This is a genomic window from Photobacterium piscicola (genome assembly GCF_046058925.1).
GTDB classification, from domain to species: Bacteria; Pseudomonadota; Gammaproteobacteria; order Enterobacterales; family Vibrionaceae; genus Photobacterium; species Photobacterium piscicola.
This window is the reverse complement of sequence record NZ_CP175535.1, coordinates 1153430-1268772: the sequence shown is the minus strand read 5'-3', so window position 1 is coordinate 1268772 and position 115343 is coordinate 1153430. Positions and strand designations below refer to the sequence as shown.

The 115343-nt window shown below is 37.3% G+C and carries 88 protein-coding genes and 8 pseudogenes (1 of these 96 cut by a window edge); 60 read left to right on the top strand and 36 right to left on the bottom strand.

Features of this window, described 5'->3' with window-relative positions; genetic code table 11:
- Positions 1-149 precede the first annotated feature (149 nt).
- Together ACJZU6_RS20315 and ACJZU6_RS20310 are read left to right on the top strand one after the other, a co-directional pair.
- Entirely contained in the window at positions 150-857 is a 708-nt protein-coding gene (locus ACJZU6_RS20315; protein ID WP_408901240.1) for a GntR family transcriptional regulator, read from the top strand.
- A 373-nt stretch (positions 858-1230) separates the two neighbouring features.
- Entirely contained in the window at positions 1231-2412 is a 1182-nt protein-coding gene (locus tag ACJZU6_RS20310) for an amino acid aminotransferase (RefSeq protein WP_080155773.1), read from the top strand.
- Between the two features lie 92 nt (positions 2413-2504).
- On the opposite strand, the gene ACJZU6_RS20305 is transcribed toward ACJZU6_RS20310, so the two are convergent.
- A complete protein-coding gene (locus tag ACJZU6_RS20305; RefSeq protein WP_080155774.1) occupies positions 2505-2885 on the bottom strand; it encodes a PH domain-containing protein in 381 nt (126 codons plus the stop codon).
- A 176-nt stretch (positions 2886-3061) separates the two neighbouring features.
- Between ACJZU6_RS20305 and ACJZU6_RS20300 the strand changes: the two genes are divergently transcribed.
- The 3 genes from ACJZU6_RS20300 (at position 3062) to ACJZU6_RS20290 (ending at position 6773) form a co-directional block, all read left to right on the top strand.
- Positions 3062-3982, top strand: coding sequence for a LysR substrate-binding domain-containing protein (locus tag ACJZU6_RS20300; protein WP_327767339.1), 921 nt, complete (start codon positions 3062-3064; stop codon positions 3980-3982).
- 204 nt (positions 3983-4186) lie between these two features.
- Positions 4187-5296, top strand: a complete 1110-nt coding sequence (locus ACJZU6_RS20295; protein ID WP_408901239.1) for an NAD/NADP octopine/nopaline dehydrogenase family protein — start codon at positions 4187-4189, stop codon at positions 5294-5296.
- 70 nt (positions 5297-5366) lie between these two features.
- Positions 5367-6773, top strand: a complete 1407-nt coding sequence (locus ACJZU6_RS20290) for a YfcC family protein (RefSeq protein ID WP_080155777.1) — start codon at positions 5367-5369, stop codon at positions 6771-6773.
- Positions 6774-6856: 83 nt separating this feature from the next.
- On the opposite strand, the gene ACJZU6_RS20285 is transcribed toward ACJZU6_RS20290, so the two are convergent.
- The 3 genes from ACJZU6_RS20285 to ACJZU6_RS20275 form a co-directional block, all read right to left on the bottom strand.
- Entirely contained in the window at positions 6857-7681 is an 825-nt protein-coding gene (locus ACJZU6_RS20285; protein ID WP_080155778.1) for a 5'-methylthioadenosine/S-adenosylhomocysteine nucleosidase, read from the bottom strand.
- Positions 7682-7902: 221 nt separating this feature from the next.
- Entirely contained in the window at positions 7903-8820 is a 918-nt protein-coding gene (locus tag ACJZU6_RS20280) for a permease (protein WP_408901238.1), read from the bottom strand.
- A 140-nt stretch (positions 8821-8960) separates the two neighbouring features.
- Positions 8961-9272 carry an ArsR/SmtB family transcription factor gene (locus tag ACJZU6_RS20275; RefSeq protein ID WP_408901237.1) on the bottom strand — a complete coding sequence of 104 codons (312 nt, stop codon included), beginning with the start codon at positions 9270-9272 and terminating at the stop codon, positions 8961-8963.
- Positions 9273-9481: 209 nt separating this feature from the next.
- On the opposite strand from ACJZU6_RS20275, the gene ACJZU6_RS20270 reads away from it, so the two are divergent.
- Complete coding sequence (locus tag ACJZU6_RS20270) at positions 9482-10453, top strand: nucleoside hydrolase (protein WP_408901236.1); 972 nt, start codon at positions 9482-9484, stop codon at positions 10451-10453.
- A 73-nt stretch (positions 10454-10526) separates the two neighbouring features.
- Here the strand turns inward: ACJZU6_RS20270 and ACJZU6_RS20265 are convergent, their stop codons facing one another.
- Entirely contained in the window at positions 10527-11060 is a 534-nt protein-coding gene (locus ACJZU6_RS20265; RefSeq protein ID WP_107276303.1) for a class I SAM-dependent methyltransferase, read from the bottom strand.
- A gap of 225 nt (positions 11061-11285) precedes the next feature.
- A complete protein-coding gene (locus tag ACJZU6_RS20260) occupies positions 11286-11849 on the bottom strand; it encodes a dihydrofolate reductase family protein (RefSeq protein ID WP_408901235.1) in 564 nt (187 codons plus the stop codon).
- 168 nt (positions 11850-12017) lie between these two features.
- On the opposite strand from ACJZU6_RS20260, the gene ACJZU6_RS20255 reads away from it, so the two are divergent.
- Complete coding sequence (locus ACJZU6_RS20255) at positions 12018-12458, top strand: DUF6789 family protein (RefSeq protein WP_080155783.1); 441 nt, start codon at positions 12018-12020, stop codon at positions 12456-12458.
- 93 nt (positions 12459-12551) lie between these two features.
- Here the strand turns inward: ACJZU6_RS20255 and ACJZU6_RS20250 are convergent, their stop codons facing one another.
- The gene (locus tag ACJZU6_RS20250) at positions 12552-13121 is read right to left on the bottom strand and encodes a cytochrome b/b6 domain-containing protein (RefSeq protein ID WP_408901234.1); all 570 of its coding nucleotides are present in this window, start codon (positions 13119-13121) and stop codon (positions 12552-12554) included.
- Positions 13122-13591: 470 nt separating this feature from the next.
- Between ACJZU6_RS20250 and ACJZU6_RS20245 the strand changes: the two genes are divergently transcribed.
- Both ACJZU6_RS20245 and ACJZU6_RS20240 read left to right on the top strand, forming a co-directional pair.
- The gene (locus ACJZU6_RS20245) at positions 13592-14296 is read left to right on the top strand and encodes an EAL domain-containing protein (RefSeq protein ID WP_408901233.1); all 705 of its coding nucleotides are present in this window, start codon (positions 13592-13594) and stop codon (positions 14294-14296) included.
- A 174-nt stretch (positions 14297-14470) separates the two neighbouring features.
- The gene (locus ACJZU6_RS20240) at positions 14471-15379 is read left to right on the top strand and encodes a VirK/YbjX family protein (protein ID WP_408901232.1); all 909 of its coding nucleotides are present in this window, start codon (positions 14471-14473) and stop codon (positions 15377-15379) included.
- A gap of 204 nt (positions 15380-15583) precedes the next feature.
- On the opposite strand, the pseudogene ACJZU6_RS20235 reads toward ACJZU6_RS20240, so the two are convergent.
- The 3 genes and pseudogenes from ACJZU6_RS20235 to ACJZU6_RS20225 all read right to left on the bottom strand — a co-directional run bounded on the left by ACJZU6_RS20235 (position 15584) and on the right by ACJZU6_RS20225 (position 18122).
- A pseudogene (locus ACJZU6_RS20235) lies at positions 15584-16779 on the bottom strand (IS3 family transposase).
- A 52-nt stretch (positions 16780-16831) separates the two neighbouring features.
- Positions 16832-18007 carry a patatin-like phospholipase family protein gene (locus ACJZU6_RS20230; protein WP_408901231.1) on the bottom strand — a complete coding sequence of 392 codons (1176 nt, stop codon included), beginning with the start codon at positions 18005-18007 and terminating at the stop codon, positions 16832-16834.
- The gene (locus ACJZU6_RS20225) at positions 18000-18122 is read right to left on the bottom strand and encodes a hypothetical protein (RefSeq protein ID WP_297481782.1); all 123 of its coding nucleotides are present in this window, start codon (positions 18120-18122) and stop codon (positions 18000-18002) included. Before ACJZU6_RS20225 ends, ACJZU6_RS20230 begins: the two co-directional genes overlap by 8 nt.
- A 268-nt stretch (positions 18123-18390) precedes the next feature.
- On the opposite strand from ACJZU6_RS20225, the gene ACJZU6_RS20220 reads away from it, so the two are divergent.
- Together ACJZU6_RS20220 and ACJZU6_RS20215 are read left to right on the top strand one after the other, a co-directional pair.
- Positions 18391-19497 carry a poly(3-hydroxybutyrate) depolymerase gene (locus ACJZU6_RS20220; RefSeq protein WP_408901230.1) on the top strand — a complete coding sequence of 369 codons (1107 nt, stop codon included), beginning with the start codon at positions 18391-18393 and terminating at the stop codon, positions 19495-19497.
- Between the two features lie 265 nt (positions 19498-19762).
- Positions 19763-20551 carry a phytanoyl-CoA dioxygenase family protein gene (locus tag ACJZU6_RS20215; protein ID WP_080155801.1) on the top strand — a complete coding sequence of 263 codons (789 nt, stop codon included), beginning with the start codon at positions 19763-19765 and terminating at the stop codon, positions 20549-20551.
- Between the two features lie 100 nt (positions 20552-20651).
- Here ACJZU6_RS20215 and ACJZU6_RS20210 read toward each other — a convergent pair whose 3' ends face one another.
- Complete coding sequence (locus ACJZU6_RS20210; protein WP_327772854.1) at positions 20652-21797, bottom strand: M14-type cytosolic carboxypeptidase; 1146 nt, start codon at positions 21795-21797, stop codon at positions 20652-20654.
- A 350-nt stretch (positions 21798-22147) separates the two neighbouring features.
- Here ACJZU6_RS20210 and ACJZU6_RS20205 point away from each other — a divergent pair, with 350 nt between their 5' ends.
- A complete protein-coding gene (locus tag ACJZU6_RS20205; RefSeq protein ID WP_327772855.1) occupies positions 22148-23194 on the top strand; it encodes an FUSC family protein in 1047 nt (348 codons plus the stop codon).
- A gap of 15 nt (positions 23195-23209) precedes the next feature.
- On the opposite strand, the gene ACJZU6_RS20200 is transcribed toward ACJZU6_RS20205, so the two are convergent.
- Positions 23210-23518, bottom strand: coding sequence for a c-type cytochrome (locus ACJZU6_RS20200; RefSeq protein ID WP_394166169.1), 309 nt, complete (start codon positions 23516-23518; stop codon positions 23210-23212).
- 175 nt (positions 23519-23693) lie between these two features.
- A complete protein-coding gene (locus tag ACJZU6_RS20195) occupies positions 23694-24524 on the bottom strand; it encodes a DNA ligase (protein ID WP_408901525.1) in 831 nt (276 codons plus the stop codon).
- A gap of 427 nt (positions 24525-24951) precedes the next feature.
- Between ACJZU6_RS20195 and ACJZU6_RS20190 the strand changes: the two genes are divergently transcribed.
- Positions 24952-26010, top strand: coding sequence for a PTS transporter subunit IIC (locus ACJZU6_RS20190; RefSeq protein ID WP_408901229.1), 1059 nt, complete (start codon positions 24952-24954; stop codon positions 26008-26010).
- A gap of 51 nt (positions 26011-26061) precedes the next feature.
- On the opposite strand, the gene ACJZU6_RS20185 is transcribed toward ACJZU6_RS20190, so the two are convergent.
- Positions 26062-26571, bottom strand: coding sequence for a hypothetical protein (locus ACJZU6_RS20185; RefSeq protein ID WP_327779536.1), 510 nt, complete (start codon positions 26569-26571; stop codon positions 26062-26064).
- Positions 26572-26860: 289 nt separating this feature from the next.
- Here ACJZU6_RS20185 and ACJZU6_RS20180 point away from each other — a divergent pair, with 289 nt between their 5' ends.
- Positions 26861-27556: a hypothetical protein gene (locus ACJZU6_RS20180; RefSeq protein WP_408901228.1), complete on the top strand. Its 696-nt coding sequence runs from the start codon at positions 26861-26863 to the stop codon at positions 27554-27556.
- Positions 27557-27626: 70 nt separating this feature from the next.
- Here ACJZU6_RS20180 and ACJZU6_RS20175 read toward each other — a convergent pair whose 3' ends face one another.
- The gene (locus ACJZU6_RS20175) at positions 27627-29114 is read right to left on the bottom strand and encodes an NAD(P)-binding protein (RefSeq protein WP_408901524.1); all 1488 of its coding nucleotides are present in this window, start codon (positions 29112-29114) and stop codon (positions 27627-27629) included.
- Between the two features lie 558 nt (positions 29115-29672).
- Between ACJZU6_RS20175 and ACJZU6_RS20170 the strand changes: the two genes are divergently transcribed.
- From ACJZU6_RS20170 to ACJZU6_RS20155, 4 genes are all read left to right on the top strand, one after another.
- The gene (locus ACJZU6_RS20170) at positions 29673-30713 is read left to right on the top strand and encodes an OmpA family protein (protein ID WP_408901227.1); all 1041 of its coding nucleotides are present in this window, start codon (positions 29673-29675) and stop codon (positions 30711-30713) included.
- Between the two features lie 268 nt (positions 30714-30981).
- Positions 30982-31413, top strand: coding sequence for a hotdog fold thioesterase (locus tag ACJZU6_RS20165; RefSeq protein ID WP_080155808.1), 432 nt, complete (start codon positions 30982-30984; stop codon positions 31411-31413).
- A 1-nt stretch (position 31414) separates the two neighbouring features.
- Entirely contained in the window at positions 31415-31651 is a 237-nt protein-coding gene (locus ACJZU6_RS20160) for a DUF3389 domain-containing protein (protein ID WP_080155809.1), read from the top strand.
- Between the two features lie 170 nt (positions 31652-31821).
- Positions 31822-32817: an outer membrane beta-barrel protein gene (locus tag ACJZU6_RS20155; protein WP_408901226.1), complete on the top strand. Its 996-nt coding sequence runs from the start codon at positions 31822-31824 to the stop codon at positions 32815-32817.
- 142 nt (positions 32818-32959) lie between these two features.
- Here the strand turns inward: ACJZU6_RS20155 and rodA are convergent, their stop codons facing one another.
- Positions 32960-34051, bottom strand: coding sequence for a rod shape-determining protein RodA (rodA, locus tag ACJZU6_RS20150; RefSeq protein WP_080155811.1), 1092 nt, complete (start codon positions 34049-34051; stop codon positions 32960-32962).
- 255 nt (positions 34052-34306) lie between these two features.
- Here rodA and ACJZU6_RS20145 point away from each other — a divergent pair, with 255 nt between their 5' ends.
- Positions 34307-35209 carry an ROK family protein gene (locus tag ACJZU6_RS20145; protein WP_408901225.1) on the top strand — a complete coding sequence of 301 codons (903 nt, stop codon included), beginning with the start codon at positions 34307-34309 and terminating at the stop codon, positions 35207-35209.
- Between the two features lie 76 nt (positions 35210-35285).
- On the opposite strand, the gene ACJZU6_RS20140 is transcribed toward ACJZU6_RS20145, so the two are convergent.
- Complete coding sequence (locus ACJZU6_RS20140; RefSeq protein WP_235865759.1) at positions 35286-36446, bottom strand: MFS transporter; 1161 nt, start codon at positions 36444-36446, stop codon at positions 35286-35288.
- A 557-nt stretch (positions 36447-37003) separates the two neighbouring features.
- Positions 37004-37960 (bottom strand): ribosome biogenesis GTPase YlqF, encoded by a 957-nt coding sequence (gene ylqF, locus ACJZU6_RS20135; RefSeq protein ID WP_107277125.1) that lies wholly within the window; start codon positions 37958-37960, stop codon positions 37004-37006.
- Positions 37961-38431: 471 nt separating this feature from the next.
- Between ylqF and ACJZU6_RS20130 the strand changes: the two are divergent.
- Both ACJZU6_RS20130 and ACJZU6_RS20125 read left to right on the top strand, forming a co-directional pair.
- Positions 38432-38551 (top strand): annotated as a pseudogene (locus ACJZU6_RS20130) (AlpA family phage regulatory protein); the annotation flags it as partial.
- A gap of 325 nt (positions 38552-38876) precedes the next feature.
- Positions 38877-39074 (top strand): annotated as a pseudogene (locus tag ACJZU6_RS20125) (DNA phosphorothioation-dependent restriction protein DptF); the annotation flags it as partial.
- Positions 39075-39081: 7 nt separating this feature from the next.
- Here the strand turns inward: ACJZU6_RS20125 and ACJZU6_RS20120 are convergent.
- Positions 39082-40259, bottom strand: a protein-coding gene (locus ACJZU6_RS20120) for an IS3 family transposase (RefSeq protein ID WP_408901224.1) whose coding sequence is annotated in 2 segments (ribosomal slippage) — positions 39082-40001 and positions 40001-40259 — 1179 coding nt in all. Because the reading frame shifts where the segments join, the coding sequence is not laid out codon by codon here.
- Between the two features lie 61 nt (positions 40260-40320).
- Between ACJZU6_RS20120 and dptF the strand changes: the two genes are divergently transcribed.
- From dptF to dptH, 3 genes and pseudogenes are all read left to right on the top strand, one after another.
- On the top strand, positions 40321-41730 hold the full coding sequence (gene dptF, locus ACJZU6_RS20115) for a DNA phosphorothioation-dependent restriction protein DptF (protein WP_408901223.1): 1410 nt from the start codon (positions 40321-40323) through the stop codon (positions 41728-41730).
- Between the two features lies 1 nt (position 41731).
- Positions 41732-43072 (top strand): DNA phosphorothioation-dependent restriction protein DptG, encoded by a 1341-nt coding sequence (gene dptG / locus ACJZU6_RS20110; protein ID WP_408901222.1) that lies wholly within the window; start codon positions 41732-41734, stop codon positions 43070-43072.
- Positions 43053-46709: pseudogene (gene dptH / locus ACJZU6_RS20105) on the top strand (DNA phosphorothioation-dependent restriction protein DptH); the annotation flags it as partial. The gene dptG and the pseudogene dptH, both read left to right, overlap by 20 nt.
- Before the next feature lie 9 nt (positions 46710-46718).
- Here dptH and ACJZU6_RS20100 read toward each other — a convergent pair.
- A protein-coding gene (locus ACJZU6_RS20100; RefSeq protein ID WP_408900069.1) for an IS3 family transposase occupies positions 46719-47896 on the bottom strand; the annotation gives its coding sequence in 2 pieces (ribosomal slippage) (positions 46719-47638 and positions 47638-47896; 1179 coding nt in all).
- 98 nt (positions 47897-47994) lie between these two features.
- On the opposite strand from ACJZU6_RS20100, the pseudogene ACJZU6_RS20095 reads away from it, so the two are divergent.
- The 8 genes and pseudogenes from ACJZU6_RS20095 to ACJZU6_RS20060 form a co-directional block, all read left to right on the top strand.
- Positions 47995-49395, top strand: a pseudogene (locus ACJZU6_RS20095) (ATP-binding protein); the annotation flags it as partial.
- 725 nt (positions 49396-50120) lie between these two features.
- On the top strand, positions 50121-52241 hold the full coding sequence (locus ACJZU6_RS20090) for a DEAD/DEAH box helicase family protein (RefSeq protein WP_408901221.1): 2121 nt from the start codon (positions 50121-50123) through the stop codon (positions 52239-52241).
- The gene (locus tag ACJZU6_RS20085) at positions 52234-52431 is read left to right on the top strand and encodes a DNA modification system-associated small protein (protein WP_408901220.1); all 198 of its coding nucleotides are present in this window, start codon (positions 52234-52236) and stop codon (positions 52429-52431) included. Before ACJZU6_RS20090 ends, ACJZU6_RS20085 begins: the two co-directional genes overlap by 8 nt.
- Complete coding sequence (locus ACJZU6_RS20080; protein WP_408901219.1) at positions 52428-54410, top strand: hypothetical protein; 1983 nt, start codon at positions 52428-52430, stop codon at positions 54408-54410. The genes ACJZU6_RS20085 and ACJZU6_RS20080 overlap by 4 nt, the downstream gene beginning before the upstream one ends.
- A 2-nt stretch (positions 54411-54412) precedes the next feature.
- Complete coding sequence (locus ACJZU6_RS20075; RefSeq protein ID WP_408901218.1) at positions 54413-54799, top strand: hypothetical protein; 387 nt, start codon at positions 54413-54415, stop codon at positions 54797-54799.
- Positions 54800-54810: 11 nt separating this feature from the next.
- The gene (locus tag ACJZU6_RS20070) at positions 54811-55506 is read left to right on the top strand and encodes a hypothetical protein (protein WP_408901217.1); all 696 of its coding nucleotides are present in this window, start codon (positions 54811-54813) and stop codon (positions 55504-55506) included.
- A gap of 59 nt (positions 55507-55565) precedes the next feature.
- A protein-coding gene (locus ACJZU6_RS20065) for an IS3 family transposase (protein WP_408900069.1) occupies positions 55566-56743 on the top strand; the annotation gives its coding sequence in 2 pieces (ribosomal slippage) (positions 55566-55824 and positions 55824-56743; 1179 coding nt in all).
- Between the two features lie 138 nt (positions 56744-56881).
- Positions 56882-58906 (top strand): sigma factor-like helix-turn-helix DNA-binding protein, encoded by a 2025-nt coding sequence (locus tag ACJZU6_RS20060; RefSeq protein ID WP_408901216.1) that lies wholly within the window; start codon positions 56882-56884, stop codon positions 58904-58906.
- 98 nt (positions 58907-59004) lie between these two features.
- On the opposite strand, the gene dndE is transcribed toward ACJZU6_RS20060, so the two are convergent.
- The 6 genes from dndE to ACJZU6_RS20030 form a co-directional block, all read right to left on the bottom strand.
- A complete protein-coding gene (gene dndE, locus ACJZU6_RS20055) occupies positions 59005-59355 on the bottom strand; it encodes a DNA sulfur modification protein DndE (RefSeq protein ID WP_408901215.1) in 351 nt (116 codons plus the stop codon).
- Between the two features lies 1 nt (position 59356).
- Positions 59357-61363 (bottom strand): DNA sulfur modification protein DndD, encoded by a 2007-nt coding sequence (gene dndD, locus ACJZU6_RS20050; protein WP_408901214.1) that lies wholly within the window; start codon positions 61361-61363, stop codon positions 59357-59359.
- 1 nt (position 61364) lies between these two features.
- Positions 61365-63131 carry a DNA phosphorothioation system sulfurtransferase DndC gene (locus ACJZU6_RS20045; protein WP_408901213.1) on the bottom strand — a complete coding sequence of 589 codons (1767 nt, stop codon included), beginning with the start codon at positions 63129-63131 and terminating at the stop codon, positions 61365-61367.
- Positions 63124-64233 carry a DNA sulfur modification protein DndB gene (dndB, locus tag ACJZU6_RS20040; RefSeq protein ID WP_297481805.1) on the bottom strand — a complete coding sequence of 370 codons (1110 nt, stop codon included), beginning with the start codon at positions 64231-64233 and terminating at the stop codon, positions 63124-63126. The genes ACJZU6_RS20045 and dndB overlap by 8 nt, the downstream gene beginning before the upstream one ends.
- Positions 64234-64454: 221 nt before the next feature.
- Entirely contained in the window at positions 64455-66473 is a 2019-nt protein-coding gene (locus tag ACJZU6_RS20035) for a DNA phosphorothioation-associated putative methyltransferase (protein ID WP_408901212.1), read from the bottom strand.
- Positions 66470-67027, bottom strand: a complete 558-nt coding sequence (locus tag ACJZU6_RS20030; protein WP_408901211.1) for a hypothetical protein — start codon at positions 67025-67027, stop codon at positions 66470-66472. The genes ACJZU6_RS20035 and ACJZU6_RS20030 overlap by 4 nt, the downstream gene beginning before the upstream one ends.
- Before the next feature lie 980 nt (positions 67028-68007).
- Between ACJZU6_RS20030 and ACJZU6_RS20025 the strand changes: the two genes are divergently transcribed.
- The 3 genes from ACJZU6_RS20025 to ACJZU6_RS20015 all read left to right on the top strand — a co-directional run bounded on the left by ACJZU6_RS20025 (position 68008) and on the right by ACJZU6_RS20015 (position 77022).
- On the top strand, positions 68008-73248 hold the full coding sequence (locus tag ACJZU6_RS20025; protein ID WP_408901210.1) for a putative Ig domain-containing protein: 5241 nt from the start codon (positions 68008-68010) through the stop codon (positions 73246-73248).
- 13 nt (positions 73249-73261) lie between these two features.
- The gene (locus ACJZU6_RS20020; RefSeq protein WP_408901209.1) at positions 73262-76225 is read left to right on the top strand and encodes a transglutaminase-like domain-containing protein; all 2964 of its coding nucleotides are present in this window, start codon (positions 73262-73264) and stop codon (positions 76223-76225) included.
- A 473-nt stretch (positions 76226-76698) separates the two neighbouring features.
- The gene (locus ACJZU6_RS20015) at positions 76699-77022 is read left to right on the top strand and encodes a DDE-type integrase/transposase/recombinase (RefSeq protein ID WP_408901208.1); all 324 of its coding nucleotides are present in this window, start codon (positions 76699-76701) and stop codon (positions 77020-77022) included.
- A 1769-nt stretch (positions 77023-78791) separates the two neighbouring features.
- Here ACJZU6_RS20015 and ACJZU6_RS20010 read toward each other — a convergent pair.
- Positions 78792-79643: an SIS domain-containing protein gene (locus ACJZU6_RS20010; protein ID WP_408901207.1), complete on the bottom strand. Its 852-nt coding sequence runs from the start codon at positions 79641-79643 to the stop codon at positions 78792-78794.
- 251 nt (positions 79644-79894) lie between these two features.
- Here ACJZU6_RS20010 and murQ point away from each other — a divergent pair, with 251 nt between their 5' ends.
- The 4 genes and pseudogenes from murQ to murP all read left to right on the top strand — a co-directional run.
- The gene (gene murQ / locus ACJZU6_RS20005) at positions 79895-80800 is read left to right on the top strand and encodes an N-acetylmuramic acid 6-phosphate etherase (RefSeq protein ID WP_408901206.1); all 906 of its coding nucleotides are present in this window, start codon (positions 79895-79897) and stop codon (positions 80798-80800) included.
- A gap of 31 nt (positions 80801-80831) precedes the next feature.
- A pseudogene (locus ACJZU6_RS20000) lies at positions 80832-81452 on the top strand (PTS transporter subunit EIIB); the annotation flags it as partial.
- Positions 81453-81519: 67 nt separating this feature from the next.
- The gene (locus ACJZU6_RS19995) at positions 81520-82536 is read left to right on the top strand and encodes an IS110 family transposase (protein ID WP_408900906.1); all 1017 of its coding nucleotides are present in this window, start codon (positions 81520-81522) and stop codon (positions 82534-82536) included.
- A gap of 225 nt (positions 82537-82761) precedes the next feature.
- Positions 82762-83598, top strand: a pseudogene (gene murP / locus ACJZU6_RS19990) (PTS N-acetylmuramic acid transporter subunit IIBC); the annotation flags it as partial.
- 478 nt (positions 83599-84076) lie between these two features.
- Here the strand turns inward: murP and ACJZU6_RS19985 are convergent.
- Together ACJZU6_RS19985 and ACJZU6_RS19980 are read right to left on the bottom strand one after the other, a co-directional pair.
- Positions 84077-84904: pseudogene (locus ACJZU6_RS19985) on the bottom strand (IS110 family transposase); the annotation flags it as partial.
- A 15-nt stretch (positions 84905-84919) separates the two neighbouring features.
- Entirely contained in the window at positions 84920-85102 is a 183-nt protein-coding gene (locus ACJZU6_RS19980) for a hypothetical protein (protein ID WP_408901040.1), read from the bottom strand.
- A gap of 120 nt (positions 85103-85222) precedes the next feature.
- On the opposite strand from ACJZU6_RS19980, the gene ACJZU6_RS19975 reads away from it, so the two are divergent.
- The 8 genes from ACJZU6_RS19975 to ACJZU6_RS19940 all read left to right on the top strand — a co-directional run bounded on the left by ACJZU6_RS19975 (position 85223) and on the right by ACJZU6_RS19940 (position 92818).
- Positions 85223-85702 carry a hypothetical protein gene (locus ACJZU6_RS19975; RefSeq protein ID WP_408901205.1) on the top strand — a complete coding sequence of 160 codons (480 nt, stop codon included), beginning with the start codon at positions 85223-85225 and terminating at the stop codon, positions 85700-85702.
- Between the two features lie 444 nt (positions 85703-86146).
- On the top strand, positions 86147-87253 hold the full coding sequence (locus ACJZU6_RS19970; protein WP_408901204.1) for a polysaccharide deacetylase family protein: 1107 nt from the start codon (positions 86147-86149) through the stop codon (positions 87251-87253).
- A gap of 194 nt (positions 87254-87447) precedes the next feature.
- Positions 87448-88113, top strand: a complete 666-nt coding sequence (locus ACJZU6_RS19965) for a YoaK family protein (RefSeq protein ID WP_408901203.1) — start codon at positions 87448-87450, stop codon at positions 88111-88113.
- Positions 88114-88760: 647 nt separating this feature from the next.
- Positions 88761-89063: an urease subunit gamma gene (gene ureA / locus ACJZU6_RS19960; protein ID WP_080156093.1), complete on the top strand. Its 303-nt coding sequence runs from the start codon at positions 88761-88763 to the stop codon at positions 89061-89063.
- A gap of 9 nt (positions 89064-89072) precedes the next feature.
- A complete protein-coding gene (ureB, locus tag ACJZU6_RS19955) occupies positions 89073-89399 on the top strand; it encodes an urease subunit beta (RefSeq protein WP_080156092.1) in 327 nt (108 codons plus the stop codon).
- Positions 89392-91098: an urease subunit alpha gene (ureC, locus tag ACJZU6_RS19950; RefSeq protein ID WP_080156091.1), complete on the top strand. Its 1707-nt coding sequence runs from the start codon at positions 89392-89394 to the stop codon at positions 91096-91098. The genes ureB and ureC overlap by 8 nt, the downstream gene beginning before the upstream one ends.
- Before the next feature lie 112 nt (positions 91099-91210).
- The gene (locus ACJZU6_RS19945) at positions 91211-92446 is read left to right on the top strand and encodes a RidA family protein (RefSeq protein ID WP_408901202.1); all 1236 of its coding nucleotides are present in this window, start codon (positions 91211-91213) and stop codon (positions 92444-92446) included.
- Between the two features lie 129 nt (positions 92447-92575).
- The gene (locus tag ACJZU6_RS19940; protein WP_080156089.1) at positions 92576-92818 is read left to right on the top strand and encodes a hypothetical protein; all 243 of its coding nucleotides are present in this window, start codon (positions 92576-92578) and stop codon (positions 92816-92818) included.
- Positions 92819-93896: 1078 nt separating this feature from the next.
- Here ACJZU6_RS19940 and ACJZU6_RS19935 read toward each other — a convergent pair.
- Positions 93897-96494 carry a hypothetical protein gene (locus ACJZU6_RS19935; protein ID WP_408901201.1) on the bottom strand — a complete coding sequence of 866 codons (2598 nt, stop codon included), beginning with the start codon at positions 96492-96494 and terminating at the stop codon, positions 93897-93899.
- Positions 96495-96727: 233 nt separating this feature from the next.
- Here ACJZU6_RS19935 and ACJZU6_RS19930 point away from each other — a divergent pair, with 233 nt between their 5' ends.
- From ACJZU6_RS19930 to ACJZU6_RS19915, 4 genes are all read left to right on the top strand, one after another.
- Positions 96728-97756: an ion channel gene (locus ACJZU6_RS19930; protein ID WP_408901200.1), complete on the top strand. Its 1029-nt coding sequence runs from the start codon at positions 96728-96730 to the stop codon at positions 97754-97756.
- 279 nt (positions 97757-98035) lie between these two features.
- Positions 98036-98296 (top strand): hypothetical protein, encoded by a 261-nt coding sequence (locus ACJZU6_RS19925; RefSeq protein ID WP_080156084.1) that lies wholly within the window; start codon positions 98036-98038, stop codon positions 98294-98296.
- 20 nt (positions 98297-98316) lie between these two features.
- Entirely contained in the window at positions 98317-98607 is a 291-nt protein-coding gene (locus ACJZU6_RS19920) for a hypothetical protein (RefSeq protein WP_144396145.1), read from the top strand.
- Between the two features lie 297 nt (positions 98608-98904).
- Positions 98905-99294: a DUF2541 domain-containing protein gene (locus tag ACJZU6_RS19915; protein WP_408901199.1), complete on the top strand. Its 390-nt coding sequence runs from the start codon at positions 98905-98907 to the stop codon at positions 99292-99294.
- A gap of 96 nt (positions 99295-99390) precedes the next feature.
- On the opposite strand, the gene ACJZU6_RS19910 is transcribed toward ACJZU6_RS19915, so the two are convergent.
- From ACJZU6_RS19910 to ACJZU6_RS19900, 3 genes are read right to left on the bottom strand one after another with little or no spacing between them, the layout of a single operon-like run.
- The gene (locus tag ACJZU6_RS19910; RefSeq protein WP_408901198.1) at positions 99391-100245 is read right to left on the bottom strand and encodes a dimethyl sulfoxide reductase anchor subunit family protein; all 855 of its coding nucleotides are present in this window, start codon (positions 100243-100245) and stop codon (positions 99391-99393) included.
- A complete protein-coding gene (locus ACJZU6_RS19905) occupies positions 100245-100874 on the bottom strand; it encodes a DMSO/selenate family reductase complex B subunit (RefSeq protein ID WP_080156080.1) in 630 nt (209 codons plus the stop codon). Before ACJZU6_RS19905 ends, ACJZU6_RS19910 begins: the two co-directional genes overlap by 1 nt.
- A complete protein-coding gene (locus tag ACJZU6_RS19900; RefSeq protein ID WP_408901197.1) occupies positions 100874-103318 on the bottom strand; it encodes a DmsA/YnfE/YnfF family dimethyl sulfoxide reductase in 2445 nt (814 codons plus the stop codon). The genes ACJZU6_RS19905 and ACJZU6_RS19900 overlap by 1 nt, the downstream gene beginning before the upstream one ends.
- Positions 103319-103465: 147 nt before the next feature.
- On the opposite strand from ACJZU6_RS19900, the gene ACJZU6_RS19895 reads away from it, so the two are divergent.
- From ACJZU6_RS19895 to ACJZU6_RS19875, 5 genes are all read left to right on the top strand, one after another.
- The gene (locus ACJZU6_RS19895; RefSeq protein WP_408901196.1) at positions 103466-104071 is read left to right on the top strand and encodes a molecular chaperone TorD family protein; all 606 of its coding nucleotides are present in this window, start codon (positions 103466-103468) and stop codon (positions 104069-104071) included.
- Entirely contained in the window at positions 104064-104324 is a 261-nt protein-coding gene (locus ACJZU6_RS19890) for an ATP-binding protein (RefSeq protein WP_408901195.1), read from the top strand. Before ACJZU6_RS19895 ends, ACJZU6_RS19890 begins: the two co-directional genes overlap by 8 nt.
- A gap of 215 nt (positions 104325-104539) precedes the next feature.
- Positions 104540-105391, top strand: a complete 852-nt coding sequence (locus tag ACJZU6_RS19885) for a patatin family protein (protein ID WP_080156076.1) — start codon at positions 104540-104542, stop codon at positions 105389-105391.
- A 130-nt stretch (positions 105392-105521) separates the two neighbouring features.
- Positions 105522-106175, top strand: coding sequence for an oxygen-insensitive NAD(P)H nitroreductase (nfsB, locus tag ACJZU6_RS19880; RefSeq protein WP_080156075.1), 654 nt, complete (start codon positions 105522-105524; stop codon positions 106173-106175).
- A 3-nt stretch (positions 106176-106178) separates the two neighbouring features.
- Positions 106179-106469 (top strand): putative quinol monooxygenase, encoded by a 291-nt coding sequence (locus tag ACJZU6_RS19875; RefSeq protein ID WP_408901194.1) that lies wholly within the window; start codon positions 106179-106181, stop codon positions 106467-106469.
- 96 nt (positions 106470-106565) lie between these two features.
- On the opposite strand, the gene ACJZU6_RS19870 is transcribed toward ACJZU6_RS19875, so the two are convergent.
- Complete coding sequence (locus ACJZU6_RS19870; protein ID WP_408901193.1) at positions 106566-108452, bottom strand: FAD-dependent oxidoreductase; 1887 nt, start codon at positions 108450-108452, stop codon at positions 106566-106568.
- 442 nt (positions 108453-108894) lie between these two features.
- On the opposite strand from ACJZU6_RS19870, the gene ACJZU6_RS19865 reads away from it, so the two are divergent.
- Both ACJZU6_RS19865 and ACJZU6_RS19860 read left to right on the top strand, forming a co-directional pair.
- Positions 108895-109509, top strand: a complete 615-nt coding sequence (locus tag ACJZU6_RS19865; protein WP_080156072.1) for a histidine phosphatase family protein — start codon at positions 108895-108897, stop codon at positions 109507-109509.
- A 260-nt stretch (positions 109510-109769) separates the two neighbouring features.
- Positions 109770-110051: a hypothetical protein gene (locus ACJZU6_RS19860; protein WP_080156071.1), complete on the top strand. Its 282-nt coding sequence runs from the start codon at positions 109770-109772 to the stop codon at positions 110049-110051.
- A 79-nt stretch (positions 110052-110130) separates the two neighbouring features.
- Here the strand turns inward: ACJZU6_RS19860 and ACJZU6_RS19855 are convergent, their stop codons facing one another.
- Complete coding sequence (locus ACJZU6_RS19855; RefSeq protein WP_408901192.1) at positions 110131-111111, bottom strand: GlxA family transcriptional regulator; 981 nt, start codon at positions 111109-111111, stop codon at positions 110131-110133.
- A gap of 164 nt (positions 111112-111275) precedes the next feature.
- On the opposite strand from ACJZU6_RS19855, the gene ACJZU6_RS19850 reads away from it, so the two are divergent.
- Together ACJZU6_RS19850 and ACJZU6_RS19845 are read left to right on the top strand one after the other, a co-directional pair.
- Entirely contained in the window at positions 111276-113126 is a 1851-nt protein-coding gene (locus ACJZU6_RS19850) for a beta-ketoacyl synthase (protein ID WP_408901191.1), read from the top strand.
- 96 nt (positions 113127-113222) lie between these two features.
- Positions 113223-114242, top strand: coding sequence for an HAD family hydrolase (locus ACJZU6_RS19845; RefSeq protein ID WP_408901190.1), 1020 nt, complete (start codon positions 113223-113225; stop codon positions 114240-114242).
- Positions 114243-114365: 123 nt separating this feature from the next.
- Here the strand turns inward: ACJZU6_RS19845 and ACJZU6_RS19840 are convergent, their stop codons facing one another.
- Positions 114366-115343 carry the 3' portion of a DEAD/DEAH box helicase gene (locus ACJZU6_RS19840; RefSeq protein WP_080156067.1) on the bottom strand. It continues 321 nt past the right edge of the window, so the window shows 978 of its 1299 coding nt (coding positions 322-1299); its start codon lies off the right edge, out of view — the gene reads right to left on this strand; it ends in the stop codon at positions 114366-114368.

Genomic DNA, 115343 nt, shown 5'->3' with positions numbered 1-115343 from the left:
AGCGTATTAAATTAATAATGACATAGATAGAAACTGCATGTCTTTTCGTAGTATGTAGTGAGAATAATCATTCGATAATGATAAGTAATTGGCTTTTTTAAAGCTGTGTTTTGTATTTTATTGTATGTAATGAAGACTAGATAGTTGATATGAACAAAAACAACTTTGCAACCATAAGTGATAGAGTAATGTGTCAAATTCGGCATGACATTTTATGTGGTGAATTTGAAGCCGGACAGAAACTTATTCTGAGTGAGTTAAAAGAACGCTACCAAGTTGGTGGCACCCCTTTGCGAGAAGCAATGGTGCAATTGTCGTGGCAAAAATACGTTACCATGAAACCACAGAAAGGGTTTTGGGTAGCGAATGTTTCTCTCGATGAATTACGAGGTATTTTAAAAACGCGGTTAGCATTAGGTCATGTGGCGCTGCAAGATGCGATTAAAAAAGGTGATGAAGCTTGGGAGTTGCAGATTTTAACGGCTTTTCATAAGCTTAATCGCTTAAATCCAGAATCTGCTTTATTTGATTATGATGAATGGGAATTGCGTCATAAAGAATTTCATTTATCGTTAATTTCATGCGAAGGCTCTGAATTTATTCGTGGCATGATTTCACATATTTATGATCAGCAAGAACGCTATCGCCACTTCTTATTGAATGCCCGTTTATCACCAGAAAAACAGTATCATGATAACGGAGAGCACGAAGCACTAATGAAAGCCGTGTTAGCACGTAATGTTGAGCTCGCATGCCAGTTATTACAAGAACACAGTGAACGTTTATATTCTTTACTTGAAGCGGCACCATCGTTACAAGCATTATTACATTTGCCTAATGACAAAACCATGTGGTGATACAGTAATATTTCGATGAAGTAATAAGGGGAATATTAACGATGAAAGGTAAACATTGCTCTATTATGGTTGAGTTAATTGTTGCGTAAATTTCATCGTAATAAAGTTTACCTCTTATAATGACATTATATGATGTTGGGCGATGTTTAAGGACGTTCGTCGCCATTACATTAAAAATATTGATATTTAGATGATTTATGAATATCAAATGGTTGAGTCATTATACTCAAACTCTATAGTCAAACCTTTAATGATTTATCATTCCTATATGGATGGTTATTCTTAAACAAAGTGAGAATTATCATTTTTCTAATGACGGCTTGAAATTGAAATGCTAATTTAAATTCATGCCTTTATAAACGGAATTTGCTTAATGTTTTCACAACTTTCTCCCGCACAACCCGATCCCATATTGTCATTATCGCTAATTTATAATGCTGATCAGCGTGATCATAAAATGGATCTGGGTATTGGTGTTTATCGTAATAATCAAGGCCAAACGCCTATTATGGCCGCGATTTCTCAAGCAGAACAACGCTTACTTCAAACTCAAACGACAAAATCATATGTTGGTCTTGCGGGGAGTGAAGTTTTTAATCAATGCATGATTGATCTTTTATTAGCTGACACTTCGGCTCATAGTCGTACTGCGGGTGTTCAAACCCCTGGTGGTAGCGGAGCATTACGTATGCTTGCAGATCTGATGCACGTAGCTAATGAGAATACTACTGTGTGGTTAACTGATTTAAGTTACGTTAACCATCGACCAGTAATGGAAGCTGCTGGGTTAAAAGTGAAATATTATCCTTATTTTGATCGTGATACTAAACAAGTAAACACCGATGCAATGCTATCAGCGCTAGCACAAGCAGGGGCGAATGATGTGGTATTACTGCATGGTTGTTGCCATAATCCAACGGGTGCGGATATTAATTTCGAAGCTTGGCAAGCGATTACCGCATTAGCCAATAACAATGGTTTTATCCCTTTTGTTGATATGGCCTATCTTGGCTTTGGTGATGGTCTTGAAAAAGATGGTGCAGGCTTGAAATTTATGGCTGATAACATTGAAGAAATGATGATCGCCACTTCATGTTCTAAGAACTTTGGATTATATCGCGAGCGTACCGGTGCCGCCTTATTGGTGGGTGATACGTTGTCAAATGCGCAAAAAGCCAAAGGTCGAATTTTGACGTTAGCACGAGCCAGCTATACCATGCCGCCGGATCACGGTGCAGCATTAGTAGCTGATATATTAACATCCAGTATGTTAACCGCGGTGTGGAAGCAAGAGCTGATTATGATGCAACAACGTATTATTGGTTTACGCCAGAGCCTTGTAAATACATTGGCAGCTAAAGGGTGCGACCAATTTAGTTTTATTGCTGATCATAAAGGTATGTTTTCAATGACAGGTTTATCACCTGAGAAAATTATGCGATTACGTGATGAATTTGCTATTTATGCGGTGGGTGATGGCCGTATTAATGTTGCAGGATTACAAGAACAACAGATAGATGCTTTAGCGACAGCATTAATGACGGTTTCTCAGTAACGTTATTCTTGTGTTGTTAAAAAATAATAGGCTAAATATAACAAGAGGCACTCAATAGTGTGCCTCTTCGTCTTGCATTACAAAGTAAGGGGTTATTTCCCCGCGATCTTAGCGGCTAATTGTCCCTGCATTGTATAGATATTAGTTTTGCCATTAAATTCTAAGCTAATTGGATCATGTTGGCCTGAAATCCACAATTTTAATTCTGCATCTAGATCAAAATGGCCTGTGCTTTCAATTGTATACATAGTGATTGACTTATAAGGCACTGAGCGGTATTCCACTTTTCGGCCTGTCATTCCTTGCTTATCAATCAATATTAAACGGCGATCTGTTAAAATGATCATGTCGCGAATAAGTTTGTAAGCTAATTCGATGTGCTCACCTTGACCAAGAATCGTTGATAATTCTTCAGTTGCCTCTTCAAGATCCATCTCGCCAGCATTACCTAAGATAGCATTAAAAAATCCCATGAATGATTCCTTTTAAAATAACAAAATAAGCACTAATTTATATCTTTAGAGTGTAATCGAATTGCGTTTTTTATACTAGTCACGATTTGAGCCTCCAGTTTGCTTTGCACATCAAGGTTTTTATTAACAATTATGTTTATTATGGCGTTTTGTTATTAATATGTGTGCTAATGCTTATGAAGTTATCCTATCTACATGCATTTCGTGCTGTTGTTGAATGCCAAACAGTCACTGCAGCAGCAGAGTTATTGAATATTAGTCAGCCAGCCGTAAGCCGTTTATTATCCAGTTTAGAAGAACAATTAAAATTTAAACTGTTCATTCGTCAACGTAATCGATTGATATTAAGTGACGAAGGCCAAGCTTTTTATTTAGAAGTGGCCAAAGTTTTTGATGCAGTGAATGGATTAGACAGCGCAGCAGAAGCGATTCGAACCCATCATTTAGGATCATTAACTATTGCAGCTATGCCTGTGCTTTCTCATGCTTTTTTGCCGCGTATATTAGCCAATTTCTTACAACATAATTGCCAAACTAAAATTGGTCTCAAGACGTTCCGCTCTGAAGATGTCGTACGCCAAATTCAAGCACAAACCACAGATATTGGATTTGCGTTTACAACTGAAGATGTGGCAGGGGTTAATAGTCAAACAGTGACATGCGAGTGTGTTGCATTAATTCCTGCATCATCACCCTTAGTACATAAAACAACAATATCAATAGCAGACCTGAGTAATGAATGTGTCATTCGCCATGAAAAAGACATGATTCAGCGTTGTATTGATAATTTATTACGCCGTCACGATATTAAAATTAATAAGCAAATTGAAGTTTCATTGGCTAGTACTGCTGCCGCTTTAGTCGCAGAGGGGGTTGGGATCGCCATTACTGATCCGTTTACCGCGTATTTAGCTAATGAAACTCGTGATGTGGTGATGCGACCGTTAGCCTTTAATTTACCGTTTGAGTTTACTATTTTGTATCCAGGGTTAAGACCTATTCACCGTCACGCAGAACGGTTTATTGAACAGTTTATGTTAACCGCTGACAGTATGGATATTTACCTAAAAATAGGTCCTATGCATAGCTTGGCATAATGCTAACAAGGAACAGATCACATTGTATTGCAGATAATGGTTACAATATTTTTTGTTTTAATTTGTTGTATTTTATGTGTTTATTTTTGTTTTATTGATGAGCTATAACCTAAAGACATAACCTATTTAGATTACAGTATTATTTTTTAGTCATCATTTTTCTTAATGTGATTTTGTCTTATAACATCATCTTAAGGAATAATCATGACAACGCGTGTTGCTATTATTGGATCAGGTAACGCAGGGCTGACAGCAGCATATCATCTGACACGACAAGGCGCAGAGGTGTGTTTATATGGTGCAGCAGGATTTGATCAACCACTTACAGACATAGAAGCGCAAGGTGGAATCACGGCATTAGCCTCGTGTAATGACGTTGAATTATCTTTTGCAGGTTTTCAAGCTATTGATACGATCACGCGTGATTTAAAACAAGCGGTTGATTACGCAGATATATTGATTTTACCTGTCCCTTCTTTTGCTCAAGAACCTTTGTTTCGCTCAATGCTACCGCATTTAAAGAGTGGGCAGTTAATCATGTTAATGCCAGGGAACTATGGATCGTTGGTGTTAAATAAAATTAAGTGTGATGAAGGCTATCAAGATGTTGATATTACCTTTGTTGATGCGATTTCTATTCCATGGGCGACACGTATTGTTGGCCCTGCCGAGCTGGCTATTTTAGGCATGAAAACGCATCTTCCTGTCGCAGCTTTGCCTGGCAGTCGCACTCAAGCAGCCATTGCACGTTTACAACCATTGATGCCATTACCATTAACCGCTTTAGATAACGTGATTATGGCGGGATTAGAAAATATTAACTTCGGCGGTCATCCATTGCTCACTACCTTAAATATGGGGCTATTGGAAAACTTTGACGGTCAATTTAACTATTACAAAGACTGCTGTTCAGTGTCTACGGCGCGCGCTGCTGCGGTAATGGAAGCTGAGCGATTAGCCATTGGTCAAGCATTGGGCTTGAATTTAAAGACTGAATTAGAGGCGATGAATGCGCTATATGACATGGAGTGTAAAACAGTTTACGACGTTAATCGTACTTCTGAAACTCATGGTAAATTAAACAGCGCACCTAATTGCTCAAGTAATCGCTATATCACTGAAGATGCCGCTTACTTATTGGTTCCATGTTATGAATTTGCGCAATTAACAGGCATTGAAACACCGATTATTACTGCTTGTCTACATATTGATAATGCCTATAACAATGCTGATTATTTTAAAGATGGTCGTACATTAAAACAAATGGGGCTCGATGGAATGCCAACTGCTGACATGATGGCTTTCGTTGCATAACAAGAAGATGGCCTAACCATCTCTAAATGGGACGCTGGGAATAGCGTCCCAATAATTTAAGGATATCTGTATGAAAACGCTTAAATTTCCTTCAGCCTACACAATTTTAATGTTACTTACCGTCTTAATGGCTGCATTAACATGGTTGATCCCTGCGGGTCAGTATCAAATGGTTAATAATGAAACCTTGGGGAAAATGGTCCCCTTGGTGGGCTCTTATCAAACCGTTGAAGCAAATCCTCAAGGCTTTCTTGATATATTAATGGCACCGATTCAAGGGTTTTATGATCCCGCCAATTATATGGCACGAGCGGTTGATGTTGCTTTATTTGTACTGGTGATTGGCGGTTATCTTGCTGTGGTTACTCAAACAGGTGCAATTGATGCTGGTATTGCGAAAACTATGGCCCGCTTAGGGGGTAAAGAACGTTGGATGATCCCTATTTTAATGGGGTTATTTGCGCTAGGTGGCACTGTTTATGGTATGGCGGAAGAGACCATTCCATTTTATGCCTTATTGATTCCGGTGATGATTGCAGCAGGTTATGATTCCGTTGTCGGGGTTGCGATTATTATGGTGGGTGCCGGAATTGGGTGTTTAGGTTCTACCATTAACCCTTTTGCAACGGTTATTGCCTCTAATGCTGCTGAAATTAACTTTGTTGATGGTATCTGGCTACGACTGGCTATCCTTATTATTGGCTGGCTTGCGTGTGTAATTTATGTGATGCGCTACGCCGATAAAGTAAAACGCGATCCATCACAATCTTTAGTTGCAGAGCAAGGTGAAGCGAATAGAGAATACTTTTTACATGGTAGTGGTGAAAGTGCACCTGAATTAACCTTAACCCGTAAAATTGTGTTAGCTATTTTTGGATTAACTTTTGCGATTATGATGTGGGGTGTTGCATCTCAAGGCTGGTGGATGGCTGAGCTTTCTGCATTATTTATTGGTTCAAGTATCGTTGCTGGTTTAGTCGGCAAATTATCTGAAGTGGAAATCACCGATAGCTTTATTAATGGTGCGCGAGATTTATTAGGTGTCGCGTTAATAATTGCTATTGCTCGTGGGTTAGTGGTGGTGATGGACGACGGTAATATCACCCATACTATTTTAAATTTCGCGGAAGGATTATTAGTTGGTTTGCCACAAATTTTATTTATTAACGCTATTTATTGGATAGAAGCGGTATTGTGCTTAGTGGTGCCTTCTTCTTCAGGGTTAGCGGTATTATCAATGCCTATCTTGGCACCATTAGCTGACTTTGCAGGTGTTGGGCGTGAGTTGGTGGTGACGGCTTTTCAATCTGCTTCTGGTTTACCTAACTTAGTAACGCCGACATCGGGTGTTGTGATGGGGGGCTTGGCGATTGGGCGTATAGGTTACTCAACATGGCTACGCTTTATTGGGCCATTGTTAGGATTCCTAACGGCAATGGTCATGGTGTTATTAAGTGTGGGCGTGATGCTAGGCTAATTTTTATTACAGTTTATTAATTTATTATGATGAATAGACTAGCAAGGGTATTGAGATCACCCTTGCTAGTTTTTTTATGTTTTTTAATTACGCATCATGATAATTTTTTTAGTGTAATCAATCACAAATTGCTGACAATCAACAGCTGTTTGTGGATCAAAATCTTGGTTGTGTAGATCAGTATTAGACAAGATACGAATACCAATAAAAGGCACTTTATAAGCTTGAGCGACTAATGCTGCTGATGATGTTTCCATTTCTTCAACTGAGGTATTGTATGTTTTATGGAGCCAGTTAATGCGATCAACTTCGCGATTCCATTCATCTGCGGTACCAATGACACCCGTCACCACTTTGCCTTTCGTGTAACTGTTCGCCATGGTGGTCGCGATATGCAGTAAACCTTTGTCGGCAGCAAAATTATTATGCTCAACTAACTTACCTTGCTCACGTAAACGCATCGTAACGCTAAAATTTTGCCATTTTGTCGGTGCAATACCTTTTCCTTGTGCGGTAAATTCTGATTTATATGCGCCCATATTGAAGCTGGTTTTACCTATTACGATATCACCACGTTGTAATTGTGGATCATGACCGCCAGCTGTGCCTTGGTTAATGATTAAAGCAGGTTTAAAGCGTTCAATGGCAAGTGTTGTTGCTGCGGCAGCATTGGCAATTCCGACTTCTGTTCTTGAAATGATAACAGGGTAGTCGTTAATGGTTCCTTGCCAAAATGACCATGACCCCAGAGTGACTTCAGACTTTTCTTTTAAGGCGGCAATAAGTGTTGTGGTCTCTATATCCATGGCACCTTGAATTAAGATTGGGCCAGAAGTAGGCGTAGCAGCCATACTCATCGGTGAGAGCATGATGCAGCAAAGTAGAAGACCACGTTTGAGTAATAACATTAATGTTCCTTAAAGAAAGTAAAGAGAATAACTCTGTGCAATGTAAGTAAAGCAAACGTTTGCGTCAATGATTTTATGTAATTTAATTTAATATACATGGCTATGTTGTGATCTTTGTTGTTTATGCTTTTTGGGGGAGGTTGCTATTTTTGATTAAATTTGAATAAAAAAAATCCCTCAACCGTTTAAGGAGGAGGGATTTTTTAATATCGGGTTAAAAATTAAAAGATAAATTGGTAAATAAATCCAGCACTGATAGCCATGCCAAGAATTACCACTAAGAATGCGATAATCATTTGATTCTTAAAAATTGATTTAAGTAAGATAACCTCGGTTAAACTTGCCCCCGCACTACCAATGATCAAGGCCATTACAGCGCCTAATCCCATGCCTTTTGCAGCTAATGCAGCACTTAATGGAATAACAGCCTCAGCACGAATATAAAGTGGAATACCAATGATAGCTGCAATGGGGATCGCAAAAGGATTATTTTCACTGGCAACTTTAGCCACAAATTCTGTTGGCATAAAACCATAAATCATTGAACCTAAAGCAATACCACCAATCAAATAAGGCAATACTTTTTTGAAATCAGCCCACGTTGATTGCCAAATTTTAAGCCATTTGTTTACTGGTTTTGGTATTGAACTACAGCTTGATCCACAGCATGATGGTTTAGGTTCACTGTATGCTTCGTCTTTGATATATTTTTCAAAACCTAATTTTTCCAGTAAATAGCCTGCAATAATTGAGACACCCATTGCTATTACAAAATAAAATACTGTTACTTTTATGCCAAACGTCACTGCAAATAACCCAATAATGATGGGATTAAGCAGTGGGCTAGCAAATAAAAATACCATCATAGTGCCAAATCCAGCTTTAGCTCGTAATAATCCTTTTAAAAATGGAATCGTTGAACATGAGCAAAAAGGAGTAATTGCGCCTAATAAACCTGCGATAAAATAGCCTTTACCATTTTTTCCGCTAAGAATGGATTGAATCTTAGCGGGTGGAATATACACCTGTAATATGCCAACTAAATAACTAATAGCAAGAAACAGTACTGTAAGTTCAATGGCAAGAAACCCAAACATATGTAAGGTATTGGATATCATCTCTGATGTGATTGTAAACATATTAACTTCTCTGTATTTCTAGTATTATAGAAATATAAGATCAAAAGGCGCTCCTGTCAAAAAATATTTCGACATTTGTAGAAATATTTTTTGTTATATAAAGTATTACAGCGTTAACATTATGAAAATAAAGCTATTAATTATGATTGTTGCTCATCAATACAGCATTCATCTTGTAAAAAACTAATGACACTGGCTAAAGCATCATATTGGGCGACACAAAAGAGTGTACGTCCTTCACGACGTTGGGTGAGTAATCCAGCCGAAGCAAGGCTAGAAATGTGGTGAGAAAGGGTTGAGCCAGGAATAGTCAGTTGTTGCTGAATATCCCCGACAGCAATGCCTTGGTAGCCCGCTTTAATGACGCGCTTAAAGATGGCTAAACGGGTTGGGTGGCCTAATTCTTTAAGTGATTTAGCAATTTGGATAGTATCTATTTGATGACACGTCATAGTAAAGCTGGCCTTTTATATTGGTTTTTATTTCTATTGTTGTGGAAATATAGCGAATTCTGATAAAAAAAGAAAGCGAATAGAAGCCGCTATTTATCTACAATTATCACAGTAACAATATCAACAGTCATTTATTCTATCTTAAATCACTCATAATCGTTGCTATATACATTTAATAGCATCAATCCATAGCGCTAATAGAAGATATAATGACCAAAAAAATCATATTAGATACAGATCCTGGCATTGACGATGCAATGGCAATTTTATTTGCTGAAGCACATCCTGATATTGAATTGGTTGCACTTACAACTGTTTTTGGTAATGCAACTATTGAAAATGGCACTCGTAACGCGTTGTACCTTAAAGAAAGATTTAAAATGACTGCGGATATAGCTAAAGGGGCGAGCCAACCTTTGTTTCGTAGCCCTGTGGGTCCGACAGAAGTTGTGCATGGCACTACAGGCTTTGGTGATTTTCATGTACCAGATAACGTTAGTGGTCAGCTAGACCCACGTCCTGCTTACCAATATATTATCGACACAGTAAAAGCACATCCTCATGAAATTACGTTGGTGGCTGTAGGTCCATTAACCAATCTTGCTTTAGCTTTGGAAGCTGCACCAGAAATAGCTCAATTAGTTGCTCAAGTTGTGATTATGGGGGGCGCATTTGGTGAAAATGATCATCGAGGTAATGTTACTCCTTATGCTGAAGCTAATATTCATGATGATCCCCATGCCGCAGACCGCGTATTTTGTGCGCCTTGGCCTGTTACTATCATTGGTCTTGATGTTACTGAAGAAAGTTTCTTTAGTGCTTATTATCTTGACCAATTACGGCATGATGCTGCTGATGTGGGTCAATTTATTTTTGATATCAGTCGGTATTACTTACGTTTTTATTCGCAAAAAGTGGGGCTTGATGGCTGCCATGTACACGATCCGTCCGCCATTGCTTATGTGATTGATCCTGAATTATTTATAACTCGAAAAGGGGCTGTACGGGTTGTTTGTGAGGGGTCTGCGAGCGGTATGACAATTCAGAAATTAGATACAAGGAAATACCAAACTGATGAATGGTCATCAATGCCCGCTCAAGAGGTAGGTATTAGTGTTGACTCCGCACAATTGTTAGACTTGTATCAAAAGACCCTTATTGATTATTCTCATAACCAATAAGATAAGCTGGGATATTAGTATAATAATAAAGGTTATCTATGATTGATAGCCTTTAAATTTATAAGGTGAGATATTACAAATGATTGTTTTTTTCGTAAACAAAAACTGTAGCAGGAGGGAAGTTAAGCCATACTTTTTTCATGTTGGTTTGCATCAGTTTATTTTCGCGAAGATTATCTGTACCAAATGGACAACGATTTAGATAAGTATATTGAATTAGTTTTCCACCATGTTCTAAAACGGCACTGATATCATTTAACGCCTTCGCTTTAGTTTCAGTTGAAAAATTAACAAAGGGAATACTAGAGATAACGGTTTTAACTTTTTGGTTTTGATGGCGTTGTCTCATTGTAAACAGATCTGATACACAGATAGTCTTATTAATTTTTACTAATGATTTGTGAAAAATAACGTTATTTTCATAGGTATAAATAGTCTCAATGGCTTGAATTTCTGCGAGTTTACGTGTGATAACACCAGAGCCTGCACCCAACTCAATAATCGTATTTTCTGGTGATATGTGTGAAATCATTTCTTGAACTAAAAATTGACTGCTTGATATAACAGAACCGGTATTTTTAGGGTTTCTTAAAAATTCAATTATCACTATAGGTAAACACCATAAAAAAAAGATAGTGCATAGTTACACTATAAATAGAAGAAAGCGGTCAAAAATGTGATGTTTTGTGAAATAGGCAATGAAATATCAACTAGGGTTTACATTAAATGGGTGAAGTCAGCCTAATAAGTGATTTCATAATAAATATAGTTTCCCATTGTTGAGCTATATTTGGACTCAGCAACTATGATGGCTGCTGAGTATTTAGTCATATTATTTATAGTTCACACTGTATTTTACTTGAATAAAGTTATTCGGAAAAACAATTGCTTGTGTTTGTTCTAATTCGATATCCTTGTGGGTTTCACCGAACAGTGAAATACCACTGCCTAGTAATATAGGAGCACGAGTAATAGTGATATGATTGATTAATTGCTGATTAATAAACGCTTGAATAGTCATTCCACCATCGATGTAAGCATGTTGATAGCCTTCAGTACTTAGTTTCGTTATTAAAATCTTAATATTACCAGCATACATTTCGACTTTGTCACGTAAGTTATCGGGAGCTTGGGTGATGGTTGTGCTCAAAACAATGATTCGAATATTGCCATAAGGCCATTGTTCTGGCGGTAGATCCATACTTGAGATAGTTTCCATACATTTACGTCCCATGATTATACAGTCAACTGAAGCGAGATATTGATTGAACCCCATATCAGCTTGATCGCTCATATCTGCATTTTTGTTACCTGCAGTCTGTAACCAATTGACTGAGCCATTTTTTCTTGCAATAAATCCATCAACACTAGTAGCGATAAATACAGAACATTTCATGGTTTATTCTCTCAAATAGTAAGAATTTTGATTCTATCATGATTTATTATTGATGAATTGAACAATTAAATGCTGTTTTCTGTCTTTTAATCGCATAATTATGTTGACCTTCCCGTAGGAGGAATGTCTATCCTAAAACCATATTCCATAACGCATTTAGGTCATCGTATGTTTAAAGAAAACGTAAGCACAAGTAATGTAGTAAAAGCACTCATCGGTGGTTTTTTAGGTACATTAGCATTTACTTTAATGGGTAAATTTATTGCACCACATCTTATTGGGCATTCAATGAATGTTGCTGCGATTATTGCTCATATGTTAGGAACCTCTGATAGTGTCGGCTTAATGATGCACTTCGTGGTAGGTACAATTGTATTCCCAATCGCTTACTTATTAATTGGTTATAGTCGTTTACCTGGTTCTGGTTGGTTGCGTGGTTTAGTCTTCTTAATACCTATTTACCTTGGCGCGATGATTGTTGTGATGCCAATGGCTGGTAAAGGTATATTCTTCCATAGTGTGCCAATGTCAATGGTCGCTTTAATGGGGCATATGGTTTACGGTATTATTCTTGGACTTGTTGTTGGTACACCTAAAGATAATAAATAAGTTAGATGGTTATTTATTATTAAAAGTAAAAAGCTGAGAAATTAAATATCTCAGCTTTTTATTGTTATTATTTTGTTGTGTTTTTTGTATGTTTTAGCCATTAATTATTTTTGTAATTGTATCTTTATTATCACGACCATTCGCAAAAATAACTCCACTAATATGGATTAGCATAAATCCTACAACGCCCCACCATGAAAGCTTATGAAATGTTTTACAAGCTGAATATAGAATAAAATCATGTCCTAAGAAGTGAATGACTAAACCTGTGATTACAATACTTGTTAAAAATAAATAGAAAGCAATGTATAACAATCCTTGTAGACGATCATGCAAACTATTCTTTTTCAATGGGTTCGGCATAAATAGACCCACTTTTTTAGAGTAATATAATCGTATAAACACTAGGATACCAATGAAGTATCCCACAATATAGTGCCACTGAAACATTTCATTGCGGATTGATTTAGCAATTGTTATAGCTTGTTGTTGTGATATGGAAATATTATCATTTTGCAATCCAGATTGAAGGATCGTTGCGATATGTGTTTTGTCCATCCACGTTGAGCGTAATACAATAGTTAATAAAATAAATAGAATAGAAAATGCTAATAACCAATGTATTAAACGGTGCAGTTTTGGAAAGTGAAGTTGTGAAGTCATAAAACGGCCAAAAGATAAAATATTATTCCACAATAGTATCATGGATATTCTGAATGTTTAATGAATATTAATCATCATTAAATGCATAGGCATTAATTTGAATATTAAGTTGTTTTTTTATTTAGATTAAAATCAATATTTTATGTCTACATTAGTTTTTTTTGATAATATTTTTAGTGAGTATGTATGAAAAATATTATGCGGTAAAATACAGTGGCAATAAAATAAAGAATAAGTAAATAGAATAAATGTTATTTTTCAAAAAATGTCAATATGGAATATGAGTACAAGCAATAAATTGGCATCAATTACAAAGTATGACCTTCTATACATAATAGTGAATATAATTTATAACTTTTATTATGAATTATAATTTTTTTAGCATGTTATGTTATAGAGTTTTAAGTAGTTAATTGTTTTTTTTTAGTATATATTATAAAAAATATTTTTTAAATAATAGTGATTAATGTATGCGTAATGATATATTTTTTATGTATCAGCCTAAATATCATAATGCCATTATATTTGGATATGAAGCATTATTAAGAAGTAAAATTAATGGTGGTTTAAGTTGCCCTGATTTTTTAGTTGATAAAAATGTTAACAATATAAAGTTTGATTGTTTTGTTATTAACAGCGTCATTGATAGCTTATCTAAAATAGCAGATAAAGAGGTTATTAATAATATCATCTCTATTAATGTAAGCGGTGAGTTTATGTCAACGCCTATTTTATTAAGTGACATAAATATAGAGGCGATAAAAGCATTAAATTTACATCTCGAACTTGAAATATTAGAGAGTGATAAGATAATTAACTTCGAACAATGTAATGAAAATATTAACTTACTAAATTCTATTGGGATCAGTGTCAGTGTCGATGATTTTGGAAGTGATTATTCATCAGTCAGACGTTTAATAAATCTTCGCAATATTAATTTTATAAAATTAGACAAGATCCTCGTAAATGATATTGAAAACAACCCATCATTAATACAATCAATCAAAATTCTGTGTGAGTTTATTTGGAGTTTAAATTTTAAAATTATTGCTGAAGGTATAGAAAAAGAAACGACATTAGTATTATTAAAATCGATTGGTATTGAGTACTTTCAAGGCTTTTATTTTTCTAAGCCATTACGACTAGAAAGTGAGGTGTATCGATTAGATCTTTGATGAAAAATTGTCATAAAGCGATAATTAGTTAGAAATAACGCCTATTTGTTGCGTTTATTTTGCACTAGCAGTATAAATATGATGCATATCATGTCAGTATGTAATAAATCAATTGATAAAAAATACAACTAATTGATAATGGAAGATTAAATATACTATATAAGAATTAATTGTGTGATTCAGTCCAACATATCTCTTAGTAACCATGCAAAAATCATTTATCCTGATAGTTTAGCTGGTAAATACTCACCATTATGGCGCTATCGAGTAAAATTTATTCTTCGTGCGATGTACTACCATAAAGCTTTCCAGCATATCACCTCTGAAATAGATCCTTCTTTGCTAGATACTTTATGTCAACGTAACCTTCGTTTTTTAGAAAAGCCATTCCGTCCTTATGTAATTTATGGAACAAATTCTATTGAACGCGCAAAATTTGTTGTAGAGCATTTTAAGTTTGTCTCTCAATTACCTGAACATATTCGTAATGGTATCTACAGGGATAGTAATGGCTTAACATTATGTAACTTTACTGTAGATGATGTTGATTACTGTTTTAAGTTAGCATATTACTCTCGTTATCAAAAAGAGGGTGATATGAGCTTAACGCTCTTTAATGATGTTGATGAAAATTTTTATACCCTCACATTTGCGATTCGGAATGTAAAAGGGAAGCGTCAATTAGTGATTGGCGGCTTGCAAGGCCCTGCGAGTAGCCCTGAAAATAACCAAAAAATAAAATTACTGACTAAAGCATTATTCGGACAACGTCCAAAAGATTTAATGATAAAAATGGTCACACTGCTCGCTAATGCTTGGCAGGTAGACACACTGCTTGCTATAAAGAATAGTGCTCATACCTATTCAGCAAAGCGTTATGCTACTGGAAAAATCAAGATGGATTACGATAAGCATTGGTTAGCATTAGGTGCAACTGAGTTTGATGAGCATTTATATCAACTAACGCTTGAAGATATTCGTCGTAATCCCGAAGATATTTCACGCCCTAAACGTGCAATGTATCGTCGACGCTATGAATGGCTAGATAATACAAAAGTGTTGATTGAGCAGAATCTAAAATAATTATATGTGTTAATTTATCTGTTACTTATTAAAAATGACACTAACAAACGGCTACCTATTTAGGTGGTCGTTTGTTGTTGTGTTTATCGATTATAGTAACGAAAGCTAAACAGTGCATTAGATGAACCGCTATATAGCGGCTAGTTTTGTCTGTGAGAATGCTATTTTTATGAGATATCAATATTATCAGTGGGTTTGTAGTGGTCAACAAATACTGGCCACAGTTTTAGAGGTTAACCAATATAATCGTTCAGATTCATTAGGGGTTAATCCGCCATTATATTGGTGAGGCCTTAATTGGCTGTAATAGCCAATAATATATCGAGTGATTTCGTGTTTTGCTTCAGCAAAACTACGATAGCCAACATTTGGAACCCATTCTGTTTTTAAACTTCTAAAGAAACGTTCCATTGGTGCGTTATCCCAACAATTTCCCCGACGAGATAAACTTTGTTTAATCTGGCATCGCCATAATAATTGTCGATAGTAGCGACTTGTATAATGACTACCTTGATCGCTGTGGAACATAACCTCTTTAGGTTTATCTCGTGATTCATAAGCCATCAGAAGTGCTTTACCTGTTAATCGACTATCAGGCGATAGAGACATCGCCCAACCAACAGGTTTTCTCGAAAATAGATCGATAACTACAGCAAGATACATCCAACGATTTCCAGTCCAAACATAGGTCACATCACCGACCCAAACTTGATTTGGTGATGTAACCGCAAATTGACGATCAAGGTGATTAGGAATCGCAATATGTTCCTGTTTTACTTTACGGTATCGATGTTTCGGCGATTGGCAACTAACAAGATTAAGGCCTTTCATTAGCTTAGATGCACGATATCGGCTCAAGGCGATGCCTTGAGCAGTAACCATACCGGCAATACTTCTAGCCCCAGCAGAACCATTGCTAGCTGCATGTACCTCTTTGATTAAACAACGAAGTTTAATCAATTCAATAGAAATAAACTTTGGCCGTCTCTCTGCCAATATTTATAGCTACTGCGATGAACACCTAATACTTTGCATAACGTTGTTATGCTGTGGCTCTTCTTGAGTTTCTCGATTAACGAGAATTGTTCAATGAGTCTGACATCAAGAGAGCGGTGGCTTTTTTTAATATTTCATTATGCTCTTCAAGTGTCGCTAACTTCTTTTTTAATTCTCGTATTTCAATTTGTTCAGGCGTCATTGGTGATGCTTTGGGAGCTTTTCCTTGGCGCTCCTCTTTAAGCTGTCGAACCCACTTATCCATCGTAGATTTACCCACGTTCATTGCTTGGGCTGCTTCTGTTACTGAGTAATTTTGTTCTAGAACTAATTGTGCTGCTTCAAGCTTAAATTCAGCACTAAATAATCGTCTTGTACGCTTTGTCATAATGTCACCTATCCATGTTATGAGGTGATGATATCACCTCTGAGTAGGTGGCCAAATTTAATGTACCACTACACAATGATATTATCGTTATTAATATGAAAAGGTAATAATGGACGAATCAGTGTTTTGTCGTAACTTAGTCTCATACTCATATCTGCATGACAAAATCCTAAATTAATTAACATTCTATTATCAGTATCAGAAAAACGATCTAATTGAGTCCCCAAGTTGCTAAGATGACGGTATTGCTTAGCTTCACTCTCAGACAATAATGGGTTTATAGTTTTGAAGTTTTTAACCTTACTAGATATAGACCAATAGCCGCCATTATATTCACCTTCAATATAATTTCGCATCAACATCCGTTTACGTAATGCTCTTTGTTGGTTAATCATAATGTCAGTCATCCTAAGAGATAAACCAAACTTACTTTTTATCGTTTTTAGCCAGCCATGCCATGGCAAAGAAAGCAATGCTCCTGCATCACAACAGAATACTGAATTATATTCCTTTTCTGCTCCGTGTTTCCATATCATTTCTAACCCCATATTGTCATAGAGCCCACCATCACATAGGTTTAAGTGTTCACGAAGTTTCAATATTTGTTCAGCAGAGATATGACTATAAAGTGTGTCATTCCATGTCCAATCTTTACCACATAATCGTATTGGTGCTAAAAATGGTGGGAATCCACTGGATATAGCAATAGCCTGTGCTAAGGTAATCCCGTGATCTGAAGCTGAGCCAATTTTATAGTCTCGAATTTCACATTTTGAAATTCTGACACTAGCACCAGTATCAAGGTTGGTGCCATAAAAAATAAACTCTGGAGCTAAAGGGTTATTGGGTATATCACAAAGACGAGTTTTGCCAAACAACAAAGCTTCATATTTTTTTCTTACCTCTATTACTGCTGTTGTTGTTGGGTTTAGAGTGTGTAGAAGAATCAGAAATTTATTTGTAATTGTTTGAGAGCAAAATATAATGAGGGGGTCTGCAATGACTTCTTTAAAGTTAGTTGCACGATAACGGCCTTTACTAGCATCTATTTCCTCAAAAGTTAACTTTTCCCACTTTAGCATTAATAAACCTGCGGCAATAGAACCGCCAGAAACTGATGTGATTGTATCTAGCTCAGTTAATAAACCATCTTCATTCATGCGCCATAGAGTACCTAATGCATAGAGTGTTGCTCTAAAACCACCGCCAGATAAAGCTAAGCCTTTTTTAAATTTGTTATTCATTATCTAACACCTCATTATTAACTTTTGTCTCATTATTCACTAATAACGGTCCTACTTTATTAGTGAAAATACCACCACCTCTTTTAAGTAAAATACCAGTACTCAATATATCCATATAATTAAGTCTCTTATTATTTTATATACTGCATAATATGTTACATTTTTTCTAAATTGAAAAAGTGATCATTCACAAAAAATGATATTGAGGCTTGCATTTGATATGGGCGTTTTGGATTAAGAAAATCGAACTATAATAACCATTGTGTTAATAATATACAGGATTAGTTTTATTGATATAGGTCAATCTTTTTTACTCTTACTCGGGTGATTCTTGTTCTCTATGGTTGATTAGCAATCAAATGCATTTTGCATGGAGGCAAGCAATGGAAAGTATTAATTTAAATGTTAGATTTGTTTTTTTATCTATATCTTTAATCGTTTGTTTGAATTCTAATTCTTACGCGAATGAAGTTTTTAGCAATCAAAGTTTATCTCCAGAAACTAAAACGAGTACATATTCTCTTCCTGCTTTAAATGCTATTTCTAATGCAACGTCAATATCTGGAATATCATCAGGTGCCTTTATGGCTTCTCAATTTCATGTTGCATACTCAAATGACCTTGTTGGCGTAGGGATTGTTGCTGGTGGACCATGGAATTGCGCTGCTAGTAATCCGCTTTTCCCTGCAATTGTGAATGCGACAACAACTTGTATGAATCCGTGTAAGGCTGGTATTTGCGGCCCATTTCCTGATTCAAAATTTTTATCAGCTATTGCAGAAATGGATGCTAAAAAAGGTAATATTGATCCTATTGATAATTTAAAAAATGATAATGTATATATTTTTTCTGGGTCTCAAGATAAAACTGTTATTACTAAAGTCGTTGATACTACCTTTGATTTCTATAAAAAATTAAAAGTGAAAAATATAGAATACATTAATAATTTGGATGCAGGGCATGCTTTTATTACTAATAATCCTGAGGATACCGAATGTAATAAAACTGCTGATCCATATATTAATTATTGTAATATGTCACAAGCGAGAGATATTTTAAAACATATTTATAAAGGGTTAAAATCACCTGCAATAAAAATAAGTGGCGAATTAATTAAATTTAACCAACATGAGTTTCTTACAAAAGATCAAATAAACCGATCAAGTATGGACGACAATGCATTTGTTTATATTCCTAAGAGTTGTACAACAAATCAATGTAGAGTTCATGTCGCTTTGCATGGCTGTGCTCAAGGAGTATCAGTAATAGGGACAGAATTTATAACGGATACTGGCTATTTAGAAATAGCTGATACAAATAAGATTATAGTATTATTTCCACAAGTTAAATCATCTAATCTAAATCCAATGAATCCCAATGGTTGTTGGGATTTCTGGGGCTACAGTACTTATAATTTAAGTATTTATCATAAAAAATCAGCACCTCAAATGGAGGCTATTAAAAAAATGATTGACCGATTAATAAGTTAGAATAATCAAAAAAAATAGGACAATAGGACAGCCATAAAATTATGCTAAATATGACGGGTAATAAGTTCGTTATTATTTGCTGTGTATGCCTGCAAGGGCGATAGGAAATCTACTCACTGTGTGTGGAAATCTTAAAGAATAAAGATATGGGTGTCCTGTATTCTTTAATGATGATTTTATTACTTGGTTGAATACCACCAGTCTGGCATTATGCGCCCAAGAATACCGTCGTTAGTAAACGGTACCGAGAGTGTGAAGGTAGTCAGTGATAGAAAACAACCAACAATTAAGTAATCTTTATGATGAACATGGTTACTTTGTGATTAGAAATTATTTCGACGAAGCTCAGATTTCATTGCTTAGAAAAGTGGTGTTGAAATTCCATGAATTGTGGAAAGCAGACAACACAGAGTTTTATCATGAAGAAGCGTTTAACTCGTCTTTAATTACGGGCAGTGAATATTTACCCATCGATGATAGAACGGTACTTTTTGACTTCATCAGCTCCAAAAAGATCATGGACGTTGTTGATGCAGTGATACCTGAAAATCCTGCATTTATGAATACACAACTGTTCTTCAACCCCGTAAATCCTCAACAAAAAGACTTTTGGCATCGTGACTGTCAATATGACTATGATCTTGAAGACCAAATGAAAGTCATATTAGAAACGCAAGTGTTACATCTTCGAGTGCCTTTATTTGATGAACTTGGCATGGAAATCATCCCCGGTACACACAAGCGATGGGACAATGAAGAAGAGCACAATGTTCGCCAAGAAGAAAATGGTAAAGTCAGCAATGACAGCATCTCTGGAGGTAAACAAATTGGGTTAGCTGCGGGTGATTTGTTAGTGTTTTCAGCTGATATGATTCACCGCGGATTGTATGGCTTAGATCGTTTAGCATTGGATATTTTGATCTTTGACTCAGCGGCTGATTATGTCGATTACGTGGATGATGATTGTTTACCGCCCCAATCAATATTAAATAAGATTGCTGACCCAAGGCTATTTCTCAACACCTTGCACTTAAAATCAATGGTGTGTGCTTAAAGATAAAAAGATGGGACAGCCAAAAATTTCCAACTACTAATCTAAAAAAACGGCCACCTAAAAAGGCAGCCGTTAATATTATAAGTAGCAATAATCAGTCTTAACGAAGATCATCAGTAACAGCAAGCACTGCTGCTAGGGTGTCGTGACCAAAGCCAATACTACGCTCTGGAGACCAACCGTATAGACTATCTGGCTGATTATTATGATCTTTAAATGGCATTTCAACAGTGTAAGACAAGCAGTTAAATTGCTCGCCAACCCAGTTTGAAGCTACTGTTAGGTTCGCTTCGCCGGGCTTATCTTTGCCGTAGCCGTGTTCGTCTTGGAATTCTGGCGTTACGGTTAATAGCGCTTGTTTGAATTTATTTTCAAGATTTTCAAGGCGCGCATCGTATGATGGAATGCCTTCAGAACCCGCAACGAAGTTAAATGGGATTGCCTCATCGCCGTGAATATCAAGGAACATATCTACGCCTGTTGCTAGCATTTTCTCACGTACGTAGAATACTTCAGGGCTGTTTTCTAGTGACGGTGTTTGCCACTCGCGGTTAAGGTTTACACCGATTGCATTTAAGCGTAGGTGACCACGTGCGCTACCATCTGGGTTCATGTTAGGCACAACATAGAATACGGCTTTGCTTAGTAGGGCACGGCCAACAGTGTCAGTTTCATCTAACAAACGTTGTACTAAACCTTCAACAAACCATTCAGCCATGGTCTCACCTGGGTGTTGACGTGCAATAACCCAGATTTTTTTCTTTGGTGCTTCTTCGCTATCAGCGGCGTGTTCATCACCGATCACTAATAGGCTTACATCGCGATTATCAAGCGTATGACCTAATGTTTCTAGGCGGCAGTTGTAATGGCTTTGTGCAAGGTGCAATAGATCTTGATGACGATCGTAACTGTACGGTGCAAAGTAAGCGAAGTACATTGATTCATTTTCAGGAATAACAGTGAACGTTAAGTTGTCACCATCAAATTCTGAAGGAATACGGAACCACTCTTCACGATCATAAGAAGCTACAACATCATAACCATTCCAACCTTCAGGGTAGGCTGAGTTAGCTAGATCTAATAACTTAATAGTATGCGGCTGTTGAGCTTCTGATTCTAAACGGAAGTGAAACCATTGATGCAGTTCAGATTGGTTATCGTTAGGAATACTAAGTTGAATGTCGTCTTTGCTCTCAGCTTTAACAACATTGATGCTACCGCTTTCGAAGTTACTGAAAATTTTCATGAGGGTTACTCGTTATCTTTATAAGTATTGAATTAGGCTATCATAAACCACCACAATCGATAATGATTTTTGTTCATCAAAATAAGGTTTCATTGTTAGGTTGAGTGAATAATCATCAATGGTGCTATGTAGTGTGATATATCGATAAAGATCGTGGTGATAAGTTGATTTTAAAAAATGCATAGATTGTATTAAAACAGCTATTAAACAACATTGATGTGATTAAGTTGGCTTTTGCAGTGATAACTTATGCACTGGTAGTTGCTAGAATCCATTTTGTGTTGCTGGTGATTTTGAAAATCATGTGTTATTGATATTTGTTTTAAACATGTGTGTGGTAGCTACACCAAATGAAAACCTTACACCAACAGATCATTAAGTACATGCGCTTGTTTCATGTACTGCGTATTATTATCGCTTGTGTCATTGCTTTTTCAGTCGACATTGTTTTTAAATTACCTTATGGCACATGGGCACCAATTACTATTATTGTCGTGATGTCTGCTAAGTATTCAGGTGAAGTGTCAGATAAAGCCAGTCAACGAATACTTGGTACCACTATTGGGGCAATTTTAGGTCTGTCGTTGTATTTTTTCCCAGTCGATAATGTTTATTGGCATTATGGCTCATTGATTGTAATGCTCAGTGTGTCGCTTTACTTTACTCTAGGAAAATACGCCTACAGTGCGATTTTAACGTCAGTGACATTGGTGTTAGTTGCGGGTAGTGGTCCTGGGGATTTACATATTGCATTATGGCGTACGACTAATGTGCTATGGGGTGGGTTAGTGGCGATCATTGCGAGTCAATATTTGTTTCCAGCTAAAGCAACCGATCATTTCAAATTGGCTTGTGGTGATTTCTTACGCTTATTTCATCAAAACTATTCTGAGCATAATGCGTTGGTTAATAGTGATGATGCTTATCGTGAAATACCGTTATCTCAGTTACGCCAAACATTAAATAAGATCACGTCATTAGAATCGAGTATTGGTCATGAATCGCCTGCAATGAAACAGCCTGTTAAAAAGGCGATAGCTTGTCAGGTAAGAATGTTCAATTTATTAGAAAATATTACTCAGACGCAATGGCGACATCAATACAGTAAAGAAAAAGTACAAGAAATACGGGCTTTATCACAAGCAAAAGAACAGTTATCACGAATGTGTGAACAATGTGGTGAAGATTTATTATCAGCCCAAAAGCCATTAATGGTGATCAATAAAAGTCAGCTTGAGATATTGGCGTTATATCCCAAATTAGCCCCAAGTGCAGATAGCCGAACCGATATTAGTTATTACGGCTATTTGTGGCTTAATCGAGAATTGGCACGTCAGGTTGCTGAGCTTTCTGAATGGTTGTGCCAATTTGAAACGATTAAAAATGATGCACAGTAGTGTAAGCGCTAATGATTATTTCATCGCTGAATAATAAGCGGCAATATCTGCCAGATCTTGTGTGTTTAGATTTTGTAGCTGACCTTTCATCATGGTTGCCATTGGACCAATACGCATATCATTAGTATAAGCCTGCATTGCATCATATAGGTATTGCGGTTGTTGGCCAGCAAGGTTGGGGTAACTCGGTTGTGGTGCAATACCATTACTACCATGGCAGAAACGGCAACTTGGGGTTTTAATTTCCCCTTTGCTAGCGTCGCCTTTTGGCATAGCGTAAGCATTAGTGCCAATTGTACTAATGAGCAGTATAGCGGTTGTGATAGTGCGAAAACCGTTAAATAAGTATGTCATTATAAGCCATTTGTTGTAAAAATTATGATTGTTAGTACAAAACGATACCATAACTAATCAATGACTTAATCTGTATTTTAAGGTAAATAGTGTAACAATAAATGTCATAGGAAATTACAATTGATACCTTTGAGGATTAATTTTATTAACTATCAGGATTGTCTCGTACTCGAATAAAGCGCGCAAAACGAGGGATTCCATTATCGGTATAGCCGTTGTAGCGATATTGAATCGTTGTGCCTATCGCTGGTGGTGATTGCCGCTGTTGGTCGTTAAAACCTGATCCAATTTTAAAGGTATTATTAGAGGCTGTTTTTACCCAAACAGAACCCATCATGCCTTGGTATTTACCATTGCCTTCTTCATAACCAATAATTATCGCTTCTGCATCGTGATGATTTTTGAGTTTTAATAAATGCTCAGTTCGGCCAGACGTATAATTATTAGATTTATGGTGCAGCATTAAGCCTTCACCATCATTACTGCTAATAATATCGAGCCATTGCACTAATATTGCCAGATTATCGAGTGACTTGTGTTCAACCCATTGTAAATGTTTTAGTGGTTGGTTGTTTTGATCGCGTTGTTGCTCTATTAATGCTTGTAATTGGCGATAACGATCGCTAAATGGTGCACTGTTATGCGGAAGATCAAACACCATATAATTGACTTTTTTCCATGCTAAATCATCAGGTTCATTATCAAGTACAATACGTGTTAATGCTTGAAATTGGCCGCGTTCAATCCACAGTTCGCCATCTAATGAAGTACTCGGAAAGTTGGCATAAAACCATGTTGGTGCATGAATAATATTGCCTGTTTTTGTCAGCAACTGTTGACCATTCCAATAGGCGCGAATGCCGTCTAATTTTTCGCTCACTAAATAATCAGTAACAGTGAAAATATCGTGGATTTGGTTGTCATCACTATAATGTGTGGCATTGAGTTGATCGCTAGGTAAACTTTTAGCCAGCATCAGTTGTGGTTGCTCTGCTGCAAGAGGAAAACTTAATGATAGGCCAATTAAAGCTGCTATTGGGGTTAAATGCTTATTAAAATATTGAAATTTAGAACTATCATGACAATGTGACAGCGGCTGATATTGTAATAAAGGCATGATATGTATTCCTAGTAAGCACAAGAGGTATAACAGTAAATAAATGCCATTAATGGGTAAATTATAATGATCTATTTTTGATGATGTTTGTGCTGATGTTGGAGTTACGTAATGTGAATTAAGTTACAGTTACATGATTTATGTGCCAAAGGTGCTAAATAGGAATGTATTATGTGAGCGTTAATTATGACTAAAATGATAAAAAAAGTAACTTATTAACTGTGTTTATCGACAAGCTAAGGTAAAATTCTGTCACTATCGAACTCTTTATGTGGTCTTTGTTGTAATGCAGTCTTCTTTATCACGCTTTTTTACTCGAGCTAATCAGTTCCTTATTTCTAAAAATATCACTATTTCTTTTCATTGCTATTTTATTCATGCAATGAGCTTTATGGCGCTAGGTTTATTTTCATCACTATTGATTGGCTCTATTTTAAATACGATTGGGATTAAATTTTCGATCCCACTATTGAGTGATGTATTGTGGCCAATAGCAAAGCAAATGACAGGGCCAGCTATTGGTGTGGCTATTGCTTATGCATTAAAAGCGCCGCCATTAGTTTTGTTTTCATCAACCATTGCTGGTGCTGCGGGGGCGGCAATGGGGGGGCCTGTTGGGGCTTATGTCGCCAGTATTTGCGCTGCCGAATGCGGTAAATTGGTCGCAGGCGAAACTAAAGTTGATATTTTAGTGACGCCAGCAGTAACTGTATTAGTAGGCGTTATGGTTGGCAGTTGGATTGGCCCACTAGTGGGGGCTGTGATGACTCAATTTGGGCAATTGATTATGTCTACCACTCAACTACAACCGTTGTTAATGGGAGCATTAGTTGCTGTATTGATGGGCATGGCATTAACTTTACCTATTAGTAGTGCTGCAATTGCAATTATGTTGAGTTTAAATGGTCTAGCTGCGGGGGCGGCGACAGTGGGTTGTGCTGCACAAATGGTAGGGTTTGCGGTCATGAGTTATCGCGTAAATGGTTGGGCAGGTATTTTTGCTCAAGGACTCGGTACTTCGATGCTACAAATGCCAAATATAGTTAAGAATTATAAAATTTGGATCCCTCCGATTGTGGCTTCTGCAATACTTGGCCCTATTGCGACTGTTGTGTTTCACATGGAAAATACGCCACTTGGCGCTGGAATGGGAACATCAGGATTAGTCGGGCAGATTCAAACAGTAATCGCAATGGAACAGCCAGGAGTGAGTAGTGGTTATATTTACGGATTAATTGTATTAATGCACTTTATTCTACCTGCGTTAATCACTGTTATTGTGGCATATATTATGCGCCGCCAAGGGTGGATAAAAGACAGTGATCTGGTGTTAAAATTAGGCTGATAACTGTTGTTAATTATGAGTCATACTCGTTATTGGCAATGATACTGATCATTAACGCTTTGCTAATGTCGTTATTTGTTGTTCAGCACAACGAAAGAAAGCATTGGCTTGGCGTTGACTTGCAATAAAAGTGAGTGGGTTTAATCCTTTAATATGTAACTTTGTACGGTAGCTGTGTGCTTTAAAGGCTTCGGCAAATTGTTGTGGGCTGATATTATTAACATCATTTGCAATCGTTGTTGTATAAATAACAGTTTTATCGTCTACGCGCTTAAATAAATTGTGATCCACGACATAATTAAACTTTTGATGTGATTCGATATTATCCATCGCATGTTGGGTTAATTCTCCTCGAGATGGCGCTTGCAGATTGTTGAGATGATAGACTTTAATGTCATAATGGTTATTTCTATTGGTCGACATGGTTAATACAATATTATCTTGCAGGCGTTGTTCTTTGACCGTGAGTGTACATTGTGTGTCGGTTTGACTATAGGTTGAGTTTTCAAGCAAAGGTAATGAAAATGCCGACACAGTTAAAAAAATTAGTGGTGTGATCATAAAAAGTACCTTTGGTTATTTTGTGGATTAAAACCGACTAAATTAATCCTAGTTTGGTTGGCTTGTTTTTATTGAATAATCTCACAAGATATTATGGCTGAAACACATTATTAATATTGAGAATCGACCGAGAATTTCTCTGAATTTATTAATTATTAAAGTTTTTTTCCAAAGACATAACATTATTTGATAGAGAGTTAACAATTTATAATCAGTAAAATGTTAATCTCATCAATAGTTAAATGTATTAGTTGTTCTTAATCCGAAAAATAAAATGGAGAAAGTGATTATGTCTACTACAACAAGCAAAAAACCTTTGTTATTCTCTTTTTTAGCACTTATTGCTGGTGGTGTTATTGGCTGTGGTGTTGGAATGAAAATAGAAAAAAGCGCAAGTGCTCCGAACTTATTGACTTGTCAGCAGCAAGTACAAGCTCAAACGGAACAAATTAAAAAGAGTGAACAGCAAAATCAATTATTGGTAGCAAGTAATGAGAAACAAAGTCAGCAGTTAGAGCAAACAACAAAAGACTTAACGGCAATGACGGAATTAGTGGATAAGCAAAAAAAGGAATTTTCAGCTCAATTGACTTTACTTGCCGAGAAAAAACAAAAATTGGCAGCAACCACACAAAAGTTGGAAGTGACCAAAAAGAAATTGAATACTGAAGTTGTTAAGTTAAAAACAGCCACGACTAAGCAACAAGTGGTTATTGATAAATCTCAGCAGTATTTTAAACGCCAAGCTGAAATGCAAGCCAATGTTAAAGCAACGCAAGCCAATATTGCAGAGTTAAAGCAAGCGGCAAAAGGCTTTAAAAAAGCATGTGATGAATTTAAATCAGGTAATAGCTGGAATTGGGTCTCACAAAAAGATTGTGATAACTATGATCAGCAATTGGAATTATTAAAAGATAAGCAAGCGTTATTAAATTCTCAACAGCAGGCATTAGCGGTTATAAATGCTGAAATTGGTAAAAAATAAAGTAGATTTTGTGTAGGTTATTGATACTAAAAGTAGCTGCCAACACAGCTACTTTTATTGTTATTGGAGGCTATTTTATATTGTGGCCAATAGGGCGAGCAAGTGACGTTGGAAAACCACGTTCAGCCGCTAATTTTTCTGCATAAGTCACTATATCGTGTAGGCTTAGCTGCTGAGATACGGGAAATTCATTTTCACGAGTTTGTAGTATAGGTTGTGAAATTAAATTCAATGCTGCTAACTGGTCAACAATAGCATCAGCAACAGATAATGCAGATGATGCTTTCACAATTTCAGAGCGCGCATAGCGCTGATGTGAATAAGAAACATCGGCAGCGCGTAATGTTGGATCATTGCCTGGTATTTGTTGCGCGCCAAATAATGGTTTCCCGCCGACAGTTGCTTGTTCAAATTTACCGACAAACTGCGCCATATGATTAATTGCGCGCTGAGTGCGTTGTTCAATCTCTGGTTGTGACCAATGCTGCTGCAATTTCTCTTTAAAAGACGCATCTAATTGTGGCTGAGCACTGGTTGCATCTGATGACACTAATCCATTTTTAAACAGTGTAATGTCTTGTGTCATACCATGCAGTTGAAAATAGCCATCAGGGTATGGGGTTAATTGTGCCATACCATTAGGGGTGCCACGCTCACCATGGAAAATGACTTCTGGCCATTGAGCATCACATTGCGACCAGTGAGTAATATAAGCCGCTTTAAATTCAACCATGCGTTGACGTGGAATGTGCACTAAGTCATCAATGGTTCCTGTACGATAACCGCCAGCATTCACTAAATAATCAACATTAACTTGATGTTGTTGATTAGTTGAATTTTGATAGTTAACTTGCCAACCTGTGCCTTGTTCTCGTTCAGCTAAAGAGATCACTTTGCTATTAGTATGTACATGGCATTGCGTCAGTTTGTCTAATGCTAAAGTCAAGGTTGCAGCAATTCTAAAAACACTTAAACCATATTCTTGCACCATGACTAATGGGAATTTGAATTGATCTAAATTAATCGATTTAGCGACAGGGATCATCCATTGATCTGGCGTTAGCGGATGTTCAGGATTAGCTTGTAATGCAAGAGACTCTAAGTCATGGCGTTGATACAATTTAAAGTAATCTTTTGGCTCACCAAGAACACGGTTTTTAGAATCCTGTTCGACAAGTGTTTGGTAAGTTTGTTGTAATAACGTTAGACGGGGTAATAAGTCATTGGGGTTACCTGCATCATTACAAGGAATCGCAATAACGGTCGGTCTGATATTGGTGGTGTGACGGTAAACGCGTAACGTATCAATAGATTGCTTGAGTAACGTTATGCATTGTTGATCTGATATTTCACGATAAAGATTACCGCCTGCATGCAAGTGGCAAATTGGAGGGCCATTAACTAGGCTTTTTCCTTCCTCAAAAAGTTGAACATGAATACCTTGTTCAGCTAATCGAAGTGCAATAGTTGATCCTGCTATACCACCACCAATAATACCCACAGTTGTTGGTAAATTTGAGTGGGGCAAGGATGTTATTTTACTTTTAATTAAATTCATCATACTTGAACACGTAAATCAGCTAAAAACAACAAAAGGATTTATTTAATATAGACATGCACAATAAATCCTTTGAATGGATAAGTTGAACTATTTTACGTTGTAATAAGGTAAAGAGAAATAGCAGTGAATTAAAATCCCATTAAAAGGCTATTTATAGCATTGTTATAGGATTTTTTTTGTTGGTGCTATGTTTAATTCTTTATTGGTATGGCAAAATTTTTAATTTTATTGTGTTGGTTTTGTTATTTTATTTAAGTATGTTTACTGTGTTTTATAATGACGACAGTAATATTAGTTATGTTCTTAAAAAATATTTTTTGTTTTTTTTGAATAAATATAGAAAAACAATATTCCAATAAACTCTTTATTATCAAGTGGTTGTATTTTTTATCTGCTTGGGGTATTTATTTATTCTGGATTTTTATTTTTTCTTTTGCTAGATTTAATTTTGTTTTTTGAACTTAAAGATAAAAATATGGTCGTGAATTATATTTTTATCTTGAGATATCGAAAAATAGCAGTAGTAGTGGTAACAAATATAATAAAGGATAAATAATGTCTAAAATTAATCTAGTGGTTTTACCTCTTGCACTTCTTGTTTCAGGTGCAGTAAACGCAGCAACAGAAAACCCATTCTATGCGGGTGCTCGTGCTGGTGGTGTTCATTATTCTGATTTCGATGCGAAAGCAGGTGATCTACACTCAAACCCAAATCAATCTCTTTCAATCGACAAAGATGATTTTGCTGGTGGTATCTTCATGGGTTACAACGTAACACCATGGTTTGCTGTTGAAACTGGTTACACTTGGTTAGGCGAAGTTACTCTTAAGAATGATGACCATCATGACGCTGGTAAAATTGAACAGCAAGTTATCGATCTTGTTGGTAAATTTACTTACCAAGCGACAGATTCTTTAGATGTTTACACTAAAATCGGTGGTGCATGGCAGTTCTCTCGTTACAAAGATAACAACATCTCAGATCGTGACGATAGCTTAATCGCTACAGCGGGCCTTGGTGCTGAATATCATTTCACAAAAGACCTTTCTGCTCGTGCTGAATACCAGTACTACCACGATATGGAAGTGAAGCCTGCCGATACTAAACTAAATTGGGATGCACACTACTACGGTGTGAGCCTTGTTTACGGTTGGGGTGCAGCAGCAGCTGTTGTTCCTGTCGTTGCTGAAGTTGTTGAAGCATCAACAGTTCAACTTGAGCCAATCTCTGCTGTAATGCCATTTGCATTTGATAGCAACGAGCTATCTGAGCAAGACATGCAGCGTCTTGAACCAATTGCACAGCGTCTTGTGAACTTCCCTGAGTCACAACTTGTTGTTATTGGTCACACTGATAATTCTGGTGCAGAAGCATACAACCAGAATCTATCTGAAGAGCGTGCACTTACAGTTGCAACGTACTTAACTGAGCACTTCAACATTGACCCAAGCCGTGTATCTGCCGAAGGTCGTGGTGAGCTAGATCCAGTAGCATCTAACGATACTTCTGAAGGTCGTGCTCAAAACCGTCGTGTTGATGTAACGACTCCTGGTTTTGAAATTGAACAAGCAGCTGAAGAAGCTATTGCTCAATAATATTGTTTATTCAATATTAATCGATAAATAACTGTCGATATTATTACAAAAAAGCGCCTGATGGGCGCTTTTTTTATGTCTTAATTTATTGAAATTTAAATGTTTAATAGTAGCTGTTATCGGTGCTATTCTGCTTAATATTTTTATTTGTTCGTGATATCTGCATAACAATAATAAAGTATCCTTTTTCTGACTTATGTTGAGAGTGGTATCATAGTTATTAAATAAAACAGTAACTGGTATACATAATAAATAAGCGGAGAATATTATGGCGATTTGGCAACGACCGTTTACGTTAGATCTTTTTAATCAGACCTCTAAAAATACATTAGTTGAGCACTTAGGGATTGAATACGTTGCTGTTGATGATTCATCACTGTCAGCGACGATGCCTGTTGACTCACGCACCCACCAACCATTAGGTATGTTGCATGGCGGCGCCTCTGTAGTATTAGCCGAAACGTTAGGATCATTGGCAGCAAACTTTGCCGTTAGCAGTGAATACTATTGTGTGGGTTTAGATATTAATGCGAACCATATTCGTGCGGTTCGTAGTGGTTTTGTTACTGGTAAGGCGACACCGTTGCATCTTGGCGCCACTACACAAGTATGGCAGATTGAAATTCGTGATGAACGTCAGCGTTTAGTGTGTACTAGCCGTTTAACGATGGCTGTTTTGAAACATAAAAGCAGTAAATAGAATGATAGTTACTTTTTCTCAAGGCAAAATTATCGCAACGCAACATGAAGTTGTTGTTCGAATTGATGGTAATTGTCGAATAATGATGCAAGCACAAGTTGATGAATTAACATTAATTGGTGGTGCTAATGTGATCACTGCTGTCGGCAGTGGTTTGAACTGGTCTGTGAAATTAGACACTGATGAACAACTGCAACAGATCGCGACTGAAATAGGTATCGCTATCACCCAATATTAATCCATTAGCTTATTTTTATATTGAATGAGCGAATGGTGATATTTAATGCAACAGAATGATTTTATTTCTATTTACGTATGACAATGAAATACTATTTTGGCATTATTAAATGAGTTTGCAGATCATTGCATTCAAACTTATTTAATATTAATCACGATAAAGTAAATAGTATGTCTAATAAATATTTTGCACTGTTACCATTGGCCGTTCTTATTTCTGGTGTAGCTCAGGCTGCACCTGCTAACCCTTATTATGTTGGTGTTCGCTTAGGTGATGCTAATTACTCTCATTTTGAACAAAATAATCATGCATCTAACCTTGGTCTAAAGCAAAACGATCTTGGTGCTGGTATCTTTGCAGGTTATAACATTACGCCATGGTTTGCAGTTGAGACGGGCTATACTTGGTTAGGCGATGCACAAGTTGATCATCAAAATATTAAGCAACACGCGTTTGATTTAACAGGTAAAGCGACATGGCATGTTAATGATAGCTGGGGCTTATTCGCGAAAGCGGGTGGTAGCTATATGCTAACGGCTTACCATGGTAATGGTGTGAGTGATACTGATGATCATCTTGTTGGTACAGTTGGTGCTGGTGTTGAATATCAATTAACCGATCATCTATCAACGCGCCTTGAGTACCAGTATTATCATGATTTATCATCAAAGCCTCGTGGTACTGATTTAGCGTATAACTTTGATACTAACTTCTATGGTCTAAGCCTTGTTTACAACTGGGGTGCAGCGCCGATAGTTGATACGATCGCGCCTGCAATAGCGCAAACAGTGACTATTGAACCTTCAACATTATCATTAGATTATGGTGTTAATCAGTATAAATTAACGGCAGATAATGAGAGAGCGCTACAGCCAATGGCTAAACGCTTAACTCGTTACCCAAGTGCAACGATTGTGGTAACTGGATATACCTCTAATACGGGCACAGCAGCTTATAACCAAGCATTGTCTGAAAAGCGTGCTCATGCTGTGGCATCGGAGTTAGCAAAATACGTGACAAACCCAACTCAAGTGACAGCACAAGGCATGGGTGAACAGCACCCAATTGCAACCAATGCAACAGCTGAAGGTCGTGCGCAAAACCGTCGTGTAGAAATTACATCACCAGCATTAAAAATCGCCACAGAAGCCGCTTCTGAGCGTTAATCTGTATTAATAAAACAGGCTGTTATTGAAGAGCCTGCTATTTAATAAAATTTACGTTAATAAAAAAGCAGCAACAAAAAGGCCAGCCTGTTGATATAAACAGAGCTGGCTTTTTTATTAAATAAATTAGGCGTTAATGACTTTATTTACATGGTGCACAAATAGACTTTTTACGCAGACAAAGTGACATGATCATGCCAAATATTGCCCCTTGCGTAATAATGGCAGAACCACCGTAGCTAAAGAAAGGCAGTGGGCTTCCCATTACTGGCAACACGCCACTCACCATGCCGATATTAATGAAGCTATAAAGAAAGAAGCTTAATGCAAAAGCAGCACTGACTAAACGTGCAAATGGTGACTCTGATTGATTTGCTAACCAAATCACTCTAAACGTCATAAAGGCGTAAATCCCCAATAGCAAAACGCTGCCCCAATATCCCCATTCTTCAGCAAAAGTTGAGAAAATAAAGTCAGTATGGCTTTCTGGAATAAACCCTAAATTACCTTGAGTTGCATCAGTCCAGCCTTTACCACGAATACCGCCAGAACCAATGGCAATTTTTGATTGAATGATCTGATAACCAGAACCAAGAGGATCAGATTCGGGATCAAGGAACTGTAATACACGCTTTTTCTGATAGGTTTCCATCACGAAATACCATGCTAGCGGTATAGTTACGCCTATAATACCTAAAACAGTTGAAATTAACTTCCAGCTCATACCCGCATAGTAAAGTACAAATAATGCATACAAAATAGTAAAAATAGCACCATCAAGATCGGGCTGAATGAATATAAGCCCCGCAGGAATGGCGGTTATCATCAGGCAAACCAGTACTTTTTTAAGCGTTGGGCGTCCTGCTTCTGCAATTAATACCCATGCAATCATTAATGGAACGGCAATTTTAACTAATTCTGAAGGTTGAAAGCGAATTGGACCAAGAGCTAACCAGCGTCGAGAGCCATTAGTACTGTCACCACTAACAAACACACCTAGTAAAAAAATCACAGTAATAACAAATAAATAAGGAGCATAGCGTTGGTAGGTGGCCGGAGGAATGGCGGACATTAGAATCAATACACCAACGGCGAGTATGCCTCGAACAAGGTGACGCTCAATAATAGGTACACTAAAGCTACTAGCACTCCATACAGTTAATGAACTAAATGTGATCAAAAGGAGAATTGATATACAGAGTGGTAGATCAAGATAAGGGCGGTATTTATTCATTAAGTACTACTGTAAACCACGCGTAATTGCGCATCGATGATAATTACCGCTACTTTAAAATATTATCGCTTAGCTACAAGAGATATTTTGCAAGAAAATGTATTTCTGTCGCAATGGGCGAATAAATAGACAAATTATTGTTTTAAATAGGGCTAATAATCACTGTTGTTGAGTGTTTTTTCGACAGCGTCGCAGTATTTAATACTATGCCTCACGTATAATTACTGAAAATAATACAATCGCAGTGGAGTAGAAATGGATCGTTATTACTGGGGTGTTGATTTAGGCGGTACTAAAATTGAATGCGCCATTATTGAGCGTAGCACGGATAAATGTGTAGTAAGAGAGCGCATAGCAACAGAAAGCGATCAAGGTTATGCCCATATTTTAAATCAGATTAAATTACTGATTGATAGGTGTGCTGAACAATTAGGCCAACGACCTATCGCGATTGGCTTTGGCACGCCAGGCACGTTAGATCCTCATTATGGTGTGATGAAAAACTGTAATTCAACGGCGCTTAATGGCAAACCGCTTGATAAAGATCTTTCCCAGTTATTAGATGCACAAGTGGTATTGGCGAATGACGCGAATTGTTTTGCGTTAGCTGAAGCGCATTTTGGTGCGGCTAAACGTGTAAAACCGAATGCTGAAGTGGTGTTTGGTATCATCATGGGTACAGGCGTTGGATCGGGTATCGTTGTTAATGGCAAAGGCTTATATGGTTGTCATGGTATTGCCGGAGAGTGGGGGCATAACGTGATTGAGCCTAATGGCGCCCTTTGTTATTGCGGTCAATCAGGGTGTTTAGAAACCGTTATTTCAGGTAAAGGTTTAGAACGGTTCTACTTTGAACAATCTGGCGTTGAATTATCATTACCAGAAATTGTGGCACGCACGGCTGATGATGAACATGCTCAAGCAACGATGGCTAGAATGTCACATTACTTTGGTATTGCTGCGGCACAGATCATCAATGTGCTTGATCCCGACGTAATTGTTATCGGTGGTGGTGTCGGCAACATTGATGCTTTATACCAACACGCTCAACAAGCAATATTACCGCATTTATTTAATGGTGAATTAAACACCCAGATTGTGAAACCAGATTTAGGTGATAGTGCTGGTGTCTTTGGTGCTGCGGCATTAGTGAAGTAAATTGTAAGTAATGAATAATAAAAAGGCGTAATAGCAATGTCGCTATTACGCCTTTTTTAATAGGGTATGATTATACTTAGCTTGCCAATACTTGAGGCTTGCGTTGTAAACTTGCAAATAGCATATAAATAGCTGTTGCCAGTAGTACGATAAAGAAGAAATCCATCAAGCCATTTTGTTCCGCCATGAAGCTATTCGCACCAATTGGACCTAATGCAGAACCAATACTGTAACTAAATAGCATTACTTGAGTGGCAGCTACAATGTAAGATGAATCTAAATTATCACACGCTAATGTAATCGCAATAGGGTATAACGCAAATGCTGACATACCTAATAATGCTAATGCACTGACTAGCATGATGTAATCTGACGATAAGTAGGTTAATCCCATAGCAAATACACCTAATAATGACATCAATGCCAATAATAAAGTTTTGCTCATGCGAATAGATAACTTACTAATAATAGGCTGAATAACCATGCCACCTAAAATAATTGCCGCCATTAACACACCAATTTGGTTGGTTGTTAGCTCACTCTTTTTAAGTGCAAGTGGCATTAAGCCATAAATGCTACCCATTACTACGCCAGAGGTAATACAGCCAATAATTGCCGGCTTGCTCAAGCGTGAAATTTGTTTTAGAGACAATATCTGATGGCCACTGCTATCAGGTTGACCTTGCTTGATCAGTAATGGCGGTAAAATAGCAATTAACAGTAATGCCATAATAACAGCAAACGGAATAAACCCTTTAACACCAAAATAACCCACAGCTAGCTGGCCTACTGTTGTGCCACCGTATAATGACGTCATATAGAAGCCAAGACGTTTAGCACGCTCTTTTGCGCTATCGCCAATCAATAACCATGATTCAACAACAACAAAAATACCCGCTACAGCAATACCCGCGACTAAACGCGCAGATAACCATAATTCTTTATATGGAAAGAAAGGTAACACAGCAACCGTTGACGCTAATAATGCAAGAAAGCTAATAAAAGCAATACGGTGACCTATTTTGGCTATAACAGGTTCAATCATTAATGATCCTATTAATAAACCAATATAATAGATACTTGCTAACCAACTGGCATAACTACTATCAATATTAAAGTTTGCTAATGATAGCGGGATCAAGCTCATTAAGTAGCCTGAAGCAATTGCAAATACAGTTAGTCCCGCAACTGGCACCAACATGCCATTGCTTTTGTGACAAGTAGTAGTTTGTTGCACTACCGTACTCTCCACATCCAAATTCGGTTTAGGTTATCTGTCCCTTTTAATAAAGGAATACTCTTTAAGAGTCGTCAAAACTCACCTATCAGAAAAGAGAGGAGAGTTAAATAAGAGACAGCGCTGTTTAAGTTACTTTCGACTGAAAGCTGAGCGATTATTCACGTAATATTGGCATGAGTAAAATGAGAAAAACTAATCCGAAATGATGTTTTTATTTATAATTTTGTCGATATGAAATAAATGATTAGAGGTAGGTTTAATTGTATATTATCAATAGTGTTGTTGGTGGTGGAAAATAGTTATTATTTAATGGGTTATAATCATTATTGTGCTGAATTAATGAATGAATAACAGTAAAATCATTAGTGCTGTAACTGAGTTCAAACGTAGGGTTTTATATTATTAACACGAAAATAATTAATGATGACCAATAAAATTTTTTTTGTAGTGAAAGATTTGTTAGAAACATAAAAAAAGTCACTTCATCAGATATAAATTAATAAACAGATAGAAATGACTATTAAAACTTATGTAAAAAAATATTGTTTTATTACTTAGCGCTTATTTTTAAGGTAACGCTTGCGACGTTCTTCTTTTTTCTTGATTTTTTCTTCTGTTTTACGTTCTTCAGCAATCGCAACATTGATCAATTCTTCAGTGATCATTTCAGGATGTTCAAGCGTGATATTACCTAAAGTACCATTACGTAATTCATTAATTAAAATCACAGAGGCTTTGTGTAAATCAACACGACCACCACCTTTTAGGCAGCCACGCTTACGGCCGATCTCTTCGATTAATTCAATTGCAGACTCAGGAAGATCATCGTCAAGGTTGTAACGCGCTTTGATTAAATCAGGGTAAGCTTTAATTAGGTATTCAATACTAAAGAAGCCAACATCAATATAATCCATGGCCGTATCTTTAATCGCACCAGTTGCCGCTAAACGAAAACCACTGTGCGGGTTCTCTACTTTAGGCCACAAAATGCCAGGGGTGTCAGACAGTAAAATACCATTATCTAAATTAATACGTTGTTGCTGGCGCGTTACGGCAGGTTGGTTACCTGTAATTGCAACAGTACGACCCGCAAGGGCATTGATAATAGTTGATTTACCTACGTTAGGAATACCCATGATCATGGTACGAATTTTCTTACCCGCTTCTTCACGCTGTGGCGCAAGCTTACGGCAGAGATCCATGATCTGGTTTACTTCGTTTAAGTTCTCGGTAGTGATCGCAATCGCTTTTACACCTTGTTCTTTTTCAAGGTGATTGATCCAAAGTTGGGTCATTTCAGGATCAGCTAAATCACGCTTGTTCAGTACTTTAACAACCGGTTTGCCATCATTAGTTTCACGGAATGATTTGATCAGCGGGTTTTCACTACTAAAAGGAATACGGGCATCTAGCACTTCGATGATCACATCAACTTTTGGCATTGCCTCTTCAATTTCTTTACGGGCTTTATGCATATGGCCCGGGAACCACTGAATTGTTTGACTACTCATTTGATTTATATACTCTTTATTTTTCTAGTTAACCTATGGAGTACAACCAGAGGTACTAAAATTTACTGTAAACGATAACGGTGGACGGTATTTCCTATCCACACTGGTAATGCTGCGATCGCTTACATACAAATACTTATCACTGAGTTTACCATAACTGCTAGGGGATGCTTGTCCGTTAATGTATTTAGACGTTACAGCGCCGTAAGCATGGTTAGTTATTGTTCGGATTTATCTAATACTTGATCTGCTGTCATAGGAGTATGAACAACATAGTCGTTTGGTTTGTGCATAGCATTGATTTCTTATGCTTAATGAGCTTCTACACAAGGATGATATGTGTTTGAAAATTCTTTAATTTCGGATTTATGAGGGTAGTGAGTTAAGGCAGAGTAACGAAGGCTGGTGGGCATAATTAAAAAATACGTACTTCGCCAATTTGATGAATGAAACAACGTAAAGGAATTCATCATGAGATTCATCCGCTTAAAAGAAGTCATGCACGTAACAGGTTTAGGTCGTTCTAGTATTTATAACTACATGGCAGAAGGGCGCTTTCCTAAAACAGTATTGTTAGGTGGAAGGGCGGTGGTTTGAGAGTGAAGTTGAATAATTGATTCAGGCTAAAATAGCCAAAGAATAAATTAAATATAATGAGTGTTCTATAGCTGGATAAACGTATGGGCTACAAAACACGACAGTATAACTAGCAAAAAATCAAACGTACATACTCACTCTTACAAGAGGGCTATCTATGGGGGGAATATATTGGTGATCTTATTTGAGTCAATTTAATGCCACTATTATCTTACTTTTTATAATTTAATAGTGAAAAAAACTCTATAAAAGAGTAAATTAAGCTCAAAGATATGCATTGAGTTTAGTCTTTGGCTTAGGCTATGAAGGTAACTATTGAATGAAGTTAATTGAAGTATTGTCGATTCTATCGAAGTCATCTCCTTTTGCGGTGAGTACTGATAGAACTGATGAAAGTATATTACAATCTTATAAAGATTACTTATATATTGAAACAGAAGTAGAAGCTGATTTTAAGAAAAACTTATTAGCATTAAAGAAGGATGAAATTATCTTTCTTTGTGGTAGCAGCGGTGATGAAGTGGTCAAGTAAAATTGGCCACTGATTTGTATTCATTATTAAATCGGCGTTCTGATTCATTAGGCGTCAAGCCACCGTTATATTGATGGGGCCTGACTTGGTTGTAATATCGGATAATGTATTTAGTGATCGCCACTTTAGCTTCATTCGATGAACGATAACCCGCCGTTGGCATCCATTCTGTTTTAAAACTTCTAAAAAATCGTTCCATCGGGGCGTTATCCCAACAATTTCCACGTCGACTCATACTTTGTGTAATTTGATACCGCCAAAGTAATCGGCGAAATTGTTTACTTGTATAATGACAGCCTTGATCGGAATGAAACATGACACCTTTAGGCGCCCCTCGAACTTCATAAGCCATCGAAAGGGCTTTACCTGTTAGATCTGTATTGGGTGAGCCTGACGTTGCCCAGCCAATGACCTTACGAGAAAATAAATCAATCACAATAGCAAGGTACAACCAACGTTGTCCTGACCAAATATATGTCACATCGCCACACCAAACTTGATTAGGCTCAGTAACTGCAAACTGGCGATCTAATGTATTAGGGATATTTAGATGTGCATTTTCTGCTTTTTTATAACGATGCTTCTTAACCTGGCAACTAACTAACCCTAATGTTTTCATGACGTTAGTGGCTTTATATCGACTTAACGGCACGCCTTTAGTTGTAACGATACCTGCAATCGTTCTGGCTCCTGCAGAGCCACCACTAGCACGATGTGCAGCCTTCACTTCACTAGATAATAGCACTTGCTCTTTTGACTGCGTTTTGGGCCGTTTAGCCCAATATTTATAGCTACTGCGATGAATGTCAAAGACATTGCAGAGGATAGATACAGGATAATAAGCTTTTAATTCATCAACTAAAATGAAGTTTTGAATGAGTCCGAGGCCAAAAGAGCGGTTGCTTTTTTTAGTATTTCTTTCTCCATTTCAATCCGTTTAATCTTCTTTTCTAATTCACGAATTTTAAGCTGGTCAGGTGTCATTGGTGTTGCTTTTGGTGTAATCCCATCACGTTCATCTTTAAGTTGTCGAACCCACTTATCCATTGTTGATTTACCGACATTCATTGCTTCAGCGGCTTCTTTTATGGAGTAGCCTTGATCTAAAACGAGTTGTGCTGATTCTAATCGAAATTCGGGTGTAAAATTAGGACGTATTCTTTTAGTCATAGTGTCACCTATTAAATTATGAGGTGATGATATCACCTCTAACTAGGTGGCCAAATTAACTATGCCACTTCATGACGGTAAATCTGAAATTCTTACGCGTTATAAAGATGATAATAAATCACGTGTTGATTTTCATTTAGATGCGACTCATAGTTTTACGCCTAACCAAACAGCAATAGAAGCACTAAACGAGTGTTTTTCTAAATTTAAGGATGTTGGTAAGCCGCTTGTTGTTGGTATTAATATTGGTATGTTGGGTAACTATGCTGAAGAAGGTGCTGAGCGACATAATAATGTAAAAGCATCGATAAAGGCCTTTTTAGAAAACCGAACGAATGATATTTCGTCTAACCACATATTTATTGATTTCGAACAATATCCAAAATTTACTCTTGGCCATGAGGTAAGTACATCCGATTTTGCCGCTCAATTTCTTGCTCGCTTAACTAAGCCGACTTTAGATAATCCTTTTTTTGCTCTTTATGATAGTGAAGTAAAAAAATTCGGCCATAGTATGCTGACTGCGAATTATGCTTTATTGAGTCTAGATGCTGTTCAAAATAACGTTATCGCTTTGTTATTAAAAGCTCGTTTGATCAAAGACCAATTTCTAACCGCTCGTGCTTTACTGGATTTTGTTTTCCAGATATTAGCAATGGAAGGTTATCTGTTTGATAATTTATTCTCGAGTGCGGACAACGAGCTACTAGAGCACATTCAAAGTTTTGACCCAAGTAATATTCATACTCGCAAGATTGATGAGTTTGTTTTGCAATTTGGCTTAGGCATTGAAGATGATGGTTTTATTCAGTTGAAAGAGCAAGTGAAGCCACTAGGTGTATTCTATTTATCAAGTGCAGCTTCTTACCTGCGCATGGTGTACTTGTTAAAAGATGAAGAACATTTTTCGAACGCATATATTAACGAACTGAAAGTTGATTTTGATAACTCTTTAGTGAATCAGTATGCAAATACTTGGTTGCTTCACCGTGAATTTGATGGTTCTGGAAAACAGAAAAAAGAGCTAAATAAGTTTTATAAAGATATTCTCATTGCGGCTATCCACCGCTACTGTAATCGTAACTCTCCAATGCTCGATAAAGACCAATTTTTTATCTCCGAATACAACGGCTTTAAAACGGCTACTGAGCTTGAGGTGAAACCTGATTTCACTGCGATTAAAACTCAAGGTGTGAGCAAAATTGGTTATTTCAATGCTTACATTCGAGCTGATGATAAAACACTTTTTCCTATGCCAATTAGTATCAACTTACTTGAGTTACTAGAGAAGATTAATCAGGGGTATAGACCTAATAAGCATGATAAAAACGCGGTGCTTCTGTTAGATGAAGTAATTGAACAGGTCATTACTGTTGCAAATGAGAAAAACACCCTGTTTATCCTGAAAAATTATAAGCGCTACAAGATCGTTAATGAAGATGATGAGTATTTCGAAGTGAGTGGTATTTAAGATGATAATGGATAAATATATTAAGCCGTTTAATCCGAAGTTGCCACAAACGGTGGAAGACATACCGAATAAAAATAGTTTGAATAGCTATCTGCCTATTCGTACCAAAGGTAATGATTTTGATAGCAATGCGGTGATAGGCCTTGTATTGCGAGGGTTATTACGAAAGAAGATCGAAGGCTATAAATACGAAGATTTTGTTTCTGATTGTCATTCTACATTTGAAGAGAAATTAGGTGAAGAAGAGTTCTGGGAAGTATTACGAGAGATGTACTTTGATAATAAAGACATCTTCTCTGTGAGTCCTGAGCTTTTGTTATTTCGTGCGCAAAAAGGTGAATTTTCAACAGGTGATTCTCGTGTTGCTTCGATGTTTACTAATTTACTTCAGAATATGCGTGTCGAAGAGTTTGATGCAAAACTCAACTTTATCGAACGAGAGATGCTTTCAACTCTGCGTGACAAGATGAAAACCGATTCATTAATGCAAGCAAGTGAGCATCCTTACTTGCCATACTTATCTAAAGCATTCCGTGATGATTTGAAGTTTTTGGCAAGCCGGCCTAAGTATCTATTGAGTGAAATTGAATCCTTCTTATCTTTTTATGGTTTTGCTTACACTGCTCAGTTGAGCTTAGCACTCACAGATTGGCGCGCTGGTGAAGAACCAGTTGCAAAGCCGTTATACTTCATCATGGATCATGAGCGAGCTAGTAATGAACGTACGCACATTAAAAATCACGGCTACAAGCTGTTCAATGAATCTGCGACTCGTTTGTTCCCAATGCTAACAATGCTAGAACTGCTTCAGCCTTGTATGGGTGAGAATAGTATAGCTAAAGTACCATTGTGGACTATTTCAAAGGGTATTCAAGAATCTCGCTATGAACATCTAAAGAGTGAATTAGAGAACTTTGCTCGAGCATTTAAAAGTCAACGTTCTTTGGATACATTACTTGATGAATCTGAATGTGCGCTAGATTGGTTAGGCAACATTATGAAGTTGGCTATGGCGCAATTTAGTGTTGGTGAGCGATTCAACATCAACAAAAAGTACGTTTCTGAAGTAGAGAAGCACCTCGCATCTAACTTTATTCAAAGTCGAGGACGAAGTGGTCAAGTATTGGTACTCAATCAAGACTATACCATTTTATTAACCAATCTTGTTGTTGGAGATAAGGATAAACTCCGATTCTATGAGCTGGTCGCTGCATTTAGATTGCGTGGCATTTTCATTGATAAACAAACCGAACAAGAATTAATTAAATTTTATGAGCGCATTGGTAATGTTGAGCGCATGAGTGATAGTGGAGATGCAGTTTATGTCCGTAAAACAATTTGAGACATTCCTAGTTGAACAGTTTCTAGCTGATGCTGAAACTCATATCAATGCAGGCTTCCGCTATCAGTTCAAGTCACCTGATAATGAGAATAGTGTTCGTTTGTATCAAGCGATGATTGCTCATTCATATAACAGCATTAATACAAGTAATGGTACTGAATTGCCATTTATTGAGCTATCGAACTGTAAGATTGTGCCTGTCATTCATAGTGATAGCCTTTGTGATTATCAGGGGTTTACCGAAAATTATATTTCACATCTACGTGATGAAGTCGCAAGTCAGTCTGGTTACTTGAAAGGCTGTGCACTCGTGGTTATTCACAATAGCTTGCTGGATACTCTTATTAACTCAGCAGAAGATCTTGCTCAGCTTGGACAGGTATGGAGTCCTGATAAAATCAAAGTAGCAATGAAAGGGCTAATAGATCAACAGGATAAAGGTCGGGATGTCTCTAATTGTCTTCTGGATGATCAATTTGATTCGATCCTTGAAGATGGTGCTACCATGTTTGGTTTTGAGTCGCTATACAAAGCTGTGGAAGATGGTGATCTGCGCTTCAACGAACTTGGTATGTTTGAAGATCCGCTCGTTGCAGAGATGAGCGGTAACCCGAAACAAATTAAAAAACGTTTGGAAGATAACCGTGCACTCTATGAAGAACTTTCTTTTGAAGTAGAACATTTTGGTGATCAGCTGCAGGATCGTTTGAAGTCGTTTGGTGAAAAATTCATTAACGAAAATTTCTCTGAAACTGATGCGTGGAAAGATGTTGAGTTTGAAGCGTTTTTGCAAGAGAAAAAACGTAATGCGCAGCAGCAACTTGTCCTTGAAGAGGAGCAAGCTAGCGAAGGCGTGACCGTTACTGCGCGTAACCGTGCCGAAACCAAAGCCGGCATGCGTGATCGTCATCTTATCATTGAGCTCGATGAAGGCGTTAATGACTTTGAATTGAAGTTGATTTTCCAAGGTGCAAGCAATCTAGAAAAGAGTCAGTTTAAAATTCAACCAGCTAAAGCACTCGGTAATCAAGAAGTGATTTCAACGTTGAATGGCTTAAAGACGACCCGAGCAACCTTGAAAGGTATTTACAACAACGAACCGTTGTTCTTTAACCTAGCTCTCAAGCGTGAGAACAAATCTGAGGTCTACAACTTCCGCTGTCTCGTTATTCGTAAGGGTGAGTTTTACATTGAGCCGTTCAAAAACATCTTCTTGATCGAGCCTGCGGCTGCGAAGCAGCGTTTAACCTTAAACATGGAAGAGAATAAGCTTCAGATTCGAGCTGATGAGGGGACTGCTTGTTCTTTGATGGATGCAAAACAAGTCGTAGACGTAGCAGAACACTCACTGGTGGACTTTGAGGTGCTTGCCAATGAAGCAGATGAAATTGACTTCGCTGTTAAATCAGGTGACAACCAACTTAAGTTCAATGTCGAAGGTGCAGTAGCAACAGACTCGCTAAGTTTGCCTTTGCTACTGAACCGAGGACGTTACCATAAGTTATTCAAAGATGAATACAACGGCGAGTTTTACTCCCAAAAAGGTAAAGTTGGCATCGATAACAGCGAATTTATTGTATCTGGTGTTCGTTTAAAACTGCTGCGCTGGGAAGAAGCCTTCATTAATGACAAAGTCGTGTCTATTTCTGACTCTGACACCATTAAGTTGGATGATGTACAAGCCATTGATGACGCAATACATTCATCCTATGTCGAATTGTATGATTACCTTGAACAGCGCCGTAGTACGCCATCTTTAGCTTCTTGGGGGGATGATTTCACGACGCTTGTACAAAATGTAGTAGATGCAAGTCTTGTTTATTTCGAAGCAATTCCAACGGGCAGTATGCTGACTAAAGAACAAAAAATAGCATTACAAATTGGCTTGGTTAAGTCTGACGGCGAAGAATATTACTCTCCATTCCATCCGTTAATCTTGGCTTATTACCTAAATCTACGAAAAATTATTCGTGAAGATGAAAGCTTTACTAGCTTGCCAGATGTTACGTTTGAGCGCCTATCGCCAAAAGGCTTGTTGCCATATGTTTATCATCCTAAGCATGAGTTTGCTTATAATCAACAAGTGAAAGAAAATGCGTTTTGGATTAAGAGTGTACCTCAGGAGAATAGTTCACTAACGTACATTCGTAAACTTGTAAAAGAAAAAATCGAAGAGTTCCAAACTGCATTTAGTCAATTATTCACAGGTTCTGAGAAAAGCATCATCATTAACGCGGTGAATCAAGATAGTGCTGAAGAAATGTTCATGGGGTTAGTGGATTACATTCGTATCAATCAAGAACAAGCTGCTTCGATTCATATTAACTTTTATGATGACAAACTCATATTTAATGCGTTTGATCATTTTGCAGAAACATCAAATTACGATGAATTAAAAGAGTGGTTAGAGCTAAACAAAGGCAAAGTACGTGAAGTGGCAGATACCATCATTGATATCCTTCGCACTCGTTTAACTTACAGCAAGTTTACCAATGAGCAGGTGAATAAAGGCGGACAGTCATACGCGCACCTTTCATTTTTCCGCAACAATGACAAAGTTGACTGCTCAGACATTGCAATTGAAGACATGGCTTCTGGCATCGCATGTGATGGCTTGTTAACGGGGGATGCGTCAGAGAGTAAATCTGGCTCTTACTTTACTGGCTTTGGCTTAAAGGGTACGGATTATCAAGACTTCCCACACCTGATGATGGCGAAGTATGTTGGTGCTTTACTCAAGCCAGCACTAAAACCCAATACACAGTATCATGGTGCAAATGCCGTTGCACTGGCAGTGAGTGAAGATTTTAAAGGTCAATTAGAAAGCTCATACAATAGCTCAATTTGGACAACTATTATTGATCCCAAAGTGACATTAGATTTCTTCCACAGTAATGAAGATGTCGTTTTGATTCACTATTCCGATCAGTACACTAGTTCATCCAGCTATGATGCGATTACCGTTACGGCTCAGCGTGGTTTGTTTGAAAAAGTTATCAAGCAAGGTGATGGTGGTCAAATCAACGAGTTCAACGCTTTTAATGGTGATTGGCTATTGAAGATGATGACGTGTGCAGCAACCATCAATAAAGAGCGTAAAGGTGTAATTGGTGCTTATAAGTTTGTTACTAGCTTAGTGTATCATTCAGACATTACCTGGGTTCCGCTTTCTGTGGCTGAAATGATCCGTGTATCAGGTAATATCGGCTTGAAAATGTCAGATAGCGAATTCTCTCGTAACGTTCAAGGTTATAAAAAAGGTGAGATTTCTGATGATGTATTGCTTGTTGGTTTTAAAGATCAAGATATGTACTTGCTGCCTGTGGAAGTGAAAACTGGCTCAATCCCAGACTACAAAAAAGCAGTCAAACAATCAAAAGAGCTATTGCGCTATCTAAGTGAAGATTTGCTTGGTAATGACAACTTGGCAAGCAAAATTTACCGCGGTTTATTCATGCGTCAAGTTCTAATGCAGGTAGATAAGTATCGCTTATACAATGTGTTCGCGGGAGATTATTTTGATACCTTATTAGCCAACAAAGAAGAATGGCTGAAAGGAGATTATTCATTAGCAAAAGTCTCTAATTACCCTGATGGCTTTGTGGTTAGTCATCTTGAAGGTGTTAGTTGTTTACAGCTGAAGTGGTCAAGTAAAATTGGCCACTGATTTGTATTCATTATTAAATCGGCGTTCTGATTCATTAGGCGTCAAGCCACCGTTATATTGATGGGGCCTGACTTGGTTGTAATATCGGATAATATATTCAGTGATCGCCACTTTAGCTTCATTCGATGAGCGATAACCCGCAGTTGGCATCCACTCTGTTTTAAAACTTCTAAAAAATCGTTCCATTGGGGCGTTATCCCAACAATTTCCACGTCGACTCATACTTTGTGTAATTTGATACCGCCAAAGTAATCGGCGATATTGTTTACTTGTGTAATGACAGCCTTGATCTGAATGAAACATAACACTTTTAGGCGCCCCTCGAACTTCATAAGCCATCGAAAGGGCTTTACCTGTTAGATCTGTATTGGGTGAGCCTGACGTTGCCCAACCAATCACTTTACGGGCAAATAAATCAATCACAACAGCAAGGTACAACCAACGTTGTCCTGACCAAATATATGTCACGTCGCCACACCAAACCTGATTAGGCTCAGTAACTGCAAACTGGCGATCTAATGTATTGGGAATATTTAAATGTTCATTTTCTACTTTTTTATAACGATGTTTTTTAACCTGACAACTGACTAATCCTAGTTGTTTCATGATGTTAGTTGCCTTATATCGACTTAACGGCACGCCTTTAGTCGTAACGATACCTGCAATTGTTCTGGCTCCAGCAGAGCCACTACTGGCACGATGTGCAGCCTTCACTTCACTAGATAATAGCACTTGCTCTTTTGACTGCGTTTTAGGCCGTTTAGTCCAATATTTATAGCTACTGCGATGAATATCAAAGACATGACAAAGGATAGATACAGGATAATAAGCTTTTAATTCATCAACTAATATGAAGTTTTGAATGAGTCCGAGGCCAAAAGAGCGGTTGCTTTTTTTAGTATTTCTTTCTCCATTTCAATCCGTTTAATCTTCTTCTCTAATTCACGAATTTTAAGCTGATCAGGCGTCATTGGTGTTGCTTTCGGTGTCATTCCACCACGTTCATCTTTCAGCTGTCGAACCCACTTATCCATTGTTGATTTACCAACATTCATTGCTTCCGCAGCTTCTTTTACAGAGTAGCCTTGGTCTAAAACGAGTTGTGCTGATTCTAATCGAAATTCAGGTGTAAAATTAGGGCGTATTCTTTTAGTCATAGTGTCACCTATTAAATTATGAGGTGATGATATCACCTCTAACTAGGTGGCCAAATTAACTATGCCACTTCAAGCCTAGCTATAAAATGGATGACGGTATTTTAAAAGTGGATCTTCCTATGGGGTTGCTACCTCGATTAGTAGAGACACCCTTACAAGAAATACTTAATGAGTTAGATATTGTTAAGTTATGCCATGTACCTACCGAATATGTTCTTGAGGGTAAAATACGACCAGAAGCGATAAACAGTGAAAGTGTAAGTGATGAAACGGTTGAGTCAGATGAACTCGTTAATACTGAGGGTGATTCTAAGGCTGAAACTGAGTCAAGTAGCTCCTCTGAAAGTGAGCAGTCAGAGAAACTACAATCATCAGGCACAAACCTCAACGTGCTGTTTGGTCATAATGCAATGACACAAGTAGAATTAAATTGGGAACCAACGAATACTGCCAAGTTCATGAATACCAATACAGGTATTATTGGTACGATGGGCACAGGTAAAACTCAGTTTACAAAATCTGTGATTACGCAACTTCATAGAAATCAAGCAGATAACGTGAACAGTGCGTCGATAGGTATATTGATTTTCGACTATAAGTCAGACTATGTAGACGATAAGTTTCAGCAAGCGACAGCTGGGAAAAAGTTTAATCTTCACAAGCTGCCCTATAATCCATTGAGCTTATTTGGTGATACGCCAATGCTACCTGTGCATACGGCACGTGGTTTTTCTGAAACGATGGGTAAAGCTTTTAACTTGGGTCAGAAGCAGCAACTTCGTTTACGTAAGTTAGTGGGTGAGGCGTATGAGTTATCTGGTATTCGCAAAGCAGATCCGAGTACTTGGACAAAAGCAGCACCGACAATTGCCGATGTTTGGGCATTGTATATCGAAACTGAGCCAGATGAAGATTCACTATATGCTGCATTAGAGAGCTTGTGTGAGCTAGAGATTTTCGAAGACGATAATACCAAATGTATGAGTCTTTACGAGTTGGTGGATGGTGTCATAGTCGTTGAATTAGCTAGCTACCCATCAGAGATTCAAAACCTCGTGGTTGCGCTTACGCTGGATCTGTTCTATTCACAGATGCAGAAGAAGGGTAAGCCTGAAGTTCAGGGGGATTTCCGTCAAATTACGAAGATGATTTTAGTGGATGAGGCTGATAACTTTATGTCTCAAAATTTCCCTAGTTTACGTAAGATCTTGAAGGAAGGTCGTGAATATGGTGTTGGTATGATTCTATCAACACAGGATATTACTCACTTCCAGACCGGTGATAATGACTATTCAAGTTATATTCTTACTTGGGTTATTCACCGAGTTGCGAAGCTCCGCCCACAGGAGCTAAAAGCAATGTTTGGTGTTAATGAAAAAGCTGAACAAGAGAGGCTGATGGAAACTATTAATAAACTAGAAAAGCATTATAGCTTATATATTGATGGTGCTAAAAAGATCGTCCCTATGCGCGATAAAGCTTTTTGGGAATTATTATAGTAACACATTGATACAAAACGCCAAAATGGGCGTTTTGTATCTTTATTAATAGCGATGCGTTAATTTGTATGTATAATTTAGGCACATAGCATTTTGGACATTGTTAATGGGATCGTCGATAAAATTTACACTATTTCTTAGTGCAATATGGGGCGCAGCGTGCGCCACATAATCCATTAATGTTGTTATATATGTCTTACTTGAATACAAAAAAGGTCATGAGTGTCTTTTTAAATTTGAAGATGAGGTTGATGAACCTGTTAAGGATTTATTAATTCAATATGGTCTAGCAAGAAATGTTTATCATCCAGAATATCTATTTTGGCGGTTAGCAAATGAAAGTGAGTCGTTTGGGAAAGTTATCAACCGAGAATACTGGAAACTGTCAAGGGAAGGCGAATTTTGCAAGTCTGATTTTATAAAATATAATATACAGGCTGGATTTAGTGAATCTTCATTTCGATATTTGTTTTCTAGCCCAAGTCTAATTGACGAAATGGCTTCATTGATAATATTAAATATTAGTTTTAAATTAACTTTATTACTACTAACGTTCAGTCAGCTTTAGTCTTCGATTGAAATTTCAAAGGATGATTAATAGTGGAGATTGCGGTCTATAAGTCAATACGTTGAATTTTAGATAGTACTATTTATGCTAGCTGTGGAAAGATGGTTATCAAGTAAATTAATAATTATTGATTATTTACTATATTTGGAGATGTTCATTGAAGCTAAGTGAAATCGAGTTAAAAGAAGAATACAGAACGGGCCATGATGATTTAGTTAATAGTTTTTATAAACCTTGCTTACAAGATGCCAACTTATATGATCGCTCTGTTGGTTATTTTAGTTCAACTGTATTTTTGTTGATTGGCCCAGAGATAGTTAAGTTTGCACAGCGGGGTGGCAAGGTTCGACTAGTGTGTTCGCAATACTTATCAAATGCTGACATTGAAGCTTTAGAGTCTGGCTACCAGTTAGCCCTAGACGAGCAGTCTATCGGAAAAAGCCTGCTGAGTTCAGTTAATTTATTAATTCAAAATACGAGCACAATAAAAAATACGGTGGCTTTAGCCACACTTATTAAGTGTGGTTGTCTAGAGGTTAAAATAGCATTTAGAAAAATCGGAAATGGTTTATTTCACGAAAAAGTGGGTATTATTCACGCAGGTAATGAAACGGTTACCTTTAAGGGCTCTGTGAATGAAACTTGGAGTGGTTGGCATGAGCGTGGTAATTATGAAACCATAGATGTATTTCGAAGTTGGGTTGAAGGGCGTGATGCGCGTCAAGTATATAGAAACTGTGAATATTTTGAAACACTTTGGGATAACGATATCGATGGTTTAGATGTGATCCCTTTTCCTCAAGTTGCTAAATCAAAACTAGAAAGTATTTCAAAACAATCGTTAGCAGATATAGATCCCGATACATTGGATGATTATTTTATGCCACTAAATATTGAGCAGGTTAATAAAGAAGTTCCTAAACGAGCCCCTTTACCCCATCAAGTTAACGCGATAGAAGCTTGGAAACAGCAAGGTTGCCGTGGTGTATTTGAGCATGCCACGGGGAGCGGAAAAACCTTTACTGCATTAGTTGCCTTGAATGAGCATTTAAAGGGCGGTGGTGCCGCTTTAGTGTTGGTGCCTGATCGCTTATTACATAAGCAGTGGTCCAAAGAGATAAAGTCGGATATTCCTAATGTCATACTGCTTAAAGCGGGTGATGGGCATGATCGTTGGCGAAAAAATAGGCGTTTAAATACTATCACTCAAGCAGATAAAGATTTAGGCGTAAGAGTGGTCCTTGCCACGATGGCAACGGCAAGGCTTCCTGAGTTTATTAATGCAATATGTACTGGGCCACATTTAATGATTGTGGCAGATGAAGTGCATGAAATCGGTAGTCTAGAAAATTCTAATATACTAACCATTGATGCTGGTAAACGATTAGGGCTTAGTGCTACTCCGAATCGTTACGGCGACCCCGTTGGTACAGAAAAGATATTTAACTATTTTGGCGATATTGTTCAGCCTCCTTTCACGCTAGTAGATGCAATTAATAGTGGCCGCTTAGTTAAGTATGAATATTTACCTGAAGCAATTCGCTTTACGGTGGAAGAGTCAGAGCAATGGGAGCTTGAAACTAAGGCCATTTCTAAGGAATATGTGCGATCTAAGCGTGATAGTAATGGAACACCCATTGCCTCTGTAAAACTACAGCTAATGTTAATTCAGCGTTCGCGGATTGCTAAAAAAGCGTCTGCTAAAATTCCCTATGCAGCGAAAGTGATTAACGAAAACTATAAAGAAGGTGAGAGCTGGTTAGTATATTGTGAAGACCAATATCAACTCGGGGAGGTTATTAGTGCTTTAAAAGACAACGGCCATTCTCCCTGTGAATATCATACCAATATGATAGGGGATGCTGCTGCATCACTGGAGTGGTTTAAGCAATTTGGAGGCATCATGGTCTCTATTCGCTGTTTAGACCAAGGAGTGGACATTCCTAAAATATCACATGCCATTATTCTTGCTTCATCGCAGAACCCAAGACAATTTATACAGCGCCGAGGCCGCGTATTACGAATGAGCCCTAATAAACATAAAGCAGTCATTTATGATGCTGTAATGGTACCTATCTGTTTAGACCGTGAGCCTGGTCAATTATCATTATTGAAGAGTGAGTTACAGAGAAGTATTCAGTTTTCAAACACTGCAATGAACAAATCAGGTTCGAATAAATTAATTACAATCGCAATTGAGTTAGGTATAGATCCGCAAGAGTGCGGCTTATATGGCACAGACGGAATTGAAGAGTTAGGAGATGTTGAAGATGAATAAAAGTAACCCATTATCTATATTGTTAAAAATTAATGCTCAACTCGAGGTGCCAATAGATGCACTGTTGATTGAGCAGTGCTATGCCATTCAGCAAAAGCATCAGTTTGATAAAGAAAGAAATAGCGTTAACGAAATTAAAAAAGTAGTTGAAGCGTCAATTTCAATACCACAAGGTGAGCTATTAATATGAAGTTACAAGAAATCGTTATTAATAATTTCATGCCTTATAAAGGTGAGCAAATTGTACAGTTTCCACAACATGAAACACAAAATGTCATGTTGCTTTACGGGGATAACATGCGCGGTAAAACCAGTTTTTTGAACGCGATACGTTGGGGGTTTTACGGACTGGCGGTTGGTCGCCATTTGCGTACTATTCCACGTGTAAACTTAGTTAACATTGAAGCTGCAAGTGTTGATGACTGGTCAATGTCCATTCTGCTTAAATTTACACACGAAGAAAAGAGCTATGAGTTACGACGAAAAATAACCAAGAAAAGCCATGTGTCAGTACCTTCAATCGATAATGACTTTGAAGAGGTGATTGGTTTAAAAGTTGATGGTGAAGTGATTGCTGGGGATAAGATCTTAAATCAGATTAACCAAGTCTCTCCAGAGGAGATCTCAAGGTTCTTTTTATTCGATGGTGAGTTATTGCAAGAGTATGAAAACTTATTATTAGATAAAAATGCCCAGGGTGAAAAAATAAAACTGCATATTGAGCAAGCTTTAGGCGTACCCTCGTTAATTAATGGGCGTGCAGACTTTTCTGTTTTATTGCAAGAATCACGTAGAAAACAAACGCGTGATGCAAATAATTCTTCTGAACTGAAAAGTTTAGCGACACGTCAAAGTGATTTAGACGTTAAAGAAGATACTGCCAAAGTTGACTTGAACTCATTAAAGGAACAGAAAAGTGACGTTGAGCTTTTAGTTGATGGAATTGACGATAAATTAAAAAACACTGAAGCCGCGCAAAGAAGTAAAGCGGAACTAGATGTTTTAACAGCAACTAAAAAAGCAACTGAAGACAATGTTTTTTACGATCAAAATGAACGTCGTCAATTACTTAAAAATGCGTGGAAGGATATTTTATACACTGGGGTACAACCAGTTTTAAAAAATATTAAAGAGCAACGTTCAGCTATGTTTGAGGCTTCAAATAATAAAGTGATTCTAGACTCTAAAATATTAGAATTAGAAAAAAGTTTGTTAGATCCTATTTGCCCAACATGTTCTCAGAGCATTTCAGAAACTGAAATTACAGATATTAAAGGGCAAATAGCAGTATTAAAAGCTGAAGCATCATTGTCGTTTATTGATATTAAAGACATTCGTCATTTAGATAATAAAATTGAACAGTTTTCACAAATTCAGTCTCAATCTGAAGGTACTCGTTTTTGTGAGTTAGTGAAAAAAGAGAGAAAATCTAAAGTTCAGTTAATGAAACTTGAAACGAATATAGATGAAATTGAAGATGAAATAAGCGGTTTTGATACTGACGAAATATCACGTCAAAGAAATATACGTGACAACTATATTAAGCAATTATCTAACATTGAAAATGATATTAGCACCGTAGAGAAAAGCCTAGAAAAGATAAAGAAAGATCAAACTCAAATATCCAATGTTATTTCAAAAAGTACACAAGGCACTAATTCACTGAGTTCGGTTAAAGTAGACTTGTACCAAAGTCTTGAAAGTGTGTTTAGTGAAGGCATTAATGAATTAAGAGATTCAGCGCGATTACAAGTTGAAAAATATGCGACTAATGCGTTTAGTCAGTTAACGACAGAGGCGACGTATTCAGGCCTAGAAATTAATCAAAATTATGGGTTAACAATTTTAGATCACCAAGGTCGAGCACTCAAAGAACGTAGTGCGGGAGCAGAGCAAATCGTTGCATTATCACTCATTGATGGCTTAAATCGTACCGCTAGAAAATCAGGCCCGATTATCATGGATACGCCACTCGGGCGTTTAGATCCTAAGCATCGAGCTAATGTACTGAAATACTTACCTAAGATGGCTGACCAAGTCGTGCTATTAGTGCATGAAGGTGAGATTGATCCTAATAAAGATCTTGAAAACTTTAAAGAGCGTATTGGTGCTCGATATGCCATCGAACGTATCTCTTCAACCCAGTCACGCATCATTCGGAGCCATTAATTATGATCACAGAACCTAAGAGAATCGGACTGACAGAAATCACCATAGAAAAGATTGATGAGTTATTAGATGAACTAAATCCTCAAGCCGGTGAAGAGGGCGATAAATTAGTACGCTACGACTTGTATCGATTGGCTGTTGCACTGGGTATTAAAAACGAAACTGTTCCTGCAAAGTTAACCTCTAGTGTTAACTCTTTTTTACGTGTTGCTGATTTAGACCCTGACAAAGTATTGTATTCCGTCGTCGAAAATTCAGGCTTAAATTCTGATTCTACGGCCATATATTCTTTTATTGAGTCTCTTGCCGAACACGGTATTAAAGATATGTATAACGCGTATGACCAAACGGGTGAAATCCCGTTTGAAGAATACTTTTTAGCGGAATAAGGTAGCGATTGATGGCGTCATTAAAATTATACTTTGCTCTTTATCATGAAATTGTAGCACCAAAAATAAGCGTATACCGCGATTTAATCAGCATTCATGAGGCCTGGAAGGTATTAGATGAAAGTGAATTATATACAGGGTTGATTCATGTTGGTTTTGTCAGGCCAAATATAGTCGACTCAGATAAATTATTAGCTTTTAAAGGCAAGGTTCTATCTACAGCTGCCGCTAAATGGGCACTACCAAGTAATTATCAAAGTTCTGCTGGTAGTATCGTAGAAGTGTCGTTATCAAACAATAAAATGCCTATTCATTTAATGTTAGATGGCTTTGGTTATCTTGACCGTGACTATTCGAGTAAGGCATCTGATCTATCTTCTATTGTAGAAGAGGGTGTGCAGAGCCTACACTCCGTAGCTTTAAATTATTTAAATGAGACGAAATCTGCAGAGTCAAAAGAGTCTATTTTTGCATATATAGTAGAAAATAATTTAGCATCATTTTCAGTTAATAAACCCGTTACTGTACTAGAAAATGAACTTGAAAAATATTGTCAAACTTCTACAAGTGAAAGTCGATTATTTGGAAAAACAACAGAAAATAAATACTATTCTATAGAAGCATTTATTGGTGTAGTTTCTGGTTGGGTTAAATTGATTCAGGGTAATGACATTAAACTATTCGATGACCTTTATGAAGTGGCATAGTTAATTTGGCCACCTAGTTAGAGGTGATATCATCACCTCATAATTTAATAGGTGACACTATGACTAAAAGAATACGCCCTAATTTTACACCTGAATTTCGATTAGAATCAGCACAACTCGTTTTAGACCAAGGCTACTCTGTAAAAGAAGCTGCGGAAGCAATGAATGTTGGTAAATCAACAATGGATAAGTGGGTTCGACAGCTGAAAGATGAACGTGGTGGAATGACACCGAAAGCAACACCAATGACGCCTGATCAGCTTAAAATTCGTGAATTAGAGAAGAAGATTAAACGGATTGAAATGGAGAAAGAAATACTAAAAAAAGCAACCGCTCTTTTGGCCTCGGACTCATTCAAAACTTCATATTAGTTGATGAATTAAAAGCTTATTATCCTGTATCTATCCTTTGTCATGTCTTTGATATTCATCGCAGTAGCTATAAATATTGGACTAAACGGCCTAAAACGCAGTCAAAAGAGCAAGTGCTATTATCTAGTGAAGTGAAGGCTGCACATCGTGCCAGTAGTGGCTCTGCTGGAGCCAGAACAATTGCAGGTATCGTTACGACTAAAGGCGTGCCGTTAAGTCGATATAAGGCAACTAACATCATGAAACAACTAGGATTAGTCAGTTGTCAGGTTAAAAAACATCGTTATAAAAAAGTAGAAAATGAACATTTAAATATTCCCAATACATTAGATCGCCAGTTTGCAGTTACTGAGCCTAATCAGGTTTGGTGTGGCGACGTGACATATATTTGGTCAGGACAACGTTGGTTGTACCTTGCTGTTGTGATTGATTTATTTGCCCGTAAAGTGATTGGTTGGGCAACGTCAGGCTCACCCAATACAGATCTAACAGGTAAAGCCCTTTCGATGGCTTATGAAGTTCGAGGGGCGCCTAAAAGTGTTATGTTTCATTCAGATCAAGGCTGTCATTACACAAGTAAACAATATCGCCGATTACTTTGGCGGTATCAAATTACACAAAGTATGAGTCGACGTGGAAATTGTTGGGATAACGCCCCAATGGAACGATTTTTTAGAAGTTTTAAAACAGAGTGGATGCCAACTGCGGGTTATCGCTCATCGAATGAAGCTAAAGTGGCGATCACTGAATATATTATCCGATATTACAACCAAGTCAGGCCCCATCAATATAACGGTGGCTTGACGCCTAATGAATCAGAACGCCGATTTAATAATGAATACAAATCAGTGGCCAATTTTACTTGACCACTTCATTATAGTCATGGTGTGTATGACGATGTAAGTTATATTAAACGCTATACCAAACTACCACCTTTGTTAAAAGAGATCTCTGAAATTGCGAGATTTAATCAACTAAAGACCAATAGATCTAATCGGGAGTTAATGTCCTTAATAGAGATATTACCATTTAGTATATTAGAGAAGCCGCTTGAAGAACTTAATTTACCTGTTAGATTATTTAATGTATTTAAAGCTAACAATTTTATGTCTCTAAATGACTTAAAAGGTGTTACTGATACTACTATGCTTTCTTGGCCAAATTTTGGTCGAAAATCTGCTGGGGATTTGAATAGCCTTTTATTAGAACATATCAGTATTATGCAGCGTAAACTCGATACTTACCTTTCTAGTGGTAATTCAAAACAGCTTCAAGATCATCAGCCTATTAATATAGAAGCAATAGATAGTAATTCTGATTTTAAATCTGATCTTACATCATTTACTCGCTTAAAGGATCGTAGTGGTGCTGATTTTAAATATAATCTTGCATCATCTATTCCCTTAAAAGATCATTTCACTCAGTCATTGAGCTTATTGAAAGATCGAGCAAGAGAAATCATTGAACTTAGAATGGGATTCCATGGACATGTTCTAACCTTAGAGGAAGTGGGTGCTAAATTTGGAGTCACGCGAGAGCGAATTAGACAAATACAAAAAAAGCATGTCGCTAGAATTATTGAAACCGAATATTGGGATGATTGCATATATCTTAAAATAGATAAGTTACTAACCGATAGGTCTGAGCCTTTGTATACGGAGTCACTGGAAACTGAAGATGATTGGTTTGCTGGTTACATCGGAAAATTTAAACACCTTACAACTATTATTGAGACTTTTACAGAAGGTAAGTTATTTGTAATAAATATCAATGGTGCCAGTGTTGTTTGTAGAATAAAGCAAGAGGTTTGGGATAATCTGGTTTCTCAGTCTAAGGTTAGTTTGGTTGATAAGTCTAAGGAAGGGACATGGACTCTGAGTGAGATTAAAACAACACTAAAGTCTGCTGCGGCCGAAAGTAACTGTACTGAATTATATCCTTTGTTATTTAGTCATATAGAAAGTTCAATGATGTTCGATGGAAATGAGAGTGATTCAAAGCTTATTACTTTTGGTAAATCAGGTGAATCTGCAGTTGCGGCTGTATTGCAACAAGCAGAATGTCCGCTTCATTACACAGAAATTGCCAAAAGAGCTGAAATAATTTTAGGAAAAAAAGTTACAACGAGATTGGCACATAATGTTGCTCCTTATGTTGGAGGGAGGCTATATGGAAGAGGAATTTATGGGTTAAAACACTTTATTCCTCTATCTAATGCACTTTGTGAGCCGATTAGAATAGTGTGTGAAAAGCTATTGATTGAAAGTGAGTTATTAAAGCAGTGGCACATAACTGAAATATTAGATAACTTGCAGAATAAGTTTCCTTCCTTATCAAATAAGCTTGATATTTATATACTAAATATAATTTTAGAAGACTCTCCGAAACTTACTTATCTGAATAAGAATGTGTGGGCGCGAAGTGATTCTAATCAAACACCAAAAGATAGAATTGATATGGCGGATGCATTTACTAAAATTCTTGAAGATGCTGGGGAGCCATTAAAAGGCAGTGAAATAAAAGCTAGACTGGAAAAAATTCGAGGTGTTCACGATTTAGTACAAATTCATGGTACTGAACGAATGATTCAAATAGGCCGTAATTTATGGGGATTAATTGATCGAGACATCCCTGGGTCAGTGGAGGAACATGATGATATATTAAATGTTATTTACTCCCATTTAATTAAGCAACAAAAAGGGATACATGTATCAGAGGTAGAAGCGATTATCGGTACAAATACACCTAATGGCTATATTGTTTTATATCTAGCTCAAAGAGATTCACGGTTTTATTTAGCCAAAGGTTTTTTGCTTGGTTTAGCTGAATGGGGTAAAGATACTCGCCGTTTAAATGCTTCTCAAGCCGTGAGAAAGCTGCTTAATGAAATGGTAAGGCCCATGTCTAAAACTGAAATTGATTTAAAGTTTGAAGAATTGACCGGTCAAGAAATTGATTACCCGATATCTCGTTTACTTATTGATGAAGGTGCAAAATACGATTCTAAGAGTCGCCTCTGGTATAAATAGACAGTAATATAGAGTATTAAAAGGTTTAACTTGATACTCTATATTACTTAAAAATAAAGGTGATTTTGACTAATTGCTAAATACCTTCATGCATACGCTTATAATGCATTTGTAAAACTGGCTATGTTTTTATGATTCCTTAATGAAGCAATCCCATCTTCAACATGTGCCGCCCAGGCGGCCATAACTTCTTTATCATCTAAGTTGGGATAAGTTTGTTTAAGTACTAGTTCAGTGATTAATTGTGTTTCACCTAACCATGTAACTTTATCTAGAACTAAACTACCGTCTAGTTTTTTAGCCATATCAGTTGTGAATCGAAAATTTGATTCTATTGATCTAAAAAAAGCAATTCGAGACGACACATTGGGTGAAATGCCTGTTCGTTGCTTGAGTAACTTTAGCTGATCTTCAGTTGTTTTTGATAAATTCATTCTATTTGGCAGCATACTAATTTACCTCTACAACTGTTTTTGATTTTTGTTCCCAGAAATAGCCTTCTTTTAGCTTTGATGATTGAGTTACACCATCAAATTTGATTTCATAGGCATGTGAAATACCGTATTTGAAATCAGCACAATTAAAGTATTTTTCATCAATTTCAGTATCAGTCGATAAAATAATCACCTGATGGCTTGCTTCTGGAAAATAATTGCTTATTAGTTTATCTCTGTGTTTAGAATCAAGACGACCTAGAGGTGTATCAATAATTATTGGTAGTTGTTTACCTGAGGTCTTTCCTAATGCTTCTAAAATAGCAATGGCATAGATCTGTTTTTCACCTGCAGACAATGCCTTGCGGTTGATAGTTTGTTGTTTATCATCAACAAGTTCAACATCAAATGTTTTCGTGTTAATGCGAGCTGAAAGCTTGAGATCGTCTTTACGAGCAAGATTCTTGTAGCTTTTAATAAATTCAGCTTCTAATTGTTTAACACGGAAATCGGTAAGCTTTTCACTGAATTCAGCTAACATGAGATGTGCATTTTGAGCATTCAATAAAGAAGCTTCTGCATTATGGGCAACTTTATGTTTATCATGAAGTTTTTGTGTTTTTCTTGCATTTTCAATTGCTTCACGATATTTACGTTTTGCTGACTCTGTGGTTTCTTTAAGTTTTAAGATCGCATTTGTGCGTTTATTATTTAGTGTCTGTATTATATCAAGCTGAGACTGCAATTGTTCCTGCTCTGGAGCTCTTGCAATATTAGATGAAAGATTAGCTATTTGTTCTTCAACTTGCGCTAATTGTTGCTTTGCTACATTAAAGGTAGATGATGATTTTTTAGCTTGAATATTCGCTTGAGAATAGACTGTATTGTATTCACGATCAGAGATATCAAGTAACAATTCTGTTGAATGTTGATTGATATTTCGTTCGTTTAAACAATCTTTTATTGTATCTAATGCTGTTTTTGCATCCGTTAATCGAAAACTCAATGTTTTACTAAGTTCTGACATAAAAGAGTCTAATTCAGTATTAAAAGACTGGGACTGTTTAGCTGATTTTTCATTATCTAGTTGCTCAAAGAGTTTTGATAATGTATTGGGAGCTAATGAGAAAGGAAGATTGCCTTCTATCTCTGTACGTAATGTTTTTTCGAGATCTTTACGCTCAATTTCTAGTGTATTTTGCTTTTCTATCTCTTGCTCACGACTTTGTGCCCAAGCACCACCACGTTGAGATAAGGCAGCTTCTGCTTTACTTATGTCATCTGTAATTAGTTGGACACGCGCTTTACATAATACAGCTTCATTCGCCTCAGCTTTTGCGTCTTGTGCAGTTTTTTGTTGTTCTTTTTCTAATTTTTCAATTTGTGTCTTGATGTTTGCAGGCATCGCTGACGCATCATGTCGTTTTAGAAAAATAGCAAGGTCATTACGTAGACGTTCAACAACATCAATGCCGAGTAGGCGTCTAACTGCCGTTTGAAGTACTTCACCTGATTCATCTTCTGCAAGTTCAGCGATTTTTTCCCCGTCAAAGAAGAATAAATCAGCAATACCTGATGGAATTAGTTCGTTTAAGAAACTTTGGCATTGCTCGTAGTTTAATTCGATTTTTTTAGAGTCTTGCTCAAGAACTAGCTTATCTTTTTGGCCTTTTGACCAACCACGGATTACCTTGTACTCGCTTTCGAGGCCATTTTGACTATGAGTAAAGACTAGTTCAATTGAACATTTACCTTCACTAAGGTCTGTGCCTTTATGTATAAGTGCATCAAGTTGATTTTGATATTCTGCAGAAGACATACCTCGACCAAAAGCTGCTCGACCATATAAAGCAACACGTACAGCAGTTAGGATAGATGTTTTTCCTGCACCATTTAAACCACCAAATAAAATGATAGGAGCAGCGGCTTCGTGATAATCTTTTTGTTTTCTTGGTGCTAGATCAATTTCGTGTACTCCTCTGAATACACGGAAATTATTGACAATAAGATTTTTAATTATCATATTATAGTTCCACCTTTGAAATGCGATCTAGCTGTGCAATTTCGTCTTCATATTTGTTTATTTGATCTTTATGTACGTCTAAGTCAGCTTTACTTTGTAATTGAGCATGTTTTTCTTTGATGTCTTCGAGTGAGCCCCAATCTCTTTTAAGTAAACTACCTATCTTATCAAAGACACCAGTACGTCGACTTAAGCCTTCTAATGATATTTCTAAGTCGAGTAGCTTTTGGATCATTTCTGGGGCAACATCGTAATCATTTCCTAGCTGTTGGAGTATTTGTGCTTCCACTTCACCAAAACTATTATTGTCATTCATCACCCAATCAAGATCTGTACCGTGAATGTCACGGTAAATACCTGGTAAAGAGTCAGCCCAATCTGGTTCATTCGGATCATTTAGCCATTCTTGGCGAATAGCATGCAATTCTGGCTTGGTGATTAATGTAACTTGGTAGCCTGACTCATTAAATGCTTTTTCTTGTATTAAAAGTTGTTTGACCCATTGCTTACGGAATTTAAGCATATAAGGACCTGGAACATGTTCACGATCTGCCGTTAGTTCTTGGCCATCTTTTACGCGCTGATAGCTTACTTTGCCAGTACGACGTTTAAAGTTACGATAAAGAGGTTTATTTTCAGGTACGTTGGTATCAGCTAACATATTCCGAAAATCAAGTAATGGACGCATCCATTCTTCACCATTTTGAATCAAACTTTCCATAGCTCGGTCTTTGGTGACGACAGTACAAGTCCAACAGCCAAAGCGAGAGTTACCACACGAAGGAGTGCTATCATCAATAACCATTGGACATTCTCCTTGGTCTGATGAATCTTTATAGAGGTTCCATAATGTGAGATTCTTACCACCCCATGGATTTTCCCATTCAAGGCCATAATCATTAGACCATTTTTTACCAATACCCATTGGTGAAATAGTAACTTCTAGGCTACATGCTCGTAGTATTTTCCATACATCATCCATACTCCATGTATCTATAGGAGTGTAGATAAACGCATTCGCGAGTGTGGTATGACGGGCTAGACGGGTATTTTCAATTTTATGTTTGGCAATAACCTGCGCACGTGAAGCACTTTCTTGGCTACGAGAACCGAGTACAACAATCACTTCATCATGTTTGGCAACTTTATCTGTAATAAAGTCACTAACAGGATCTATTTTCATACGTTCAGTACACCAGCGGAAACTTTTTGTTGGCGCGGGATAACCTTTACCTAATAAACAAGACCAAAATGTTTCATTTGGTTTAGGTAAAACTTTATGAGTACTAATTGGTAATCCATCACGACGAGCATTGTTGCCAATAGATTCTAATGATTTATTTACATGATCAACAACAAGTGGTGTTTCAACCAAGGTGTCTGATGCAACGATATAAACATGTTTAGTACGTTTGTCTTCGTTTAATGCTTGTAAGGCAAGATATACGAGCGTAACAACAGCTGATGAATCTTTACCACCACTATAACCAATAACCCAGGGGCGGTTATCTGCACAATAAACGGTTTGAATATCATCAATAAAATGCTTAAGTGTAAAGCCTTCAGTATTTTTTTGTTCGCGTAATAATTCACGACATAGAGTTGTGCTACTAACATTACGCAGTTCTTCATCTAATGAAGCATAATGTTCTAATTTTTCAGGTAAAGAATCGTGGTTACTATAGCGTTTGAAGCCTGCAAAAAACTCATTTTCGATATAGTCAATCTGTTCTTCGTCCAGAGCATCGGCTGTAAAAAACTTAGCCATGGGTTGCCTCTCTACTTGTAATGTATTGATTTTCTAACGCTCTTTCATCGGGTGTTAATGGTAGGGCGAGAGCATGTTTTAGTGCATTTGTTGTTAATATAATGTTGGTCGAAGCCTTACTTAACTTGCCATGTAGCATACTTCTATTTGCCCATAGTGGATTTGATTTTTTCCAATCAACATTTTTAAGTTTTTTGATAGTTTCATGCCAGTCGTTTGGCTGTGCTGTAATAAGAGCACAACCTAATGTGCCAAGTGCATGTAAACCAACACCATGAGCATTGATATATTCTTGTCTAAATGCTGATGGTGACAATTCTTTTTTTAGTATCATTTGCCATTCAGGAGTCGATTCAAAAACAGCCTGCCAATAATTACTTGCTAATTTTTTTTCATCTTCTGTAAAGCCGTCTTTGGTTCCTTTACCTAAAAGAGCTTTATTAGCTTGTTTGATGCTACTGAGAGTAAATAATTTGCCACTTTTAGAGCTAATACTAGATTTTTCCATTTCAGTAAAACCTTTAAAAGGTTCAATAGTATCGGCCAAATAACGAGCTAATTCAGAGCTAATATCTCGATGGTCATAAAGTGTACCAAGTGAAGGACTTGGTTTTACCGCGTATTTATTTAGATCTGCAAACATTTGTTGACTACGTTTTAAGCCTTCATCAACAAAAAATAAGACAGGAATATTATCATGAGCCAAGTCTGGGTTTTCTTTTAATGCTGCTTCAATTGCTGCTCGTCGATGCTGCCCGTCATTGATTAATATCTGAGCATCCATCGGTATTTTAAGTGTGCCGAGATTTGGAGTGTTTATTTCACTGTTCTCAATAAATGATACGCTTGATGCAACAGAAACAGTTAATGCTGAAAAAACATAATCATTTGGATTTTCAACAAGATACTTTACCATTTCGGGAATTCGAGATTTATTTAATGTTCGTTGAGCTCTTAGTTCTGGCGGAACTTCATCTTCATCGAAAACAAAAATTTTAGGAATTGTATTGAGTGGACAGGTGGCAATATAGAAGGGTTTGCCAGCTTGTAGTCCTCTTACTGCGGGAAAAGAAAAGCAGTAACCATCTTGTGTTTTATTCATAGCTCATCCGAACGTTAAGTTTTACGTTACTTAACTATAGCTAACGTTATTTGATAACGTTATTTGATAACGTTATTTGATAACGTTATTTGATAACGTTAGTTTCAATGATTAACGTATTATCATTGACGTTGTGACGTGTATTTTAATTTAGATGAATATGAATTGCACGTTTCATTTGGGTATACAGCATTAAATTAATTTGATAGTTCAAAAAATATTCAATTGGCAGTTATGATTTTAAATGATTTGATTTTTTTATTTTCGCTATGTAATTTTAATTCAAATTCGTATCTTGTTATCATCATTTCTTTTAGTGAGGAGTATCTAAATAATTTTCTTAATCGTTTATCAAAACTAAACTGTTTTTTATATACTTTATTATGTTGTGATAGGTAGAGATGTTTGTTCAATAAAGGCGGTCTACGACTTTCATCAACATAATCAAAGAAGTCAATATCTTGTTCTGCCATTTTTATTTTAATTCTCTCGGCTAAGAAAGGGACTGATTTATCAAAATCATCATAAGCGGTAAGTGTTAGCTTGCCAGATCGAATGTGAATTTTGATTAAATCAATATTGTCATCAAGTTCACCATACATCTGTAAAGCTGCACCAACATAAACACGCAATAATAGTGGTAGTTCATCAATAAAATCACGATGAAAGATTAGAGAATGACTGTCGTTTAATAAGCTAGCAGACATAGTTTTATGTGCTTTTTCACATTGGGTGTTGATTAACTCATTATCAGCAATAGCGAATAAAAGCTCTGTTGCTAGATTAATAGAGGTGTTGTATTCACCAAAGAATGCTTTGATATCTCTTTTTAATACTTCAGGTTGTTGTGTGTAAGGCTTACGTTTTTCAAATAATCCCATTGCAAAGTAGAGTAATAAGTCTTCTTTACGGTTTTTTTGAGCTTGTTCGAAACTTGATGTATCAAATATTTCATTTAATAAATGGAATGTTTTTTTGTGTGATCCAATTAATGTATGGATTTGTTGTGACTGGTTAAACTCATCATTAGCTGGAATACGACCCAGATCTAAGCAGGTATGCCAGAAATCATCAAAGAGTTGCTGATGTTGCGTGATGAGTAATTTAGCTTTATCTTTAGAGTCTATTGGTTGAGGTGATGTGAGTTGCTGCCATGTATGATGACGTTTATATTTTTGCTGAAGATAACTTTGCTCTGCTAATTTATCTTTGAAAATATAAAAAATGCCAGGGGCAACTGCGATTGCTTCTTCTTGCAGGTTTCGTTCAATGTATTCTTTTATTTCTGATTGCGCATAATATTTTTGGAATGTATTACGAGAAGTAATAACACCATCTTTGTATGATGTAAATTGTGCAATGTAGCTATCATTAGCAAGCATGACAGATACCACAAGTAAGCTAGTAGCTAATTCCCACGCACTTAGTAATGCCTCTAAACGTTCATCTTGATCTTCAATAACATTAAGTACAAAGCCTAAGTTAACGATATCTGAAGGCGTTTTATCATTATCTGGCTGAAAATTAGGATCCCAACCTATAGCGTCTAATCCATGCGCTTCAAGCTCTCTGAGATCATCACCTCGACCGCAGCCATAGTCAAAAATAGAATATTCACCGTTTAAATAACCATTTTTAACTAACGTTTTCATCGGTGCTGAAAGGTCGTGCCGTACAATCGCTGTTTTATGTCTATCTATACTTGGAGAATCAACAGATGGATTAACAGCAGAGGATCTGAATAATCGTCCATCGACTAACTCATAACCGTGTCTTTCTATAATATTGTGCCAAGAACGTTTGAAACCAATAATACGAGTATTTTCATATAAGCCTGCATTTTCACCTTCTTGAGTAATATTTTTAAAATGCTCAAAATGCGGGTTATTCGGTGTGATCATGTTTTCTTTGCGATGCAGAATCGGTGGGTTATCGGAGTTACTGTAATCGGTTATCTTATGTGTGAGTTTAACTAAATCGATATTTACACTTTGTTGCAGGGCGGGGTAAGATTCTGAATAAAAAGTAGGGTAACTTAACAGCGATAGTCGAAATTCTTTCTTATAAAGCTTCACAAGATCCCATTCGTTAACTTTAACAGCTTGAGCAACGGCCGGAATAAAATTCAGTAATGATTCAGATGCTTCAATAAGGGCATCTTTATGAAGATATACAGCGTCAGGCAATTGTTTGCCTACTTTTAGTTGTGATATGAGCTCTTTAAATAGCGTTGCATTCATCTTTCATCCTTAAATTCTGCAGTTAAGTAGTTATCTTTATTATATCTTTTTCCTGGATAACGTAAGCCTGTTTTTGGTGATGGCAACATGTATTGAATAAATTGACTATTGTCTGGACCAATGCTGACATGAAGTGGTTTATTATTGCCATAGAAGTAAATACGATCAAAAGGTAAGTTCTGTACGATATATTTTGCAATGATGCCCATGTTTTCTTCAAATCCCTCGACGATAAAATCACAAGCTAAACCACCACGTTTGCAGATAAGATTTCCTCGACTATTCACTTCATGACTAGTGTGTTGATCTAAAGTGGGCGCGGTGTGTTGAGGGGATAATTTTTGTACTTTTTTATATAGCTCAAAAGATGTGAAGCCATAGGTAATAGTAGTTAGTCCAAAATATTGTTCAATAGGTATTAGAATATGTGCTTTATAATCATTAATTGCTTTTTGGGTATTATTGGAAATTGGCTTGTTTTCATTGGTTAATTGCCAATCAGGATGTCTCTGCTGATACCAGTTTAGAATGTTTGATGTATTTATATTATTCATGGGGTCTTATTCTAAATAAAGTTAAGTATTTTTCATCTTTGGTATTAGTACTTAGGTTAGTTGTAAATTATGTTTTTAATCCCAATTTTAGAGATGCAATAATATGATTTTTATCATGTCGTTAAAATAACATAAAGCCGCAGTGCGATTTACGATCAGCGTCATACTAAAACCATTTTAAGATTAGAGACTATATGACAGCAGCAGATCGTATTTCTTAGAAAATAAAACGTTCTAGACGTTATGTTTTTGAACGTAAAGATTTTGAAATGGACTTTTTATATTGACAAATTTTTACTGGTGGAAGTACTCAAATACCATCTTCAGTAAATTACTCGTGGAATAAAAAGAATTTAATCGTCGGTTGGTTATTGGTCGTCGAGTGCTTCATTCTCCAAATAAGATATGAAAACTAAGCTTCTTCTATATATGCGCTCCATTAACTCATAATCTCTTTACGCTGTTCTAAATAATTAGAGTAGTTGTAATTTGCTCTTACTTCATTTGCATGTAATAAGTCCGCCTTATATTTTCAGCTGGAATTGCTTTCTAAGTCAATATCAGCCCAATGAGTTGTAGTTGCTTCTTTTGGGCTTGTCATCGTGTTCAATTACCACAGAATGAGTAATTTGATTTTAGTTTGAACTCTTACGCATGCGTTTAAGCGTATTAAAAGATTAGGCAGTTGTTCTGAGCGTATTCAACGATGGTTAAAAATGTATCTACTTGTTGTTTGCGAGCTTCTAGCTTTTTGGTTTACTCAAATTACTTTGAGTTTATGGTGCGCTTGCACATTACAAAGTAATTTATATTTTTATCATTCAATGTTAGTGCTGCGTTGGTAGATAAATATAGATGTTGTGAATAATTAAGTTGACTGATTAATGTACCATTTCGCAGGTAGGAAAATGTAACTCTACATGAAATATTAAACTTTGTAGGCATAGACATGAAATAACTAAGGAAGGTTTTTAATGAGGATGATGAATTTCCTCTTACTATTATTAGCTTTTGTAACATCTCATTCAACTAATGCTGGAAAAGATAATTTGCTTTGGCCTGCCACTAACTTTAGTGGGTATATATTTAATGACTTTAACTCTGGGTCGGGTAACAGCCAGAGGGGACTGGCTGTAGGTGGGAACCTTGATATAGTTGGATATTCTATTGGTGCTGGCTTACCCCAAGACTTTAGTGATTTTGGCTTACTTGTTGAAGGGGATGCCAACTTTAGTTTAGGTCGACTTTATAAAGGGAAGGTTCGTATTGAAGGTGACGCTAGCGGAATAAATAGCTCAGTTATTACCGGTTTTCCTATTGGTGTTAGTATTGAAAACATAGCTCTTGAAAACTCTATTTTTTCGTCGAAAGAATACTATCAGGAAGTATCAAAGCAACTTGCTGAAGCTGAAGTAACAGGCGAGTCAAAATATCAGTGGGGCGGGTTATACCTCGAAGGTGATTGCGTTTCTCCGGTTCAAGTCTTTAATATTGATGGTGTACAATTCCAATCCGCTCATACTTTTGAGTTTAGCTGTCTTCCTCCTGAAGCGACCATTATCATTAATATGCTTGGGGACAGTACGAAATTTAATAATGTACAGAGTAAAAGTATGTCATCTCTTGCTGTTCATAGAGAAAGAGTGCTTTTTAACTTTCCTGATTCTAGTGAGCTGAACTTTGCAGGAATAAGAATTGAAGGTCACGTCTTGGCGCCTCATGCAAATATTAACGCATCACATGGCGATTTGATGGGAACAGTGATAGCGAACCAATGGGTTGGATCAATGCATTTAGGTGGGGAGCTCTTTAAAGGAGATTTGTCCACCTTAGTAAGCTTCAATGAGCCTCCTTTTATTGAGTCAACGCCTGTCACTCAAGTTACTTGGCCCGATGAATATCAATATGTTGTCGTGGCCATCGACCCTGATCAAGATCCGATTACGTATTCGTTGGCGCAGTCACCTGATGGTATGGTGATCAATCCAATCACCGGGGTGATTTCTTGGGTTACAACAGACATTTCAGCGTCTTTTTTTGGTGAATTTTCAATCGAGGTGATCGTAACTGATGATAAAGAGGAGTTTAACAAGCAGACTTTTGCAGTGAGATTAGATGCACCGTCTAATTATGCCCCTGAAATCACGTCGACGCCTATTACAGAAAGCACCATCGATACACTGTATAGCTACACGGTCTCCGCATTAGATCTAGACGGGGATGAGCTTTCATTCCGTTTGGATAATGCGCCACAAAATATGCTAATCGACGCTGAAATAGGGCTGATTACATGGCTCATTTCTAATGGAAACACAGGTAGTCATCTTGTTCAAGTCGTTGTTAGCGACGGTAAAGCTGAAGACAGCCAAAGCTTTAATGTTAACGTTACTGCGCCGGGTAACAATGCGCCTGTTATCGTGTCTGCGCCAATTTCTGAGGCTGTTCTGCAAGAGCTTTACCTTTATCAGGTCGTCGCGATAGATGAAGAATCGCATCCTCTAACGTTCGAACTGTTAGACGGACCAGTGGGAATGGTTATTGATGCGGACACTGGCCTTATTACTTGGAAACCGGAAAGTTTAGATCCACCGACGACAGTGCGTGTTCAGGTTAAAGATGCTCCGGGGTTAACCGATAATCAGCAATACCAGCTTACCGTCGTTTCTGTGGCCAATGAACCGCCACAGATTACCTCACTACCCGTCGAAGTGGTTGCTAAAGAGCTGCCTTATCATTACCAAGTTACAGCTACGGATGACAAGGACACACAACTGCATTTCAGTCTGGTGCATGGTCATAAAAGCATAACGATTGACCCTATTACCGGAGAGGTGCAGTGGCAGAACGTCTTATTGCCACCTCAGGGATTTGAGCAAACTAATCAGCAATGCAAAATCATTCAGAGCACGACAACTCGCGTGAGTGGTAGTGCAGATGTTTTTGTCGTAGTGGATGAATCTGGCTCTATGTCTGGAGAGCACAATTGGCTTAAAGACTTGGTGCCGTCGTTGGAAGCAGGTCTGGTTGGTGCGGGCGTTGGTGAAAGCACAGCGAAGAACCTTTATGGTCTGGTCGGATATGAACGCGGGTCCCGCTATCTGGTGGTTGATGGGGAGGAAATGGTTGAGTCAGTCAGCTTTAGCCGTTTAGTAGTGCAGTTAAGACTCTACGGCGGTACAGAAGATGGTTATCGTGCCATGAAAGGAACGCTGGACACTTACTCATTGAGAACAGACTCGGCGAAGAACTTAATTCTTGTTACAGATGAAGATAGAGATGTCACCCTATCTTGGTCTTACCAACAGATGTTAGAGCAACTCAAGTCAACCGGGACCTTACTCAATGCTGTCACTAACTCATCGTTCAGATGTGACGATGGCAGTTCTGCAATGGGTATGACTGCTGAAGGAATAGGTTTTGTAGCCGATGGCAGTGGCAGTTACTACACCTGTAGTGGAACAAGGGCTGTAAGTGGTTCTGGCGCCAGTGTAAGAGATTACGTGAACCTAGCCATTGAAAGCGGGGGAGCAGCCTGGGACCTTAACTTCCTGCGAAGTGGGGGGCTTAGAGCGAAGTCTTTCTCTGAAGCTATTGTTGATATTAAGATTAAGGAGATCATAGATCAACTCCCTCCTATTTATCAGGCTGACTTACAAGTTAACCGGATAACGCTTTCAGAAAGCAAGAGTGGGTTAGTGAATGTAGCTGCGACGCTTAACAATCGGGGTCTGGCAGACACAACCCATCCTTTCGCAGTTACTTTCTATAGTCAGGGTGTATTTATTGGGCAGGTTGATGTTCAAAGCATCGCTGCAGAAAGCAGTCAGCCATTGGTGTTAAAAGATTTACCAGAAAGCGCCTTGGGTGATGACATTGAAACCATCGTTGTTAGTGGTAATGAGGAGTGCCTAACTAATAACAATGAAACGCGTGCTGCGATTGCCAAAGTAAAAGTGACGGATAGTCAAGCAGTTGAAGCTACACAATGGTTTGCGGTTAACGTAGCGGAGAGCAATGAGGCACCGGTCATTGAACCAGTTTCTCCAATTGTCCTTGAAGTCGGTGAGAAGTTCCAGCTAGCCTTGAACGTTTCTGATCCGAATGTAGGGGATGATCTTTCATTCACTCTTATTGATGCGCCTGCTGGCATGCGTGTCAACGGCACCAGTGGGGTTGTAACGTGGCAGCCAACGCAATCTGACGTTGGGCAGCTGATGGCTGAAGTTGCAGTGCAAGATCTCGCGGGTCTGCAGTCGACAACACTGCTTTCATTTGATGTTCTCGATTTTCTACGGGCACCAATAATTATCAGTGAGCCGTTGTTAAAAGCGCAGGTAGGGGCGAGTTACTATTACCAGGTGGTAGCAGAGAGCGATCGAAATGTCCTTCTTGTTTATCAGCTTATCGAGTCACCAGAAGGAATGATCATTGATGAAAACACGGGTGAAATTAGCTGGCGTCCGGATCAAGTCAGTGGAGATGGCGGACACAGCGTTATCGTCGAAGTTATCGATGATAAAAACTTAGCTGCCATCCAGTCGTTTGTTATCTCTGCCGTCACCACAGGAGACGCTCCAGAGTTTACCAGCACACCTACAACGTATCTGCAATTGGGCGAAACGTTTACATACCAAGTGTTGGTATCGGACAGCTTAGGACAACCGATAGACGTTAGTCTGCAAGCTTTCCCGGACGGAATGATCCTTGATGCTAACAACTTGGTATTGTGGCAGCCGAGTAAATCAGGGACGTATTCTGTTAGGGTTGCAGCGAGAAGTGCCGGAGGACTCGTCACAACTCAGAGCTTCGATGTACAGGTAGTTGAAACTGCAAATCAACCACCACTCATTGCAAGCCAACCAAGTTGGCGAGTTCAGAGTAATGGGGACTTGCACTATCAGGTGCTGGCTTCAGATCCAGAAGGTGAATCGCTGTCATACCTGTTGACGGAAGCACCTGCTGGAATGGTGATAGACACGGATGGTTTAGTCATATGGCTAGCCAGTACACAACTTGACGGAAAGTTCAGCGTACGTATCCGAGTCGCTGATCAGTCGGGCGTCTTTGCGGAGCAAAGCTTTACCTTTAGTTACTATCCGAGTAACGCCGCACCGGAGTTTACGAGTAGTCCAACAGGTATTGCAGCAATTAATACCCCCTACAAATACTTGGTGTCTGCTAAGGATCCAAATGGTGACCCAGTATCGTTCTCGTTGGCAACGGCTCCTGAAGGGACTGTGTTAACCGCGTCAAATGAAATCGAATGGACACCAAATGCTTCCCGGTTGGGTACGCACACCTTTGTTGTTGTTGCTGAAGACCCTTTCGGTATGCAAAGTACACAAAGCTTCAATGTTACTGTTCGTGAAGTGTTAAACAATGTTTACCCTGTCATTACATCCGTCCCTCTACTTGAAGCCTTTGTGGGGATCAGTTATCAGGACCTTATTATTGCAGCGGATCCTGATGGTGATGCTCTAACTTATCGCTTAATTGAAGCGCCAGCAGGAATGACTGTCTCTGGAAACGGGACGGTAACCTGGCTTCCTGAAATCAACCAGAAGGGAAGTAATCCCGTTACTTTAAGGGTTTACGATAACTACGGTGCGTATGCGGAGCAAATGTACAGCATTCGTGTAAACAGCGGAAACGAACCCGCCATTATAAGTACCCCTGCTCTATCCGTCTACAATGGTATGAATTATATATACCAATTGGAAGTCGTTGATTTCGATAATGACCCTTTGCGCTATCAGATAGATGAAGGGCCGCAAGGAATGTTGGTCAATGATTCAGGCTTATGTACATGGGCAGTAACTGAAGCGGATGTTGGAAATCATTTTGTCAGTATATCTGTAATCGATGCAGTAGGTAATACCGATACTCAAAAAATCAACTTAACCGTGAAATATCAAGGTGAAAGTGAAGCTCCGGTGATAACAAGTTTGCCTAAACGTCAAGCAAAGACTGAGGAAGTTTATACCTATCAGATAGTTGCTGCCGATAGTGATGGAGACACGATTACATATCGACTGATAATGGCACCAGAAGGGATGACTATCAGTGAAAACGGGTTAATCCAATGGTTGGCAAACGAAACACAAATTGGTTTGTACGAAGTTGTGTTGGAAGTGAGTGACTCAGTAAGAAAAATCGATCTTCAAAAATACTCGGTTGCAGTTACTGCGCCAAGCTTGTTTAACCGTAGAAAATGCCGCTAGAAGGGAAATCATAGTGACAGCTAAATATATTCAACTTGATGATATACGAAAAAATAAAAAGTTATTATCGTCTATCATTTATAGTCTGCTAGCTTGTTTTATGTTTGTTTTTTATTCTCCATCTGCGCTGGCATTGCATTATGTGTTAGAGAGTAAACAAGTCCCGAAAACAAGTTCAGAAAAATTAATGGATGGACTTGTTAATCTTGAGCGTCTCACAAGGGAAGTTCTTTTTTATTCGAAGGATGAACCGCAAAAGGTCAAAGTATTAGAGCGCTATGAGGATAATCTTTCTATTTTAGATTCTAAGTTGCAAAAATATGCAAAAGGAACAAGAAAGGAATTAGAAAGCTACTGGGATGTATTAGATAGTGTTGAGAGCGAAACTGTAAAGGAAATGCAGAGCCAATTAATAGCCTCATTCGATAAGTACTGGCCAATGATAGACCGAAATTTGAATGAACAACTGAAAGGTGAAGATACGAACATCGAGTCTGTGGAAGCCCTCTATCAGTTGTTGACTCAATTTAAGATCGGTCCAGAACATCATAAGTATGATAGCGAAAATATGCCATTTGGTTCTCTACCGAACGTAGCTTATACCCCTTCTCAGGATATGAGCTCACTTTTAACACGTTTAGACATTGAAATTTCACCGGCAATAGCTCGTGCAAGTTTTGTTAGAAATATCTCGGTAGATGATTATCTTCAGTTTAATATAGATACAGCTCAAACACTTGAACTTACAGAGTTGGCTGAGACGCTAGAAAGAAACCCTCAGAAGATTTTCCAATACGTTTACAACAACATTGAATACGTACCAGCATTTGGTTCGATTCAAGGCGCTGACTATACCGTACAAACGGAGCGAGGGAATGCGTTTGACCAAGCAAGCTTAATGATTGCACTTCTCCGCGCTTCTGGTGTGCCTTCAAGGTACGTTTATGGTTCAGTAGATGTCAACCCAAGCAACGTTATGAATTGGGTTGGAGGAGTGAATGAAGTAGAAGCTGCGCAGAATCTACTTGGCCAAGGTGGTGTACCAAATATCATTGTAAAAAGCTCGAACGGCGACACTGTTTCATTCAACATCGAGCACGTGTGGGTTGAATTTTATCAAAATGGAGAGTGGGTAGCTGCCGATCCAAGCTTTAAACAGTATGACTATACAACTCCTTTAGACATCAACAGTATTATGACTTTTGATAGTGAAAAGTTTGTATCAAAGATAGTGGAGGGTTTGGTTGTAGATGAAGTGAATGGTTGGGTTAAAGGGCTGAACCAAGAAAACCTAATATTGCAGCTGCAAGAAATGCAATCTCAATCTGAATCATATATAAATAGCCAATCAGTGACATTGGGAGAGGTAATTGGTACTAAAAATATTGTTCAGCTTGTAGGCGATAGAATCCCAAGGTTGCCTTATTTGAAAGTGAGGGCTAGTCAGTCACTGAAATTTTTACCGGATAACTTGAGGCATAAGTTTAAATATGAACTCAATGACGGTTCTGGTGTGTTCTCAAATACGATTTTGAGCTTTGTAGTATCCCTACCCGAGATTTTAAGTAGCAGACTTGCTATGAGCTTTGCGCCTAGTACTCAACAAGATATCGATGCCTTAATCGACTATCTACCAAGTGATTACACATCTTCGAGTGTGCCTAGTAGCTTGCCGTATGGGCTCATCAATTTAAAAGCTAGAATATCCATAGACGAGAGCGTTATCCTAGAGGGAGGCTCGATACCTTTAGGCAAAGAGCTAAGTTCAAGAAAAGGTTTTTGGACTCCTAGGTTTGGTTGGGAATTAGAAGAAAGTCCCGTCATCACGGGTGAATATCATGCTATTGGTATTGATAGTCATGGCGTAAGCAAAAGAGTAATCGAGGATATTGCCAATGTAGCATCGGAGGCAAAGTCTTATCTTGATCAGGGAGCTACAGAAAAAGTATCGAACCACAACACTATCGGTGCGGTACTACAAACAGGCATTCAGTCATTTATGGTTGAATCCAATATGATGAGTAAGTTAGCCGCACTCGAGAGCGGCGTTGTCCACTATCGCCAGCCGAGCTTCGGTACTTTTAGTAATTCTATTTCAGTAAGTTATTTATTTGGTTTACCGAGTAAGATTGAGTTCTCTGGCGTTGTCATGGATGTAGATCGTCTATCGGACAATGCTGAAGCGAAATCCAATTGTAGGGATAGGTGGATGACGTTTAACAGAAATTCAGGAGCAGCAGCCTCATATCTAGAACATTCGATTCCTGAAAAGCTCTTTTCTGATAACAATGGTGGTGTCAGCGCAGTTAAGTTGATTGGATTAGCCAATTCGCAAGGTCAAAAACTATATACCTTTGACAAAGCCAATATCTCATTGGTAGAAAATTTGTCATTGCATAATGATGTGCGACAAGAAATTTATCAAGCGGTTCAGGTTGGAAATACTGTCACAATTCATGAGAGTCCTATCACTGTTAATGGTTGGAGTGGGTACGGGTACGTCAAAATAGATCCTGAAACGGGATCGGGTGCTTATAAAATTTCAGGAGGAGCAAATGGCGGAGCGTTGTCCACAATTTTCGCGTCTATAGGAGGCTTCTTTGATGGTCAATCGAAGTTTAAAGATCATTGGTTTAATCCAGGCAATTCTCCGTTATATTCTCGTTTGGCGAAGATGTTTGGAAATGCAAGCTTAACAATATCAATCATTGACACTATACTAAATCCAGATCTAACAACTAGTCAAAAAGTCGGCCAGATAGTTATAAATACCGCTGCTTTTATTGGCTCTTATGCACTTTCTAGTTACTTGGTCTCTACACTTGGTGTTGGATTAGTTGTTGGTGGCCCAGTTATAATGCTCAGTTTACTACTTGTGACTTTGGCAATATTGCAGTCAATACTGATTAGCTTGATTATCGAGTCATATTTGACTAATAGAAATTATAAAGAGAACAAAGAGGGATTATTGGCTTGATACCAAAGAGATGTATAATTCCCAGTATTGCAGGGTCAGTAGCTGGTTATTGGCTTGCCCGGCAGTGCGATGATTTTCACAGCCTATTGCTTGGTAAATTTAATTTTTTACTAGATAAAACCGTGCTTTTTATGTGTTTGGTTCCAATCATTGCTCTATTGGTGATTATTGAGAATAAGTACATATGGGATAAGTTTATAAAATTGGAAACAAACGCAGATGTATGGGGTGTTTCATTTGGATTCCTAATCGGGTTTGTAACATTAAGTATCTATTAGATTTATACAGGCTATTCAATTTTGTATACTCCGAATCATCGACTGTACATTGTTTCGTGCGATCAAAAATCTCGAACAACCTATTCAGTCGAATTCACGCACGATGCTGCTAATTTGGTCCTAAATAAAGGCTACACAATACAAGAAGCATGTAATGCTGTTGGATACACGGCAATGAGTCGCTGAGTCTCTCAATTGAAGCTGGAACATGGTGGAATAACACCAACCTCAAAAGCTATGACGCCAGAACAAAAATGCATTCAAGAGCTCGGTATTATAAGTAAACAGCCGAATAAACATAAATATAAAATATCAGAAGATGTCTCTAAAATAGCTCCGAATTTATTAAATCGAAAATTTAATATTAAAGCATCAAATCAAGTTTGGTGCGGCGATGTGACATACGTTTGGGCTGGTAATAAATGGTTATATTTAGCCTCTGTTATGGACCCATTTGCTCGAAGAATTGTGGGTTGGGCATGCTCAGATAGTTCAAATAGTGCTATAACAATTTTGTAGAAGCAGAAAGGATACGCTCAAATATATATTGCAGCATTACAACACCAAGCGGGGCCATAGTTATAACAACTACTTATCGCCAGTAATTATGGAAGCAGCCGCTTAATGTAAATACCTATAAAGGTGTACAGTTTTACTTGATCACTTCAGGGCCGCATTGTTTGCATGTGTAATACGGTATTTTTCGAAATACTTTAATGATCTTTGCAAGTGAGTTGGTATGTATTAAACCGCGAAATCCATTATCTGATTAACACTCTGGCATATTCTTTTAATGGTTGAATTTTTACCGTCTTTTTCTAATGTTCGCTATTCACGATAAGCGTATTCGGGCGTGATGTTCTCCTTTTTACGCTCAAACCATAATTCAGCAATGCTTAAAAAATATTTGCTTGTTGTTTGCGAGTTTTTAGCTTTTTGGTTTGCTCAAATGACTTTGGGTTTGTGGTGCGCTTACACATTATAAAGTAATTTATATTTTTATCATTCAATGTTAGTGCTGCGTTGGTAGGTAAATATAGATGTTGTGAATAATTAATATGCTTGATTAAGGTAATATTCTGTAGATAGGGAAATGTAACTCTACATGAAATATTAAATGTTGTAGTTACAAGATATGAAATAATGAAGGAAGGTTATTTAGGGTTGATCGGTATAGCTAATAAGTTATTTCACCTAACCAGTTAGTACGAGATGTCTTTATCTACTTAGTTATATATTTATGAAAATGAGGTGTGTAATGGGAATCGTGTTTTTTATTACTTTTGTTATTTTTTTATTAAATGTAATGTACGCGTTAGTTACAAAAAATATATTCTTTTCCGGTGGTTGGATTAACTATTATGGTAATAAGTTAAATTTTTTCCAGCTTGGTTATTGTTATGTCCTATAGTGAATTATCTCGCGAGGACTATAAGGTATTTATTCACAGCGTAATTTACAAAATAAAGATATGGCTGTCCTATGTTTTTGGCATGGTATTAAGAAATATTACTCGTAAATAATTAGATGATACCATTTCCTGCATTAGCGTATAGGAATTATGACAGGCTTAGTTGTATCCCGAGCGCTTGAGGTAATATCACTGACAGGAAGTCGCTGTCTAAATCAGTGACCTAGCGTGCGATGAAAGAATTCCACTAATATAGAGATGAGGAAATGCGTGATTAGAGATTCGATCTTTCTAGTTTACTTGGCAAGTGCATTACTAATATTGTCATATGCGTTAGTTGGTTTCGGTATTATAAAGTGTATTGCGCAGTGGAACTTAAATTCATCAGATAAGTGTGCGATTTTCTTGGCGGTGATTTTTATCTATCTATTATCGGTTTTCGAGGTGATAGATATAGTTAATGACTTATTTCACCTAACCAGTTAGTTCGAAATACCTTTATCTACTTAGTTATATTTATGAAAACGAGGTGTGTAATGGAAATATTGTTTTTTATTGCTTTTTTTATTTCGCTGTTAAATGTGGTGTACGCGTTAGCTACAAAAAATATATTCTTTTCCGGTGGTTGGATTAGTTATTATGATAATAAGCTAAATTTTTTTGCCGGTTTGGTTACTTTTATAGCATTTATTTTTTTCTATGGTGGTTTTTACTTTTTTATTTTTCCATCATTATAATCTTCATACGCTAATGAAGTTTACTTTTTGCTATCTCCAGCAGTTTGCTTAGCTCGTTGTATATTAATATAAATGTTTAAACTAAGTGTTTTATTAAAAATACTATGTCCTTTATACTTACGCTATACATAAACAACAAATCAGATCCTCTCTACTGCGGAGGATATCTCGTTGAGTAATAGTTTTGCTTTATCACTTTTCAGTTGTAATAACGTCATAAAAAGTAGGTCTGTAATAACATTTTGTGCCGTTCGAGAAGAAATAGAAGAACTGCGAAACTGTTTTTCATCAGCAATGGTATCAATCGTATAGTGAGCTAATTTTCGTAAGGGGCTTTTTTTAATATTGGTTAACGCAATAATTGTTGCGCCTTTATCATAGGCAGATTGAGCCGCAACAAGTATTTCTCGACGTGTGCCTGAAAATGAAATCGCGATGAGTATATCGTCTTTAGTGAGTGTATTTGCTGTGGCAACTTGGACATGCGTATCTTGTTCGTTGAGTGCTGTAATCCCGATTTTTAACAGTTTAAAAGTAAGATCTTTCGCTGTTAATGCGGAACCACCGATGCCGACAATTTGAATACGGTGCGCTTGATTGATCTGCTTAACAATAGCCTCAAATTCAGAAAAATCAATAGCATTGGTTGTTGCAATCATAGCGTGGGTTTTCTCTTGAATTAACTTTTGGGCAATGGTTAATGAAGAGTCATCGCTATGAATTTTGTTATGAATGGGTCTTTTGGGCTCTAGAATGGCCTTTTGTTGAGCAAGATCTTCAATAATGGCAAGTTTAAGAGCCGTAAAACCTTTAAATCCAAGCCGTTGGGCAAATTTGATGATACCTGATTGAGAAACGCCAACTTTGGCGGCTAAATCTTGGCTAACATAAGCGCTTAATGATGCTGGATCTTCAAGAATAAAGTCTAATATTTTCACACCATTGCTCGATAAACCACTTCTCTGGTTTTGCATCTTCTCTAAAATACTCATAATCCCCTCATTTTTTTGAATTAATTATTCAACATTGGATAAATATTATTCTTTTGGTAATTTTTTGTTATCTTATTAAAAATAAAGGGGTAAGTTTTGTTTTTCGATCTGTGTCTAGATATTACTAACCCTATTTATTCTCTAATTTTGGCATAAAATGAATAATTTTAGTTGTGATTATTGTCACTTAATTGAATTTTTTATTCTATATGATTTCTCTCAAACCTAATATTTAAGCAAGAGAGCAGATTATGAAGATCGACCTAACAACCTTAGTGACTGAAAGCCGAAATGCAGTGAGTGAGAATATCGATATGCTTCCAACAATTGATATGTTGAAAGTGATTAACCAGGAAGATCAGAAAGTGGCTTTAGCGGTAGAAGCTATTATTCCTGAAATAGCGAAGGTTGTTGATCTTATTGCAAATGCTTTCCAATCTGGCGGTCGCTTGATTTACGTAGGCGCTGGAACGTCAGGTCGATTAGGTATTTTAGATGCCAGTGAATGTCCTCCCACATATGGCTCAAACCCTGACGTAGTGGTTGGACTAATCGCGGGGGGACATCAAGCTATTTTAAAAGCGGTCGAAAACGCAGAAGATAATCTTGAACTTGGTGCTGCGGATTTGCAACAAATTGGTTTTAATAACAAAGATGTACTTGTGGGGATTGCTGCAAGTGGGCGTACGCCTTATGTATTAGGGGCGATGAACTATGCAAAAAGCGTTGGCGCAACGGTTGCGACATTAAGTTGTAATGCCAATAGTCCAATGACGCAGATTGCAGACATTAATATAACGCCTATTGTTGGACCTGAAGTCGTAACGGGTTCTTCAAGAATGAAAGCGGGTACCGCGCAGAAGCTAGTGCTGAATATGTTAACCACTGGCGCAATGATTCGTACCGGAAAAGTATTTGGAAACCTAATGGTTGATGTTGAAGCAACCAATGCCAAGCTTATTCAGCGTCAGCATAATATTGTGGTTGAAGCGACGGGATGCTTAGAATCACAGGCAGCGGCTGCATTAGCCCAATGTAATAATCACTGTAAAACCGCCATCTTAATGATTTTACTTGATATTGATGCAGAGTTAGCAGCAGCAAAACTGAGTAAACATAATGGCTTTATTCGTCATGCACTTTTAGACCAAGAATGATTAAACAATAGGTTTTATTAAGGAGCATAAGATGGCCCAAATAACCGTTTCAATGATACAAGAAATACTCTCGGCAATTGGTGGTAAGGGAAATGTTATCAAATGTGGTAACTGTATGACGCGATTACGTCTTACATTACAAGATGATAACTTAGCTGATCGAGATTCAATTAAGCGCATTGCTGGCGTCATGGGATTAGTTGAAAGTGATGATCAATTTCAAATTGTTTTAGGGCCGGGTAAAGCACAAACGGCGGCTGAAATGATGAATCGCATGCTTGAGAAAGAACCGGTAGAGTCAGGGGATATATCAAACCAGCAAAGTGATCTTAAAGATGTTGCTTCTGCGCATAAGCAACAATTAAAGAAAAAACAAACCAGTGCAGCGCAGCGTTTTCTAAGTAAGTTTGCGACTATTTTTACGCCTTTAATTCCAGGTTTTATTGCCGCGGGTTTGCTACTCGGTATCGCGACATTATTAGAACAACTTTTTGTGCTTGGTCATGCAACACCTAATACTCATTTACTTGATTTAATAGCGTATATGAAGGTCTTCAGTAAAGGGCTGTTTAGCTTTTTAAGTATCCTTATTGGTTATAATGCTCAGCAAGCGTTTGGCGGTTCAGGCGTTAATGGTGCCATATTAGCGTCTTAATTAGATGGTCCGCCTCACTCTAAAGCCGCTAGGCTTTAGTTGTGAGTATCTAGAGAGGCGAACCATCATGTTAATTAAAGTACTTGGTATTGATTTAGGCAAAACTTCATTTCATCTAATTGGGCACGATTATGCGGGCCGTGAGGTATATCGCAAAAAATGTAACCGTGCTCAACTATTAAAAATATTGCTTCAACTTGATAAAACTACTGTTGCGATGGAATCTTGTGCTGGATCTCACTGGCTAGCAAGAAAGTGCCAATCTTTTGGACATAACACCAAACTAATCCCTCCTCAATACGTTAAACCCTATGTAAAAACTAACAAAAATGACTACATTGATGCTGATGCTATCGCTGAAGCTTCTGCTAGACCTTCAATGCGTTTTGTTAGTGTCAAAACTGAAGAATCCCAAATTTTATCTGCAGTACAACGTATCCGTTCTGGGTTTATTAAAGAACAAACAGCAACGATGTGTCGCATTGGTGCACTACTACTTGAATTTGGTATCAATTTTCCTCGTGGACACGCTGCCATGGGAAAATTATTTCAATGGCTTGCCGATAAAAATCACACCTTACCACCACTTTTGCTTCAAGAATTAGCTGTTCTTTATGAGCATTATCAATATTTACATCAAAAGATTGCTGAGCAAGATAAAAAGATAAAAGCAGTTTTGAAAGAATCAGAAATGGGTGAATTATTACAAACTATCCCAGGTATTGGACCGATGATTGCGAGCGCATGTTTATCAGAAGTACCATCACCAAAAGATTTTAAAAATGGACGACATTTAGCAGCATGGGTAGGCTTAGTTCCTCGTCAATATTCAACAGGAGGGAAATCCACACTGCTGGGTATCAGTAAACGAGGGAATAAGTCATTAAGGACATTATTTATTCATGGAGCACGAGCTTTGATATCAAGGCCAAAAATAGCTGAAGCTATTTTTGGGGATTGGATAACAGAATTATTAAAACGAAAACCATTTAATGTTGTAGTTGTGGCGTTAGCTAATAAGTTGGCAAGGATCGCTTGGTCAGTAATGGTAACTGGATTGCCATTTAGAAAACTAAATTAATCAGATTTGCATGTGTAGAGAGATAACAGAACGGTTAAACCACCAGATAAAGGACCTGATACAAAAAACAGTGATTATACACTTTCGGCTTTTTAAGGATTATCTGGCGCGGAGCTTATCGTGGAGATGAAGTTTAAGTAAGTTAACTTCAATTAAACTCCGAATACATTAGCGCAAACCAACCTCGTTATCGAAATTTGCACTTGCAATAACGAGGCGGACCATACATTTTTTGTATTAGGTTATAACCCAGATGCAACCTCTGGTATTTACTCAGGAATGACGGATTTTTTTGGTAACGGTATTGATCCTCGAGGTAATATTATTGGGGTGTTAATAGCTGCCATTATTGGTGCAGGTGTTGAGAAAAAAGTCCGTCAATTTATTCCCGATAATCTAGACATGATTCTAACCTCGATGATCACCTTGTTGATTATGGGAGCGGTAACCTTTGTGATAATCATGCCGATTGGCGGTGAGTTATTTAAAGGTATGTCATGGTTATTCATCAACCTTAATGGTAATCCATTCGGCAGTGCGATCTTAGCGGGATTATTCTTAATCTCAGTAATGTTTGGTATTCACCAAGGTTTTGTACCTGTTTATTTTGCTTTGATGGATGCTCAGGGCTTTAATTCACTTTTTCCCATTTTAGCGATGGCAGGGGCAGGACAAGTTGGCGCAGCATTAGCGTTATATGCTAAAGCTAAAAAAGATTCTTTGCTACGAACGCAAGTCAAAGGCGCAATTATTCCGGGTTTCTTAGGTATTGGCGAACCACTTATTTACGGCGTTACACTACCGCGTGTTAAACCTTTTGTTACTGCTTGTGTTGGTGGTTCTGCTGGTGGTTTCTTTATTGGATTAGTCTCTTACATGGGGTTACCAATTGGTTTAAATACGGTATTTGGCCCATCAGGTATTGTTGCCTTGCCATTAATGACATCAAGCTCAGGTATTTTTGCGGGTATGGCAATATTTACCATCGGTTTGCTAATTTCATATCTTGTTGGATTTGCAATGACATGGTTCTTCGGTACCAAAAATGTTGATTTAAGTTAAGACCACATGATTAAGAAGCCGATTTAATAAGCATTTCCTAATTCTTGGACATTTCGGTTCAGCGGGTTAGTCAGGCCTGATTTCGATATTCAATCGGAGTCAGGCTTTTTTACTGGTTCTTACTGCGTTTTAGGCTGTGTTTACAGTGAATGACGGGGGTGAGCATGGCAATCTCTCTGCTTAATTTACGTCATCTCGAAAGGCGAGGGACGTATATGGACTCCCCGTGTAATGCAAGAGTTTGAGAAAGCGTGTTGGCAAGTGCACGTATATTCGGTTTCTTTATGGGGAGCTACCCCGAACCTGTATGGCTTCATTCACGTTGCAAGGATTCTATACGAGTTAAAGGTGTATCAACACCGTCGTCCCTCTCAGATTTTTCCTTGCCTGCTTTGATTACACGTTATCCACGGTTTCTTGCAACTACATTGGTGAGATATTGCACTTCATGTTACATCGCAACCTTATCTAAGCACTACTAAGCAGGCAGCTTTTCTTGGTAAGGTTGGTTTGATTTCAGCATGGCACAAGCCATCCTGACGGTCTTATTGGCTAATGCTATAACAACTTTATTAAAATGATTTCTTTCAAGTAAGGCTCGAAGCCAGCAACTAAGTTGATCTGATTTATCTTTGATATTACTAACGACAGATCTTGCCCCATGTACAACGACTGCACGTAATGTTCGATCTCCCTTTTTACTTATACCTAATAGCTTATTATGACCACCACTACCTGAATGAGCGGGGACTAAACCTATACTGGCACTTGCATCGCGTCCGCATTTATATGCTGAAGCATCGCCCATTCGAGCATAAAGTGCGCTGGCAACTATCCAGCCAACGCCTCTTAATGTCATTAGTAACTGACAGGCTGGTATTTGTTTAGCGTAAGCGATTAAATAATCAGTAACCTCCTGAATAGGCTTATCAAGTTCAATAAGCTGATTAAGAAGCTGATGTAAAACAAAACGGGCAGAAGACGTTAATCCATTATTAGGATCTTCCAATTCAAGAGGAAGTAAAGCACGTAATTTAGTGGTGCTTTGCGGGAATTTTATTCCATATTCCAAGGCAAAGCCTCTAATCCGATTTGATATCGCTGTTCTTTGTTTTATATAACTTTCTCTGAGATGCAACACACTTGCTATATCTTGTTGCTCAGTTGTTTTGACTGAAACAAAGTGTATGTCTGGACGTTGGGCTGCTTCATAAATAGCAAGAGCATCATTTGCATCATTTTTATTACCCGCTCGATACATCCTGACAATTTGAGGTGGGAGAAGATGAACATGATGCTTATTATTTTGAAAATATCGCCCTCAATAATGAGCAGAACCACACGCCTCCATATAAATCATAGATGCGGGATATTGGGCTATAAATGTGACCATTTTAGCTTGAGACATTTTTTGATTAGACTTTAATTTTCCATGTTGATTAAACAATGCAACTTGAAAAACGTTTTTAGCGAGATCAATACAAATAGTGCTAGGCTTATTCATGGTATGGGCTCCTTTTTGGTTGACGCTATAACTGTAGCTGACAATGTCAGTAAGGTGGGGAGTCCATACCATTGATTTAAATCTCAAGCGTTGTTAGACGAACAAGCATTGCTCTCTTGCATGATGTATGTTGATTTAAATCCCATCCGTGCAGGATTAACAACAACGTTGCAAGATTCTGATTTTACTTCAATTCAACAGCGAATCGTGGAGTATAATCAAACTGCTATAATAAAAAAAATAGCTTCAAATTCATCATCAGTTAAGCGTTCTAAAATTGGATTATTGCCTTTTGTTGGGGCTGAACATCAGGCTAAGCAGGTAGGGATACAATTTGATTTTGCTGATTATTTAGAGCTGATTGATTGGACCGGACGCAGTATTCGTGAGGATAAAAAAGGCTCTATTCCTGTCACTCAACCTAAATTATTACAACAAATTGGTGTCAGTGAGGAAGCGTGGTTAGATAATAGCGATGACTTTATGGCGCATTATACTAATGTTAGCGGTAAATGGTCGAGAATGTGTGCATTCCAACAACATTTTGGTGGCCGTTGGTGTAAAGGTAAAAGAGCGAGTCAACGATTACACCCTAACTAAATTTATCGTATTGTAGAAGCTTATTGCCGCAATAATTGTTTATTGTGGGTTTTGGCGATCTTGCTATACAGGAAATAGTGTACTTTTTATTGTCGTGTAGTAGATATTTCCATTTTTAAAGCTTTATCTAATATTCTTATCTTGTGATTACTTGTATTTATAGTGATTTAACTATTTAAAAGTTATGGCTGTCCAGTTTTCGCAGTGGCTGTCCAGTTTTCGCAGTGGCTGTCCAGTTTTCGTATCTTCGTCAGTATTAGATATGAAAGCAGTTACACCTGTTAATAAATAACATAATTATCATAATCATACACTTAACACCATTAATATGCCAAATGTTACATATAAATCTTAATCGACATAATCTATTACATATATAATATTGAACGTGATGCATACTAATATATGATGCCCACGAATTTTATTTATATTTTTAAGGTCATTATGTTCCACTTGAAAAACAAACGCTTAGCATATCTTTTATTAACATCAGTTTCATTCTCTACTTTTGCATCAGTTGATACGAGTAAGCCACAATTTGTTGTTATTAGTATTGATGACGGTGTGAATCAGGAGATGGAAAAAAGTGTTGCTCAATTGAATAGTTCTATTCCAGTAACATTTTATGTCAATGTTGTACAGCAAGCTGGCGGGTGGATATATGATGAATCCATGCTTGATATCGTTTGTGTTAATGATGATGGGTTGACAACGGGTAATCCTCAATGCGTGAGTAATCCTAAATCTATCAATAATCTATACAAAAAAGGACATGAGTTTGCTTTACATACTTACTCTCATCCAGCTATTGCTTCAGGAAATCAAGGTGAGCCGTTAACACAAGTTCAAATTGAAAATGAGCTAAAAAATAATTATAACTTCTTGGTGGCATCAGGGGTTCCTAGCGATAAAATCAAAGGCTTTAGAGCGCCATTTTTAGATACAAACAGCAGTGGTTGGGATCGCGAAAATAAGAATGTTTCATTAAGCCATTTACAAGGAATAATGAATCAACTAAATATTAACTATGATTCTTCACTGTCAGCGCCGCCAGAGAAAACGTTACCAAGAATGGGGGTTCGCCACTGTACATCAACAGCGGGTGGCTGGGATAACGTACATTGTGATTTTACTCAAAAAGAGCAGTTTAATTGGGAAGATGGTGGTTATCCTAAATATACCGTAGCGACACAGCCTAAAAGTAATCAATTATTTATGGGCTACAAATACATTAACGGTAAAATTGTAAATGTTATGGATACTGTATTTGGTGCTTGTAATCAAAGTTGTTCTACAGATGAAGCGAAAAATATTTGGATGGAAAACTTCTTAAATCATTATAATGACGCGTCACGACCACCTTTTGGCATCTATTTGCATCGTCAGTCATTATCAATTCCTGCTGAAGTTGCTGGCTTAAATGCATTTATTGATGAAGTTAAATCAACATATCCAAACACTTATTTTGTAACGGCAAGTCAGATCAGTGATTATTATAAGATGGGTATTGATCTTACTCATGACCAAATTGAAATGTTTTTGAGTAAATAAGACCACTTTTTATTTTATGATCTTATGGTGTGTACATGTTGGTACTCACCATTTTTTTATGCTTTCGATTAAAATAGTGGCAACTCCTAGCCTAATATTTATCCTCTCTACATGTTACTACTTAGCTGTATGTCAAATATCTAAAATTAATGTAATACTTAGTTTATTGTTATCACCATAAACCTTATAAGCCATTGAATATATCAGTAATTAAGTCTGCAATTCTTGCGGCGATGCCTTTTTTGTTGTTGTTTTTAGCGGGTATTGTTGATGCTATTGGTTTTATTCACCTTAAAAATGGTTTATTTGTCTCTTTTATGAGTGGTAATACAACGCATGTAGCGATGCTGCTTTCTAACCATCAATATGGTCAATCAATGGCTTATATAGGTGTAATTTTGCTGTTTGTTACAGGGATCACTGTTGGTGAAATGATTGCGGTACTGCAGAAAAAAAACTATCGTTGGTTGGTGATGAGTGCTGTTTCTATATTGTTATGCAGCGCTATTTTTATTGAAAAAATTACCATACCGATGGCTACTAACTTTGTGCTGGCTTTTGCGATGGGGTTACAAAATATCGCACTCAGGATCACGATCAGCAAAGCGATGCCATTAACCTTTGCAACGGCCTTTCTCGCTAACACTGGGCGAGAATTAGCAATGTTACTATTGGGACAAGGTGACAAAAACGTCTTTATAAAACAGTTTTGCTTATGGTTGTCCATTTTCATTGGTGCGATTGTTGGTAGTCAATTGATGGCGTTTTCACTAAGCTACGCATTAGTCGTACCAACCATATTATGTTTGTGTATTGCAGGACTACTTTTTTGGTTAAAAGAGTTAACCAATGAAGATTAGGTTTTTATGCGCATTAATGCTTATGTGTTTAATTATATTATAGTTAACATTTTTTTGTTTTTGTAACTGTATGTTTTTAAAGTTAAAATAATTTTTTTGTTTGTTAACGCTCCTTATTATTCTCACGGCTAATATTTTTCGAATAATTTAATTATTAATTTTTTTTTGCTTATATAAAAGAATAAAAATGATCCAATTATAATATTTTTCTGATTATTAAAGCGCATTTTTTAGCTTTGCGCTCATAATGTAAAATACGGAATTATTCGTGTATATATATTGCTTGCTAGATATTAAATAAAGATGTAATTTATTTGCGAAAGGACAATTAAGCCTAATATTAGGTATAATCAAAAACCCTCTAATTATTTAATCTAGTTGAGCTTATAACTAGTTAATATATCTGTAGATGTAAAAATATGCGTGATTAATTATGTCCTTATTATAAGTGTTGAATTAATACGCTTGTAAGTTTTGAGGGCATAGAATTCTGTTCTTGTTATTTGACGTTCTGACACGTTATATAAAATATTTAAGCAATGATTGTATTACGTTATATTAAACAAGATTAATATTAGCGCTTGATTTGAATTTTATAAAAATAAAATAATTTTCATTATTAATTAAAATATTGAGACTATAAATCAATGAAGTTAACCCCAAGAGAAAAAGATAAACTCATGTTATTTACAGCATTCTTGTTAGCTAAGATGCGTAAAGAGAATAATCTGAAATTAAATTATCCGGAAGCCGTTGCTTATATTTCAGGAATGATAGTGGAAGGAGCAAGGGAAGGTAAAACTGTAGCTGAATTAATGGATTATGGTACAACGCTATTAAGTGCAGATGATATTCGTCCTGGAATTAAGAATCTTATTGTAAATGTTCAAGTTGAATGTACTTGTACTGATGGCACGAAATTAATTTCTATACATAATCCAATTAAATAAGAGATAGCAATGATTGCTGGTGAAATTGTTTGTAATGAACAAATAAAAGAAATTTGTATTAATGAAAATAGAAATACAATAACTATTTCTATTGAAAATTGTGGTGATAGAACTGTTCAGATTGGTTCACATTATCATTTCTATGAAACAAATTATGCACTGAAATTCAATCGTGAAATTACAAAAGGCTACCACCTTAATATTGCAGCCGGAATGTCTATTCGAGTATTAGCAGGGCAGAAAATGGATGTAGAGTTAGTCGAATTTTCTGGAGCCAAAAACATCGCAGGTTTTCAAGGGAAGTTTGTACAAAAAGCAGGACAAAAAAATGACTAATATTATTCAAAAAAATGATTATATTTCAATGTTTGGTCCAACCGTTGGTGACAGCATTCGATTAGCTGATACTGAGTTATGGGCGAAAATAGAGCAAGACTTCACGCAATATGGCGAAGAAATGAAGTTTGGTGGTGGTAAGGTTATTCGTGATGGCATGGGGCAGAGTCAACTTACTAGTGAGCATTGTGTTGATGTTGTCATTATCAATGTGGTTATTATTGATCATTGGGGAATTGTTAAAGCTGATATTGGTATTAAAGACGGTCGTATTGTTGGGATTGGAAAGTCAGGTAACCCAGATATTCAAAAGAATATTGATATTGTGATTGGTCCGAACACTGAGGTTATTGCAGGTGAAGGGCAAATAATTACTGCCGGTGGTGTTGATACGCATGTTCACTTTATTTGTCCACAGCAGGTAGAAGAAGCGTTATCCAGTGGTTTAACAACATTAATTGGTGGCGGTACAGGTCCTGTTGCCGGTAGTCTTGCAACGAACATGACACCCGGTGTGTGGAACATGCATCGCATGCTTGAAGCTATTGATGAGCTTCCAATTAATGTGGGTTTATTAGGTAAAGGGAATAGTAGTGAGCCTGAAGCATTAAAAGAGCATATTTTAGCCGGCGCTGTTGGTTTGAAAATACATGAAGATTGGGGCTGTACACCTGCAACAATTGATACAAGTTTAAAACTGGCTGAAGAATATGATATTCAAATTGCGATACATACTGATAGCTTAAATGAAAGTGGCTTTTTTGAAGATACAGTAGATGTTCTAGAAGATCGCATTATACATGCCTATCATGCTGAAGGTGCTGGTGGTGGTCATGCGCCTGATATTTTAAAAGCGTGTGGCGTGAATAATATCATTCCGTCATCATCTACACCTACAATGCCTTATACGATCAATACCGTTGATGAACACTTAGATTTAATCATGGTTTGTCATCATTTAGACCCCAAAATACCTGAAGATTTAGATTTTGCATTATCGCGAATCAGAAAGGGTACTATGATGGCTGAAGATATTTTGCATGATATGGGGGCGATTCCATTAATGACCTCTGATTCTCAAGCTATGGGCCGAATTGCAGAAGTTATTAGCCGGACTTGGCAATCAGCGCATAAAATGAAAATTCAACGCGGTGCATTAGATGGTGATTCTTGTAAATCAGATAATAATAGGATCAAACGTTATATTGCAAAGTATACGATTAACCCTGCTATTACTCATGGTTTATCTCATGATGTGGGTTCGGTCGAATGTGGAAAACTTGCTGATCTTGTGCTTTGGGACCCTGGCTTTTTTGGAATAAAACCGTCATTGATTATTAAAGGTGGCATGGTTGTAATGGCCGAAATGGGGGACCCAAATGGTGCGTTACCTACACCACAACCCGTTCATTATCGCCCAATGTATGCCGCTTATGGGAAAGCAAAAATGAAGACGTCGATTACGTTTATGTCTCAAGCAGCGATTGATGCGGGGCTTCCTGAAAAGTTGCAGTTACAGAAAATTATCAGTGGTATTAAGAATACTCGTAATATCTCTAAACAAGATATGATCCATAATAATTGTACGCCTGAAATTAAAGTAGATCCTAAAACGTTTAGTGTGTGGGCAAATGGTGAGCTTTTAGAATGTGAACCAATGCATGAATTACCACTAGCTCAAAACTATATGTTATTTTAGATGAAAGTGAGTAATGGAAAAAGTTACTTTATATACTCTGCTTTTCTTATTTACCTTATAAAATAATTAAAAACAAATAATAATACATAAACTATTTTAGGATAAATATAATATGGCAAATAATATTATAAAAAATTCACGAAACACGAAAAATGCACCAAAAAATTCAGCCTCAACTCAAAGTGTTGCATTTTCTCATTACAATAATATATCGGCTCAATTACCGTTAGATCCTAATACGGGGAAAATGGTTATTGGCGGTATAAAAGAACAAACAACACAGTGCTTAAATAACATTAAAGCTATTGTTGAACAGATTGATCACACTATGGATGATGTGGTTAAACTTCATGTTTTTGTTAAAGATATTTCAAATATTAAGATAGTAGATGAAGTATACAAAACGTTTTTCAATGATATTTTACCGACGCGTACTGTTGCTGTCGTCGCATCTTTACCTGACAATGATGCATTAATACAGATGGATGCGTTAATTTCAAATGGTGAGGGAACGGCCCCACAGCAACCTTGTGCATTAATTAAAGTCTCTAGAAATACGGATAAAGCACCAAATGATAAGATGGCAACGCAAACAGTTGCATTTTCTCATTATAATAACTTGTCAGCTCAATTACCGATAGATTTTAAAACGAATGAAATTATTATTGGTGATATTAAAATGCAAGTAAAGCAATGTTTATATAATATTAATACGATATTAAGCAGTATTGATCATGTTCTTGATGATGTGGTGAAAACAACAATATATATTAAGAATATTAACGATATTAATGTTATCAATGATGTTTGTAATACGTTTTTTGGTGATTATATTCCAGCCAGAACTTTTATCGTCGTTGAGGATTTACCAGCAGGCGCACTATTACAGATTGATACTGTTGTATCGCATGGTGATGGTACGCCGCCACAACTACCTGAAGATAGCCGTCTACTTGTTATCGAGGCGAGTAATAGTGTAAATGCCCCAACTGTGCCTTATTCGCATACAGTTGCATTTTCTCATTACAACCATATTTCAGGCCAATTGCCATTAGATCCTGAAACATTGACGGTTGTTAATGGCTATATACAAGCGCAAACAAAGCAATGCCTCAATAATATTAAAGCAATTATTGAAAGTGTTGATCATGTTATGGATGATATTGTGAAAGTTAATATTCAGCTTAAAAATATGCTGGATATTGAGCTTGTTGATGAAATCTATGCATCATTTTTCAAAGAAGCGCTTCCTGCCAGAACGGTGATAGGGGTATCAGCGATTCCAATGGATGCTCTAATTCAAATAGATGTGATTGTTTCGAATTGTGAAAGTACACCACCGCAATAATATAGAGCATTATATAAACTAAAATATTAAAAATTCGCCTCATGTTAAAGAAATTATGCTTTTCTTGAGGCGATATAGTGGACTACGTATTATTTTTTTAACCATTCAGTTATTATAAGTGGAGAGTTAATGTCTGATTTTAATGTAGCATCAGAGTTATTAGCACTGAAAGCGCAAACGAAAGCAATTCGTAATCGGAAATCGATTAATAGAGTATCTAGACTTGATAAGTTTAAATTTGAATTGTTAGAGCTTTATCAAGCCGGGGCGAGTGTTGCTGAACTTCAGCGATGGCTAATGACAAATGCGAACATACAAATTGCACATTCAACCATTTTAAGATGGTTAGATAAACAAGAAAATGTAAAATAGATTTGTCTGTGTAAGTAATAAAGAAACAAAAGTATCTAGAGTATATAAACATGAATATAATATATGATACGAATGTTATAAGCTGTGATAAAAATAAGCATCAAATAAAATGTAATGAGTGTCTAAAAATAACAGATCATTACATATTAGCGTCAATTGAACAGTTTGGTACAACGACTGCCGATGAAGACGTATATTGGAATTGTAAAAATCAAACAATTCAATGTCTTGAGTGTAGTTCTGTATCTTTTAGAACTGTGTCTATTTGTTCTGAATGTCAAGCTTATGATGATAAAGGTGAGTATTATTATCCTGAGAAAATAGAAAATCACTGATAGTATTAAATAATAAAAAATAGTATGCCGATAATTATTCATGAAATAGTTATCGGCATACTGCTTTTTATTCAATAAAATTTAAAATAGCAGGGTGATTGTTATCATTATATTGTTTACTAGAATAGCAAAGTTTATTGGTTAATTGAGTATAAGTTATGATATGTATTATTTCGTCTTTATTAATAAAAATGGATACTTTATCAAATGAAATATCTGTAATTGTTTGTATTGATGAGTCTAAAATGGCAAGAACTAACCGAATACAATTATAACGTTCAGATGCAGATAACCCAATGAGATTAGAGTTATTTAAAATACTAAATTTAAGTTCAATATCTGAGGTGTTATTTAAATTTGTGACTTTAAAATACATAGTTAATATTTCTTATTGATTTGACATAAAGATATTGTTTTTTTATTGTAATTCTAATTATCTATCTATTGCAAATTAGAAAATGAAGACAAATTATTAATAATTTATATTAAGTTAGATATTAATTCAAAAAATACTTATAAGGTAATGATAAGTAAAAAAACACACGCAAATATCTAAATAATTCACAAAAAAATAAATATTAAAAGATAAAATCAAAATAGCGAAAAACCATATTTATGGTTAAAGTTCATACTAAAAATCAAAAAGTAGATAGAATACAATGATTATATGGTTAGATAGGAGAAAGGGTATGACTACGTGCCACACCCTTATGCAATGTCTATTCTACTGACTAAAGAGAATATTAATAAGGCAATTCACCGGCTTTAACTAGCTCGCTATATACATCAACAAACAGTTTAGCAAAGTGAATTTCAGTCCAGTTACATGGAACAGGAGGGCAGCCATCATACCAACTGCGACCAATTTGCTCCCCTAGGTACAAAGCAAAATCATACATTTCACCATGTTCGACTTTATCTAATTCAGTATCAGATAAACCAAATACAGTACCAGCACTTTTACCAAAACTATAAATATCTTGGAACCCAGTTTGCTTACGATAATTAACAAAACCATTTGAATTTAAGGTCTTATCTAGTAAATCCGCATACTGTGCTTCGGTCTTAAATGTTGTGCCATATAAGAACATATCGTGCCCATAAGTTTGCTTATAATTTATTAGCTTTGTTCTAAATTTATCGCTAGATAAAATGTAAGCAACGTTGGTGATTAGTTCAATATGACGTTTGGCACTGTTAGCATCCCACGCTTTTTCAGCTGTAGGGTTTGTAATGAGACTATTTGTAAAAGTAATGTCCCAAGTGGCCGTAATGTTGTTTAATTTATCTAACAGCGGGTGTTTTGTCGCAGTATTAAAACGTGAATCAATAAGGTGTTGAGTTCCATAATGGCCGTAAGTATTTCCCTTACCGTCAAGTGTACTTAACATCTTGGTATAATTATAAACACCACCACCATCGACAGTATTAAAGCTATTATCGACGTTAAGATCGGTAATAGGTAACGTAATACGTGTATATGCTGGCAATTTATTTAAATTAGCCAAGCGTACCCAATTGTGTTGACTATGAGCGCGAATATCAAGATCCAGGTTTTGCAGATCAACTTCAGTAAAGTTTGTAATTTCAACGGTATTACGATCAACTAAACGCACATTTACCATTGAACCGATATTAGCCGAAAGTGACCAGTGGCCTTCACTTAAACCTTGTTGCAATACTTTACGTACATTGGCTGTCTGTGGCAGAGCGTCAAAGTCTAATTGTGCTGTCGGTACATACGCATTTGGTGTAAATTCAAGTGTGTCTAATTTATCAAAGGTAACAGTTTCAACAATCGTATTTGTTAAAGCAACAATCTCATTATTGCGAACCAACAAATCATGGCCACTTACCCAGAAATGGTCAATTAAATAAACCGCTTTCTCTGCGTCTTTTAATTGATAATCATTAGCTATAAATTGTTGTATGTCATACATTGCAAAACGGGTTGTTGATTCTACATATTGACCATTATTTTCTTTAATAAATATGTATTTATCGTTAGCATCCATTGCTTCAATAGCACCAAGGTTATTGTGCATAGGTTGTATTGTCATACCTTGAGAGAGTGTAGATAAATCATAAATAGCAGAGCCTTGAGTACCACCGACCAGTAATTTAGATCCAATAAACTCCAGTGATGAAGCTTGACCGTGTGCATAAGCCAAGTAAGCTAATGGTTGTAGTGACTTTATTTCACCTAACATCGCTGGAATATGTTGATAAACAGTGATCTTGTCTGCGTCCGCAACCAAAATGTATTGTTCATTAATAGCAATTTTAGCCTGGCCATTATGTTTGATGGCATAAGAGTACTGGTATTGACTATTCTCGCCACTAAAAACGTCAATACGGTTATGTGCTTTGATAGCAGAAACAAACAGTTGTGAGTTGTAGCTACGTAAATCGTCTAAACCTTTGTATGGCTGCTCTTTATTAATACCAAAGATTTTAGTTGTTGTGTTTGCTTTAGTGTCATAAATACCTACCATTGGTACGTCGTCTTGACTATTTTCGGCTGTAGGTGATTGAGCAACAATAAGTTTATCACCAAGTTGCTCAATTGATACCATGTTAGCGTATTCTGCATTAACGCCAAATTTATACGGTGCAAGGTGAGTTGCATCTAATTTTTCATGGGTTTCTGAGCCAACAAAACAGGTAAGTGTTTCATTTAATACATAATCACTGTCTAAATGGCCATTTGGTAAATATTCAAGTACACAGCCATTATTCCAGTCGTAGTTACCCCAATCTTTATTAGCGACAACAACGCCGCCTTCATACATTGAAAACTCCCAGCTTTGATCGAAGAAACTAAATAAATTACGGGTAGCACTGTCATCAGCCCAATTTCTTAGCGGAACAATAGGAGTGCCATGTTCTTGATCTATTTCGTAATTAATACCGTTTAGTTTAATGTATTTTTTACCATCTTTAAAGAAATAGAATTCTGGATTATTGGCAAATGATTTTAGTTCTTTGACACGCTCAACCATCTTTGATGCCATTTCATTCATAATTTGAACGTATTTAACCTGATTTGTTGTATCAATTTCAGGTGTTATTTCAGATTCAGGAGGTGGGGGTAATACTTCTTCAGGGATAGTGTCTGATTCTGATTTTGAAATAAATATCCACGGGGATTCCCATGCATTTTGAGTAATATTTGCTGGAGATTCACTAGGATTAACCCACCACTGAGCTTCAAAAATGCTGTCGTTAAATTGTACTTGCTCTTTAGCGGAATAGCTTTTACTTGGATCATAAGTTTCAGTTGCAAACAACGATCCAGAAGTAGCCAATAAAATTGCAGCTGACAATAGTTTTATATTCATATTAACACCTTGATATTAAATGGTTTTTAATTACTGTTAGTGAAATGTAATTTTTAAAAACTTTATATAATAAAATTATATGGAAACTATCGTATAATATTATACATTTACTGTCGCTATGTTTTTTGTACTTGTTGCATATGTTTTTATGTAACAAATAGTATCTATAGCAACATACAGCGACGTTAGTATTCGCTACACTATGAATATTATGTAAATCAAAGGGAAAGGGTATGCATACACTATTAAAGGTCATAAAACAGATCATTGATAAGCATCTTATGGCCATTAATAGATACACATTAATGTTACTTGTCAGTGGGTATGTGGTACTTAGCTGGCTCGGATTAGTGTTTACCCATGAAGTGCATTTAACAGATGAAGTTGCGCGATTTATTTACTATATGGTGACGACAAGTAGTACCGTTGGCTATGGTGATCTAAGTCCAATAACAGCACAAGGACAGTTATTTGCAGCCTTATTTATTATTCCCTGTGGTGTGGGATTATTCGCATTATCGATTGGTAAAATAGCTGTTTTTTTTACTGATTTTTGGCGAGCAAATCGAAGAGGTAAACAAAATTTGAATTTAGAAAATCATATTATTGTTATAGGCATTAATAGCCGTCGAACTCCTCATTTACTTGAAATGTTAAAAAGGGAGGAGCAAGGGCGACGTGAAGTAGTGGTTGTCTCTTGTGAATATGATGAATCACCATTTGATACAGATATATATTTTGTGCGGGTTAATTCATTTACAGATGCTATTGAAATGGAGCGTGCTAGCCTTTCAACCGCAAGTGCAGTAATTGTTGATACTGATTTAGATGACGCGACATTAACCGTGAGTTTATTTATTGCAGAACAAAATAGTGATGCACATTTGGTGGCGCACTTTGATGATGCGATTAAGCGTGATTTGTTACATAAATACTGTCCTAACTCAGAATGTATATCTTCGTTATCCACAGAATTAGTGGCTAAATCTGTTATAGATAAAGGCTCAAGTTTTATTCATTCAGAGTTGGTAAGTGCACATAAAGGTCAAACTCAATACTCAATTGAAGTTCCGGTTGATATTAACGATATTACTTTAGAATCAATATATTACATATTTAAAAAACATCATAAAGCTATCATAATTGCAGTGCAGCAACAAGGTAAAGTCTGTGAAATTAATCCTAGCTTAACGACGATACTTAAAGCTGGCGATGTTGTTTATTACATTGCAGATGAACGTATTGTTGATCTAGTTTGGTAGCACTTAATGCGTGGTGATTTTGTGGGATTAATCACAGAACAGATTTTGTTTAATATACTATCAATCAATTAACAGATATTAATATGCCACTAGGTTTGTATTGTAATGTTTATTAATGATTAACAGGATGTGGTGTTTAGAGCATATATAAATATTAGTTTTAGATTATTAATTAAATACTGAATGAAAGTGATAATAAATAGAATTATATAAATTATTGCTGTTATATAAAATAGAAACAAAGCTAAGTTTGTCGGTATTCATCATAAGGAAATGACGATGCAGTGGGATGATGTGAAAGGGCCAAGATCTTTTTTTGGTAAAGCACCTGTTGATATTTACAAGCCTATTGAAATAGGGGAAACAGCAAAACTACGTTCAAATCGACATGAAATCAAAGTGAAAATTATTGAGTGTCAGTTTGACGTTATTAAAGGGGAAGTCATTGACGATAGTGCTGAGATTGGCTTAGTAACCTTAGTTAATGGTGATATGGTTGAGTTTGGATCTCAACATATTGTTACCTTATACCGTAATTAGCTGAATAATGATGAAGGATAGTGAAATTGGTTGGTCTAAGTAAATCAGGCGCTGAACGTTATGGAAGAATCTTTGCTCAGTTGACTGATGAATCATGGGTATTTGGTGTGATTGTCGCCACCGTTTTTTTAGTCATAACATTATGCCTAAGTTATAGCATTATCTACTATGTTCCACTTTATCAACCAACAACAGAGCCTGCTATGGCTATAATGGCAACACTAAAACCGTTGATGTTTGTTTTTCCTCTTATTACCGCAGGGCTCACCTTTGTGGCAAGTTTTCGAGCTGTTAAATCATATTATAAATAATAAAACAGCTGCTTAAAAATAGGCTAATAATAGCGATGAGTTATCTGATAACTCATCGTTTTTTTTGAATGAAAATGCGTTAATTTTGTTAAATAAGTGAAATTAATGTTTTTCATGTGATTGATTAATGATAAAAATCCATACTGGTTATTTTTTATAGTTAATATTGACGCATTAATAAATATTGACGAGGTTAATGTGTGATCTCTGGTTTATTTGTTCGCTAATTGTTTACTCGTTTTTTTTAGAATTTACGCTACGATAGCAGCCATTTCTCGTTCATTTATTTATTAGATCATGAATATAAAAAAAGCGGTTTCTTATCTATTTGTTGCTGTAAGTTTCTTTGGCAGCATGTCAGTAGCACATGCTTATGACCAAATAACGCTTGGTCGCACGATTTTGCTTGAAATCGGTGATCATGGTGCAAAAATACCATTAGTCGTGTGCCGTAATACCGCCGCAATTAAAGTAAAAGCAGAACGTAACTTACACCTTGAACGTATTAAAGTAACATTTAGAAATGGTGAAACGCGTAATGTCTCTTTCCATCGGGATCTGAAGAAAAATCAAGAAACGAGCTGGCGTAAATTTTCATACAAACGTTGTGTGAAGAAGCTAGAAGTGTACGGGAATTCTGATGGTACTCGTGCAGGCGTTAAAGTTTACGGCCGTCAAAAAGATTAACTAAAAAACGCCATATGTCTTATCTTTATCATAAAGGATGAGACAATATGGCGTTGTTTTTATTTGGGTGTTTTAAGCCTGATATAATCGATTAAATTATAATAGCCCGACGGTGAAGTGTAAGCCGTAAAACACTCCGCGTCCGATGATTTCTGCTGCAAACATAATCACAAAAGCAAGGCTACTTAAGGCAGTAACTGATGTTGTCTGAGATGATTTAAATGCAGAGAATAACCATAAGCCACCCGCAATAACGAGCAATAGCAAACGGGTAATAATTGATCCTGAATAAATGGCTAAATGTTCAGCACCCGTCTGAATTGATGTTGTTATTTCAGCGATACTCACTAATTGCCAAGCTGTTATCACTAGATGAAGTGAAATAATAACGACACCAAATGTAGCTAATTTAGCGTTTAACGTTGGGGTTGTTGCACCTGTTAGGTTTAATAGTACGTAACCGAGTAATACACCTGACATTAATACGGTGCCAATAAACTCGACGTAAGTGAAACTGCTATCCCATACTGGAACGGTATTGATCAAATAGACTTTGATCATCGCTGCCATAAAAATAATACCAGCAATACTGACAACAATACGGGCAATTTTTAACACATGCTCACTCGCAATTTTAAACAGTTCAGCAAGCCAATAAATACCACCTAAAGCAAAGAATAAGCTACCGGTTAGGATCTCGTTTGATAAACCAGAGTGACCGACACGGTTTAAGGCATTAAATGCACGTAAAGGACTACCAAGGTGCATGGTTGATGCAGCGAAACCTATCGCCATAAATGCCCATAAAATAAACATACTAAGCACCAGCGGTTGACGCTGTTTTGCTGTTGAGTCCATTTGGGATAAACGGCCTGCCATAGTGATATAGCCACCAATAGCAGTTTGTGCTAGCACAGTAAACACGACTAAAGGTAATTCAGGATATAACATTATTTTACCTCCCGAGGGTTTTGCAGAAATCCACTGGTATCATTAACGGGCTTACCATTTGGATTTAGCTTAATGATTAAGTTTGGATGGGTAATATTTGAATCAGGTAATGGTGCACAATTAGCATTAGTGCCGTATTTTTTACGTAATTCACCGATCTCGCCAAATTCAATTGCGCGTAATGGACAACTATCGACACAGATAGGCATTAATCCTTCAGCGACGCGTTCAAAACAGCCGTCACATTTGGTCATATGACCTTTTTCTTCGCTATATTGTGGTGCGCCATAAGGACATGCCATATGGCAATATTTACAGCCAATACAAACATCTTCATTGACGACCACTAAGCCATCTTCTTCACGCTTATGCATTGCACCTGATGGGCACACTTTTGTACAAGCGGGATCATCACAATGATTACATGAAATTGACAGGTAATAAGAGAAAACGTCTTGGCGGAATACACCATTGTTTTCACTCCAGTTACCCCCTACATACTCATAGATTCGACGAAAGTTACGATCAATACCTAGATCTTTATTGTCTTTGCATGATAATTGACAAGTTTTGCAACCAGTACATTTACTTGAATCGATGTAAAAGCCGTATTGTTTTTTCGGTGTCATTACGCAACTCCCATGCTTTTCACAAGTTTCACTTCAACAAGGTTAGTGTGAGATGGATTAGATTTCGCCAGCGGGCTTGGACGGCTAGTGGTTAATACATTAATTGAACCGGCCTGATCGACACCTTTGCTGTTAGGTGAATACCAAGCGCCTTCGCCAAGTGCAGTGACATGGGGCATGATACGAGGCGTCACTTTTACGCGAACATTCATTTCACCTTGTTTACTGCGTACACTGACGAGATCGCCATTTTTAATGCCACGAGGTGTCGCATCAATAGGGTTCATCCATAACTCTTGTGGTGCTGCGGCTTTTAAAATATCAACGTTAGCATAAGTTGAATGGGCACGAGCTTTGTAGTGGAAACCCGTTAACTGCAGTGGGAATTGCTCACGATCTTTTGAATCCCAACCATTAAATGTTGAGTGATATTCAGCGATCGGTGTAATTTTCTCATCGTCACTTAGGGTCCATTCTTTTGCTATAACTGCTAGCTGTTCGGAATAGATTTCAATTTTCCCTGATGGTGTTGCAAGTGGATTGGCAATGGGATCAGCACGGAAATCTTCATATGGCACATACGGACGATCAAATTGTTTCTTATAGATCCCTTGCTTACGCATTGTGTCGTAATCAGGTAAATTTGCGTCATTATTTTGCTTAACAGTTTCAGCATACATCCACTGTAACCATTGCTCTTGAGTACGTCCTTCAGTAAAGGCTTTTTCAACACCCATACGCTTAGCCACACCAGACATAATGTCGTAGATTGGCTTACATTCAAAACGGGGTTTGATGGCTTGGCTAGCGAATATGAAATAAGGCATAGATGCAGCAGCACCGTCCATACAGAAGTCAGATTGTTCTGATGTAGTACAGTCAGGCAGAACAATATCTGCATATTTAGCGGATGATGTCATGTGGTTATCGATAACAACGATCATTTCACATGCTTTTTCATCTTGTAGAATATCATGGGTACGGTTGATATCTGAATGCTGGTTTATCAAACAGTTACCAGCATAGTTCCAAATGAATTTAATTGGATTATTGAGTTTTTCTGCACCTAAGATCCCGTCTGTTTTATCTGTCATTTCATGGGCGCGGAAAATGGCATCAGTCCAAAGGAACATTGGAATAGAGGCTTTCACTGGGTTGGCGACTTTAGGGAAGCGTACAAATGGGTAACTATGGCTACCTTCTCGTGCTCCTGTACCACCACCTTGAAGACCCACTTGGCCACGTAGAAGCGACAGCATCATGATAGCTTTACAAGCTTGCTCACCATTAGCTGAACGTTGTAATCCCCAACCTTGAGTGATGTAAGTACGGTTTGAGTTACCAATTTCACGGGCTAATTTAATGATAATGTCAGCAGGAATACCAGTAATAGGCGCAGCCCATTGGGGCGTTTTTGGTGTTTTATCATCGCCATTACCGACAATATAGTCTTTGTAACTGCCGTTTTTAGGCGCTGATGCTGGTAATGTTTTGGCATCATAGCCAACACAATATTTATCAAGGAAAGCTTGATCAACTTTATTTTCAGTAATTAATACATGGGCAATAGCGGCACATAATGCGGCATCTGTTCCATGTTTAATTGGAACCCACTGATCTTCACGGCCACCAGCGGTGTCGGTGTAACGAGGATCAATGCAAATTGTGCGGGTATGGCTGATTTGCTGGCCATCAACAAAACTATGAACTTGGCCGCCACCAGACATACGTGTTTCTGCTGGGTTATTACCAAACATAATGCACAAATCAGCATTTTGTACATCATCAACACTGTTGTTATCAATAAATGAACCGTAGAAAAAGTCACTCATACGCTCAATGTTGGCAGCTGAGTAGTCACCATAATGGTTTAGGTAACCACCACAAAGGTTCATCATTCGTGCAATTAGCGTGCTAGATGGATCCCAACTTTTCGTCACAGTGCCACCAAGTGTGCCTGTACCGTAGTTAAGATAAACTGCATCATTACCATATTTTTTAATGGTATGTTTTAAGCTATTGCCAATAATATCGAATGCTTCATCCCAACTAATACGTTGAAATTTACCTTCACCACGTTTGCCGATACGTTTTAATGGGTATTTAAGGCGATCAGGGTTGTAGACACGACGACGCATTGAACGGCCACGTAGACAGGCACGGACTTGGTGAGAATGGTTGAAAACATCATCACCTGTATTATCCGTTTCAACATATTTTATCTCACCATCAACGACATGCATACGTAAAGGACAGCGAGAACCACAGTTCACCGTACATGATGACCAAACGATTTTCTCATCGGGCTTTGCTGGGGTTTCTTTAGCAATCGCTTTAACGCTGGTGAATGGTAGGGACATTCCTCCAGCTGCGGCTGCTAATAAAGAACCACTTTTTAGCACGCTACGACGACTGACGCTAAGTGGCTTTTTTGAATCTGTCACATTATCCCCTTAAGACATTGCTTTTTTATTTTATGAGGGGAGAAAGTATGCCTTCATGAAATTATCATTTATTGTTTTGCGTCAATATATGTAAGATAGTTTCAAAGCATTATTAACTTAATGATGTAAATTAATAGATTATGAGAAATGATGTTCATTTGTAGCGATATGGAAAATATAAAAACATTGAGTCGAGTTATTGGTGGGTTGTTTTATTACCATCCCAGCCAGTATGAAACGGTGGGTCTTAGTGCGGTATTAAGCTTGGATCATACTGGTTTTACTCAGTTTGATACCACGATAGCGGCAATTTCGGCAACGGATCCCCATACATTATCTGTCTGGCATGATGAGTTATTTACCGGAATAGGGGAGATGAAAGCACCGCCGTGGGGATCAGTTTATTTAGATAAAGAAGCAGTGGTCTTTGGTGATTCAACGATCCATTTTCGACAATTTTTACAACAATACGGCATCAAATTTGAAACGAGCCATAATGAACCAGAAGATCAATTTGGACTTATGCTAATGGTGAGCGCAAGTTTAATTGAAGATAACAATTTGGATGCAGTTACTGAGTTGTTATCCAAACATTTATTGCCTTGGGCTCCACATTATTTAGCGCTACTTCAACAGGTTGCTCCTACTGGGGCTTACCGAGAGTTGGCAGAGTTAGGTCAAGCTTTTATTGCGGCTCTTGCAAAAACGTTTAATGCCGAAATAGTGCCAGGTAAGATCTATTTTAATGCGTGAATCAAAGCAATATAGTCGGCGTCAGTTATTTACGCACTTCGCACGTCAGCCAATAGAATCAGCACCACGGCTATTAATCAGCAATACTTGCGATAATCTTTATGGTTATTGTGAAAGTTGTGTTGATGTTTGCCCAGAGCAGGCGATCTTATGGCTGGCGGATAAAAAGCCAACGATTGATGTTGCAAAGTGTCGTCATTGTAAACGATGTATTGATGCCTGTTTTATCAATGCAATCACAATAAATGAGTAATAAGCATTGGCCTTACTTTATTTTTATAAGTTGAAATAGCGTATATATTGACTAAACATACTATTGTTAGTTGCTATATACCCATGAAAATTAAGGATGCAATAAAAAGAGGCATTTTCTGCTATTCGGTGCAGTAATATTCGCCTTATATTGATATTCTAATTCCATATGCAATTAAATGTTAATTGGTTCATGACTTATAAGGATAAATGTTTATGACTGATACACCTAAGCGTGCTTTAGTTGTTGAAGGTGGTGCCATGCGTGGTATTTTTGCTACGGGTGTTTTAGACGCATTTCTTGAAAAAAATTATAACCCATTTGATTTTACGATTGGTGTGTCTGCTGGATCAATGGTGCTAATGGGTTACTTATGTAAAAACCATAAGCGTAATTATCAAGTCATCACTGAGTATGCGCGTAGTAAGTCATTTATTAATTATTTTCGTTTTGCTAAAGGCGGCAATCTTATCGATATTGATTGGTTATGGTCTGAAAGTATTAACAATCTGCCATTAGAAATTGATAAATATGAAAGCCAAGGTATTCCTTTATTTGCGACAACAACAAATATTGTTACTGGCGATGCTGACTATATTGAAGTGAAACGAGATAACTTACAAAGCTTGATGACAGCAACATGTGCATTACCCATTGTTTACCGTAACTTCCCCAAAGTGGATGGTATTGCCATGAGTGACGGTGGTATTGCTGATCCTATTCCTGTTATTGAAGCTTATCGTCGTGGTGCGCGTGATATTACGGTTATTTTATCTCATGCACAGGCTAATTTTGTTCATAGTCATCAAGTTCCGTGGTTAACACGTAAAATATTCAAAACAACACCTGTATTTGGGCAAGAATTTCTTACAAAAGAATCTCGGTATAATAAAGCTTTGTATTTTATCCGTAATCCACCTGCTGATTGCCGTATTACTGCGATTGTACCAAATAAAGATTTTCTGATTAAACGTTTAACACGTGATGTAAATAAATTAAACGCTGGATATGAGTTGGGTCGCCAAGCTGGGTTTAAGATGATCAATGATGAGCAAGCATTAAGTTAATTGATGTGTGACAGAGTGTTATTTGATATTCAATATGAGTTTGGAAAATCGGGTAGTTAGATAGGTTTTCCTTTTTACCATGAGAGAGTATGGTATGAACTCAAAGAATATACTGTACTAGGAAAATAATATGAGCATTGTTGATGCTGCGGAAAAGCGTTATTCAACCAAAGTTTTTGATCCTTCTCGTAAGTTGAATGATGATCAATTACAACAAATTAAAGCGTTGATTCGATTAAGTGCTTCTAGTGTAAATTCACAGCCTTGGCATGTTATTGTCGCAGCAACCGATGATGCCAAGCAGCGTATAGCAAAATCGGCTGAAGGCCCTTATGTTTTCAATAAGCCTAAAATGTTGGATGCTTCACATGTGCTCGTTTTTTGCTCAAAAACAGCTATTGATGATGATTATCTAAATGACTTATTAGCGTCTGAACAGCAAGATGGCCGTTTCTCTAATGAACAATCAAAACAGCGCATGGTTGATGGACGTAATTTCTTTGTTGATTTACATCGAAAAACCTTAGGTGATGCTGATCAATGGATGCAAAAACAAGTGTACTTGAATATTGGTTCACTATTATTAGGTGTTGCAGCCATGGGGATTGATGCGGTGCCGATTGAAGGTTTTGATTGTGATGTATTAGATAAAGAGTTTAATCTTAGCGCGCAAGGTTTTACTAGTTTAGTGGTAGTGCCTGTTGGCTACCATAGTGCGGATGATTTTAATGCCAATGTGCCTAAGTCACGCTGGCATGATGAACAAATTTTTACGGAGTGTTAACCCATGATTTATTTATTAGCTGAAATTAAAGCAAACCCAAACTGTATTGAAAAAGCACAAGCACTATTAGAGTCGCTAATTGCACCGACGCATTTAGAAAAAGGTTGTGAGAGCTACCAGTTGTTCGCTGATCAAAACGTAGAGGGTTTATTTGTAATGCAAGAAGTGTGGTTTTCTCAAGCACATCTTGATGAGCATTTAGAAAGCACACACTTTATGAATTTTCTAACTACAGCGGAAGAATATAAATTATTTGAATATGTGAAATTACGTCCAATGAATTTGGTTGGCTAATTTAGCTTAAATAAAAGCCACTATCTGTGTTTGCTGTTACAACAAACACTGGCAGTGGCTTTTTTATCACTAAAATTTTGTTATGACTAAATATTATTAAGCTATTATTGGACGTAATCCACTGATGATCAATTGCTTATCAACATGATAATCGGTCGCGTAATGACGCAATTTACAGTCATTACCATCATGACAACCACAACTTAAACAACGTTTTGCTTCATTTATTGCCGCTTGGTGGCTATAGCCTTTCTCAACTTCATTAAAACTTAAATGACGTGCGTTTACGTGCAGCTCTGACATTTGATTACGCATAACGTGTGTTAAGGCATGTTCAAGCTGAGCTTCAATATCTGTTGAATTATTATCTGCAAGTAATGAGCGCATAATATTTTTAAGTTTATCGACATGATCAGGGCGAATTAAATGCCCACGAGCCACATTGCGCTCACGGAATGACTCAGTGTAGAGTTTTTCCATGTTGCCACCAAATTGCACATCGATTGCTTGAGCTGCTTTACGGCCATCTGCGATGGCTTCGATTGCAGTGGCTGGGCCGCGACGAAAATCACCAATACCAAAGATGTTATCAACGCCAGAATACATGGTGTGCTCATCGGTATTGAGCGTATTCCAACGACTCATTGGTAGCTCTGTGGTTTCGTTAGCTAAAAAGTCAGTATTAGTTTTTTGTGACACAGCCGCTATCACTGTATCAAATTCAGCATAGATATATTCACCTGTCGCTTTAGGAGAACAACGTCCAGAAGCATCCGGTTCACCTAACGCCATTGTTTCTAATTTCACTTGGCAAATATGACCATTGTCATCAGCAATATTTTCCACTGGATTGGTCAAAAATAGGAATTTAACCCCTTCGTGTTCTGCTTCTTCAATTTCATAAACTTCAGCCGGCATTTCATCACGGGTGCGACGATAAATAAGGGTTGTGTCTGCTCCTAAACGTAAGGCGGTTCGTGCACAGTCAATTGCTGTATTGCCGCCGCCGATAACAGCCACTTTTTTACCAATGGTGTAGTGCTTATCAAGCATTTGATCTTTTAAAAAGTCGACCCCAAGATAATGCCCATTAAGATCGGTTCCTTGATAATGCATTTCACTGGCGAGTGAAGCACCAACTGCTAAACAGACGGCATCATAGTTGTGTTGTAATGATGATAGCGTAAAATCCGTCCCCAGCTTTTTATTGGTTTCAATCGTCATACCATTACGGCACATGATGTCAATTTCTTGATCTAAAATAGCTTTAGGTAAGCGGTATTCTGGAATGCCGTAACGTAACCAACCGCCAGCTTGAGGCATTGATTCAAAAATAGTGACGTTGTAACCTTCGTTGCTTAAGAAGTAACCACAACTTAGTCCACCAGGACCTGCACCAACGATGGCAATATGCTGCGCTTTAGTGGATTTTTTTATTGGGGTATAAGCATGTAATGATGCTAAATCAATATCTGCGGCGTAGCGTTTTATTTGTCGAATCGCAATCGAACCATCTACCAATTTACGCTGACATTTCGCTTCACAAAAAGCAGGGCACACACGACCAATAGACAATGGCATTGGTAGTGTTTTTTTGATGACTTCAATGGCTTTTTGAGGTTGATTGGTTGCAATAAAATAGAGATAAGATTGAATATCAACATCTGCAGGGCAAGCAACTTGGCAAGGAGGAACACTGCAACTGATATTGGGTGCGGATAAAATCTGTTCCAGTGCGTGTTTACGACGTTGAATTAATGCGGTCGATGTTGTTGTAACGACCATGCCTTCAGTCGGATGAATACGACATGCTTTAACTGTGCCGTGGTGTTCTATTTCAACATCGCATAGGTCACAGTTGTGATGAAAACCGTCAATATTACATAGCGATGGGATTGTAATGCCACATTCTTCAGCAGTTTTGAGCAAGGTTAGACGTTGACTTACCTTGAATGTGTTACCGTCAATAATGATATTTACCATTAATAGTCTCTATTCTTGTTATCGACTGAGAACAAAGTTGTATTGATATCGTTAGTGTTTCTCAGTGATTTTTAATTATTTTATGAATTACTTAAAGGCTATATCCGTATAAGCCAAAGATGCGAATTGCTTATAACAAAGCAGAGGTTAGACGTATTAAATTGTCTGTTATATGTTCGTTGGCTAAATAGGGACGGCATCATAGCATGATGCTTTGGAGGTATAAAGAGAGCTGTTGTCGGTTATATTTTTATTTTTTATATTTAAAATCAAAGAATTAAAATAGGTAATCGTTTGCTATGTGATGTTTTTATGGGAATTTTATTTGTAATAAACTTAAGGGCTAATCATAAGAAATCTGAATTATTACTGTTTGTTTTTAGGTTTGTTATTGTTGGGAATGCTTTGATGGTATAACCTAAAGCTCACGCAAGGGGGCACAATGTCAAAAAGCATATTTTTATTACGTCATGGTCAAACAGTTTTTAATGCACAACAGCGCTTACAAGGACATTGTAATTCTAACTTAACAGACTTGGGGCAACATCAAGCTGCTGCGATTGGTTTATCTCTACAAAATAAATTAGCAAATAAGCGTCAATGGACAATATATTCCAGCCCATTAGGCCGTGCGATGCAAACTGCTGCAATCGTTGCTGAACAAATAGGTATTGATGTAAGTGAGATTGTACAAGATGCACGCTTACAAGAATTTTGTTTAGGTGATTGGGAACAAGCATATATTCCTGATATTAAAGCAACACAGCCACGTCTTTGTGAACAACGTGATTGGTATTTAATGGCACCAAATGCTGAGTCTTATTATGCCGTTAAAGATCGTATTGAAGATTTTCTGGCTGATGTTTCAGTGCCAGAAAATGTCATTGTTGTTTCTCATGGGTTAACAGGCGCTGTATTTCGTGGTGTTTATGTCGGCATGACTTACAATGAAGTTTTCTCTCAAGATTTACCACAAGATGCTTATTTCTTATTAGCTAACGATAAAATCAGTCGTATTCAGTGTGATATCCACAGTGTCGCTGCCTTTGCCGTCTAAGTAGCCATAACAGCAAACTAATAGTAACGTTTTATCTATTAATAACAATTATCTTTCATTTCTGCATAAAGTATAATAAAACACAGTTTAGATAACGAATTTATGCTTATGTTCATTGTTGGTTCATTTATAGAAAGCTATTATTGAAATAGATAATAAAAGTATTGAATAAATGTTTGAATAAGCAGACTTATCAGGTATGAGATAAACATTAGGATAACCTAATGGCCTGATTGATATAATTTTAGAGAGGCGTGTCCATGAGAAATTTACTTACTGGTTTTTTTGCTGTTGTAGTCGGTTTATTTGCAGTTTCTTTTGCTGCCATTATGGCATTGTTTCTTGGTATTGCAGCAATGATTGCGAAGCCATTTATTAAACGTAAACTTGCAGCTGAAGGCATGCAATACGAAGAAAATAATTTTACAGAAGGCTTTGCTGGCCAAGATGAAACCATGAACAGTGTTTTCCGTCAGCAACGTCAAACGACAGCAAATGTGATTGATGGTGAATGCGAAGATGTGACTAGCCGAAAGTTTTAGTCGACGTCATATAAGCACTGATTATATCCAGAACGCCTAGCTATTATTGCTAGGCGTTTTTGTTTGTACTCAGCGACAGTTATTGAACGTTATAGGCTTTTGCTTTAACCATATTACGGTATTGCGATGGCGTAATATTAAACTCTTTTTGAAACCGTGTAGAAAAATGATACGGATCTTTATAGCCTACCTGCTCAGATACATCAGACAATGACATTCCAAAATCACGCAATAACTCTTTGGCTGTTTCCATTCTTATTTTTCGTAGATATTGATGGGGGGCTTGGCCAACTTGATCTTTAAATTTACGATTAAAGCTACGAAGGGGTAATTCACAATGCTGTGCAATTTGTTTCGAGGTTAATGGTTGTGACATATAGCGCTGCATCCAATCTTGCGCTTGAGCAATAGATTCATCAAATTGCACTTGACCGCCAATTTCATAAAAAGGTTGATGACCTGATTTACTGATTTCGTGGCCGTAATGGGTTTCGATAGTGTTGGCAATTTTTTGCCCATAATATTTAGAGATCAAATACAACACCATCTCGGTTTGTGAGTTAATACTTTCAGTGCAGTAAAGCCCGTTAGCTGAAGTAATAGAGGCTTGACGGTTAAGTTTTATTTGTGGATAACGCTGTGAGAATTTATCATAAAAATACCAATGAGTCGTTGCTGTTTGATTATTTAATAACCCCGTTTCAGCCAACCAAGTTACACCAGTACCTGTCGCAATGATCTGTGCGCCATTATGGTATTGCTTAATAAGCCAAGCAGGGATTTGTGGGTGTTTTGATAGTGATGAAATAGGGTTCCCCCACATTGGCGGCACAATGATAATGTCAAAATCAGATGGATCTTCAAAGGTAATATTCGGTTGAATACGAATACCTGCGGTGAGGGTTGGAGATTCAAGAGTAGAAGCAATGAGTTTAATTTCAAAAGGAGATTGTTGTTGTGTCTTACGATCTCGAAGGCTAGCTGCACTGGTTAATATCTCAGCACTAAGTGAAATTCCCGTAATTAATGCCCTATGAAAAAGTATAAAACCCACTTTCATTATTCCACCTCTGACTATAATTGTGCATAAAACACACATCATTGTAATGTTTTCACACTTCTGGCTGAAATGTCAGTGATTTTGGCATAAATGCAGAATGAATCACAGGTCAATGCTGATATTCTGTTTCAAACGGTGTATTAAATCGATCTCAGGATATTAAAATGGCAAAATTACCGCTAATTGTTGGTTTGGGTGGCATTAATGCCGCTGGTCGCAGTTCTGGTTTTCATAACTACAAACTTATGATTGCTGATGTGCTATCTGAAGATGCAATGCAGTCAACATGGCAAGATCTTGCTCGTCGAATGGGATTGAGTGATGATGGCGCTATTACTGAAGATATTATTACTGCAATTAAAGCGGGTACTTGTGTACGCCGTATTGATTCTTTTGATCCTGATAATTTGCTCTATCAATATAAAGCGAATCTCAATTCAGCCGATAATCAAATCACCTTTACTTTACGTAAATCGAAATTACCTAATCATATTCCAAGTAATTGGCAGGTTGATATTCAAGGTACAAAAGCCGTTATTACTGTGAATGGTAATTTTGATGCATTAGTTGAAGGGCGTGTTACTTTTCCTGTTTCTAGTGGCGGTAATATTCCAGCTGGTTTTGATCCTAGCAAATTATATAACTCTCGCTTCCATCCACGAGGTTTGGCGCTGACTGTCTATGGTGCTTCTGATGCACTTAACTCGTTAGGGTTTGAATGGGATGATGTGCTTCGCCATATCAAGCCTGATGAAGTGTCAGTCTATGCTGGCAGTGGTTTAGCACAAATTGATGATAACTCATTGGGTGGTATGATTGCGGCGCATCTTACTGGCGGTCGTGTAAGTTCTAAGATGATGGCATTATCATTAGCGCAAATGCCTGCTGACTTTATTAATGGTTATGTGATTAATAGCATTGGCGCAACGGGCACAAATATGGGGGCGTGTGCGACGTTCTTATATAATTTACGTCAAGGTATGCATGATATTCAACATGGCAAAGCGAAAGTTGTTATTGTTGGTAATGCAGAAGCCCCCGTTGTTCCCGAAATAATGGAAGGCTTCCGTGTGATGGGTGCACTGGCAGAAGATGAACAATTAAAAGCACTTGATGGTACTGATAGTGTTGATAATCGTCGTGCTTGTCGTCCATTTTCGTCAAATGCGGGCTTTACCATGGCAGAATCAGCGCAATTTGTGGTGTTGATGGAAGATGAATTGGCTCTTGAATTAGGCGCTAATATCTATGGCTCTGTGGCTGATGTATTTGTAAATGCTGATGCCAATAAAAAGTCAATTTCAGCACCAGGAGTGGGTAACTATGTCACCGTTGCGAAAGCGGCAGCATTGGCAAAAGCTATTCTTGGTGAAGAGGGCGTAAAACAAACATTTGTCCAAGCACACGGCACGGGTACTCCTCAAAACCGCGTGACTGAAAGTCATATTCTTAATGAAGTTGCTAAAACATTTGGTATTGAAAGCTGGCCTGTTGCAGCCATTAAATCATATGTAGGTCATTCAATGAGTGCAGCAGCAGGCGATCAGCTTGTGGCTTCATTAGGTGTGTGGCAATACGGTTGGTTACCTGCGATTAATACCATTGATCATGTTGCTGATGATGTTCATCGTTCAAATCTGAATATTCTTACTGAGCACACCTTTGCGGGTGATTGTGGCCAAGATTACAAAGCCGTTATTCTTAATGCGAAAGGCTTTGGTGGTAATAATGCTTCAGGGCTTGTGTTATCTCCTCAACAAACACTTGCAATGTTAACCGCGAAATATGGTACTGATGCAATGGCTGCTTATCAGGTGCGTAATCAGGCAGTTAAAGCGGTAACAACCCATAATGATGCTAGTGCATGCCAAGGGCAAGAAACCATTCGTTATCAATTTGGTGAAGCAGTAATGGATGAACATTCAGTTACTATTACATCTGATGCGATAAAATTGTCTGAGTTTGAACACGCGATCGTATTGAACAATGTTAATCCTTACGCCGATTACAACTAGAATTAAATAAGAAATAAGAAATAAGAAATAAGAAAGCAGGTTATTTATGACCTGCTTTTTATTACGATGAAAAAGAACAACAAGGATCATAGGTTAGTGACTAGAAAAAAAATAGCAGCGATATGGATTGGTGTTGCCAGTTTACTTGCTGTATCAACGTCTGCTTATAGCGCGACATGTTCAAATAATGGCGATGTGCTGCCATTATGGAATAACAGTGCTAGTCGTAGTGCGATCACGCAGTTTGTCAATGAAGTGACAACCGTAGGAAATCCTGATTTTGTAAAACCCAGTGCCCGTATTGCGGTATTAGATAATGATGGAACCTTGTGGCCTGAGAAACCCACTTATACGCAGTTTTTGTTTGCCTTTAGCCAAATTAAGCATGAAAGTGCGCAGCATCCTGAGTGGAAAACAGAAACACCGTATAAGTGGGTACTTGATAACAATACTAAAGCTATTTTCGCGAAAGGTTGGGGGGCATTACTGCCTATTCTTGCTACATCACAAGCAGGATTAACACCGGAACAATATAATAAAGATGTCTTAAATTGGCTTTCAACAGCGCAATCACCACGATTTAAGCGTCCTTATACCGATCTTGTTTATCAACCGATGGTAGAGTTGATTGATTATCTCCATGCGCATCAGTTTAAGGTGTTTATTGTAACCGGTGCTGGTGGTGCATTTGTAAAGCCGTGGAGTGAAGCTATTTATCACATTCCTGCTGAAAATGTGATTGGTACTGCATTTGGTTATACTTATAAAGACGGTGGATTAATTAAGAATGATAAGTTGGTATACATTGATGACGGCCCACAAAAGGCGATCAATATTGCGACGATCATTGGTAAGCGTCCTATTCTTGCGGTGGGTAACTCGACGGGTGATAAAGCAATGCTCTCATGGACAACCTCTCAAAAAGGGGCAAGCTTAGGTATGCTGATTCATCACACTGATAGTCAGCGTGAATGGCAATATGGTGCTGATTCTTTTGAAGGTAAATTTACGCCGGAGCTAATGCAAGCTGCACAACAGCATAAATGGCAAGTGGTTGATATGAAAAAAGATTGGTGTCGAATTTTTCCAACTAAAGCGGAACGTCGCCCATTATAGTTAGATAATGGCTTGATGATGCAGTGCTTACGCTTTTGCTAAAATGCATGAGTGAATAAACAATAAAAAGCCGAGTAAGAGAGTAATCTTAGCTCGGCTTTATCGTGTTTAGTCTTGTTTAAATTACTTCTTTAAACGAGTGATTTTAGTTGCTTTACTGCTAATAGCTTTGCGTAAACGTGCACGACGTTCAGCGGCTGATTGATCTTGTGTTGGGTTGTTTTGACGACCTGCACGATCACGGTAAGCAGCTTTAGTGTTCATTCGCTCAACTAAGGCTTCACGACTCTTAGGCTCGTAGCCTTCTAATTGTACGCGGTGAATACGTTGATTAATCAAACGTTCGATTTGAACTAAGGTTAGTTCTTCTTCACGGCTTACAAACGAGATTGCATTACCTTTTTGTCCTGCACGACCTGTACGGCCAATGCGGTGAACATAGTCTTCTGCCAAAAATGGCATGTCGTAGTTAACAACATAAGGCAAGTTTTGAATATCTAAACCACGAGCAGCAACTTCTGTTGCTACCATTACGCGTGCTTTACCTTCTTTAAACTCTTCTAATGCACGACGACGAGCACTTTGTGCTTTGTCACCGTGGCAAAGAACCGCTTTAATACCATCAAGTTTTAGCTCTTTAACCAGTTGGTTAGCTGTTTCTTTGTAGTTTACAAATACAAGTACTTGAGGCCAGTTTTTCTTACCAATTAATTCAGATAGCATTTCACGTTTGCGATCTTCATCAACAGGGTATACCACGTGAGCCACTGTAGAAGCAGTACTGTTTTCTGGTGTAACTGTAATGCGTTGCGGTTTACGAAGAATATCTGCTGCTAATGCGTTCATTTGTGCAGAAGATGTCGCAGAGAACAACATAGTTTGTGGCTTAGTACGAATATCTTCTAGAATAACGCGAATCGCACCGATAAAGCCCATATCAAGCATACGGTCAGCTTCATCAAATACTAAACATTCTAGATTAGCTAATGAAACGTTATGTTGCTCCATGTGTTCAATTAAACGACCCGGTGTTGCAACTAGAATATCAACACCTTGTTCTAGGCGTTTTTCTTGTGTTGCCATTTTTTTGCCACCAAAAAC

Bases quoted from the DNA above. Each gene is read 5' to 3' on its own strand.
- ACJZU6_RS20315 (WP_408901240.1), top strand. From the start codon at position 150: ATGAACAAAAACAACTTTGCAACCATAAGTGATAGAGTAATGTGTCAA.
- ACJZU6_RS20310 (WP_080155773.1), top strand. From the start codon at position 1,231: ATGTTTTCACAACTTTCTCCCGCACAACCCGATCCCATATTGTCATTA.
- ACJZU6_RS20305 (WP_080155774.1), bottom strand. From the start codon at position 2,885: ATGGGATTTTTTAATGCTATCTTAGGTAATGCTGGCGAGATGGATCTT.
- ACJZU6_RS20300 (WP_327767339.1), top strand. From the start codon at position 3,062: ATGAAGTTATCCTATCTACATGCATTTCGTGCTGTTGTTGAATGCCAA.
- ACJZU6_RS20295 (WP_408901239.1), top strand. From the start codon at position 4,187: ATGACAACGCGTGTTGCTATTATTGGATCAGGTAACGCAGGGCTGACA.
- ACJZU6_RS20290 (WP_080155777.1), top strand. From the start codon at position 5,367: ATGAAAACGCTTAAATTTCCTTCAGCCTACACAATTTTAATGTTACTT.
- ACJZU6_RS20285 (WP_080155778.1), bottom strand. From the start codon at position 7,681: ATGTTATTACTCAAACGTGGTCTTCTACTTTGCTGCATCATGCTCTCA.
- ACJZU6_RS20280 (WP_408901238.1), bottom strand. From the start codon at position 8,820: ATGTTTACAATCACATCAGAGATGATATCCAATACCTTACATATGTTT.
- ACJZU6_RS20275 (WP_408901237.1), bottom strand. From the start codon at position 9,272: ATGACGTGTCATCAAATAGATACTATCCAAATTGCTAAATCACTTAAA.
- ACJZU6_RS20270 (WP_408901236.1), top strand. From the start codon at position 9,482: ATGACCAAAAAAATCATATTAGATACAGATCCTGGCATTGACGATGCA.
- ACJZU6_RS20260 (WP_408901235.1), bottom strand. From the start codon at position 11,849: ATGAAATGTTCTGTATTTATCGCTACTAGTGTTGATGGATTTATTGCA.
- ACJZU6_RS20255 (WP_080155783.1), top strand. From the start codon at position 12,018: ATGTTTAAAGAAAACGTAAGCACAAGTAATGTAGTAAAAGCACTCATC.
- ACJZU6_RS20250 (WP_408901234.1), bottom strand. From the start codon at position 13,121: ATGACTTCACAACTTCACTTTCCAAAACTGCACCGTTTAATACATTGG.
- ACJZU6_RS20245 (WP_408901233.1), top strand. From the start codon at position 13,592: ATGCGTAATGATATATTTTTTATGTATCAGCCTAAATATCATAATGCC.
- ACJZU6_RS20230 (WP_408901231.1), bottom strand. From the start codon at position 18,007: ATGAATAACAAATTTAAAAAAGGCTTAGCTTTATCTGGCGGTGGTTTT.
- ACJZU6_RS20225 (WP_297481782.1), bottom strand. From the start codon at position 18,122: ATGGATATATTGAGTACTGGTATTTTACTTAAAAGAGGTGGTGGTATT.
- ACJZU6_RS20220 (WP_408901230.1), top strand. From the start codon at position 18,391: ATGGAAAGTATTAATTTAAATGTTAGATTTGTTTTTTTATCTATATCT.
- ACJZU6_RS20210 (WP_327772854.1), bottom strand. From the start codon at position 21,797: ATGAAAATTTTCAGTAACTTCGAAAGCGGTAGCATCAATGTTGTTAAA.
- ACJZU6_RS20205 (WP_327772855.1), top strand. From the start codon at position 22,148: ATGAAAACCTTACACCAACAGATCATTAAGTACATGCGCTTGTTTCAT.
- ACJZU6_RS20195 (WP_408901525.1), bottom strand. From the start codon at position 24,524: ATGCTGGCTAAAAGTTTACCTAGCGATCAACTCAATGCCACACATTAT.
- ACJZU6_RS20190 (WP_408901229.1), top strand. From the start codon at position 24,952: ATGCAGTCTTCTTTATCACGCTTTTTTACTCGAGCTAATCAGTTCCTT.
- ACJZU6_RS20185 (WP_327779536.1), bottom strand. From the start codon at position 26,571: ATGATCACACCACTAATTTTTTTAACTGTGTCGGCATTTTCATTACCT.
- ACJZU6_RS20180 (WP_408901228.1), top strand. From the start codon at position 26,861: ATGTCTACTACAACAAGCAAAAAACCTTTGTTATTCTCTTTTTTAGCA.
- ACJZU6_RS20175 (WP_408901524.1), bottom strand. From the start codon at position 29,114: ATGAATTTAATTAAAAGTAAAATAACATCCTTGCCCCACTCAAATTTA.
- ACJZU6_RS20170 (WP_408901227.1), top strand. From the start codon at position 29,673: ATGTCTAAAATTAATCTAGTGGTTTTACCTCTTGCACTTCTTGTTTCA.
- ACJZU6_RS20165 (WP_080155808.1), top strand. From the start codon at position 30,982: ATGGCGATTTGGCAACGACCGTTTACGTTAGATCTTTTTAATCAGACC.
- ACJZU6_RS20160 (WP_080155809.1), top strand. From the start codon at position 31,415: ATGATAGTTACTTTTTCTCAAGGCAAAATTATCGCAACGCAACATGAA.
- ACJZU6_RS20155 (WP_408901226.1), top strand. From the start codon at position 31,822: ATGTCTAATAAATATTTTGCACTGTTACCATTGGCCGTTCTTATTTCT.
- rodA (WP_080155811.1), bottom strand. From the start codon at position 34,051: ATGAATAAATACCGCCCTTATCTTGATCTACCACTCTGTATATCAATT.
- ACJZU6_RS20145 (WP_408901225.1), top strand. From the start codon at position 34,307: ATGGATCGTTATTACTGGGGTGTTGATTTAGGCGGTACTAAAATTGAA.
- ylqF (WP_107277125.1), bottom strand. From the start codon at position 37,960: ATGAGTAGTCAAACAATTCAGTGGTTCCCGGGCCATATGCATAAAGCC.
- dptF (WP_408901223.1), top strand. From the start codon at position 40,321: ATGCCACTTCATGACGGTAAATCTGAAATTCTTACGCGTTATAAAGAT.
- dptG (WP_408901222.1), top strand. From the start codon at position 41,732: ATGATAATGGATAAATATATTAAGCCGTTTAATCCGAAGTTGCCACAA.
- ACJZU6_RS20085 (WP_408901220.1), top strand. From the start codon at position 52,234: ATGAATAAAAGTAACCCATTATCTATATTGTTAAAAATTAATGCTCAA.
- ACJZU6_RS20080 (WP_408901219.1), top strand. From the start codon at position 52,428: ATGAAGTTACAAGAAATCGTTATTAATAATTTCATGCCTTATAAAGGT.
- ACJZU6_RS20075 (WP_408901218.1), top strand. From the start codon at position 54,413: ATGATCACAGAACCTAAGAGAATCGGACTGACAGAAATCACCATAGAA.
- ACJZU6_RS20070 (WP_408901217.1), top strand. From the start codon at position 54,811: ATGGCGTCATTAAAATTATACTTTGCTCTTTATCATGAAATTGTAGCA.
- ACJZU6_RS20060 (WP_408901216.1), top strand. From the start codon at position 56,882: ATGTCCTTAATAGAGATATTACCATTTAGTATATTAGAGAAGCCGCTT.
- dndE (WP_408901215.1), bottom strand. From the start codon at position 59,355: ATGCTGCCAAATAGAATGAATTTATCAAAAACAACTGAAGATCAGCTA.
- dndD (WP_408901214.1), bottom strand. From the start codon at position 61,363: ATGATAATTAAAAATCTTATTGTCAATAATTTCCGTGTATTCAGAGGA.
- ACJZU6_RS20045 (WP_408901213.1), bottom strand. From the start codon at position 63,131: ATGGCTAAGTTTTTTACAGCCGATGCTCTGGACGAAGAACAGATTGAC.
- dndB (WP_297481805.1), bottom strand. From the start codon at position 64,233: ATGAATAAAACACAAGATGGTTACTGCTTTTCTTTTCCCGCAGTAAGA.
- ACJZU6_RS20035 (WP_408901212.1), bottom strand. From the start codon at position 66,473: ATGAATGCAACGCTATTTAAAGAGCTCATATCACAACTAAAAGTAGGC.
- ACJZU6_RS20030 (WP_408901211.1), bottom strand. From the start codon at position 67,027: ATGAATAATATAAATACATCAAACATTCTAAACTGGTATCAGCAGAGA.
- ACJZU6_RS20025 (WP_408901210.1), top strand. From the start codon at position 68,008: ATGATGAATTTCCTCTTACTATTATTAGCTTTTGTAACATCTCATTCA.
- ACJZU6_RS20010 (WP_408901207.1), bottom strand. From the start codon at position 79,643: ATGAGTATTTTAGAGAAGATGCAAAACCAGAGAAGTGGTTTATCGAGC.
- murQ (WP_408901206.1), top strand. From the start codon at position 79,895: ATGAAGATCGACCTAACAACCTTAGTGACTGAAAGCCGAAATGCAGTG.
- ACJZU6_RS19980 (WP_408901040.1), bottom strand. From the start codon at position 85,102: ATGAATAAGCCTAGCACTATTTGTATTGATCTCGCTAAAAACGTTTTT.
- ACJZU6_RS19975 (WP_408901205.1), top strand. From the start codon at position 85,223: ATGATGTATGTTGATTTAAATCCCATCCGTGCAGGATTAACAACAACG.
- ACJZU6_RS19970 (WP_408901204.1), top strand. From the start codon at position 86,147: ATGTTCCACTTGAAAAACAAACGCTTAGCATATCTTTTATTAACATCA.
- ureA (WP_080156093.1), top strand. From the start codon at position 88,761: ATGAAGTTAACCCCAAGAGAAAAAGATAAACTCATGTTATTTACAGCA.
- ureB (WP_080156092.1), top strand. From the start codon at position 89,073: ATGATTGCTGGTGAAATTGTTTGTAATGAACAAATAAAAGAAATTTGT.
- ureC (WP_080156091.1), top strand. From the start codon at position 89,392: ATGACTAATATTATTCAAAAAAATGATTATATTTCAATGTTTGGTCCA.
- ACJZU6_RS19945 (WP_408901202.1), top strand. From the start codon at position 91,211: ATGGCAAATAATATTATAAAAAATTCACGAAACACGAAAAATGCACCA.
- ACJZU6_RS19940 (WP_080156089.1), top strand. From the start codon at position 92,576: ATGTCTGATTTTAATGTAGCATCAGAGTTATTAGCACTGAAAGCGCAA.
- ACJZU6_RS19935 (WP_408901201.1), bottom strand. From the start codon at position 96,494: ATGAATATAAAACTATTGTCAGCTGCAATTTTATTGGCTACTTCTGGA.
- ACJZU6_RS19930 (WP_408901200.1), top strand. From the start codon at position 96,728: ATGCATACACTATTAAAGGTCATAAAACAGATCATTGATAAGCATCTT.
- ACJZU6_RS19925 (WP_080156084.1), top strand. From the start codon at position 98,036: ATGCAGTGGGATGATGTGAAAGGGCCAAGATCTTTTTTTGGTAAAGCA.
- ACJZU6_RS19915 (WP_408901199.1), top strand. From the start codon at position 98,905: ATGAATATAAAAAAAGCGGTTTCTTATCTATTTGTTGCTGTAAGTTTC.
- ACJZU6_RS19910 (WP_408901198.1), bottom strand. From the start codon at position 100,245: ATGTTATATCCTGAATTACCTTTAGTCGTGTTTACTGTGCTAGCACAA.
- ACJZU6_RS19905 (WP_080156080.1), bottom strand. From the start codon at position 100,874: ATGACACCGAAAAAACAATACGGCTTTTACATCGATTCAAGTAAATGT.
- ACJZU6_RS19895 (WP_408901196.1), top strand. From the start codon at position 103,466: ATGATGTTCATTTGTAGCGATATGGAAAATATAAAAACATTGAGTCGA.
- ACJZU6_RS19890 (WP_408901195.1), top strand. From the start codon at position 104,064: ATGCGTGAATCAAAGCAATATAGTCGGCGTCAGTTATTTACGCACTTC.
- ACJZU6_RS19885 (WP_080156076.1), top strand. From the start codon at position 104,540: ATGACTGATACACCTAAGCGTGCTTTAGTTGTTGAAGGTGGTGCCATG.
- nfsB (WP_080156075.1), top strand. From the start codon at position 105,522: ATGAGCATTGTTGATGCTGCGGAAAAGCGTTATTCAACCAAAGTTTTT.
- ACJZU6_RS19875 (WP_408901194.1), top strand. From the start codon at position 106,179: ATGATTTATTTATTAGCTGAAATTAAAGCAAACCCAAACTGTATTGAA.
- ACJZU6_RS19870 (WP_408901193.1), bottom strand. From the start codon at position 108,452: ATGGTAAATATCATTATTGACGGTAACACATTCAAGGTAAGTCAACGT.
- ACJZU6_RS19865 (WP_080156072.1), top strand. From the start codon at position 108,895: ATGTCAAAAAGCATATTTTTATTACGTCATGGTCAAACAGTTTTTAAT.
- ACJZU6_RS19860 (WP_080156071.1), top strand. From the start codon at position 109,770: ATGAGAAATTTACTTACTGGTTTTTTTGCTGTTGTAGTCGGTTTATTT.
- ACJZU6_RS19855 (WP_408901192.1), bottom strand. From the start codon at position 111,111: ATGAAAGTGGGTTTTATACTTTTTCATAGGGCATTAATTACGGGAATT.
- ACJZU6_RS19850 (WP_408901191.1), top strand. From the start codon at position 111,276: ATGGCAAAATTACCGCTAATTGTTGGTTTGGGTGGCATTAATGCCGCT.